The organism is Arcobacter vandammei, assembly GCF_016106035.1.
GTDB classification, from domain to species: Bacteria; Campylobacterota; Campylobacteria; order Campylobacterales; family Arcobacteraceae; genus Aliarcobacter; species Aliarcobacter vandammei.
This window is the reverse complement of record NZ_JADKPZ010000001.1, coordinates 57,672-173,014: the sequence shown is the minus strand read 5'-3', so window position 1 is coordinate 173,014 and position 115,343 is coordinate 57,672. Positions and strand designations below refer to the sequence as shown.

Annotated in this window: 124 protein-coding genes, 1 tRNA gene and 1 riboswitch (1 of these 126 only partly in view); of the genes, 66 read left to right on the top strand and 59 right to left on the bottom strand. The window is 28.0% G+C overall.

Features of this window, described 5'->3' with window-relative positions; translation table 11 throughout:
• From IQC44_RS00950 to typA, 5 genes are all read left to right on the top strand, one after another.
• Positions 1 to 284, top strand: partial view of a TonB-dependent receptor domain-containing protein gene (locus IQC44_RS00950; RefSeq protein WP_198304321.1) — the end only. 1,468 nt of this gene lie to the left of the window's left edge; only the last 284 of its 1,752 coding nucleotides appear in the window; the start codon falls outside the window, past its left edge; its stop codon occupies positions 282 to 284.
• 230 nt (positions 285 to 514) lie between these two features.
• Entirely contained in the window at positions 515 to 895 is a 381-nt protein-coding gene (locus IQC44_RS00945) for a TonB-dependent receptor plug domain-containing protein (protein ID WP_198304320.1), read from the top strand.
• A 2-nt stretch (positions 896 to 897) separates the two neighbouring features.
• Entirely contained in the window at positions 898 to 2,415 is a 1,518-nt protein-coding gene (locus tag IQC44_RS00940) for a TonB-dependent receptor plug domain-containing protein (RefSeq protein ID WP_198304361.1), read from the top strand.
• Positions 2,416 to 2,494: 79 nt separating this feature from the next.
• On the top strand, positions 2,495 to 3,409 hold the full coding sequence (locus tag IQC44_RS00935) for a ChaN family lipoprotein (RefSeq protein ID WP_198304319.1): 915 nt from the start codon (positions 2,495 to 2,497) through the stop codon (positions 3,407 to 3,409).
• A 223-nt stretch (positions 3,410 to 3,632) separates the two neighbouring features.
• Positions 3,633 to 5,447: a translational GTPase TypA gene (gene typA / locus IQC44_RS00930; protein ID WP_198304318.1), complete on the top strand. Its 1,815-nt coding sequence runs from the start codon at positions 3,633 to 3,635 to the stop codon at positions 5,445 to 5,447.
• 219 nt (positions 5,448 to 5,666) lie between these two features.
• On the opposite strand, the gene IQC44_RS11750 is transcribed toward typA, so the two are convergent.
• Positions 5,667 to 6,998 (bottom strand): NFACT RNA binding domain-containing protein, encoded by a 1,332-nt coding sequence (locus tag IQC44_RS11750; protein ID WP_198304314.1) that lies wholly within the window; start codon positions 6,996 to 6,998, stop codon positions 5,667 to 5,669.
• A gap of 88 nt (positions 6,999 to 7,086) precedes the next feature.
• Here IQC44_RS11750 and IQC44_RS00920 point away from each other — a divergent pair, with 88 nt between their 5' ends.
• On the top strand, positions 7,087 to 7,407 hold the full coding sequence (locus tag IQC44_RS00920) for a cytochrome C (RefSeq protein ID WP_198304313.1): 321 nt from the start codon (positions 7,087 to 7,089) through the stop codon (positions 7,405 to 7,407).
• Positions 7,408 to 7,434: 27 nt separating this feature from the next.
• Here IQC44_RS00920 and IQC44_RS00915 read toward each other — a convergent pair whose 3' ends face one another.
• Complete coding sequence (locus IQC44_RS00915; protein ID WP_198304312.1) at positions 7,435 to 7,947, bottom strand: hypothetical protein; 513 nt, start codon at positions 7,945 to 7,947, stop codon at positions 7,435 to 7,437.
• Positions 7,948 to 8,057: 110 nt separating this feature from the next.
• Between IQC44_RS00915 and thrS the strand changes: the two genes are divergently transcribed.
• The 4 genes from thrS (at position 8,058) to rplT (ending at position 11,177) form a co-directional block, all read left to right on the top strand.
• On the top strand, positions 8,058 to 9,866 hold the full coding sequence (thrS, locus tag IQC44_RS00910; protein ID WP_198304311.1) for a threonine--tRNA ligase: 1,809 nt from the start codon (positions 8,058 to 8,060) through the stop codon (positions 9,864 to 9,866).
• 29 nt (positions 9,867 to 9,895) lie between these two features.
• The gene (gene infC, locus IQC44_RS00905; protein WP_198304360.1) at positions 9,896 to 10,390 is read left to right on the top strand and encodes a translation initiation factor IF-3; all 495 of its coding nucleotides are present in this window, start codon (positions 9,896 to 9,898) and stop codon (positions 10,388 to 10,390) included.
• A 136-nt stretch (positions 10,391 to 10,526) separates the two neighbouring features.
• Complete coding sequence (gene rpmI, locus IQC44_RS00900) at positions 10,527 to 10,724, top strand: 50S ribosomal protein L35 (RefSeq protein WP_105916888.1); 198 nt, start codon at positions 10,527 to 10,529, stop codon at positions 10,722 to 10,724.
• 96 nt (positions 10,725 to 10,820) lie between these two features.
• On the top strand, positions 10,821 to 11,177 hold the full coding sequence (rplT, locus tag IQC44_RS00895; protein WP_026804974.1) for a 50S ribosomal protein L20: 357 nt from the start codon (positions 10,821 to 10,823) through the stop codon (positions 11,175 to 11,177).
• 77 nt (positions 11,178 to 11,254) lie between these two features.
• Here rplT and IQC44_RS00890 read toward each other — a convergent pair whose 3' ends face one another.
• From IQC44_RS00890 to glmM, 7 genes are all read right to left on the bottom strand, one after another.
• Complete coding sequence (locus tag IQC44_RS00890) at positions 11,255 to 12,451, bottom strand: rhodanese-like domain-containing protein (RefSeq protein WP_198304310.1); 1,197 nt, start codon at positions 12,449 to 12,451, stop codon at positions 11,255 to 11,257.
• A gap of 1 nt (position 12,452) precedes the next feature.
• Entirely contained in the window at positions 12,453 to 12,671 is a 219-nt protein-coding gene (locus IQC44_RS00885; RefSeq protein WP_198304309.1) for a hypothetical protein, read from the bottom strand.
• Between the two features lie 2 nt (positions 12,672 to 12,673).
• Entirely contained in the window at positions 12,674 to 14,143 is a 1,470-nt protein-coding gene (locus tag IQC44_RS00880) for an FAD-dependent oxidoreductase (RefSeq protein ID WP_198304308.1), read from the bottom strand.
• A 95-nt stretch (positions 14,144 to 14,238) separates the two neighbouring features.
• On the bottom strand, positions 14,239 to 14,820 hold the full coding sequence (mobA, locus tag IQC44_RS00875) for a molybdenum cofactor guanylyltransferase MobA (RefSeq protein ID WP_198304307.1): 582 nt from the start codon (positions 14,818 to 14,820) through the stop codon (positions 14,239 to 14,241).
• Complete coding sequence (locus IQC44_RS00870) at positions 14,820 to 16,100, bottom strand: 3-isopropylmalate dehydratase large subunit (RefSeq protein WP_198304306.1); 1,281 nt, start codon at positions 16,098 to 16,100, stop codon at positions 14,820 to 14,822. Before IQC44_RS00870 ends, mobA begins: the two co-directional genes overlap by 1 nt.
• 57 nt (positions 16,101 to 16,157) lie before the next feature.
• Positions 16,158 to 16,628: a signal peptidase II gene (lspA, locus tag IQC44_RS00865; RefSeq protein WP_198304305.1), complete on the bottom strand. Its 471-nt coding sequence runs from the start codon at positions 16,626 to 16,628 to the stop codon at positions 16,158 to 16,160.
• A 3-nt stretch (positions 16,629 to 16,631) separates the two neighbouring features.
• Positions 16,632 to 17,966 carry a phosphoglucosamine mutase gene (gene glmM, locus IQC44_RS00860; RefSeq protein WP_198304304.1) on the bottom strand — a complete coding sequence of 445 codons (1,335 nt, stop codon included), beginning with the start codon at positions 17,964 to 17,966 and terminating at the stop codon, positions 16,632 to 16,634.
• Between the two features lie 82 nt (positions 17,967 to 18,048).
• On the opposite strand from glmM, the gene rpsT reads away from it, so the two are divergent.
• On the top strand, positions 18,049 to 18,309 hold the full coding sequence (rpsT, locus tag IQC44_RS00855) for a 30S ribosomal protein S20 (protein WP_198304303.1): 261 nt from the start codon (positions 18,049 to 18,051) through the stop codon (positions 18,307 to 18,309).
• A gap of 11 nt (positions 18,310 to 18,320) precedes the next feature.
• A complete protein-coding gene (prfA, locus tag IQC44_RS00850) occupies positions 18,321 to 19,388 on the top strand; it encodes a peptide chain release factor 1 (protein WP_198304302.1) in 1,068 nt (355 codons plus the stop codon).
• A gap of 22 nt (positions 19,389 to 19,410) precedes the next feature.
• On the opposite strand, the gene IQC44_RS00845 is transcribed toward prfA, so the two are convergent.
• From IQC44_RS00845 to IQC44_RS00820, 6 genes are all read right to left on the bottom strand, one after another.
• A complete protein-coding gene (locus IQC44_RS00845) occupies positions 19,411 to 20,421 on the bottom strand; it encodes a glyceraldehyde 3-phosphate dehydrogenase NAD-binding domain-containing protein (protein ID WP_198304301.1) in 1,011 nt (336 codons plus the stop codon).
• 79 nt (positions 20,422 to 20,500) lie between these two features.
• Positions 20,501 to 21,202 carry a pirin family protein gene (locus tag IQC44_RS00840; RefSeq protein WP_198304300.1) on the bottom strand — a complete coding sequence of 234 codons (702 nt, stop codon included), beginning with the start codon at positions 21,200 to 21,202 and terminating at the stop codon, positions 20,501 to 20,503.
• Positions 21,195 to 21,971 (bottom strand): DODA-type extradiol aromatic ring-opening family dioxygenase, encoded by a 777-nt coding sequence (locus IQC44_RS00835; protein WP_198304299.1) that lies wholly within the window; start codon positions 21,969 to 21,971, stop codon positions 21,195 to 21,197. The genes IQC44_RS00840 and IQC44_RS00835 overlap by 8 nt, the downstream gene beginning before the upstream one ends.
• Before the next feature lie 19 nt (positions 21,972 to 21,990).
• A complete protein-coding gene (locus IQC44_RS00830) occupies positions 21,991 to 22,536 on the bottom strand; it encodes a YceI family protein (RefSeq protein ID WP_198304298.1) in 546 nt (181 codons plus the stop codon).
• Positions 22,533 to 22,988, bottom strand: coding sequence for a MarR family winged helix-turn-helix transcriptional regulator (locus IQC44_RS00825; protein ID WP_198304297.1), 456 nt, complete (start codon positions 22,986 to 22,988; stop codon positions 22,533 to 22,535). Before IQC44_RS00825 ends, IQC44_RS00830 begins: the two co-directional genes overlap by 4 nt.
• An 81-nt stretch (positions 22,989 to 23,069) precedes the next feature.
• Positions 23,070 to 23,657: a YceI family protein gene (locus tag IQC44_RS00820; protein ID WP_198304296.1), complete on the bottom strand. Its 588-nt coding sequence runs from the start codon at positions 23,655 to 23,657 to the stop codon at positions 23,070 to 23,072.
• 125 nt (positions 23,658 to 23,782) lie between these two features.
• Between IQC44_RS00820 and IQC44_RS00815 the strand changes: the two genes are divergently transcribed.
• The 6 genes from IQC44_RS00815 (at position 23,783) to IQC44_RS00790 (ending at position 29,254) form a co-directional block, all read left to right on the top strand.
• The gene (locus IQC44_RS00815) at positions 23,783 to 24,889 is read left to right on the top strand and encodes a pyridoxal-phosphate-dependent aminotransferase family protein (RefSeq protein ID WP_198304359.1); all 1,107 of its coding nucleotides are present in this window, start codon (positions 23,783 to 23,785) and stop codon (positions 24,887 to 24,889) included.
• Positions 24,890 to 24,894: 5 nt separating this feature from the next.
• Positions 24,895 to 25,740, top strand: a complete 846-nt coding sequence (locus IQC44_RS00810; protein ID WP_198304295.1) for an ATP phosphoribosyltransferase regulatory subunit — start codon at positions 24,895 to 24,897, stop codon at positions 25,738 to 25,740.
• 3 nt (positions 25,741 to 25,743) lie between these two features.
• Entirely contained in the window at positions 25,744 to 26,994 is a 1,251-nt protein-coding gene (locus IQC44_RS00805) for an adenylosuccinate synthase (protein ID WP_198304294.1), read from the top strand.
• Between the two features lie 2 nt (positions 26,995 to 26,996).
• Positions 26,997 to 27,548, top strand: a complete 552-nt coding sequence (locus IQC44_RS00800) for a DUF507 family protein (protein WP_198304293.1) — start codon at positions 26,997 to 26,999, stop codon at positions 27,546 to 27,548.
• Complete coding sequence (locus tag IQC44_RS00795; RefSeq protein ID WP_198304292.1) at positions 27,548 to 28,642, top strand: carbamoyl phosphate synthase small subunit; 1,095 nt, start codon at positions 27,548 to 27,550, stop codon at positions 28,640 to 28,642. Before IQC44_RS00800 ends, IQC44_RS00795 begins: the two co-directional genes overlap by 1 nt.
• Before the next feature lie 117 nt (positions 28,643 to 28,759).
• Positions 28,760 to 29,254, top strand: coding sequence for a hypothetical protein (locus IQC44_RS00790; RefSeq protein ID WP_198304291.1), 495 nt, complete (start codon positions 28,760 to 28,762; stop codon positions 29,252 to 29,254).
• Positions 29,255 to 29,260: 6 nt separating this feature from the next.
• Here IQC44_RS00790 and IQC44_RS00785 read toward each other — a convergent pair whose 3' ends face one another.
• From IQC44_RS00785 to luxS, 3 genes are read right to left on the bottom strand one after another with little or no spacing between them, the layout of a single operon-like run.
• The gene (locus tag IQC44_RS00785; protein WP_198304290.1) at positions 29,261 to 30,073 is read right to left on the bottom strand and encodes a D-alanyl-D-alanine carboxypeptidase family protein; all 813 of its coding nucleotides are present in this window, start codon (positions 30,071 to 30,073) and stop codon (positions 29,261 to 29,263) included.
• Positions 30,074 to 30,120: 47 nt separating this feature from the next.
• Entirely contained in the window at positions 30,121 to 30,888 is a 768-nt protein-coding gene (locus IQC44_RS00780; RefSeq protein ID WP_198304289.1) for a tRNA (5-methylaminomethyl-2-thiouridine)(34)-methyltransferase MnmD, read from the bottom strand.
• A 3-nt stretch (positions 30,889 to 30,891) separates the two neighbouring features.
• Complete coding sequence (gene luxS, locus IQC44_RS00775) at positions 30,892 to 31,407, bottom strand: S-ribosylhomocysteine lyase (RefSeq protein WP_198304288.1); 516 nt, start codon at positions 31,405 to 31,407, stop codon at positions 30,892 to 30,894.
• A gap of 143 nt (positions 31,408 to 31,550) precedes the next feature.
• On the opposite strand from luxS, the gene IQC44_RS00770 reads away from it, so the two are divergent.
• From IQC44_RS00770 to IQC44_RS00755, 4 genes are read left to right on the top strand one after another with little or no spacing between them, the layout of a single operon-like run.
• Positions 31,551 to 32,666, top strand: coding sequence for an MlaE family ABC transporter permease (locus IQC44_RS00770; RefSeq protein ID WP_198304287.1), 1,116 nt, complete (start codon positions 31,551 to 31,553; stop codon positions 32,664 to 32,666).
• A 1-nt stretch (position 32,667) separates the two neighbouring features.
• Complete coding sequence (locus IQC44_RS00765; protein WP_198304286.1) at positions 32,668 to 33,405, top strand: ABC transporter ATP-binding protein; 738 nt, start codon at positions 32,668 to 32,670, stop codon at positions 33,403 to 33,405.
• Complete coding sequence (locus IQC44_RS00760) at positions 33,405 to 34,319, top strand: MlaD family protein (RefSeq protein WP_198304285.1); 915 nt, start codon at positions 33,405 to 33,407, stop codon at positions 34,317 to 34,319. The genes IQC44_RS00765 and IQC44_RS00760 overlap by 1 nt, the downstream gene beginning before the upstream one ends.
• Positions 34,309 to 34,890, top strand: coding sequence for an ABC-type transport auxiliary lipoprotein family protein (locus IQC44_RS00755; RefSeq protein ID WP_198304284.1), 582 nt, complete (start codon positions 34,309 to 34,311; stop codon positions 34,888 to 34,890). Before IQC44_RS00760 ends, IQC44_RS00755 begins: the two co-directional genes overlap by 11 nt.
• Before the next feature lie 54 nt (positions 34,891 to 34,944).
• Here IQC44_RS00755 and IQC44_RS00750 read toward each other — a convergent pair whose 3' ends face one another.
• The 3 genes from IQC44_RS00750 to IQC44_RS00740 form a co-directional block, all read right to left on the bottom strand.
• Positions 34,945 to 35,979 carry an AbrB family transcriptional regulator gene (locus IQC44_RS00750; protein ID WP_198304283.1) on the bottom strand — a complete coding sequence of 345 codons (1,035 nt, stop codon included), beginning with the start codon at positions 35,977 to 35,979 and terminating at the stop codon, positions 34,945 to 34,947.
• Entirely contained in the window at positions 35,976 to 36,617 is a 642-nt protein-coding gene (locus IQC44_RS00745) for an HAD family hydrolase (protein ID WP_198304358.1), read from the bottom strand. The genes IQC44_RS00750 and IQC44_RS00745 overlap by 4 nt, the downstream gene beginning before the upstream one ends.
• A gap of 178 nt (positions 36,618 to 36,795) precedes the next feature.
• Positions 36,796 to 38,298, bottom strand: a complete 1,503-nt coding sequence (locus IQC44_RS00740) for a peptide-binding protein (protein WP_198304282.1) — start codon at positions 38,296 to 38,298, stop codon at positions 36,796 to 36,798.
• A 72-nt stretch (positions 38,299 to 38,370) separates the two neighbouring features.
• Positions 38,371 to 38,468, top strand: a riboswitch (TPP riboswitch).
• Positions 38,469 to 38,565: 97 nt separating this feature from the next.
• Between IQC44_RS00740 and thiD the strand changes: the two genes are divergently transcribed.
• Together thiD and tenA are read left to right on the top strand one after the other, a co-directional pair.
• Positions 38,566 to 39,372, top strand: a complete 807-nt coding sequence (gene thiD, locus IQC44_RS00735) for a bifunctional hydroxymethylpyrimidine kinase/phosphomethylpyrimidine kinase (protein ID WP_198304281.1) — start codon at positions 38,566 to 38,568, stop codon at positions 39,370 to 39,372.
• A gap of 1 nt (position 39,373) precedes the next feature.
• The gene (gene tenA, locus IQC44_RS00730; RefSeq protein WP_198304280.1) at positions 39,374 to 40,051 is read left to right on the top strand and encodes a thiaminase II; all 678 of its coding nucleotides are present in this window, start codon (positions 39,374 to 39,376) and stop codon (positions 40,049 to 40,051) included.
• Positions 40,052 to 40,084: 33 nt separating this feature from the next.
• Here tenA and IQC44_RS00725 read toward each other — a convergent pair whose 3' ends face one another.
• Genes IQC44_RS00725 through IQC44_RS00705 form a run of 5 tightly spaced genes read right to left on the bottom strand, consistent with a single transcriptional unit; the run spans position 40,085 to position 45,424 of the window.
• Positions 40,085 to 40,561, bottom strand: a complete 477-nt coding sequence (locus tag IQC44_RS00725; RefSeq protein ID WP_198304279.1) for a phosphatidylglycerophosphatase A family protein — start codon at positions 40,559 to 40,561, stop codon at positions 40,085 to 40,087.
• Complete coding sequence (locus IQC44_RS00720; RefSeq protein WP_198304278.1) at positions 40,561 to 41,451, bottom strand: response regulator; 891 nt, start codon at positions 41,449 to 41,451, stop codon at positions 40,561 to 40,563. Before IQC44_RS00720 ends, IQC44_RS00725 begins: the two co-directional genes overlap by 1 nt.
• The gene (locus IQC44_RS00715) at positions 41,448 to 42,572 is read right to left on the bottom strand and encodes a bifunctional 2-C-methyl-D-erythritol 4-phosphate cytidylyltransferase/2-C-methyl-D-erythritol 2,4-cyclodiphosphate synthase (RefSeq protein ID WP_198304277.1); all 1,125 of its coding nucleotides are present in this window, start codon (positions 42,570 to 42,572) and stop codon (positions 41,448 to 41,450) included. Before IQC44_RS00715 ends, IQC44_RS00720 begins: the two co-directional genes overlap by 4 nt.
• A 57-nt stretch (positions 42,573 to 42,629) precedes the next feature.
• On the bottom strand, positions 42,630 to 43,451 hold the full coding sequence (locus IQC44_RS00710; protein WP_198304276.1) for an HDOD domain-containing protein: 822 nt from the start codon (positions 43,449 to 43,451) through the stop codon (positions 42,630 to 42,632).
• 8 nt (positions 43,452 to 43,459) lie between these two features.
• Positions 43,460 to 45,424: a hypothetical protein gene (locus IQC44_RS00705; RefSeq protein WP_198304275.1), complete on the bottom strand. Its 1,965-nt coding sequence runs from the start codon at positions 45,422 to 45,424 to the stop codon at positions 43,460 to 43,462.
• Positions 45,425 to 45,603: 179 nt separating this feature from the next.
• On the opposite strand from IQC44_RS00705, the gene IQC44_RS00700 reads away from it, so the two are divergent.
• A complete protein-coding gene (locus IQC44_RS00700) occupies positions 45,604 to 46,776 on the top strand; it encodes an Mrp/NBP35 family ATP-binding protein (protein ID WP_198304274.1) in 1,173 nt (390 codons plus the stop codon).
• 66 nt (positions 46,777 to 46,842) lie between these two features.
• Here the strand turns inward: IQC44_RS00700 and IQC44_RS00695 are convergent, their stop codons facing one another.
• The 5 genes from IQC44_RS00695 to IQC44_RS00675 form a co-directional block, all read right to left on the bottom strand.
• A complete protein-coding gene (locus IQC44_RS00695; RefSeq protein ID WP_026804899.1) occupies positions 46,843 to 47,100 on the bottom strand; it encodes a hypothetical protein in 258 nt (85 codons plus the stop codon).
• Between the two features lie 89 nt (positions 47,101 to 47,189).
• Positions 47,190 to 47,870: a bifunctional phosphoribosyl-AMP cyclohydrolase/phosphoribosyl-ATP diphosphatase HisIE gene (gene hisIE / locus IQC44_RS00690; RefSeq protein WP_198304273.1), complete on the bottom strand. Its 681-nt coding sequence runs from the start codon at positions 47,868 to 47,870 to the stop codon at positions 47,190 to 47,192.
• A gap of 130 nt (positions 47,871 to 48,000) precedes the next feature.
• Positions 48,001 to 48,195: a hypothetical protein gene (locus IQC44_RS00685; RefSeq protein WP_198304272.1), complete on the bottom strand. Its 195-nt coding sequence runs from the start codon at positions 48,193 to 48,195 to the stop codon at positions 48,001 to 48,003.
• Positions 48,196 to 48,220: 25 nt separating this feature from the next.
• Positions 48,221 to 49,303 carry a prohibitin family protein gene (locus tag IQC44_RS00680; protein ID WP_198304271.1) on the bottom strand — a complete coding sequence of 361 codons (1,083 nt, stop codon included), beginning with the start codon at positions 49,301 to 49,303 and terminating at the stop codon, positions 48,221 to 48,223.
• A 36-nt stretch (positions 49,304 to 49,339) separates the two neighbouring features.
• Complete coding sequence (locus IQC44_RS00675; RefSeq protein WP_198304270.1) at positions 49,340 to 50,260, bottom strand: branched-chain amino acid transaminase; 921 nt, start codon at positions 50,258 to 50,260, stop codon at positions 49,340 to 49,342.
• A 126-nt stretch (positions 50,261 to 50,386) separates the two neighbouring features.
• Between IQC44_RS00675 and IQC44_RS00670 the strand changes: the two genes are divergently transcribed.
• Together IQC44_RS00670 and metH are read left to right on the top strand one after the other, a co-directional pair.
• Positions 50,387 to 50,953: a hypothetical protein gene (locus IQC44_RS00670; RefSeq protein ID WP_198304269.1), complete on the top strand. Its 567-nt coding sequence runs from the start codon at positions 50,387 to 50,389 to the stop codon at positions 50,951 to 50,953.
• Between the two features lie 61 nt (positions 50,954 to 51,014).
• Positions 51,015 to 54,488, top strand: coding sequence for a methionine synthase (metH, locus tag IQC44_RS00665; RefSeq protein WP_198304268.1), 3,474 nt, complete (start codon positions 51,015 to 51,017; stop codon positions 54,486 to 54,488).
• A gap of 34 nt (positions 54,489 to 54,522) precedes the next feature.
• On the opposite strand, the gene IQC44_RS00660 is transcribed toward metH, so the two are convergent.
• From IQC44_RS00660 to purM, 3 genes are all read right to left on the bottom strand, one after another.
• The gene (locus IQC44_RS00660) at positions 54,523 to 54,933 is read right to left on the bottom strand and encodes a DoxX family protein (protein ID WP_198304267.1); all 411 of its coding nucleotides are present in this window, start codon (positions 54,931 to 54,933) and stop codon (positions 54,523 to 54,525) included.
• A gap of 70 nt (positions 54,934 to 55,003) precedes the next feature.
• Positions 55,004 to 57,550, bottom strand: a complete 2,547-nt coding sequence (locus tag IQC44_RS00655; RefSeq protein WP_198304266.1) for an ABC transporter substrate-binding protein — start codon at positions 57,548 to 57,550, stop codon at positions 55,004 to 55,006.
• A gap of 106 nt (positions 57,551 to 57,656) precedes the next feature.
• Positions 57,657 to 58,652 (bottom strand): phosphoribosylformylglycinamidine cyclo-ligase, encoded by a 996-nt coding sequence (gene purM / locus IQC44_RS00650; RefSeq protein WP_198304265.1) that lies wholly within the window; start codon positions 58,650 to 58,652, stop codon positions 57,657 to 57,659.
• 159 nt (positions 58,653 to 58,811) lie between these two features.
• Between purM and coaE the strand changes: the two genes are divergently transcribed.
• The 13 genes from coaE (at position 58,812) to IQC44_RS00585 (ending at position 68,425) form a co-directional block, all read left to right on the top strand.
• Positions 58,812 to 59,402: a dephospho-CoA kinase gene (gene coaE, locus IQC44_RS00645; RefSeq protein WP_198304264.1), complete on the top strand. Its 591-nt coding sequence runs from the start codon at positions 58,812 to 58,814 to the stop codon at positions 59,400 to 59,402.
• Positions 59,403 to 59,432: 30 nt separating this feature from the next.
• A complete protein-coding gene (locus IQC44_RS00640; protein ID WP_198304263.1) occupies positions 59,433 to 60,233 on the top strand; it encodes a glucosaminidase domain-containing protein in 801 nt (266 codons plus the stop codon).
• A gap of 171 nt (positions 60,234 to 60,404) precedes the next feature.
• The gene (gene yedE, locus IQC44_RS00635; protein ID WP_198304262.1) at positions 60,405 to 61,598 is read left to right on the top strand and encodes a selenium metabolism membrane protein YedE/FdhT; all 1,194 of its coding nucleotides are present in this window, start codon (positions 60,405 to 60,407) and stop codon (positions 61,596 to 61,598) included.
• Positions 61,599 to 61,607: 9 nt separating this feature from the next.
• The gene (gene yedF, locus IQC44_RS00630; RefSeq protein WP_198304261.1) at positions 61,608 to 61,859 is read left to right on the top strand and encodes a sulfurtransferase-like selenium metabolism protein YedF; all 252 of its coding nucleotides are present in this window, start codon (positions 61,608 to 61,610) and stop codon (positions 61,857 to 61,859) included.
• Positions 61,860 to 61,912: 53 nt separating this feature from the next.
• Positions 61,913 to 62,329: a peptidoglycan-binding protein LysM gene (lysM, locus tag IQC44_RS00625; RefSeq protein ID WP_198304260.1), complete on the top strand. Its 417-nt coding sequence runs from the start codon at positions 61,913 to 61,915 to the stop codon at positions 62,327 to 62,329.
• A gap of 86 nt (positions 62,330 to 62,415) precedes the next feature.
• Entirely contained in the window at positions 62,416 to 62,664 is a 249-nt protein-coding gene (locus IQC44_RS00620) for a hypothetical protein (protein WP_198304259.1), read from the top strand.
• Positions 62,664 to 62,945 (top strand): type II toxin-antitoxin system RelE/ParE family toxin, encoded by a 282-nt coding sequence (locus IQC44_RS00615; RefSeq protein WP_198304258.1) that lies wholly within the window; start codon positions 62,664 to 62,666, stop codon positions 62,943 to 62,945. The genes IQC44_RS00620 and IQC44_RS00615 overlap by 1 nt, the downstream gene beginning before the upstream one ends.
• A gap of 82 nt (positions 62,946 to 63,027) precedes the next feature.
• Positions 63,028 to 63,849 (top strand): FAD-dependent thymidylate synthase, encoded by an 822-nt coding sequence (locus IQC44_RS00610; RefSeq protein ID WP_198304257.1) that lies wholly within the window; start codon positions 63,028 to 63,030, stop codon positions 63,847 to 63,849.
• On the top strand, positions 63,846 to 64,457 hold the full coding sequence (locus IQC44_RS00605) for a trimeric intracellular cation channel family protein (protein WP_198304256.1): 612 nt from the start codon (positions 63,846 to 63,848) through the stop codon (positions 64,455 to 64,457). The genes IQC44_RS00610 and IQC44_RS00605 overlap by 4 nt, the downstream gene beginning before the upstream one ends.
• Before the next feature lie 6 nt (positions 64,458 to 64,463).
• Positions 64,464 to 65,666, top strand: coding sequence for an MFS transporter (locus tag IQC44_RS00600; RefSeq protein ID WP_198304255.1), 1,203 nt, complete (start codon positions 64,464 to 64,466; stop codon positions 65,664 to 65,666).
• Between the two features lie 43 nt (positions 65,667 to 65,709).
• Positions 65,710 to 66,750, top strand: a complete 1,041-nt coding sequence (locus IQC44_RS00595; protein ID WP_198304254.1) for a hypothetical protein — start codon at positions 65,710 to 65,712, stop codon at positions 66,748 to 66,750.
• Positions 66,751 to 67,896: a hypothetical protein gene (locus tag IQC44_RS00590; RefSeq protein WP_198304253.1), complete on the top strand. Its 1,146-nt coding sequence runs from the start codon at positions 66,751 to 66,753 to the stop codon at positions 67,894 to 67,896.
• Between the two features lie 67 nt (positions 67,897 to 67,963).
• Positions 67,964 to 68,425 carry a hypothetical protein gene (locus tag IQC44_RS00585; protein WP_198304252.1) on the top strand — a complete coding sequence of 154 codons (462 nt, stop codon included), beginning with the start codon at positions 67,964 to 67,966 and terminating at the stop codon, positions 68,423 to 68,425.
• Positions 68,426 to 68,467: 42 nt separating this feature from the next.
• On the opposite strand, the gene IQC44_RS00580 is transcribed toward IQC44_RS00585, so the two are convergent.
• Genes IQC44_RS00580 through IQC44_RS00565 form a run of 4 tightly spaced genes read right to left on the bottom strand, consistent with a single transcriptional unit; the run spans position 68,468 to position 72,624 of the window.
• Entirely contained in the window at positions 68,468 to 69,451 is a 984-nt protein-coding gene (locus tag IQC44_RS00580) for a YhdH/YhfP family quinone oxidoreductase (protein ID WP_198304251.1), read from the bottom strand.
• Positions 69,452 to 69,454: 3 nt separating this feature from the next.
• On the bottom strand, positions 69,455 to 70,354 hold the full coding sequence (locus IQC44_RS00575) for an NAD(P)H-dependent glycerol-3-phosphate dehydrogenase (RefSeq protein WP_198304357.1): 900 nt from the start codon (positions 70,352 to 70,354) through the stop codon (positions 69,455 to 69,457).
• Complete coding sequence (gatB, locus tag IQC44_RS00570) at positions 70,354 to 71,790, bottom strand: Asp-tRNA(Asn)/Glu-tRNA(Gln) amidotransferase subunit GatB (protein WP_198304250.1); 1,437 nt, start codon at positions 71,788 to 71,790, stop codon at positions 70,354 to 70,356. Before gatB ends, IQC44_RS00575 begins: the two co-directional genes overlap by 1 nt.
• Before the next feature lie 12 nt (positions 71,791 to 71,802).
• Positions 71,803 to 72,624: a peptidylprolyl isomerase gene (locus IQC44_RS00565; RefSeq protein ID WP_198304249.1), complete on the bottom strand. Its 822-nt coding sequence runs from the start codon at positions 72,622 to 72,624 to the stop codon at positions 71,803 to 71,805.
• 86 nt (positions 72,625 to 72,710) lie between these two features.
• Here IQC44_RS00565 and IQC44_RS00560 point away from each other — a divergent pair, with 86 nt between their 5' ends.
• From IQC44_RS00560 to IQC44_RS00495, 14 genes are all read left to right on the top strand, one after another.
• Positions 72,711 to 73,379, top strand: a complete 669-nt coding sequence (locus tag IQC44_RS00560; protein ID WP_198304248.1) for a hypothetical protein — start codon at positions 72,711 to 72,713, stop codon at positions 73,377 to 73,379.
• Between the two features lie 212 nt (positions 73,380 to 73,591).
• Complete coding sequence (locus IQC44_RS00555) at positions 73,592 to 74,287, top strand: hypothetical protein (protein ID WP_198304247.1); 696 nt, start codon at positions 73,592 to 73,594, stop codon at positions 74,285 to 74,287.
• Between the two features lie 381 nt (positions 74,288 to 74,668).
• Entirely contained in the window at positions 74,669 to 75,409 is a 741-nt protein-coding gene (locus IQC44_RS00550; RefSeq protein WP_198304246.1) for a hypothetical protein, read from the top strand.
• A gap of 1 nt (position 75,410) precedes the next feature.
• Positions 75,411 to 76,133, top strand: coding sequence for a hypothetical protein (locus IQC44_RS00545; RefSeq protein ID WP_198304245.1), 723 nt, complete (start codon positions 75,411 to 75,413; stop codon positions 76,131 to 76,133).
• Positions 76,130 to 76,915, top strand: a complete 786-nt coding sequence (locus IQC44_RS00540; RefSeq protein ID WP_198304244.1) for a hypothetical protein — start codon at positions 76,130 to 76,132, stop codon at positions 76,913 to 76,915. The genes IQC44_RS00545 and IQC44_RS00540 overlap by 4 nt, the downstream gene beginning before the upstream one ends.
• Positions 76,912 to 80,463, top strand: a complete 3,552-nt coding sequence (locus tag IQC44_RS00535) for a hypothetical protein (RefSeq protein ID WP_198304243.1) — start codon at positions 76,912 to 76,914, stop codon at positions 80,461 to 80,463. Before IQC44_RS00540 ends, IQC44_RS00535 begins: the two co-directional genes overlap by 4 nt.
• 9 nt (positions 80,464 to 80,472) lie before the next feature.
• Positions 80,473 to 82,140 (top strand): hypothetical protein, encoded by a 1,668-nt coding sequence (locus IQC44_RS00530; RefSeq protein WP_198304242.1) that lies wholly within the window; start codon positions 80,473 to 80,475, stop codon positions 82,138 to 82,140.
• 3 nt (positions 82,141 to 82,143) lie between these two features.
• The gene (locus IQC44_RS00525) at positions 82,144 to 83,160 is read left to right on the top strand and encodes a hypothetical protein (RefSeq protein WP_198304241.1); all 1,017 of its coding nucleotides are present in this window, start codon (positions 82,144 to 82,146) and stop codon (positions 83,158 to 83,160) included.
• A gap of 11 nt (positions 83,161 to 83,171) precedes the next feature.
• The gene (locus IQC44_RS11745; RefSeq protein ID WP_198304240.1) at positions 83,172 to 84,869 is read left to right on the top strand and encodes an ATPase, T2SS/T4P/T4SS family; all 1,698 of its coding nucleotides are present in this window, start codon (positions 83,172 to 83,174) and stop codon (positions 84,867 to 84,869) included.
• On the top strand, positions 84,857 to 85,606 hold the full coding sequence (locus tag IQC44_RS00515; RefSeq protein WP_198304239.1) for a hypothetical protein: 750 nt from the start codon (positions 84,857 to 84,859) through the stop codon (positions 85,604 to 85,606). The genes IQC44_RS11745 and IQC44_RS00515 overlap by 13 nt, the downstream gene beginning before the upstream one ends.
• Positions 85,603 to 86,094 (top strand): hypothetical protein, encoded by a 492-nt coding sequence (locus IQC44_RS00510; RefSeq protein WP_198304238.1) that lies wholly within the window; start codon positions 85,603 to 85,605, stop codon positions 86,092 to 86,094. The genes IQC44_RS00515 and IQC44_RS00510 overlap by 4 nt, the downstream gene beginning before the upstream one ends.
• Positions 86,091 to 88,451 (top strand): hypothetical protein, encoded by a 2,361-nt coding sequence (locus IQC44_RS00505; RefSeq protein ID WP_198304237.1) that lies wholly within the window; start codon positions 86,091 to 86,093, stop codon positions 88,449 to 88,451. The genes IQC44_RS00510 and IQC44_RS00505 overlap by 4 nt, the downstream gene beginning before the upstream one ends.
• Before the next feature lie 10 nt (positions 88,452 to 88,461).
• A complete protein-coding gene (locus tag IQC44_RS00500; protein WP_198304236.1) occupies positions 88,462 to 89,538 on the top strand; it encodes an SH3 domain-containing protein in 1,077 nt (358 codons plus the stop codon).
• A gap of 8 nt (positions 89,539 to 89,546) precedes the next feature.
• Positions 89,547 to 90,623: a hypothetical protein gene (locus tag IQC44_RS00495; protein ID WP_198304235.1), complete on the top strand. Its 1,077-nt coding sequence runs from the start codon at positions 89,547 to 89,549 to the stop codon at positions 90,621 to 90,623.
• A 71-nt stretch (positions 90,624 to 90,694) separates the two neighbouring features.
• Here IQC44_RS00495 and rpsI read toward each other — a convergent pair whose 3' ends face one another.
• The 18 genes from rpsI to IQC44_RS00405 all read right to left on the bottom strand — a co-directional run bounded on the left by rpsI (position 90,695) and on the right by IQC44_RS00405 (position 105,108).
• On the bottom strand, positions 90,695 to 91,084 hold the full coding sequence (gene rpsI, locus IQC44_RS00490) for a 30S ribosomal protein S9 (protein WP_198304234.1): 390 nt from the start codon (positions 91,082 to 91,084) through the stop codon (positions 90,695 to 90,697).
• A gap of 5 nt (positions 91,085 to 91,089) precedes the next feature.
• Positions 91,090 to 91,509, bottom strand: a complete 420-nt coding sequence (rplM, locus tag IQC44_RS00485) for a 50S ribosomal protein L13 (protein ID WP_113894793.1) — start codon at positions 91,507 to 91,509, stop codon at positions 91,090 to 91,092.
• Positions 91,510 to 91,584: 75 nt separating this feature from the next.
• Complete coding sequence (locus IQC44_RS00480; RefSeq protein WP_198304233.1) at positions 91,585 to 92,964, bottom strand: HAMP domain-containing sensor histidine kinase; 1,380 nt, start codon at positions 92,962 to 92,964, stop codon at positions 91,585 to 91,587.
• The gene (locus IQC44_RS00475; protein ID WP_198304232.1) at positions 92,958 to 93,632 is read right to left on the bottom strand and encodes a response regulator transcription factor; all 675 of its coding nucleotides are present in this window, start codon (positions 93,630 to 93,632) and stop codon (positions 92,958 to 92,960) included. The genes IQC44_RS00480 and IQC44_RS00475 overlap by 7 nt, the downstream gene beginning before the upstream one ends.
• Positions 93,622 to 94,020, bottom strand: coding sequence for a phosphate-starvation-inducible PsiE family protein (locus IQC44_RS00470; protein ID WP_198304231.1), 399 nt, complete (start codon positions 94,018 to 94,020; stop codon positions 93,622 to 93,624). Before IQC44_RS00470 ends, IQC44_RS00475 begins: the two co-directional genes overlap by 11 nt.
• 25 nt (positions 94,021 to 94,045) lie before the next feature.
• Positions 94,046 to 94,714, bottom strand: a complete 669-nt coding sequence (locus IQC44_RS00465) for a phosphate signaling complex PhoU family protein (RefSeq protein WP_198304230.1) — start codon at positions 94,712 to 94,714, stop codon at positions 94,046 to 94,048.
• Positions 94,714 to 95,484 (bottom strand): phosphate ABC transporter ATP-binding protein PstB, encoded by a 771-nt coding sequence (pstB, locus tag IQC44_RS00460; RefSeq protein WP_198304229.1) that lies wholly within the window; start codon positions 95,482 to 95,484, stop codon positions 94,714 to 94,716. The genes IQC44_RS00465 and pstB overlap by 1 nt, the downstream gene beginning before the upstream one ends.
• A gap of 8 nt (positions 95,485 to 95,492) precedes the next feature.
• Positions 95,493 to 96,680 carry a phosphate ABC transporter permease PstA gene (pstA, locus tag IQC44_RS00455; protein WP_198304228.1) on the bottom strand — a complete coding sequence of 396 codons (1,188 nt, stop codon included), beginning with the start codon at positions 96,678 to 96,680 and terminating at the stop codon, positions 95,493 to 95,495.
• Positions 96,677 to 97,609 (bottom strand): phosphate ABC transporter permease subunit PstC, encoded by a 933-nt coding sequence (gene pstC, locus IQC44_RS00450; RefSeq protein WP_198304227.1) that lies wholly within the window; start codon positions 97,607 to 97,609, stop codon positions 96,677 to 96,679. Before pstC ends, pstA begins: the two co-directional genes overlap by 4 nt.
• 9 nt (positions 97,610 to 97,618) lie before the next feature.
• Positions 97,619 to 98,674, bottom strand: a complete 1,056-nt coding sequence (locus tag IQC44_RS00445) for a substrate-binding domain-containing protein (RefSeq protein WP_198304226.1) — start codon at positions 98,672 to 98,674, stop codon at positions 97,619 to 97,621.
• Positions 98,675 to 98,770: 96 nt separating this feature from the next.
• A complete protein-coding gene (locus IQC44_RS00440; RefSeq protein WP_198304225.1) occupies positions 98,771 to 100,033 on the bottom strand; it encodes a homoserine dehydrogenase in 1,263 nt (420 codons plus the stop codon).
• Positions 100,034 to 100,196: 163 nt separating this feature from the next.
• The gene (locus IQC44_RS00435; protein WP_198304224.1) at positions 100,197 to 101,408 is read right to left on the bottom strand and encodes an LL-diaminopimelate aminotransferase; all 1,212 of its coding nucleotides are present in this window, start codon (positions 101,406 to 101,408) and stop codon (positions 100,197 to 100,199) included.
• Positions 101,409 to 101,413: 5 nt separating this feature from the next.
• Positions 101,414 to 102,214, bottom strand: coding sequence for a hypothetical protein (locus tag IQC44_RS00430; RefSeq protein WP_198304223.1), 801 nt, complete (start codon positions 102,212 to 102,214; stop codon positions 101,414 to 101,416).
• Positions 102,215 to 102,244: 30 nt separating this feature from the next.
• The gene (rlmB, locus tag IQC44_RS00425) at positions 102,245 to 102,934 is read right to left on the bottom strand and encodes a 23S rRNA (guanosine(2251)-2'-O)-methyltransferase RlmB (RefSeq protein WP_198304222.1); all 690 of its coding nucleotides are present in this window, start codon (positions 102,932 to 102,934) and stop codon (positions 102,245 to 102,247) included.
• Positions 102,931 to 103,752 (bottom strand): 16S rRNA (cytidine(1402)-2'-O)-methyltransferase, encoded by an 822-nt coding sequence (gene rsmI / locus IQC44_RS00420; protein WP_198304221.1) that lies wholly within the window; start codon positions 103,750 to 103,752, stop codon positions 102,931 to 102,933. The genes rlmB and rsmI overlap by 4 nt, the downstream gene beginning before the upstream one ends.
• Positions 103,753 to 103,761: 9 nt before the next feature.
• Positions 103,762 to 103,965: a 50S ribosomal protein L31 gene (rpmE, locus tag IQC44_RS00415; RefSeq protein ID WP_198304220.1), complete on the bottom strand. Its 204-nt coding sequence runs from the start codon at positions 103,963 to 103,965 to the stop codon at positions 103,762 to 103,764.
• A gap of 79 nt (positions 103,966 to 104,044) precedes the next feature.
• Positions 104,045 to 104,920 carry a tRNA (adenosine(37)-N6)-dimethylallyltransferase MiaA gene (miaA, locus tag IQC44_RS00410; protein WP_198304219.1) on the bottom strand — a complete coding sequence of 292 codons (876 nt, stop codon included), beginning with the start codon at positions 104,918 to 104,920 and terminating at the stop codon, positions 104,045 to 104,047.
• Positions 104,917 to 105,108: a hypothetical protein gene (locus IQC44_RS00405; RefSeq protein ID WP_198304218.1), complete on the bottom strand. Its 192-nt coding sequence runs from the start codon at positions 105,106 to 105,108 to the stop codon at positions 104,917 to 104,919. Before IQC44_RS00405 ends, miaA begins: the two co-directional genes overlap by 4 nt.
• A 75-nt stretch (positions 105,109 to 105,183) precedes the next feature.
• Between IQC44_RS00405 and mqnP the strand changes: the two genes are divergently transcribed.
• The 3 genes from mqnP to IQC44_RS00390 all read left to right on the top strand — a co-directional run bounded on the left by mqnP (position 105,184) and on the right by IQC44_RS00390 (position 107,630).
• Entirely contained in the window at positions 105,184 to 106,059 is an 876-nt protein-coding gene (mqnP, locus tag IQC44_RS00400) for a menaquinone biosynthesis prenyltransferase MqnP (protein WP_198304217.1), read from the top strand.
• Between the two features lie 44 nt (positions 106,060 to 106,103).
• Positions 106,104 to 106,180, top strand: a tRNA-Arg gene (locus tag IQC44_RS00395).
• Between the two features lie 220 nt (positions 106,181 to 106,400).
• Entirely contained in the window at positions 106,401 to 107,630 is a 1,230-nt protein-coding gene (locus tag IQC44_RS00390) for a tyrosine-type recombinase/integrase (protein WP_198304216.1), read from the top strand.
• A gap of 165 nt (positions 107,631 to 107,795) precedes the next feature.
• Here the strand turns inward: IQC44_RS00390 and IQC44_RS00385 are convergent, their stop codons facing one another.
• The gene (locus IQC44_RS00385; protein ID WP_198304215.1) at positions 107,796 to 108,251 is read right to left on the bottom strand and encodes a type II toxin-antitoxin system prevent-host-death family antitoxin; all 456 of its coding nucleotides are present in this window, start codon (positions 108,249 to 108,251) and stop codon (positions 107,796 to 107,798) included.
• A gap of 134 nt (positions 108,252 to 108,385) precedes the next feature.
• Positions 108,386 to 108,655: a helix-turn-helix domain-containing protein gene (locus tag IQC44_RS00380; protein ID WP_198304214.1), complete on the bottom strand. Its 270-nt coding sequence runs from the start codon at positions 108,653 to 108,655 to the stop codon at positions 108,386 to 108,388.
• 148 nt (positions 108,656 to 108,803) lie between these two features.
• Here IQC44_RS00380 and IQC44_RS00375 point away from each other — a divergent pair, with 148 nt between their 5' ends.
• The 4 genes from IQC44_RS00375 to IQC44_RS00360 all read left to right on the top strand — a co-directional run bounded on the left by IQC44_RS00375 (position 108,804) and on the right by IQC44_RS00360 (position 110,193).
• Positions 108,804 to 109,097, top strand: coding sequence for a hypothetical protein (locus tag IQC44_RS00375; protein ID WP_198304213.1), 294 nt, complete (start codon positions 108,804 to 108,806; stop codon positions 109,095 to 109,097).
• Between the two features lie 23 nt (positions 109,098 to 109,120).
• Complete coding sequence (locus IQC44_RS00370) at positions 109,121 to 109,399, top strand: hypothetical protein (RefSeq protein ID WP_198304212.1); 279 nt, start codon at positions 109,121 to 109,123, stop codon at positions 109,397 to 109,399.
• Complete coding sequence (locus IQC44_RS00365; RefSeq protein WP_198304211.1) at positions 109,392 to 109,679, top strand: hypothetical protein; 288 nt, start codon at positions 109,392 to 109,394, stop codon at positions 109,677 to 109,679. Before IQC44_RS00370 ends, IQC44_RS00365 begins: the two co-directional genes overlap by 8 nt.
• 322 nt (positions 109,680 to 110,001) lie before the next feature.
• Positions 110,002 to 110,193, top strand: a complete 192-nt coding sequence (locus IQC44_RS00360; protein ID WP_198304210.1) for a hypothetical protein — start codon at positions 110,002 to 110,004, stop codon at positions 110,191 to 110,193.
• A gap of 55 nt (positions 110,194 to 110,248) precedes the next feature.
• Here the strand turns inward: IQC44_RS00360 and IQC44_RS00355 are convergent, their stop codons facing one another.
• Complete coding sequence (locus IQC44_RS00355) at positions 110,249 to 110,500, bottom strand: helix-turn-helix transcriptional regulator (RefSeq protein ID WP_198304209.1); 252 nt, start codon at positions 110,498 to 110,500, stop codon at positions 110,249 to 110,251.
• A 100-nt stretch (positions 110,501 to 110,600) separates the two neighbouring features.
• Here IQC44_RS00355 and IQC44_RS00350 point away from each other — a divergent pair, with 100 nt between their 5' ends.
• The 5 genes from IQC44_RS00350 to IQC44_RS00330 all read left to right on the top strand — a co-directional run bounded on the left by IQC44_RS00350 (position 110,601) and on the right by IQC44_RS00330 (position 114,820).
• Positions 110,601 to 110,873, top strand: a complete 273-nt coding sequence (locus IQC44_RS00350; protein WP_198304208.1) for a hypothetical protein — start codon at positions 110,601 to 110,603, stop codon at positions 110,871 to 110,873.
• Positions 110,874 to 110,911: 38 nt separating this feature from the next.
• Positions 110,912 to 111,124, top strand: a complete 213-nt coding sequence (locus IQC44_RS00345) for a PLDc N-terminal domain-containing protein (RefSeq protein WP_198304207.1) — start codon at positions 110,912 to 110,914, stop codon at positions 111,122 to 111,124.
• Between the two features lie 25 nt (positions 111,125 to 111,149).
• Positions 111,150 to 112,277 (top strand): hypothetical protein, encoded by a 1,128-nt coding sequence (locus IQC44_RS00340; RefSeq protein ID WP_198304206.1) that lies wholly within the window; start codon positions 111,150 to 111,152, stop codon positions 112,275 to 112,277.
• Positions 112,274 to 113,002 (top strand): cold-shock protein, encoded by a 729-nt coding sequence (locus IQC44_RS00335; protein WP_198304205.1) that lies wholly within the window; start codon positions 112,274 to 112,276, stop codon positions 113,000 to 113,002. Before IQC44_RS00340 ends, IQC44_RS00335 begins: the two co-directional genes overlap by 4 nt.
• A 900-nt stretch (positions 113,003 to 113,902) precedes the next feature.
• Positions 113,903 to 114,820 (top strand): site-specific integrase, encoded by a 918-nt coding sequence (locus IQC44_RS00330; RefSeq protein WP_198304204.1) that lies wholly within the window; start codon positions 113,903 to 113,905, stop codon positions 114,818 to 114,820.
• The last annotated feature ends 523 nt before the right edge of the window (positions 114,821 to 115,343 follow it).

The following is a 115,343-nucleotide window of genomic DNA, read 5'->3' as shown; positions in this document are numbered from 1 at the left end:
TTAGACCAAAAAATACATTTAATGCAGGTCTTAGCTCAAGATTTGCTTATGATATATCTTCATATTTAAGTGCTAGTTATGTTGGAAAACAATATACAGATACTACTAATGACGAGCAAATAAAAGGATATACACTTGTAAATGCACAAATATCTAAAAAGCTTACAAAAGATTTAACAGCTAGAGTTGGAGTTGATAATATCTTTGATAAAAAACTTGATGATAATGGTGAATTTCATTTAAAAAGAAGATTTGTTTATGCAGGTCTAAACTACAAATTTTAATCGGAACTAAGGCTTTCTCAAAGAGAGTGCAAAAGCACAAGAGCCTTAGCCCGAGGCTATTAGATTAATTATCTCTAAATATAAGAATCTTTATCTACTTTATTTATATTACAAGTTTAAAAAAATAAAAACCCAAATTAAGAAAAATAAATTCCAAACTATATAAAATAACATTGATATTCATTATCATTTCTATTATAATCCCAATAAAATTTTCAAAGGACATTATAATGTATAAACAAAGTTTATTCGCAATATCTGCACTTGCATTAATATCTACAAATGTATTTGCAAATACAGATACAAAAAAACTAGATGAAGTTGTTGTAACAGCAAAATCAGATAAAAAAATAGAAGATTTATCAAGCTCTGTTACAGTAATAACAGCTGAAGATATAGCAAAATTAAATGCTACAAATATAAAAGATATTTTAGTAAAACAAGCTGGAATAATAACATCTGGAGCAACATCAATGACAGGTGGAAGAGAGAGTTTTTCAATAAGAGGATTAGACCATACTTATTCTTTAATTTTAGTAGATGGTAAAAAAATAAATCCAACAGAGGGATATATTGGTCATAGTGATTTCAATACTCTTGGGTTCCTGTGAATATGATTGAAAGAATTGAGATAATAAAAGGTCCAAAAAGTTCAATTTATGGTTCACAGGCTATTGGTGGGGTTATAAATATTATTACTAAAAAATATGCTAAAAAGATTTATGGTGAAATAGATGTTCAAGCTGGTTTTTCATCTGCAGAAAATGGTGGAGATGAACAAAAATATAGTGCAAATATAGGTGGAAATATATCTGATAAATTATATATGTTTTTAGCTGTAAATAAAAATAAAAGAGATGCAACAGGTGGAGATGGCTTTGGATATAATTCATCTTACCAGCAAGTAGCAATAAATGATGCTACATATATTGAGGGTGTTGATTCTACAGATGGGCTTTTAAAACTTAAATATAATTTTGATGATACACAAAGTATTTATGCATCATATTTAAAAGGTAAAGAAGAGAGAAAAGAGTTTGATAAAAGTGTGAGTTATAAGTTAGATAAAGATATTTATAGCTTTGGATACGAAAAAGCTTTTGATAGTGTAGCATTTAGTTTAGACTACTCAAGATCAAAAATAGATTCAAAAGTAGATAGTATGTTTGCAAAATATACTCATGGGCTAACAACAGATAATATAAAAGGAGAAGCGAAAATCTCTGCTTTAAAATATAATTATATTGTCGTAGGAACTGAGACTTTAAAAGATAGATATGAAAGAACTCTTCCTATAGGAACAAACCAGTATGATTTTGATAATCGTGCAAATTCTTACTATATTCAAGATGAGGTAGAACTAGGAGATTTTATTTTATCTTTTGGAGGAAGAATTGATGATAATCAGAAATATGGAAATGATTTCTCACCAAATGCTGGAGTAGTTTATAAAATAGATGAGCAACAAAGATTAAAATTAAACTATGGAGAAGGATTTAAGGCACCACTTTTAACTCAAGGGTCAAGTGGATTTTATTCTACAGGAATTTGGGGAAATGATGATTTAAAAGCTGAAACATCAAAATCTTATGAATTAGCTTATGAATTTTATGGACAAGATACAATATTTAAATCTTCAATATTTAAAACTGATTTGAAAAATATGATTAAATCGGAATCAGGACATGGTAATAATGGAAAACAATCAATGTATGTAAATGTTGATGAAGCTTCAACAAGAGGATTTGAACTGGGAGTTGAACATAATTTAACAGAAGAACATATCTTAAATGCAAACTATACTTATGTGAAAACAGAAGATAAGAAAACAGAAAAAGCTTTGACATATAAGCCAAAAAATACATTTAATATTGGTCTAAGTTCTGAACTTGGATGGGGTATCTCTTCTTACTTAAGTGCAAATTATATTGGGACACAATATACAGATGCTGCAAATAAAACTAAAGCAAAAGGCTACACACTATTTAATGCACAAATTTCTAAAGAAATTACAAAAGATTTAACAGCAAGAATTGGTGTAGATAATATAACTAACGAGAAATTTGATGATAATGAACCATATTATTTAGAACAAAGATTTGCTTATGTAGGACTAAACTATAAATTCTAATCGGAACTGACACTTCAGTGTCAGCCTTAAATTAAAATACAGCAGGGACTGAAGTCCCTGTTTCAAAAAAAGGTAAAAAATGATAAAAAAATCACTAGCTTTAATGGCTACAATATTTTTGTTTAGTGCATGTTCGAGCAAAACTGTTCCACTAACACACAATTTAGAAAATAAAGAGGGAATTTACTCTATAAAACAAGCAAAAAACATAGATATGCAAAAGCTTGTAGATGAAACAGAGCATTATCCAGTTATATTTGTAGGTGACCACCATGATACAGAAAAAACACATAAGTTTTTTGCAGAGTTTATAAATGAATTAGCAAAAAAGGGTTATAACTTAAATTTAGCAAATGAGTGGTTTACACCTTCTCAAGATGAGTTGTTAAAAGAGTACACAGACGGTAAATTTGATACAGCAACTTTTAAAGAAAAAGTTGATTGGGAGAAATTTTCAAAATACAAATGGGAATATGTATCTTCTTTGTATGAAGCTATAAAAAATGCTGGAGGAAGACTTTTTGGTATGAATATATCAAAAGAAGATAGAGCAAAAATCTCTTTAAAAGAGTTTGATAAAATGAGCCAAGAAGAGAAAAACTTTTATAATAATCTTGATTTAAATGTATCAGCTCATCAACAATTAATAGAGCCATTTTTTAAGCATTGTAAAACAATGTCAAAAACAGATGAACCTTGTGAACAAAGAATGTATAGAGTGCAAGTTACTTGGGATACTTATATGGGAGAAAATGTAGCAAAAATTGCGAAAGATGTGATAAAAACTCCAAAAGATAAACTTTTAGTTTTTGCAGGAGCTATGCATATTGAGCAAAATTTGGGAATTCCATTAAGATTTGCAAGATTGAGTAATCTTCCATTCATCTCTATTTCAAATCAAAAAATAGATAAAGAAAAAGATTTAAAAATAGATACAAACAAAGCAGATTTTGTTTATATCTATGAAGCAAAAGAAGAAGAGAAAAAGAAATAAAACTCTTTTCTCTTGTAAATTTATGTATGAGTTCCAAAATATTTGTTAGTTTTTTGCTGAAATTTCGATAATACTTTAGGATACAAATGCCTTTCCCGCTTTTTGTTTTGGAACTCATACTTAAATTTATAAAATAAAATCTATTTAACCATATTTTAAGCTATTATAAGAACTTAAGTTTTTTTTAGATACAATCCGCGAAAATTTTATAAAAAGAAGAATTATGAGAGACATTAGAAATATTGCAGTTATTGCACACGTTGACCATGGAAAAACAACAACAGTTGATGAACTTTTAAAACAAAGTGGTACATTTTCAGCTCACCAAAATGTAGATGAAAGAGTTATGGATAGCAATGCTATTGAAAAAGAGAGAGGAATTACAATTCTTTCTAAAAATACAGCTATTGATTATGAAGGTGTAAGAATTAACATCATCGACACTCCAGGACACGCCGATTTTGGTGGAGAAGTTGAGAGGGTTTTAAAAATGGTTGATAGCGTTTTACTTCTTGTTGATGCACAAGAGGGAGTTATGCCACAAACAAAATTCGTTGTTAAAAAAGCACTATCTTTAGGTCATAGACCAATAGTTGTTGTAAACAAAATTGATAAACCAGCAGCTGAACCTGATAGAGTTGTAGATGAGGTTTTTGACCTTTTTGCACAAATGGATGCAACAGAAGAGCAACTAGATTTTCCAGTTATTTATGCAGCTGCTAGAAGTGGATTTGCAAGATACAATCCAACTGATGATAATATGGATTTCAAACCACTTTATGAAACAATCTTAAAAGAAGTTCCAAAACCAAAAGGGACAGATGAAAATGGGCTTCAACTTCAAGTATTTACTCTTGATTATGATAACTTCATAGGAAAAATCGGAATTGCTAGAATTTTTAATGGAACTATTTCTCAAGGTGAAACAGTACTTTTATGCAAAGCAGATGGAGAAAAAATAAAAGGAAGAGTATCTAAACTTATTGGATTTAAAGGTCTTGATAGAGTTGATATAAAAACAGCAGGAGCTGGAGATATTGTTGCAGTTGCAGGATTTGAAACTATTGATGTTGGAGATAGCTTATGTGATCCAGCAAATCCAATGCCACTTGATCCTATGCATATTGAAGAACCAACACTTAGTGTAACATTCTCTGTAAATGACTCTCCACTAGCAGGAACTGAAGGAAAATATGTAACTTCAAACAAAATTGATGAGAGATTAAAAGCTGAGATGAACACAAATATTGCTATGGGATATGAGCAAATTGGTGAGGGTAAATTTAAAGTAAATGGAAGAGGTGAGCTTCAAATTACTATTTTGGCTGAAAATATGAGAAGAGAAGGTTTTGAGTTTTGTATTGGAAGACCAGAAGTTATTATTAGAGAAGAAAATGGTATTAAAATGGAGCCATTTGAACATCTTGTAATTGATACACCAGATGAGTTTAGTGGAGCAATTATCGAAAAACTTGGTAAGAGAAAAGCTGTTATGACAAATATGATTCCTATGGGAATTGGATTTACAAGACTAGAGTTTGAAATTCCTGCACGAGGACTTATAGGTATTAGAACAGAGTTCTTAACTGAAACTAGAGGAGAGGGTGTTATGAACCACTCATTCTTAGATTTCAGACCTTATTCTGGAACAGTTGAAAGCAGAAAATATGGAGCTTTAGTTTCTATGGAAAATGGAGAAGCTCTTGCATACTCAATCTTTAACTTACAAGATAGAGGGGTTATGTTTGTAAAACCTCAAGATAAAGTATATATTGGAATGGTTGTAGGACAACATGCAAAAGATAATGATTTAGATGTAAATCCTATAAAAGGGAAACAACAATCAAATGTAAGATCAAGTGGAGCTGATGAAGCTATTAGACTTATTCCACCAAAAATTATGTCTTTAGAAAATGCTTTAGAGTGGATAGAAGAAGATGAAGCTGTTGAAGTTACTCCAATTTCAATTAGAATTAGAAAAAGAGAACTTGACCCAACTGTAAGAAAAAGAACAGCAAAAAAAGAAAAGAATGCTTAATTCTTTTATTTTAAGCGAAACTTTTGAGATAGCAAAATGTTGAGAAATAAGGAAAAAAACTCATAAAAAGCTAATCTGTGATAACGAGATTTGGAACTTTAGTTCCAATATCGAGAAAAAGAACAGCGAAAAAAGAGAAAAATGCTTAATTTTTAAGTTTTGTTTTCAAAAGAAAAAAAAAGAGGGGGGGAAGAGGCTTTTGCTTCTTCCATTTTTTAATTACTCAATAGAAACTCTAATAGTATTATATGGATTATAAAGCACATTTGCTCCGTGTTGGATTTTTACATTTCTTCTTTGAGTAAAATCAACCTCAAAAATTCCCTTACTATCCACACTAAACTCTACACAAAGTCTTGCAGCTTTTTCTATAATATTTTGTGCTAACTCTTTTTTGCTATTTTGTACAATCACATGGCAAGATGGTCTATCTTTTAAATGAAACCAAAAATCACTAGCTTTTGAATTTTCAAGCAGATAAATATTTTCTCTTTCATTACTTCCTAGCATTATTTTATAACCTTCAAAAAAGAAGCTTTCATAGTTTTTCTCTTTTTTTGTTTTTGTTTGATTTCTCTCTTTTTTTGGAAGAAAGAATTCACACTCATCTATAGATTTAGCATTTAAAAGATTTACTCTTAATCTTTTTGCGAACTCTAATTTTTCTTTTATATTATCTTCTTCAAGCCCTATATTAGAGGCTTTTTGTTTATATCTTTTTGCTTTTTTGAAAAGCTCATTTGTATAGATTTTTGGATTTTTCATATTTTCTAAATCTATTTTTAGAAGTTCTCCATCAAAATCAAACACCTCTAATGTTTTTTGATATGGTTTTATATTGTGAAGATTTGCTAAAAAAAGATTTGCTTTATTGTAAGTAGTATTTGCTTCAAGCTCTAATTCCTCTTTTTTTGGCAAAGATTTTAGGATATTTTCTAACTTTTTTATATTTGAATCAACACTAGAGATTTTCTGTTTTTTTATAAGCTCCAAGTTTTCTATCTCAATATTTTCATAAACTTTGTATAAATACTCTTCAATATCATCTATATTTTCATCTTTTGGTATAAACTCTTTTTTTGGAATTTCATCAAGTTTAATACCCACCTTTACAACTCTAAAAGATGAAAATTCATCTATATGTCTTAAAGCTTCTAAAATTACTCTATTTTCATCTAAAATTATTATATTTGTATGCTTTCCTGTAAATTCTAGTTGTAAAATTGAAATCTCTTTTTTATATGAAGAGCTAGAGTTTACTCGTATATTTAGAATTTTATCATCATTATATAGTTCAATATTTTCTATTTTTGAATTTGTAAATCTTTTTTGTAAAACTACATCAAAAGGTGCATTAAACTCTTTTTTTGAAGAAATTTGCTCTTTAGATTTAAATATTTTTGCATTTGATTTACTTAAATCAAAATATATGATATTTTTATTATTAAATTCAATTATAATTATATTGTTATCAATTCTTCTTATAAACTTGATATTTTGGGCATTCTCTTGTAGGTATTTGCATATAGCTTTTAATAAAAAATATTTCACAATCTATTCACTTTATTTTATAAATATTCAGAAGATTTTTATATCTTGAAGATATAATTATACCTAAATTAATTTACAGGAGAATTTTATGAAAGTACTTAAAATATTAGCAGCTTCAACTTTAGCTTTAGGTCTAGCTTCTACTTCACTAATGGCAGATGTTACAAAAGGTCAAAAACTTTTTATTAAAATGTTAAAAGAACCTTGCGGAATGGATGGTGCAAAATTTGCATTAAAACATACTCAAGCTGAGTGGAAACAAATTAAAGCAGATGGAAAAGGTGAAGCTGAAATTATGGCAATTTGTCCAAAAGTTCAAGCTGGAGAGTTAAAAGATACTCATATTGAACATATCTTAGATTTTTCTATAGAGTTTGCAAGTGATTCAGGAAATGTTCCTTCTTGCTAAAAATTAAAAGATGAGTTTACTCATCTTTTATAAAACTATTTTTTCATATTTATAAATAACTTTTTCAGCCAATTCAATCATCTTTATATTCATAGTTTTATACTCAATATTTTTTATACCAATAAGTAATTTATCATATACAATCTCATAGGGATATAGTAAAAAAAATATAAACTCTTTTGATTTATTCTCTTTTCCCAACTCTTTAAACCAAAGAGTAAGTAGCGAAAAATAGAGCATAGAGGGATTGAATTCTTCATTTTCTTTAAGGTTTTTTGATAACTCTTTATTTATAAAATCATAGCAATTAAGAATAGCTTTTATTCTAAAGTTTTTACGATTTTTTATATAATAATCTTGTGAAAAAGTTACTTTATTTATCTCTTTTAAAATATCAAGAGAAATATTATTAAATTCAATCAAAATCTCTTTATCTAAACCATAACTATTAGTATCATTGTTATCTTTATATGAAAGAATTAAGTCTCTACAAAACAATAATAAGGCTTCTGTTTTTACTTTTGAAATATTTATAACCATTTCAAATTGTAACTAAATTTTATTAAAATTGATAATATTTTTATTATTTTTAAGTTGTATTGAGGTAGAATAAATGCAATTACATTAAATTTTTAGAAAAAAGGAAATTATTGGAACCTATTGGAGTACTAAAAGATGGTCAAATATACGACCTTCAAACTGCAGAGGCTTTAAATATTAGTGGAGATACAATTAAAGCCGATGATTCAAAAGAATCTTTAGAAATATTAAGACACTCAACAGCTCACCTTATGGCACAAGCTATAAAAGAACTATATCCTGAAGCAAAATTCTTTGTTGGTCCCGTTGTAAATGAGGGATTCTATTATGATTTTAAAATAAACAGCAAATTATCTGATGAAGATTTACCAAAAATTGAAAAAAAGATGAAAGAGTTAGCTGATAGAAAACTAGCTATTACAAGACATGAAACCTCAAGAGATGAGTTTTATGAAGAGTTTAAACACGATGAGTTAAAACAAGCTGTTTTAAAAAACATAAAAGATGAAGTAATCACTGTTTATAAACAAGGTGATTTTAAAGATTTATGTCGTGGTCCTCACCTACCAAATACAAGAATGATAAGAAGTTTTAAACTAACACGTGTTGCAGGAGCTTATCTTGGTGGTGATGAGAAAAATGAGATGATTACAAGAATTTACGGTATCTCATTTTTTGATAAAAAAGCTTTAAATGATTATATAACTATGATTGAAGAAGCTAAAAAACGAGATCATAGAAAACTTGGAACAGAACTTGAACTATTTACTTTCAACGACGATGTAGGAGCAGGGCTTCCTATGTGGCTTCCAAATGGAGCTAGACTTAGAAGTAAATTAGAGCATATTTTATATAAAGCACATAGAATTAGAGGTTATGAGCCAGTAAGAGGTCCAGAGATTTTAAAATCAGAGATGTGGAAAATTTCAGGACACTATGCAAACTATAAAGAGAATATGTATTTTACAACTATTGATGAGCAAGAGTATGGAATTAAGCCTATGAACTGTGTTGGGCATATTCAAATCTTTAAAAACTCTTTAGTTTCATATAAAGAGTTGCCAAAAAAACTTTTTGAATATGGAGTTGTACATAGACACGAAATGAGTGGAGCAATGCACGGATTGTTTAGAGTTCGAGAGTTTACTCAAGATGATTCACATATTTTTTGTACACAAAACCAAATTAAAGAGGTTATCTTTGAAGTTTTAGAGTTTGTTGATAGCTTATTAAAATTATTTGATTTTAAATATGAAATAGAAGTTTCTACAAAACCAGAAAAAGCTATTGGAGATGATACTTTTTGGGAGAAATCAACAAAAGGTATTATGGATGCACTTGATGAGAAAAATATTCAATATGGAATAGATGAAGGTGGTGGAGCTTTCTATGGACCAAAAATTGATATAAAAATTCTTGATGCAATTGGAAGAAAATGGCAATGTGGAACAGTTCAAGTTGATATGAATTTACCTTCAAGATTTAATGTTGAGTTTATAAATGATAAAGGTGAAAAAGAACAACCTGTTATGATTCATAGAGCAATTTTAGGTTCTTTTGAGAGATTTATTGGGATTTTAACAGAGCATTGTGCTGGTGAGTTCCCATTTGCTATTGCTCCAACACAAGTTATTTTTGTACCAATTGCAGATAGTCATATAGCTTATGCAAAAGAGTTACAAAAAGAGTTACTTGAAAATAATATTGACTCTGAAGTATATAGTATGAATGAGAGCCTAAATAAAAGAATTAGAATGGCTGAAAAACAAAGAGTTCCAATGATAGTTGTTCTTGGAGACGAAGAAGTAGCAAATAAAACTATCGCTTTAAGAGATAGAAGAAAAAGAGAGCAATCAAATTTAAGTAAAGATGAGTTTATTGCGAATTTAAAAAATATATTAGAAGGAAGTAAAATTTGAGTAGAGATAACAAAAAATCTGATGTAATAATGAATGATGACATCAAGGCATTAGAGTTAAGATGTACAAGTGATTCTGGAGAAAATTATGGGATTATTTCAACTTCTCAAGCATTAGCTTTAGCTGATGAAGCTGGACTTGATTTAGTTTTAATTGCACCAGATGCAAATCCTCCTGTTGCAAAAATTATGGATTATAGTAAATTTAAATATCAACAAGAGAAAAAGAAAAAAGAAGCAAAGAAAAATCAAAAAGTTATAGTTATAAAAGAGATTAAACTTTCTGTAAAAATTGCTGAAAATGATATAAACTATAAAGTAAAACATGCAATAGAGTTTTTAGAAGATGGAAACCATGTTAAATTTAGAGTATTTCTAAAAGGAAGAGAGATGTCAAATCCTGAAGCTGGTGTTGAAGTTCTAAATAGAGTTTGGAAAATGATAGAAGATATAGCTATTATGGATAAAGAGCCAAAACTTGAAGGAAGATATGTAAATCTTCTAGTTACTCCTAAAAAAGATTAATCTACTCAAATATTCAAAAGAGGAAAGCCTCTTTTGAACTTCAAAAAATAAATTTAAACTTTTATTAATAATTTTTTAAGTATAATCCAAAACTTTTTCACTATGAAAATGCAAATTTATATGAAAGGATTTCTTTATGCCAAAAATGAAAAGCGTTAAAGGTGCTGTTAAAAGATTTAAAGTAAAGAAAAATGGAACTATCAAAAGAGGTTCTGCTTTTAGAAGCCACATTTTAACTAAAAAAACTCAAAAAAGAAAAAGAAACCTAAGAGGACCACAAACTGTACATAGTACAAATGTTTCTGGAATTCTTTCGACTTTATGTTTAGCGTAATTACTAAATTTTAGTAATTTTTGTCCCTCCATTTAAAATGGACAAGTTCAGCAAAGCTGACACCTTATTAAGAATAACGGTAAAGAAAGGAAAAATATGCCAAGAGTAAAAACTGGTGTTGTAAGAAGAAGAAGACACAAAAAAGTATTAAAACTAGCTAGAGGATTCTTTAGTGCTAGAAGAAAACATTTCAGAAAAGCTAAAGAGCAGTTAGAAAGAAGTCTTGTATATGCTTATAGAGATAGAAGACAGAAAAAAAGAGATATTAGAAAACTATGGATTATAAGAATCAATGCAGCTTGTAGATTAAATGATATTAACTACTCAAGATTCATAAATGGTTTAAGATTATCAGGAATTGAACTTGATAGAAAAATCTTAGCAAACCTTGCTATGAATGATTCAGCTGCATTTGCATCTTTAGTAGCATCTGCTAAAGCAGCACTTAAATAATAAATTTGCAAAAACAAAATAAAAAAGGGAAGGTTTTATAACCTTCCCTTTTTTTATGCTTTTAAAAGTAATGAGCCTTAATCTAAAGGCTCATTTACTTCAATTTTACAATCATCTGCTTTACAATTTATATTTGCATCAAAGTAGAAGATTTCACTAATATCTGCTTTATCTTTTTTAAGTTTTGTCCAAGCTTCTAAAGATCTTGAACCAGCAGCACAATGAAAAATAATTGTTTTATCTTTTGGTAATTTTTCTAAAAGTTCTTTAGAATTAAACTTCTCAGCTTCAATATTTATACTACCTTTTATATGCCCTTTTTCAAACTCTTTTGCATTTAAAACATTTACAATTTGAATATATTGTGGAACTTTGTTTTCAATAATAAGTGCTTTTAACCACTCACCATCAATAGTTCCCTCATCACTTCCTAATTTAGCTCCATTTTTACTAAATTCTGGTTTTTTATCTTTTGGTTTATCTTCAGTTTTTTTAGCTCCTGCTGTTGTTGGAAGTCCTGATTTTTTCCATTCAGGTAAACCACCAGCATAAACTGATACATTTTTATAATCTAAATCATATAGTTTTTCTGCAACAATATTTGACTTCTCACAATCAAATCCAGCACAAAATGTAACTATTTTTTCATCTTTATTTATAGGAAATCTTCCTGCATATTTATCAAATTCTGTATCAGGAACACTAATACTTCCTAAAATAGTCTCTTGCATAAATTTTGCATTTGGTCTTGCATCAACAATTAGAGCACTGTTGTTTTCAAGATAAGATTTAATTACAATTGTTCCAACTTCAAGATAAGATTTTTTTGCCCATTCAGGTTCTCCAGCACTATAAACTTTTACATTTTTATGCCCTTTTTCTTTTAAAAGTTCTGCAACTATTGGGCTTTTTTCACATCCAAATCCGCCACAATAAACTATTAGTTCTTTGTTTTTATCTTTTGCTAAGAAATCATATTTAGAATAAAATTCTTCAAAATTTGTATCAGGAATATTTATACTCGAAGGAATTGTTCCTTTTTGATATTTTAACTCAGGTCTTGCATCTATTAATATAGATTCAACAGAACCTCTACTTCCATTACCAATTTGTTTTTTTACATAGTTAAAATCTACTTGTTCCAACTTATATTTTTTAATTAGCTCTAAAACAGCTGGTGTTGGCTCTTTTAAACTAATATTTTCTTGTGCAAGTAGATTTACACTAAATCCTAAAATAGATGCCATAAATAGACTAGAAACAACTTTTTTCATACTATCTCCCTTTTATAAGTTTATATATTAATCTTGGAATTCCAATTATTAAATAAATAATTGCACTAAAAACAACTGGATGAAAAGCTCCAAAGCCATATGCTCCAGAGCTAGTTAATAAAGTGATTTGTTCAATTGGATGAGATAAAAACTCTTTATAGTGCATAAGTATCGTTAAAATAAGCAATATAAAGATAAATATTTTTAACTCTTTTTTCAATTTTATGCTTTACCACTTAACATTCCATACATTGTCATGGGTTTTAATAGATACACTTTTAATAACCACCAAATCCATCTCTCTTGAGTTGGGTCTATTGGAAAAGATGGTGTTGGTTTTCCACTCCAGTCAAACTCAGCTAACATTACAGTTCCAATATCTGTAATTAGTGGACATACTGTATAGCCTTCAAATTTAGCTGTAGGCTCTTTCCCTTCCATTACTGAAATAAGATTATCAACTAATACTTTATATTGTTTTCTTACTGTTCCACCAGTTTTTCCCATAGGAACAGCGGCAATATCTCCTATAGCAAAGATATTTTTATATTTAACATGTTGTAAACTCTCTTTATTTACAGGAATCCAACCTTTAGCAGAACCAATAGGAGATTTTCCTATTTCATCTGGTGCTTTTTGTGGAGGAGTTATATGTAGAAAATCAAAAGGAACTTCAACATTCATATGTTTTTTAATAATATCATGCTCTTTTAAATCTTCGTCATATTCACCTTGCTCTTCCCAGTGTTTATCAAATGTTGCAATTTTATTAGCTATATCAACACCTGTTAAATTATGGCTAAAATTCCATTTCATATCTCTTGCAATAAACTGTTTCTCAATAGCATCTGCATACTCTTTTACACTAAAAAGCTTTCCGCCATCATCATAATAAGTTAATGTTGCATTTGCTCTAGCTTTTGCTTCATTTAGTCTTGAATTTACTAAATACATAACCTTTTTTGGAGCTCCTCCGCATTTTACTGCTGTATTTGGAGCTGTAAAAATTGCATTAACTTTCTCTTTTTTTGCTCTTTCTATAAATTTTTGTGTTTGTTCCCACATATGTGCTGAACTATCAATATTATAAACAGATGTTACTCCACTATCTCCAAAAGCTTTTAATATTTTACTAGCATCTCCTGCACTATAAGCATCTCCAACCTCTTCTAAACCTTTAATAGCACCATAATCAAGAGTAATTCCAGCTGCAACAATTAAATAATCATAATCAATAACTTCTTTATTTGATAAAGTTACTTTATTTGCTTCAGGGTTAAACTCAATAGCTTTTTCTTTAATCCATTTTACACCTTTTGGCATATAATCTTTTGTATCAAATAGTAGTTCATCTTTTGATTTATAAACTCCACTTGCAACAAGAGTAGTTCCTGGTTGATAAGAAACAGATTTAGAATTTGGTTCAATAATAGTAATATCAGCATTTGTTAATGTGTTCATAAGTCTAGCTGCTGTTGAAACTCCAGCTAATCCTCCACCAATTATTACAATTTTACCTTTTGCTTCACTACTTGCTTTTGCAATAGTAGCTGCTTGTGCTTGACTACCACCAGCTAAAAAAGCAGCTCCACCAAGACCTGCCATTTTAAGGGCATCTCTTCTTGAAATACCAGCTTTTTTTATTTCCATATCTACAATTTCAAGAGCTTTTCTTAACTCATTTTTATTCATAGCAATCCCTTTTTTAAAAATACCTTTGATATTAACAAAAAAGTTATAATATATCACTTATTTATATAAGCTTTTATTTTATAAATATCATAATTTCATATTATAATTTTGATTGCTTTTTCATATTCAAGTTGATTATTTATATTTAAAAATTCATCTTCATTTAAAAACTCTAACTCTTTGAAATTTGAGTTCTTTATTAGATAGTTTATTTTATGAATATTATTTTCTATCATCTGTTTAATATTTTCTAAACAAGATTTTTTAAATACCCCACAAAGATTGTGAGTTTTATTAGGAGTTTTTGCTATTGTAATATCATAAGATTTTGAAGAGTTGATTAGTTTTTCAATAGTTTCCAATTTTATAAAAGGAGTATCAACAGTAATTATAAAAACTTCATCGAACTTATCTAAAATAGTTTTTAAAGCTAAAATTGGAGAGTAAATATCTTTGTTTTCATCAAAAATTATCTTTGATTTATCACTTAAAAAAGAGAATTTATCTATTTTACTAGAGATATAAATATCATTAAAATGAGGTTTTAATCTTGTGTATTGAAACTCTATTAAAGAGTTTGAAGAAGAAAATGGAAGAAGAGCTTTATCTTCTCCCATTCTCTGGCTTTTTCCACCACTTAAAATAACACAAGGGATTTTAAATGGTTCAAAACTCATTATAAACTTCTAGGATCTGTAATATATCCACTTATTGCACTAGCAGCTGCAACAGCACTATTTGCTAAATATATTTTAGAACTTCTACTTCCCATTCTTCCAACAAAGTTTCTATTTGTTGTAGAGATACAAACCTCTCCATCTCCTAAAATCCCCATATATCCACCTAAACAGGCTCCACATGTAGGATTTGAAACAACTGCACCAGCATCTACTAAAGTATCAATATATCCTAATTTTGTAGCATCTCTTAGAATTTTTTGAGTTCCAGGAGTAAGAATTAATCTTGTGTGTCTAGCAACTTTTTTACCTTTTAAAATTTCAGCAGCCACTTTAAAGTCACTTAATCTTCCGTTTGTACAGCTTCCAATAAACACTTGATCAACTCTAATATTATCACTTACAGCTTGACTTACACTATGTCCATTTGAAGGTAAATATGGATAAGCAATTACAGGTTCTAGTTTTTCAACATCAATAACTATTTCTTGACAATATGTAGCATCATCATCACTATAATGAATTTTTGGTTCAGCTCTTAATCCACCATTATCTTTAGATACTCTATCTAAAAACTCTTTTGTAGTTTCATCATATGCTACAATTCCATTTTTTGCCCCTGCTTCAATAGCCATATTACATAAAGAGAATCTATCATCCATACTTAAATATTGGATTGTATCTCCTGTGAACTCTAAAGCTTTATATAAAGCTCCATCAACTCCAAGAATTCTAATAATCTCTAGGATTAAATCTTTTCCTGTTACATAAGGAGCTGGTTTTCCTTTAAATACCACTTTTATAGACTCTGGAACTTTAAACCAGTTTCCACCAGTAATCATTCCAAAAGATATATCTGTACTTCCCATTCCTGTACTAAATGCTCCTAAAGCACCGTGTGTACATGTGTGGCTATCTGCACCAATTATTACATCTCCTGGTAATACAAGACCTTTTTCTGGTAAAAGTGCATGTTCAATTCCCATATCTTTTTCATCAAAGAAGTTTTTAAGATCATGTTTTGCTGCAAAATCTCTTGAAATTTTTGCTTGATTTGCACTTGCAATATCTTTTGCTGGAATAAAGTGATCTAAAACTATTGCAAAACCATCTGGATTTGCTAACTCTTTAAATCCACCATCTTCAAAAGCTTTAATAGAAATTGGAGTTGTAATATCATTTCCAATAACCATATCTATTGGACTTCTTACAATCTCTCCTGCAAAAACTTTTTTCCCTACATGTTCACTAAATATTTTTTCTGTAATTGTTTGACCCATATTTTTTCCTAAATTTTTTTATTTTGAAAATTTTGCTTAGATTATATCTAAAACTATTTAAGCTTTTTCTTTTAGCTTTTTTTCTCTTCTACTATCTTGTATTTGCATAATTATGATTATAACAACAGCTAAATCTATCATTACATCTGCAAAATTAAATATTGCAAACTCAAACATATAGTGCCAATAGAAGTAATCAACCACAGCACCATAAGTAAATCTATCTAAAATATTTGATAATCCACCTGCATATAAAAGTGCGATTGGTATATAGTATTTATAAAAAACTTCTTTGTTTTTAAATAGATATATAGTTCCTAAAATCACAATAAAAACTTGAATATATTTTAAGTTTTCAGCCAAAAAAGAGAACATAGAAAAAGCAACACCATAATTATATGCAAGTTTTAGACTCATAATTGAACCATTTGCATCCCATCCCCAAACAGCAAAACCATATTTTACAACTTGGTCAATTATAAAAATTGCAAGAAATATAATTAGTGCTAATTTAATCTCTTTTCTCATATTTTATAGAGCTTTTTTGAAAAATTCAATTAGATTAGCCATTGAATTTTCTACATCTTTCTTATTTTTACCTTCAAGCAGAAGTCTTATTTTATTTTCTGTTCCAGAGTATCTAATTAAATCTCTAATCCCTTTTTCTCTAATTGGTTTTAAAAGCTCTTCTAAGCCTTTAATCTCTTTTAATGGAATTTTCTCATTTACTTTCATATTATGTAAGATTTGAGGATAAAGGCTAAATGGATTTAATACTTCACTAGCTTTTTTCTTAGATTTTATAATTAAAGCTAAAACTTGAAGTGCTGAAGCTAAACCATCTCCAGTTTTTGCAGCATCAGAAAAAATTATATGTCCACTTTGTTCTCCACCAAAATTTAAATCATTCTCTTTCATAACTTCAAGAACATATTTATCTCCAACATTACTTCTTAAAAGTTTTATTTCATGTTTTTCCAAATAGTCTTCTAATGCTTTGTTTGACATAACAGTCGCCACACAAGCATTTCCTTTTAAAAGCTTTTCTTGTTTTAGATATACACTTAAAGCACCAAGAAGTTTATCTCCATCAACAATTTCACCTTTTTCATCTACAACAACTAATCTATCAGCATCGCCATCAAGTGCTAGACCAATATCTGCTCTATATTCCTTTACAAGTTTTGCTACATTTTCAGGATGCATAGCTCCACAATTATCATTTATATTAAAACCGTTTGGTTTATTATTTATTGTAATTACATCAGCACCTAGCTCTTCAAGGATTGTGGGAGCAACTTTGTATGCTGCACCATTTGCACAATCAAGAACAATTCTAAGACCTTTTAGAGTTAAATTTTTCGGAAATGAACTTTTTATAACAACGATATATCTTCCAATAACATCATCTATTCTTTTTGAAGCTCCTATTTCTTTACCTGTTGATTGAGAAGAGATTAAAGATTCGGTATCATTAAATATATTCTCTATAGCTTTTTCATCTTCTACACTTAATTTATTTCCGTGATTATCAAAAAACTTTATTCCATTATCTTCAAATGGATTATGTGAGGCACTAATCATAATTCCAGCATCACATCTCATACTTTCTGTTAAATATGCAATAGCAGGAGTAGGCATAGGTCCAATTTGAATAACATCATAACCAACACTTGTAAGCCCACTAACAAGGGCATTTTCAATCATATAACCACTTCTTCTTGTATCTTTTCCTACAAGAATTTTATTTGTTGTTGAATGCTTTCTAAAGTGTGTTCCTGCAGCTTGTGCAAGTTTTACAACAGTAATTACATCAAGAAATTCACCAGCTTTCCCTCTAACTCCGTCTGTTCCAAATAGTTTCATTAAATCTTCCTAAAATTAAACTCAATTTAAGTTATTTTGGATAGTATTCTATCCTTTAAAAATTTACAAAGAGGTTAAAAAAATGGCAAATCACAAATCTTCTGAGAAGAGAGCTAGACAAACATTAGTTAAAACAATAAGAAATAGATTCTACAAAACAAGAATCAAAAATATCACTAAAGATGTATTAAGTGCAGTTGAAAGTGCTGATAAAACAAAAGCTGTTGAAGCTATGAAAATTGCAAACAAATACTTACACCATTGTGTATCTAAAGGTATTTTAGCAAAAGGTACAGCATCAAGAAAAGTAAGTAGATTACAACTAAAAGTTAATGCTATATAATTAAAGTTTAGATGTTAAAAGATAAACTTCAACCATTCATCGCTAGATCAGAAGAGATTACAAATCTCTTGATGTCTCCTGATATTACTAGTGATATTAAAAGAATGACTACATTGTCAAAAGAGCAATCAAGTATTGAGCCAATAGTTAATAAAGCAAAAGAGTATATAAAAGTTCTTGAAGATATTGAAGAGAATAAACTTATGCTAGATGATGCTGAATTAGGCGATTTAGCAAAAGAAGAGTTAAAAGAACTTGAGAGTAAGAAACCTATCTTAGAAGATGAGATAAAATTTCTTATGATTCCAAAAGACCCAAATGATGATAGAAATATCTATTTGGAATTAAGAGCTGGAACTGGTGGTGATGAAGCTGCACTTTTTGTAGCTGATTTATTCAGAGGTTATCTTAGATATGCTGAGAATAACGACTGGAAAGTTGAAATTATGAGTTCAAGTGATAGCGAAGCAGGTGGTTACAAAGAAATTGTAATACTTGTAAAAGGTGACCATGTTTACTCTAAGCTAAAATTTGAAGGTGGAACACATAGAGTTCAAAGAGTTCCCGCTACTGAATCTCAAGGAAGAGTTCATACTTCTGCTATTACTGTTGCTGTTATGCCTGAAGTTGATGATGTTGAAGTTGAAATAAATGAAAACGATTTGAAAATAGATGTTATGAGAGCTAGTGGGAATGGTGGTCAATCTGTAAATACTACGGATTCTGCTGTAAGAATTACTCATATTCCATCAGGTATAGTGGTTACCAACCAAGACCAAAAATCTCAACATAAAAATAAAGATAGAGCTATGAAAGTTTTAAAAGCTAAACTTTATGAAATTGAGATGGAAAAGAAAATGGAAGCTGAGGGTGCAAACCGAAAAGAGCAGGTTGGAACTGGAGATAGAAGTGGAAGAATTAGAACATATAATTTTCCACAAAATAGAATTAGTGACCACAGAATAAACTTAACTCTATATAGACTTGAGAATATCTTAGAGGATGGCTTGTTTGATGAAGTAATTGATCCTCTTATTGCTGATCATCAATCAAGACTAATCGAAGCAAATGGGCTATAAAAAGCCCTTTTTGTTTTATAAACTATATAAACTTTAAAATCTCTATAACTTTAGAAGCATATCCCCACTCATTATCATACCAAAGAAGCAGTTTTATCATATTTTGTTTTACTTCCAAAAATCTATGATCAATAATTGTTGTAAACTCCTCTTTTTTGAAATCACTTGAAACAAGTGCTTCAAAATTGTTTAAAACTATTGGGAATTTCTGATTTTTCTCAAAATCTAAAAAAAGCTTAGATATCTCATCTTTTGTTGAAATCTCTTTTGTAAAAAGTGTTACATTTATAGCACCAACGGTATCTGTTGGAACTCTAAGTGAGTTTGAAGATATTAACTCTTCACAAAACTTATTATTTACAAAAGAACAAGCTTTTATTGTTGTAGTTCTGCTTGGAATTATATTAAAATTTGAACTTCTTCCAAACTCAAAGTTTAAATCAACATCTCTTGTTGCACTTTGCACGAAGCCTCCATCCAAAACTCTTTGATGATTTAAAAGTGGATGAATAGTTACAATATCGCCACAAATTATCTCTTTTTCATCATCAATTAGCTTTAAAGCTGGAAGAAGTGCTGTTGCATTGCATGAGCTTGTTGAGATGATTTTGTGGTTTTTTAAATCTAATTCTTTTTCATTTACACCTAAAACTAAATTTATATCAGCATTTCTTTCTGGATGAGTTAAAATTATTTTTTCTACATTTAAGTTTTTTAACTCTTTTATATTTGCTTTTTGTCCACTTGAATCTATTAAAATATCAATATTTCTTAAATCTAATTTTTTTAAATCATCAATATGAGTGATTTCTATTTTTGAAGTTTTGTTTTGTAAAAAACTATTTTCAACTACTTCAAATCTATTTTCAAATTTTCCGTAAGTTGTATCGTAGTTTATAGAGTAGGCAATATTTTTTATATATGGATTTATATCATTTATGCAAACTATTTCAAACTCATTTTTGGCTAAAAGCTGTTTTAAAATAGCCTTTCCAATTCGCCCAATTCCATTTATTAAAACTCTTTTTTTCATCTACTCTTTCTTAATATTTTATTTTGAAGAGTAGATTTTATCAGAATTGCTATGAAATACCTGTTAAGTGTTTAAAAAACTACTTTTTCATATCAATAAACAAAAAGTGTGATTTTTCAAGAGCTTCTATTTTTAAAATACTCTCTTTTGTAATCTCACAAGCATCACCAAAATCAAGAATTACACTATTATTTAAAAGTGATTTTCCCTCAATTTGCACAAAATATACTTGTCTATTCTCTTTTATCTCATAGTCAAAAACTTTGCCTTTATTGGCTTCACTTACATATATATCTACATCTTGATATATTTTTATAGCACTTGAGCCATCTTGGCTTGAAACGATATTTAGAAGTTTATTAACTCTTTCTTCTTCTTTATATCTATGTGAAGCATAAAGTCTTGGAAGCCCTTTTTGTGGTGGAAAAACCCAGATTTGAAGAAGTCTTAAATCTACATTGCTATCATTTTTTTCACTATGAAATATACCATCTCCAGCACTAAGATATTGAATTTCTCCTCTTTTTAGAGTTTCGCTATTTCCCATTGAGTCTTTGTGTGTAATCTCTCCATTTACAATATATGAAATAATCTCCATATTTTCATGTGGATGAGTATCAAATCCAGTTTTTGCTTTTATAATATCATCATTTAAAACTCTTAAAACTCCAAAATGCACATTTGCAGGGTTTCTATACTCTGCAAAACTAAAGTGAAATCTACTTTGAAGCCAACCTAAGTTTGATTTTCCCATATTCTCTTTTGAAAGTTTTTTAAGCATCTAAATCTCCTTTATCAAAAATAAAACTCTCCATCGAGATATTTGATAAGAGCATCTCACTATTAAAAGAGACTCCTTTTTTATTTATAGCATTTCCAAATGCAATAAATAGTGGTGCAATATGTTCAATAGTTGGATGATTTTTATAAAAATTCACATCATTTTTTATATCTTTTAATAAATCCTCTTTCCCATTTTCAATAATATCTTTTATCATATCATTGAACTCTTTTGCATAAGGTTTTATATTTCCATAACTCATATCACGAAGATTATGAGTAGCTCCACCACTAAAAATTAAAAGTGCTTCATCTTTAAAAACTTGTAGTTTTTCACCAAGATTTATTAAATCTATAATAGAATAAGAAATAGGAATGCTTAGTTGAATTACAGGAATTTCGAGTTTTTTATACATTAAGGATAAAACAGTCCAAACCCCATGGTCAAAACTATCTCTAGTTTTATCAACACTTATAATTATGCCTTGATTTTGTAGTTTTTCTATTAAGTTATTTGTATATTCCAAACTACTACTTATCTCATATTTAAAATTGTATAAAGCTTCTTCAAAGCCATAAAAATCGTACATCAAACTATTTGTATTTGGATTTATTACTTTTAAATCTCTTGTTACATAGTGTGCTGATACTATAATTATATATTTTGCTTTTTTCAAACCTTTTGCAATATCTATGATGCTTTGTTTTGATTTTAAATCGCTTAAAATCATATTTGGAGCACCATGTGAGATAAATAGTGTTGGGTTCATTTTAGAGTTTAGCTAAAAATTATTTAGCTAAATTTCCTTCAATATCAATTTCAAGTTTTACTTCATCACTAACAGCAACTCCACCAGCTTCTAAAGCTTTGTTCCATGTTACTCCATATTCACTTCTATTGATTTTTCCAGTCATTGCAAATCCAGCTTTTCCAGCAACTGCACCACCATTTTCTAAATCAAGTGCAATATTTTTTGTAACACCTTTGATTGTTAAATCACCATAAACTTTATCGCCTTCAACTTTTGTAGATTTAAATGTGATTGTAGGGAATTTTGCTGCATCCATAATATCATCTTCTCTTAAGTGAGCATCTCTTTTCTCATTTTTTGTATCAATTGATGCAACTTTTAATTCACCTTCAACTTTTACTAAAGCATTTGCTTTTTCATCATACTCAAATGTTCCAGCAATATCATTGATACTTCCTTTTACATTTGTAACCATCATATGTTTTACAGTAAATCCTGCATTTGAGTGTGCTGTATCAATTGTGTAGTTTCCTGCAAATAGTGCACTTGCAACAAATATACTTAATAGTCCTAATTTTTTCATTTTTTTTCCTTTTTGTTTGAATTATAAATTTTATTTAATAAGTTGTATAAAGTATCCAACTCATTTTCATCTAAACTACTCATAAAGTTTTCAAGATTTTTTGCATGAGTAGGAAAAATCCTTTCCATAACTTCACTTCCATTTTGACTTATTGACAAAATAGAGGCTCTATTATCATTTGGATCTTTTTTTGAGGAGATAAATCCATCTCTTAAAAGATTTTTGACAACAACTGTTGTATTACCTGGAGTGCTAGATGTTAATTTGGTAATTGTTCCAATATTTAAATCACCCAAATGGTATAAAACTTCCAATACTTTGAATTGATTAAATGTGAGATTATGTAAGTTTAGATAGTTTTCTGTTAAGCTATTTGCTAAGTGAAAAACTCTATCTATTCTTACAACAGTTTTCATAGATTTATCAGTAATAGTACCATAAGTTTTTTTCATAAAAATCCAATTTTTTTTAAAATAGATGAGTTTTAAAAAAACATCGAAGAATTATAGTACTAATTAGTAGTAATGTCAAGACTATTTTTTATTTTTTTCAATAATCTTTGTAAAGGTTTGGTTTTCTTCTTTGTTTGCCTCGAGGTTTAACTCAAGTTCAATATCGTTATCAAAGGAACTACTTCCTGTATCAAGTAGCTCATCCCAAGTTAAATCGAAATAACTTCTTTTTATTTTTCCGCTTAATTTTAGATAGATTTTTCCAAAAAAATCTCCACTATTTTCTAAATCTAATTCGATATTTTTTGTAACATTATTGATAGTTAAATCACCATAAATTTTATCTTGTTCAATATCTGTTGCAGTAAATTTGATTTTAGGAAATTTTTCTATATTAAATATTTTCTTTTCCACTAAAATATTATATTCATCTTGAGAAGTTGTAAAGTCTTTTAATTCAATATCACTTTTTAACGATTCTAAAGTCAATTTTTTGTCATCAAAATCAAATCCACCTTTAATATTTGTAAATTCAATTCTTAAATCTTGATTTTTTGAAAATTTCATTAAAAAATCAGCATTTGAAGCTGTAGATTCAATTTTATAGTTACTTGCAAATATAAGTGTTGAAAAAGCTATAGTTGAAAAAGATAATTTAAATAAATTCATTTTGTCCCTTTTAGAAATTGTCGCATAATTATAACCAATTAAACATATTTTTAACCATTTAATAATCTTTTTTTGGCTAAAATGTTCTGTTTTACTGAAAATTAAAATTTAATAAGGATATGAATATGTTATTAACTCCAGGCCCAACTCCTGTACCAGAATTTGCAAGAAAAGCTATGAGTGATATTACAATACACCATAGAACAAAAGAGTTTGAATCAATTTTTGAAAAGACTAGAAATTTATTACTTGAGATTTATGATATGAGTGAAGTTTTAATGTTAGCTTCAAGTGGAACAGGAGCTATGGAAGCTTGTGTTACAAACCTTACAAGAAAAAAAGCACTTACAGTTAATTCTGGAAAGTTTGGTGAAAGATTCGGAAAGATTTGTAAAGCTTTCAATATTGAATATACAGAACTTATAAATGAGTGGAATACACCTGTAGCTGTAGAAGATGTTGTAAATGCTATAAAAAATGATAGTAGCATTGATGCAATTTTTATTCAAGTTTGTGAAAGTGCTGGAGGATTAAGACATCCAGTTGAAAAAATAGCAAGTGAAGTTAAAAAAATAAACCCAGATATTATGGTTGTTGCAGATGGAATTACAGCTGTTGGTGTTGAAAAGATTGATACAACAAATATTGATGCACTAATAACTGGAAGTCAAAAAGCATTTATGTTGCCTCCTGGTTTAGCAATGATTGGATTAAGCCAAAAAGCAGTTGCAAAAATTGAAGAAAAACCTGCTGGTTACTACTTTAATCTTGCAAGTGAGATAAAAAATCAAAAGAAAAATACAACAGCTTATACAGCAGCTACAACTTTAATTATTGGTTTAGGTGCAATTTTAGAAAAACTAAAAGAGATAGGTTTTGAAAATGTTTATATACAAACAGCTTTAAGAGCAAAAGCGACACAAGAGGCTTTAAAAGCTATTGGATTTGAGATTTATCCAAAAAATCCTGCAAATGCGATGACAACAGCTTATACAGAGCAATCAAATGAGATTAGAAAAATCTTAAAAAATAAGTATAATGTAGATATAGCTGGTGGTCAAGACCATTTAGCTGGAAAAATCTTCAGAATAAATCATATGGGATTAGTTGAAGATTTTGAAGCTTCTTGGGCTGTTAATGCAATTGAACTTGTAATGGATGAGTTAAAAATTAGAACTTTTGATGGAACTGCAAATAGAGTTTTTGCAGAAACTTTCTATAAAGGGAACTAATAGAAATGATTTTTGAACACGAAATTCCAAAAGGAAGTCGTCTATATTTTGGTAAAACTGCAAAAGCAAAAAGAGTTTTAGAAAATAGTGTTTGCCAAATTTTGGAAGAGAAAGGTTTTGAAGAGATTTTAACACCTAATTTCTCATATTCACAACACCAAGCTATTGAAAATGAAAGAAAACTTATAAAGTTTTCAGATGAATCAAATGAGCAAGTTTCATTAAGAGCTGATTCAACTTTAGATGTTGTAAGAATTATTACAAAAAGATTAGGAAGAACAACAAAGCAAAAAAAATGGTTTTATGTTCAACCTATTTTTTCTTATCCATCTAAGGAAGATTATCAAATAGGTTGTGAGTGGATTGAACATAGTAATATATCTGATATTTTAAACTTAACAGCTGATATATTAAAAGCATTAAAAATAAATCCAATTTTACAAATATCAAATATTAATATTCCAAAACTTGTAAGTAGTGAATTAAATATTAGCCTTGATTTACTAAAAAATGGTGAAATTTCGGAGTTAATTAAATTAAATTGTGATTGGTTAAATAAACTTTTAAGAGTTGGAAATATAGAGAATTTAGAAGAAGTTATAAAAATAGTTCCAAATAGTTTAAAAGATGAGTTAGAAAAACTTCTAAAAAAAGCAAAAGAGGTAAATTATTCAAATATCGTAATAGCACCTTTATATTATGGAAGTTTAAAATACTATAACGATATTTATTATAGAGTAATCAAAGATAATCTAGTGCTTTGTAGAGGTGGAATGTATGAAGCAGATGGTATTAGTTCTTTGGGATTTGCACTATATACAGATAATTTATTAAAAATAACAGAAGGGTAAGAGATGAAAGCAGATGTAATTGTAGGAATTCAATGGGGAGATGAAGGAAAGGGTAAGATAGTTGATATGCTTGCTCAAAAGTATGATATGGTATGTAGAAGCCAAGGTGGACACAATGCTGGGCATACAATTTGGGTTGATGGAGTAAGATATGCATTACAATTAATTCCTTCAGGAATTTTGAATAAGAAAGCTGTAAATATTATTGGAAATGGAGTTGTTGTATCTCCAGAAAATATTATTAAAGAGATGAATCAATTTGATAATCTTGAAGGAAGATTATATATTTCTGATAAAGCTCATTTAAACTTACCATTTCATGCATTAATTGATCAAGCTAAAGAGAGACTAAAAGGTGATCAAGCTATTGGAACAACAGGAAAAGGAATAGGACCAACATATTCTGAGAAAGCAAGTCGTAGTGGATTTAGAGCAGGAGAGTTGTTAAATCCTTCAAAACTTTGTAATGATATTTTAAGCTATTTTGAACAAAATAGAGCAATTTTTGATGTATTAGAGATAAAAACACCAAATAAATCTGAACTTTTAGCAGAACTTGAAGAATACAAAGCAAAATTAGGAAGTTTTATAACTAATACTACAAATATGGTTTGGAAAGCTCTTGAAGATGAAAAAAGAGTTCTTCTTGAAGGTGCTCAAGGAACGCTACTTGATATTGACCACGGAACTTATCCTTATGTTACAAGTTCTAGCACAGTAAGTGGAGGTGCTTGTACAGGACTTGGACTTAATCCAAAAGATATAGGTGAAGTTATAGGAATTGTAAAAGCATATTGTACAAGAGTTGGAAATGGTCCATTTCCAAGTGAAGATTTCACTGATTATGGAAAAACAATGGGTGAAGTTGGAAAAGAGTTTGGAACAGTAACTGGTAGAAAAAGAAGATGCGGTTGGTTTGATGCTGTTGCTGTTAGATATGCAAGTAGATTAAATGGTTGTGATAAATTAGCTTTAATGAAACTCGATGTTTTAGATGGTTTTGATAAGATTAAAGTTTGTGTATCATATATGTACAATGGAGAAAAAATCTCTTATATGCCATCTGATATGACAAATGTAGAAGCAGTTTATGAAGAAATAACTGGTTGGGATAGTGTTGTGGGAGTAAGAAACTACGATGATTTACCAATAAACGCAAAAAAATTTATAGAAAAAATTGAAGAAGTAACAAATGTAAAAGTTGGAATAATTTCAACTTCACCTGAGAGAGATGATACTATTATAAGAGGCTAAGCATGAGATTAAAATTACACCATACACCATATGTTTCAAGAAGAATAACAAGAGATTTAATCTCTTGTGAATTTGTTGAAGTAAGAAAAGATAAGGCTAGTATAGAAGAGCAAGTTGAAAGAATTTTAGATGAAGATATAGAAAAAGAACATTTACTTGATGAGAAAGTTCAAGAGATTTTAGATGCACAAGAAGAAGAGATTGAGTATTTAAATGCTGATAGAAGACAACTTTTTTGGATGACAAAAAAAAGACTTGCAAATGATTTTGGAGTTATCTTAAACAATGAAGATAGATTCTCTGATATTGCTCACAAAATATTAGATTATCTATGGGAGGAGGATTATATACATTTTACTTGTTCAGATAACCAAATAAAGAATGTAATATTTGGTTCTTTGGATGATTTTATTAAAGGGTTTGAAAAAGCAGATAGTGAGGTTTTAGCTAAACTTAGAAACTATAAGAGAAAACTAATTCCAGGAACTGAGGACTATGATTTGGTGTATCATAGACTTTATGAAGAAGAGTTAATAAAAAGAGGATTAATTTAATGCAAAAAGTATATATTTATTTAGAAAATGGGACATTTTTAGAAGGATGCTCTTTTGGTGCAAATAAAACTGCAATAGGAAAATTAGTTTATAACAATGCGACATTCGGTTATCAAGAAGTAATCACAGATCCAAGCAATGCAGGTCTTTTTATAAATTTTATGGCTGTAGAAATTGGAAATAGTGGAACAAATAAAAATGATATGGAGAGTTCAAAAGCATATACCTCTGGTGTAATTGTAAGAAATTATCATGATGCTTATTCAAACTATAGAGCAGAAATGAGTTTAGCAGATTTTTTAAAATCTGAAAATGTAATGGGAATTTGTGATATAGATACAAGATTTTTAACAAAAATAGCTAGAGATGAAGGAAGTATGATGATGATTGCTTCAACAGAAATTTCTAGTAAAGAAGAGTTAGCAAAGCTTTTAAAAGATGCAAAAAAATATGATGAAATTAATTTTATAGAAGATAGTTCTACAAAAGATAGTTATATTCATAAATCTGGTGCTTGGGATATGGATTTAAATGACTTTAGAAAAGCTAGTATGAGCGATAAAAAAGTTGTAGTTTATGATTTTGGAGCTAAAAAATCTTTTTTAAATGAACTTGTTGAATCTGGTCTTGAAGTTGAAGTTATTCCATTTAATACAAAAGCTGAAGATATAATAGAAAAATATAAATCAAATAAAATTGGTGGAGTAGTTTTAAGTAGTGGTGCTGGAAATCCAAATCTTTACAAAAATGAAGTAGAAAATATAAGAAAACTAGTTTCTGCAAATCTTCCAATTCTTGCTGTTGGATTAGGACACTATCTTTTAGCACTTGCTAATGGTGCTAAAATAGAGAAAATAAACTCTATTAAATCAGGAAGTCATCCAATAAAAGGTGAAAAAGCAGTTGAACTTTACTCTTTAAATACACAATATGCTGTAAAAGACTTTGAAAGCTTTGCAAATAGTACTTACACAAATGTATTTACAAATAATACAGTTGCTTTAAAATATAAAAATAACGATATTTTAAGCAGTGAATTTACACCTATTTCAAACTCACCAATCTATAAAGAATTTTCTTCTTTAGTAAAATAGATTATGTAAAATCATCTTTTGATGGTTTTACTACAAAAAATAATCCTATAAAATGACTTTAACAATAATTTTACTAAAGTAAGATAAAATATCTATATAATTTATATTAGGAAAAATATGAGAGAAAAAAGTTTTTTTAACAAAATATTAAACTATGTTTATAATACATCAAAACAACCTATTTTATTAAAAGATATGTTAGTTGCTTCTACACAATTTAGCAATGGAATGGAAGTAGATAGCTCAAGATTAGGATTTAGATTAAGACTAACTAGAGCTTATATTGTATATATCAATTTGGTCTTGGCAATTATTGTTCCTATCTCTTTTTTAACACATAAATCTTTGGCAAATATAGATGCACATATTTCAATAATTGGGGCTATGATAATAACAGCACTAATTTTTATGGGCTTTAATTATTTTATGGCTTTATTAAAATATAGTATGACAAAAATGACTATTAAAAAGGCTTGGAGTTTACATTTCCCATTTTTTTCTTATGAAGAGTACAATTTACAAGTAAATAAATTTTTTCAAAGTGCAATGAGAGAAGAGATTTCTAAAAGAGATTTACAAAAGTATATTTTAGATAGATTAGCCAAATTATAGGCTAAACTATTTTTTATTTAAAACTGTATCCAAAGCTAATTTTGTATTTTCCCATCTATTTTGAGAATTTAACATAACAAGTAAAATATCTTTTTTACCATCTTTTGCTCTTGCAATTAAGCAAGGTCCAGCTTTACTTGTATAACCTGTTTTTACACCTACCATATATTTTTCTTTAGGAAGTAATTTATTACTTGTATGAGCTTTATAAACTCTATTTGTGTTAATAGCTTTAAACGAGTAATTCTCTTTTTTTACAATGTTATTAAAAGTTTTATTTTTTATTGAATATTCTGTAAGTTTTAATAAATCACTAGCCGTACTTTTATGGTTTGGAGCATCAAATCCACAAGGATTTTGGAAATTTGTATTTTTCATACCTAAAAGTTTTGCTTTTTTATTCATCATATTTACAAAAGTTTGTTTGTTTCCATTTCCTAAATATATTGCTATTGCATTTGCAGCATCATTTGCTGATTTTATCATGGCGGCATTTACCAAATCTCTTAGATAAAACTTTTCTCCAACTCTAAAATTTAGAATTGTAGGCTCTACATTTTTCATCTCTTTTGTAATAGTTACAACACTATTCATTTTACCACTTTCAATTGCAATTATTGATGTCATAATTTTTGTAAGACTTGCAGGTCTAACACTCTGATTTGCATCTTTTTGGAAAATCAACTGTTTTTTTGTTAAATCTTTTACGATAATTGAGTCTAAATCTTTTTCAATTTTCTGAAAAATTTGCTTATCTGTATATGAAAATGCGAAAACTGGTAAAATAAGTAAAAATACAAGAGATTTTAATAATTTCATTTAGAGCCTTATTATGATATTTTCTGTAATTATATAATAAAAAGCATTTATTTATCATATAGTGCAATGGCATTTTGGTTTCTTAGTTTCTTTAACTCCATATCAATATATTTTCCAATTATCTCCTGTTTATCTTTAAAAGCTAAAGTTATTTTTCTTTTTGTTGGTCTTGTTTCATAGATAAAAAATCCCGCTTCATACATAGAAAGCCTTATGTTTGTGGATATTGCATAAGTTGTTATAATTGAATCTTTTTTAGAAATATTAAAAATATCACTAAAATACTCTTTTGTCCAAAGTTCAAAATTTACATCACTTGAAAATGCATCTTGATAAACTATATCGAAAAAATTCTCTTGAAAACTTCTAATATACTCTCTTGCATCTCCAACAAAAATCTCTATTTTTATATTTTCATCTTCATATTTTTGATTGTTTGAAATAGCATTTACAATATTTCTAAAGTTTTTTATCTCTTCAAACTCTTTTGGATATCTGAAATCTTTTAAAGATTTAACTAAATCAAAATCAAGTTCAGGTGAAAAAATATTTACTTTTATATCTGAAAAGTTTTTTGAAATATAGTAAAGAGTTGCAAAGGTGTTGTATCCAATCCCAAAACAAATATCCAAAATATTTAACTCTTTTTTGTTGTTTTTAAAAGTAAAAGCAGGAATTATATGTTTATTTAAAGCTTCACTAAGGCTTCCATCTTCTGTGTTGTGAAAGTGTTGATTATATTTTTTTGAGAAAAGTGTGTGGCTACCATCAGCTGTAGTAACCACTTCATCTTTTTCATCTTTTAGAGTTTGCAAAAATTAGTTCCCTAAACTTTTAAGTTTTTCATCACTTAAAAATAGTTTTTCATTTGACATAACACCAATATTTGAGTCTAAAATATCTTGTGCAATTCCTTTTGCTTCATCAAGTGAGTGCATCTCACAAGTTCCACATTGAAAAATATTTAATTCTGGAATATCACTTTGACTTTTTACATCTAACACATCTTGCATAGCTTTTCTCCAAGCAGTTGCAACATCTTCCTCTTTTGGACTACCAATTAAACTCATATAAAACCCAGTTCTACAACCCATTGGAGAAACATCTATAATCTCAACTGTGCTAGAGTTTAAATGGTCTCTAATAAATCCTGCAAAAAGGTGTTCTAAAGTGTGAGTTCCTTTTTCACTCATCATTTTTTCATTTGGTACACAAAATCTTAAATCAAAAACTGTAATAATATCACCTTTTGGAGTTTGCATAGTTTTTGCAACTCTAACTGCTGGTGCTGGCATAATAGTGTGATCTACTCTAAAACTATCTAGTAATGGCATAAAAAATCCTTTAAATAATAAATAATATATGATTATATCCAAAGATATTTTAAAGCATTAGAGTGCAAAATAGGGTAGGAATTTAAATTATTTTTACATTCTTTAGATAAGATAATATATTTAAAATATAAAAAAGAGAGATTATGAAAATAAGCAACTATATTTTAGTTGAAAACCTTGAAGATAGTTACAAAATCAAATTACAAAATATTTGGAATAAGAATACGATTATTTTTATTGAAGATGAGTTTAAAAGATTAGATATTTTAGAATCAAAAAAGCTAATTATAGATTTTCAAAACCTAAAAGAGTGCGATAGTATCGCTATGATTTATCTTATATCAAATATTAAAAAATTTAAAGAAGAAAATATTATTTTTACAAATTTCCAAAAGTATGAGCATCTATATAATTTTTATAAAAAACACTATCAAGATGAGGTTTTAAAAGATAAAAAAAATATAAATCAATTTTTAGAAAATATTGGTAAAAAAACTTATGAGATTTATAAAACAACAAAACTATTTTTAACTTTTATTGGTGAGGTTTTTTACTTTTTTATATATTCACTTTTTAATCCAAAAAAGATTAGATTTCAAGCAACTTTGAAATATATTGAAACTTCAGCTGTAAATGCACTTTTGATTGTAGCAGTTACTGCTTTTTTGGTTGGAGTTGTGATTGCTTATCAAGGAGCTGTTCAGCTTGAGAAGTTTGGAGCAAATATTTTTATAGTTGAGATGATTAGTATTACAATGTTTAGAGAAATTGCTCCACTTGTAACGGCTATTGTAATAGCTGGAAGAAGTGCAAGTTCTTACACAGCTGAAATTGGAGCTATGAAGATAACAGAAGAGGTTGATGCTATGAAAACTATGAGTTTTGAGCCAACACTTTTTTTAACCTTGCCAAGAGTTTTTGCACTAATGTTCTCTTTGCCACTTTTAGTTTTTTTTGCAGATATTATTGGGGTTATGGGTGGAATGCTAATTGCATATACTAGTTTGGATATAACTTTTATTGAGTTTATAAATAGATTGCACAATGAAGTTGCTTTAAAACATTTGCTTTTAGGAGTTTTCAAAGCACTATTTTTTGGGTTTTTTATAGCTCTTATTGGATGTTTTAGAGGTTTTCAAGTACAAAATAACACTACAAGTATTGGAAAATATACAACTATTAGTGTAGTAAATGCTATTTTTGTGGTTATTTTACTTGATGCCATTTTCTCTGTAATTTTTACTCAAATGGGAATATAAGATGGAAATTATAAAAGTATCAAATCTTCATACAGCTTTTGGAGAAAATATAGTTCACAAAGATTTGTCATTTAGTGTAAAAGAGGGTGAAATTTTTGGAGTTTTAGGTGGAAGCGGAAGTGGAAAAAGTGTACTTGTAAAGCAAATAGTAATGCTAAATCAAATCCAAAAAGGAAAAATAGAGATTTTTGGCAAAGATATATCAAATCTTGATATGAAAGAGTTAGAGAAAATAAAACTACAATTTTCATATATGTTTCAGTTTGGGGCTTTGTATTCGTTTTTAAATGTGATTGAAAATATCTCTGTGATGCTAAAAGAGTACACAACTTTGCCAACACACTTGATAGAAAAAATCGCATACACAAATTTGGATATTGTAGGACTTCCAAAACACACTGCAAAACTATATCCTAGTGAACTTAGTGGTGGAATGAAAAAAAGAGTAGCTTTAGCTAGAAGTTTGGCACTTCAACCAAAACTGCTATTTTTAGATGAGCCTACAAGTGGGTTAGATCCAGCAAGTACTCATCAAATAAATGAACTTTTATTGTATTTAAAAAAGAGTTTAAATATAACAACAGTTATAATAACTCACGATTTAGAGACAATAAAAACAGTTTTAGATAGATTTATAATCATAAAAAAAGATAAAATATTTGATGGAAATATAGAAGAAGCGATGGCTTCAAAAGATGAATTTATACAAGATTTTTTAGCACAAAGAAAGGTAAATTGATGGATACAAAAATTAATTTTTTTAAAATAGGGCTGTTTGTTAGCATAATATCTTTTTTGCTTCTGCTTGCAGTGTTTTGGCTTGGAAAATATGGCTTAGAAGATAAAAAATATGATACATATTTCATACATTTTGATGAGTCAATAACAGGTCTTAATATTGGATCATCTATCAAATACAAAGGTTTTGATGTAGGAATTGTAAAAAATATTAAAATAAATCCACAAAATATAGAGCAAATAGAAATAGAGTTACAAATTCAAAAAGGAACTCCAATAAAAGATGATAACTATGGGATTTTAGGAAATCTTGGAATTACGGGGCTTAAATATATTGAGTTAAAAGGTGGAAGTAATGAAGCAAAACTTTTGGAAGAAAATGAGGATGGTTACAAAATAATTAACTCAAAAAAATCAGCTCTTGGTGCTTTGGTTGATTCAACTGAAGATATTACAAAAGAGCTTACTATAATTTTATCTCAAATAAAAAAAGCTTTAAGCGATGAAAATGTAGAAAATTTATCTTCATTTATCTCAAAAAGTAGTAGCACTATGAGCAATATTGAAAAATTTTCACAAAATCTGGCACAAAATGAGAAGAAAATAGATGAATTGTTGTTTAAAATAAAAGATTTTACATCGGTTGGAACATCTTCATTTCTTAGTGTAAAAAGTTCTGCTGATAGTTTCAAGGAATTAACAACAAAAATGAAAGATGATTTTGATAGTGGAAAATTTGATATAAAAGAGCTTACACAAGATAGTTTGGAAAATCTAAATATAGTTTTAAGAAGTTTAGAAGATAATTTAAATCAGTCGCAAGATTTGATAAGAAACCTAAATGAAAGCCCAAGTGATTTGCTATTTAAACAAAAAAATATAAAATATGGACCAGGAGAAGAGAATGATAAATAAGATTTTAGCACAGGTTTTAATTTTTGTTTTTGCCTTTGTATTTGTAGGTTGTAGTTTTAAGCAAGAAACTATTGATATTAACCACTACTCAATAGATTTTAAAACTAAAAGTTTATTAAATAAACCAAAATATAGCTCTATTTTAATTGAAGAAGTAAATATAAACAAAAGCTTCAATCAAACAGCTATTTTTTATAGCCTAAAGCCATATTTGTTTGAAGAGTATGCAAAAAATAGATGGATAAATCTTCCTTCAAATATGATTTATAATCAGCTTTTAGATTCATTTACTTCTAGCAATATTTTTGAAAATGTTATCTCTGTTAAGCAAAAAATAAAAAGTGAATATATCTTAAAAACAGATCTTATAAAACTTTATCAAGTGTTTAAAAATGATAAATCTTATGCAGTTTTAAAACTGAAATTTGATTTAGCAAAAGATGAAAAAATTATAAAGTCTATCAATTTTGATAAAGAGATTATTTGTGATGAAAATTCTGCTTATGGTTTTGTAAAAGCTGTAAATGGTGCTTTTGAAGAGATGATTGGGGATTTATTAAAAAGTTTATAGTTAATCGTTTTTGAATTATTATAATCCAAAAACGAACTTAAATTATTTTAAAAGCTACTTCAGTTTTTTAGCAACAATAGGTGCAATATTCATCACTATAATAAGTCTTACAATATGATGTAAAGTTATATAAGGTAAATTTGAAGCCACTAAAAGAGCGATTAGGTTTATCTCTGTTTGACCGCCTGGGGCAAAACTTAGCATAATATCCAAAGCATTAAAATTCAAACTATAAAAAATAATTGCTAGAAAAACTAAGCAAATAGTAGCCAAAATCACAAAATGCCCCAAAGTAGCAAGTAGTGTTTTATAGATAGTTTTTAAGCCAACACCCCTAAAAGTAAAGCCAATAATTGTTCCAAAAACAACTTGAATAAATTTTAAAAACTCATCAGGAATAGATGTGCTTACAACCCCACTTGCATATAAAATAATACTAATAATTAGTGGACCCATCAAAAATGCAGCTGTAAGTTTGATTTTCTTTGCTAAAAATGCAAAAACTATTCCAAAAATATATAGAAACAAAAACTCTAAAATATTAATATCTTTTAAAGGCATTGTTAAAAGCTGGTTACCACTTATATCTATTTTAAAAATATATTGAATAATAAAAGGCAAAGATACAACCACAAAAAATAGCCTTGAACTTTGCATTAAAGTTATTTTTGCTGTGTTTGCTTTTAACTCATCTCCAATTATTACCATCTCAATCACACCACCTGGCATAGAGCCTAAATAAGAAGTTTTTAAATCATATTTTAAAACTTTATAGTAGTAATATGTGCCAAAAAATATAACCAAAATTGTAAATGGAATAACTAGCAATAAACTTGCTGTGTAGTTTGGAATATGTTTTAAAATCTCTGGAGTAAAGGCACTTCCAATAGCAAGTCCGATTAAAATCCTTGCTGGTGGCGAAAAAACTTTTGGGCTAATTATTGGAAGTTTTTCAAACCTTATAGCCAAAGATGTAGCAAAAATACTTCCTAAAAGCCAAGGAAGTGGAAGGTTTAAAAATATAAAAAGAATTGAGCCACAAAGCCCGACAGTTAGGGCTAGTAGCATTTTAAGTAGATTTAAACTCATAAAGATTTCAGATATTTTACAGCTTCAAGTGAGTTTTCTTTTATAATATTTGTATAAAGTTCTAGTTCCTCTTTTGTAGAGTATCCACATAAAACTCCAATAGAGTTTATATTTGCATTTTGTGCTGAAAGCATATCTAGTTTTGTATCTCCTATCATAAATGCTTTTTGCTTTTTTTCATCATAGTTTAGAGCTTTTAAAGCCTTTAAAATAGGCTCTTCATGTGGTTTTGGATTTTCCACATCTTCTCTTCCAATAATTACTTTAAAATCATCTCCTATACTAAAGTTATCTAAAATAGGAGTTGAGTAAATTCTAGTTTTTGTGGTAACCACTCCTAAAGTTGCAAAACTTGAAGCCATTTTTACAGCTTCAAAAGCATTTTCAAGCAAACTTGTTTGAGCTACTGAAATATCTCTATATCGCATTTTGTAGCTATCTACAAAATCCCAAACTACACTTCTATTTACCCCTAAATTTTCAAACATAATATCAAGTGGATAACCTATTTGTTTTTTAATATCCTCTACACTTCCTTTGAAATCAAAACTATGTTTTGAAAAAGCATGTAAAAAAGTATCTGTAATAGCATCTGTTGAATCTATTAAAGTACCATCCAAATCAAACAGTATAATCATATCTTTTGTCAATTTTTTTCCTTTTTATTAAAACAATTCATTAAAATTTATTTGAAAACTCTCTCAACAAGAGTTTACCACTTTGTGTCCCCAAAATTTAAAAAATTTTGACCCAAAGGGCAAAATTGTTTCTTTCGCATTCAAATAAATTTACTCACCTATAATCAAAAACTATTTACTATTCACTAATAATCCAATCTTTCTGATTGTGCATAATTCCTATAAATGCAGGTTCTACATTTTCTATTTTTTTGTTTATTGCAGTTATTCCATCTGGAATATACAAAAATAAATATGGTAAATCAGTAGCAATTATTTTAAAAATCTCTTTATAAATCACCGCTAATTCATCTTTATTTATAGTTCCGCTTCCCTTTTCAATTAACTCATCAACTCTTTTATTTTTATAATTTACGAGATTAAAGCCACCAAGTTTTGCACTATTGCTATGCCAAAGCGGGTAAGCATCTGGCATCAAAGCCAAAGACCAACCAAGAAGTACAGTTTCAAACTTTCGTGGAGTAACCACCGTATTTAAAAATGCTTGCCACTCCATCACTCTAATTTTCATCTCTACACCAATTTTTGCTAGTTGATACTGCAAAATTTGGGCTGTATTTACTCTTATATCGTTTCCAGTATTTGTTACAAGTTCAAAAACCAAAGGATTTTTCTCATCATAACCTGCCTCTTTTAAAAGCTTTTTGGCTTTTTTCAAATCTTGATTTATAGGTTTTACTTCATCATTATAAGCAAATGAGTTTGGCATAAAAGGACCATTGCAAACCTCTCCATATCCAAAAAATAAAATATCAACCAACTCTTGCCTATTTATTGCCAAAGATAGTGCTTGTCGAACTTTTAGATCTTGAAATTTTGGATTTTCAAGATTAAATCCCAAATATGTAAAACCAAAACTAGCCCTATTAAGAATATCAAAAGAGCTTTTAAAACTATTATCTATTTGTCTTGAAACTTGCATAGGAGTAAGCCCACCAATATCTAGTTTTTTCTGTTTTAAGTACAAAAAAGATGTATTTGGATCAGGCAAAAATTTGTATAAAATCCTATCTATCTTTGGCTTTCCATCAAAAAAATGCTCATTTGCAATTAGTTCAATATCAGCTGCTGTTTTAAACTCTTTTAACCTATATGAACCAGTTCCTATTGGGTTTTTATTAAAAGAGCTTGTCATTAAATCTTTTTCATCTTTTAAAATATGATATGGCAAAAGCCCAACCATCCAAGTCTCTAAAGCTTTGAAATAGGGCTTTTTATAGATTACTTCCACTGTAAAATCATCAAGTGCTTTTACACTTAAGACTTCGCTAAAATTTGATTTTATAGAGTTAAAAACTTTTGGGTCAATAATTTTTTCATAGGTAAAAACCACATCTTTTGAAGTAAGTCTTACTTTATCATGCCATAAAACATCATTTCTTAGATTTATGATTAGTTTTGTAGGTGTTACAAATTTATACGAAGATGCGATTTCAGTTATTACATTTCCATCTTTATCATATTTAAAAAGACCATTAAAAAGCCAATCACTAATCTCGCTACTTGCACTATCATTGGCTAAAATAGGGTTTAATCTAGCAGGACTTGAACTCATACTTAAAGTTAAAGTTGATGAGTAAACATTTAAAACGAAAAATAGGATTAAAGTTAAAATTTTCATGGGCAAATTGTATAGTTTTTTTGCAAAAAGTAGCTTTAACTTGTTTTAAGAGAAGCTTGTGCTAGAATGCCCTTTTTATTGCGGGGGAACACAAAAGTGTTGAGAAGGTAAAACCTGACCCTTTGAACCTGTTGGTTAATACCATAGTAGGAAGCTAATTTTTAAGAATTAAATTTAATTAAAAGGTGCTTTCTTTTGAAAGTGCCTTTTTTTATGCAAAATTTCTAGCAATAAAAAGTTTTTTTGATATTTAAGATTAGGAGATTTATGAAAAAAGTTTTAACAATTGCTGGTTCTGATTGTAGTGGTGGAGCTGGTATTCAAGCAGATTTAAAAACATTTTCTGCTCATGGTACATTTGGAATGAGTGTGGTTACTTCTGTTGTTGCAGAAAATACATTTAGAGTTGCAGATATTCAAGATGTAAGAGTTGATATTATAGAAAAACAGCTTATTTGTATTTTTGAAGATATTGTTCCAGATGCGATAAAAATTGGAATGCTAGGAAGTAAAGAGATTATGCAAACGGTTGCAAAGTTTTTAAAAGAGCATAAAGAAGAAGCAAAAAATATCGTAATTGACCCAGTTATGTATGCAAAAAATGGTTGTGCTTTGATGGATATTGAAAATATAAATACTTTAATTGCCCAAATAATACCACTTGCGGATGTTTTAACTCCAAATATTCCAGAAGCTGAACATATAGCTTCTATGAAAATAGAAAATGAAGAAGATGTAAAAAATGCTTGTATAAAAATCCATAAAATGGGTTGCAAAAGTGTTTTAATCAAAGGTGGACACTCAAACGGCGATGAAGCTTGTGATATTTTATATGACGGAAAAGAGTTTTATAAATACTGCACAAAAAAGATAGATACGAAAAATACTCATGGTACTGGTTGTACATATTCATCAGCAATTGCTGCAAATTTAGCTTTAGGAAAGCCTATTTTTGAAGCTTTGGAAATTTCAAAAGAGTACATAACAAATGCTATCAAATACTCTCTTGAAATTGGGAAAGGACACGGTCCTACAAACCATTTTTATAAATTTTTCAAAAATCAAGGAGAGTAAAATGTCATTTTCAAGAAGTTTAAAAGAAAAATCAATAAAAGTTTGGGAAGATGGATATAATCATCCATTTGTTCAGGAATTAGGAAAAGGTACTTTGCCTAAAGAAAAATTCAAGTTTTATTTACTACAAGATTATTTATATCTTTTAGAGTATGCAAAAGTTTTTGCAATGGCTATGACAAAAGCAGATGATGAAAAAATGCTAAGTAATCTAAGCTCAATTACAAAAGCAACTTTGGTTGATGAGATGAAAGTTCATCATTTATATATGAAAGAGTTTGGAATTAAGGAAGATGAGGTTAAAAGTGTAAAGGCTAGTTTGTTCAACCGAACTTATACAGCAAATATGCTCTCAACTGCACTAAAAGGTGATTTGCTTGATACTTTAATTACTGTTTTTCCTTGTGCTTGGACATATTGCGATTATGCAAAAAGATTAAAAGAGCAGTATAAAGATAGTTTAGAAAATAACTTCTATAAATCTTGGATAGAAACTTATGCTGGATATGATTTTGAAAACTCATTTGAGTGGTTTTATGAGGCAATTGATGAACTAGCAAAAAATAAAACAAAAGAAGAATTACAAAAAGTTGAAGAGATTTTTATTGCAAGTGTTGAGTTTGAATATATGTTTTGGGAAATGGCTTATAATATGCAATTAAGCTATGTAAAAGGTTAAAATTAAAAAAGAAGAGCAGTTTTTAGCTCTTCTTTAAATTATAAATTTCTCAATTAATTGCCAAGATAAAGCTGTACAAATACCAGCAAAAATTCCAGCAATAACATCATCTCCCATTACACCTAAACCACCTTTTACATCTCTATCAATTCTTCCAATAACTGACGGTTTATATATATCAAAAAGTCTGAAAAATATAAAAGCTAAAGGAGCTGTAATAAGTATATTTTCACTATTTATTCCACAAATACTTAAGGCTATCCACATTCCTGCTAGTTCATCTATTACAATTTCACTACTATCGTGGATACCTACTTCATTTTCATAAATATCAATTTGTTTAATTGCTATAACGGTTACTAAAAGAGATAATAAAAATAGAGTTGAAGAGTGAACAAATTCCAATAAAAAAATACCCAATATAAGAGCTACAAAGCTTCCAGCAGTTCCTGGAGCTTTTGGGCTTAGACCACTAAATCCAACTGTTATGAAAAATTTTCTAAAGCTCATTATTTCTTCTTTTCAATTTCAAGTTTTTTTCTCTTTTCCCAAAGAGATTTTCTTGAAATTCCTAATTTTTTTGATAGTTCTGTATCTGGATATTTATTTTGATAAGTGGTTACCATAAGTTTTACATAATCATTTATTGACATAATTTGAGTATTATCTAACATCTTTTTATCATTATTAAAAGTGATTTTTCTATAAGGAAAATCATCTTCAGCTTCAAGAGTTGAGATTACACAGTTTTTATCTGCAATTTGTTTGATTAGTTGGTCTTTTATATTTCTTTTTAAAACATGAAAATCTGTAAGATAGATGATTGTTTTTTCATCTAAAACTGCAAGATTTTTTTGCCAAGAGCTTGAAGATAAAGAGATAAAACTAATTGGTAAATCTAGTTTATTTGATAGCTCAAAAACCAATTTGTCCGAATAACTTTGACAATTTGTCTCTATTAATATAGGAAATGATAAAGGAAGAGTTATTGAACTTGTATCAATATCATTCATTGTAAAATTAAAATATTCTTTTAACACAGCAAGTTCTCTTCTCATACTTCTACAATCTTTATAGTGATAAATTTTTCTCACTAGCTCATCCATTAAAAATGGCTTCATAATATAATCTTTTGCACCAAGTTTAATAGGTTCAGTTACAGTTTCATCTGAGATATAAGATACTAAAAGTAATATAATAGAACTTGAAGCATATTTTTTAATAACAGCTTTGTAAATGGGAGCTGGTAAAGATGTTGATATTAAAACTGTATCATAATCTTTTGTTAAATTATCAATATTTATGCTTTCTACATAATCACAACTATGCCCGTCATCAAGAAGCCTTGATACAATTTTTTGTGCTAAATAAATCTCATTTTCAATAATTAATATATTCATTTTTCCATCCAATTATAATATTTTAAATTTGCGATACTTTGTACTGCAACCCCTTCTGCTCTTCCAATAAATCCTAGTTTTTCAGCTGTTGTTGCTTTTATATTTATAAACTGTTTTGGAAGATTTAATAGTTTTGAGATACTATTTTTTATATCTTGTTTAAAAGGGTTTATTTTTGGTTTTTGAGCAATTATTGTTAAATCAATATTTACTATTTCATAACCAACACTATATGTAAAGTTTACAATATGCTCTAAAAGTATTTTTGAATCTATCCCTTTGAATTTATCATCTGTATCAGGAAAAAACTCTCCAATATCTCCAGCTCCAATAGCTCCTAAAATAGCATCTATTAAAGAGTGAATTAAAACATCTCCATCACTATGAGCTTTAAATCCATAATCATAAGGAAGTTTAATTCCTCCTAGAAACATCTCTTTATTATCTTCAAAAGCATGAATATCAAAACCAGTTCCAACAAAGAAATTTTTTGATGGCTCTTTTAGGCAAGGAATCTGTTTTATATCCTCTACAAAAGTTAATTTTTTGCTAGAAATATCACCATTTATATACTCAATCTTATATCCACTATTTTTTAAAGCACTACTTTCATCTGTAAACTCTATGTCTGTTTTTAAGGAGTTTATTAAATGCTCTGTTAGAGATAATTGAGGTGTTTGAATTAGTTTAACTTCATCTCTATTTATTGTATTTTCTTGAAAAATAACTGTATCACTAACATTTAAAATAGGAACTATACACGATGCTTTTTCTTTGTTTACTAAAAGTTCATTAATAACTCTTTGTGGAATACAAGCTCTTGCTACATCACTTATCATTACATATTTTGTTTGTACAAGTTTGAGAGCATTTTTTATTGATTCTTGTCTGCTTTCTCCACCTTCTACATAGATATAATCATCATTGAAATTTTGCATATAATTTAGTTCATCTTTATGAGAAACAACTATAGTTTGAAAAAAATTTGAAAAGGAGTTTAGCCTAGAAGTAACATTTAACCACAAAGGTTCATCTTCTATTCTTAACCACTGTTTTTTGCAAGATTTATCAAATCTACTTGAATTTCCAGCACATAACACTACTAAAGTAACATCTAGCAATTCTATTCCTTTGGGTAAAAAAGTTACAAATTTTATCTAAATGTTACTTAATAGAACTTAAGAGCCTTGAAATATTGAAGATTTTATAGATTCAATAGCATTTAGGAATTTATCTACATCAAAATTATATAGAACAACTTTATTTAAAGCTTTTTCTATATTTTCATCACTTAATGGGTCTCTAATATCACATAAAATTTTTATAATTTGAAGTATTTGAGCTTTTGTTTTAAATGAAGCAGGACAGTTATTTATATCTGTTGCAAATGCTATAGGAAAAATTATATTATGGCTTAAATCCCATTTTTTAAATATATTAGCAGTTATTCTTGAGCAAGAGTAACCAATAAAATTTTCTTCAGTTGAGGTAATATCTTTTGTCTCTTCAAGTTCTTTTAAAAACTCTTCAGTTTTTTGTGCATCTTGGATTAAAGAAGAAATTACAAATTTACCAACTTCTTGTAAAAATGCAGGGAGTAAAAGTTCATTTTTTAAATTACTATCAATTTTCTCTACCCAAACATTTACAATATTACTAGCTAAAGAGCTAATAAATAAAAAATCATCAATAGTTGCAGCATAAACCAACAAATTGGCTTTTAAGCTGTGAGCAATGCTAGAACCAATAGCAACAGAAACCACAAATTTTGTCCCTAAAAGATTTATTGCTCTACTTAATGTATCTATTTTTGTTCTAAAACCAAACATACTTGAGTTTGCAATTTTTAAAATATTAGCAACAATCAATGGGTCTTTTTGAAGAATTTGTATTAGTTTTTTTGTATCTATACTATCTTCTTTTCTAAATTCGTTCAACTCAATTATATTAGTAGGAAGATCAGGAAGGTTATTAAGTTCTTTTATTAGTTGTAATTTCAAATGTTTCCCTAAAATATTAAATCATCATCGTCTAAATAGTAGTTTGCACTACTTTTTTTTGTTTCAACAAAAAGTTTATCTAACTTATCTTGAATAAAAATCTTTGCAAACTTAAATATTCTATTAAATCTAATTTCATTTAATTTTATAAATAAAAATACAGCACTATTTTTTGAATCTATTTTCAAAATAAAATTCTCTAATTCATATTTATTTGTAAATGGATTTATATCATTTATAAACTCAATATTTACTATATAAAAAAATACTTGTCTATTTATAATATCTTTAATAAAGTTAATATTTTGCTCTTTTGATAAATTTTTTGCAAGAAAATTATCTGTTAAGGTATCGAGTTTTATTAGATGTTTATGAAAAAACTTTTGAATAAACTTGGTTTCTATTTCATCTGGTAGTACATGAAGATATTTTATAATATTTAAATTTTGAGAACAGTAATTTTCTTCTATTAAAGAGTATTTATTTATAAACAAGCAAATTGAATATAACTCTTCAATTTTCTCATCTTTTATATGGTTTTTTGCAAATATTGATGCAATATTTAGATAAATTTTTGTCAAAATAGGGTGAAGATGAAAATCTGCATTATTTTGTATAGAGTAATTTGCTATTTTCTCCAAAAGTATAAAATCATCTTCAGTTAATATATTTTTATCTTTTACTTTTGATATATATAAGTCTAAAATTGCCAATTTAAAAAACTCTTGGTAACCATTTTTTATGCTTAGTGTATCTGTTAGAAATAGAGCTATATGTGAGTAATTGAACTCTTCAATTTCATTTGAAAAATATAAAATTCTATAAATAGTTTCTATATTTCTAATATCAATATTTTTATCATTTAAGATAAAGTCTTCTAAAACATACTTGTAATTTTGTTTTTTATCAAATGGTAAATTTGAGTTATAATTAAATACAAGCGAATTTAATAAATCATTTTTTATTACTTTTATTGATTTTGGAATTAATATATCTTCACTAATAGAGAATCTTTTGTAAAAAATGGAGATAATTTTTCTAAAAAATGGATTATTGATATATAGTATGCTATCTATATTTTCCAACTTTTTTAGCAATTTTAAAATATAAATAGCTGAATAACTTTTGAATAATAGAAATTCAAAGTTTTCATCAAACTCTTTTTCAAAGCCGAAATTATTATTAAATGCTAGTGTAAAACCATCATCTTGTCTATTAAGATAAGATAAAAATTCTATAAAAGTATTATTTAAATCATCTTTATCAATCTCTATTTTTTCTAAGTGGGTAAAGATATATAAATATCTTCCTAAAAGATTATTTATTCTACTTAGTTGAGTATTATTTAATAGAATATTATATTTAATAATATTCACACTTTCTGTTAAAACCTCCATAATATCGTGTATTGATTTATTTCTTAAAATATTAATAGAACTAATAATAGATAATTGGAAAAGAGTTTTTAATAAAATTATATAGGTATCAAAAGTAAGATTAAATAGTTTTTCATTGTTTTTAAACAGATCTTGTAATGTGCTTTCATAAAATCTAAAAAGCCTAGAGATTGCTTCTAAATCGTATTCATAATATGAATTTAAAATATTCTCATTTGAACCAATTGATATTATAAATGTTAGAACATTTATATCTTTCAAGATATAGTTACTATCATCTGTAATTAGATTTGATAATTTTTTCTCAAGATAAAGATTTATATCATATTTTAAAGTAATATTTTTAAGAAATAAATTTTTTAAATCTTCAGGCAACTCTTTTGCCTCTTTTTGTAAATTTAGTGCAAAATTTATTATGGATAGATGATTCTTATCCTTTGGACCAATAAGTTCATTTGAGCCTTCTAAAATACCATATTTCTCAATTAAGCTAGAAATTTCATAAATATGATTTTTCTCTTCAATCTCCTGTTTTGAGAAAAATATAAAATCACTACTTTGGCTATTTGTATCCAAGTTTATTCCTAAATATAAAATATGGCTATTATACCTAAAATATATTATTATAATAAATAACTATATAATAGTTTAACTATTTTTATATTATTATTGAAAAATTAACTATATTTTATTTAAGACAAAAATTATCCTATTTAAAATATAATTTTGAGAAATTAAAAGAAAAAGGAATTTTTATGAACATAGAAGAGATTAAAAAAGCACTCGAAAATGTAAAATATCCTGGTTTTTCAAAGTCAATTATTGATTTTGGATTTGTAAAAGATATTAAACTAGATGGTCTTGCCTGTACCATTGTATTAGATATTACTTCAACAGCAAAAGAGGTTGAAGATGAGTTAAGAAGAGAGATTCCAAAAGTTTTATCAAATTTGAATTTAACTCTACTTTTTAATAAACCAAAAGAGGAAGTTCAAAAAAGTAATAGTGTAAGTGGTCAAAATATTGTTCCACAAATTAAAAAAATTGTAATGGTAAGCTCTGGAAAAGGTGGAGTTGGAAAATCAACTACAACTGTAAATTTAGCAATTGCCGCTGCTATGCAAGGGAAAAGAGTTGGAGTTTTAGATGCAGATATTTATGGTCCAAATATTCCAAGAATGATGGGAGTAAATGGGGCCGAAGTTGAAGTTATTGGAAATAAAGCAAAACCGTTAAATGCTTATGGAGTAGATATTATGTCTATGGGTGTTTTAATGAAAGAGGGTGAAGCTGTTATTTGGAGAGGTGCTATGATTATGAAAGCAATTCAACAACTTCTAAGAGATATTTTATGGGAAGAGTTGGATATTTTATTTATTGATATGCCTCCTGGAACTGGTGATGCTCAATTAACTCTTGCTCAAAGTGTGCCTGTAAGTGCTGGAATAAATGTAACAACTCCACAACATGTTGCACTTGATGATAGTAGAAGAAGCTTAGATATGTTTTCAAAACTTCATATTCCAATAGCTGGAATTGTTGAAAATATGAGTGGATTTATTTGTCCATCTTGTAATGCTGAAAGCGACATTTTTGGAACTGGAACTTGTGATGATTTAGCAAATGAGTACAATACTCAAGTTTTAGCTCACCTTCCAATTGAACCAAATATAAGAAAAGGTGGAGATAGCGGAAAACCAATAGTTTATTTTGAGCCTGAATCAATAACTGCAAAAAGATATATGATGGCTGCTGATAAACTTATTTCTATGTTAGATAGTCAAGATGATGTTTCAAATGCAGATATTCAACCAATTATGCCAGCAGGGGTAAGTGCTTGTTCAACAGAAGGTCAAAAGATAAAAGCAGAACATGAAGCCAAAAAAAATAGTGGTGGATCTTGTGGAAGTGGATGTGGATGTCACTAAAGCAAAAAAGGGAAGAAAAATATTTTTCTTCCCTTTTTTAATATATAAATAGATTTTAAAATCTATTTATCCACACTTGTAATACTCTTGAAATAACTCTTCAATTTTTTCAGTAACAAGTTCTTCATGCCAATTGTGTCTTTTGGCAAATGATTTAATCTCAGTCTCTTTTTGCTCTTCATTACAGAAAAAATATAATTTTTTTACAAAAGGTTTTGGTACAGAGATTGCAATTTTTTGAAAAAAGTTCTCTTTGCATTCTGCTGAACAAAAAACTTTTGAAATAGGAATTTTTTTAGAGCAACATTGACAACTATTTGTCATAATAACTCCTTTAATTGTTTTTTAATGTTGGAATTATAACGAGTAAGTATTAAATGCAACTTAGTTGTATAAGAAAATTTAATGATTTTCTAAATTTTTCGTGAATTTTTCTCTTCAATTCCTGATATACCAAATCTTCTTGCAAGTTCTTGTTTTATTCTATCTGGGTTGATATTTTTACTTGCAAGTGCAACTAAAATATGGTATGTAACATCGGCTGCTTCGTATATTGCTTCATCTTTATTATCATCTTTTATAGCAAAACAGAACTCTCCTGCTTCTTCAACAATTTTCTTAAGCATAGAGTTTTGTTCACCATTTAAAAGTTTTGATGTATAAGATTTACTTGTATCTTCATTTTTTCTCTCAAGAATTGTATGATAAAGAGTATCAATAACTCCATAAGATAAACTAGTATCAATTTTAATATCTTCAACAATTTCATTATTAGACAAATTTGTGAAAAAACAAGTTTTTCTTCCAGTATGACAAGCAACTCCCTCTTGAGTAACTTTCAGTAAAATTGTATCATTATCACAATCAAGTAAAATATCATTTATTTTTTGTGTATGGTTTGAGCTTTCACCTTTTTTCCAAATTCTCTGTTTACTTCTACTAAAATAGTGAACAAATCCTGTTTTAAGAGTCAATTCTAATGCCTCTTTGTTCATATAACCTAGCATTAAAACTTCATTTGTTAAGCTATCTTGAGCAATTGCTGGAATTAAGCCATCTGTTTTTTGCCAATCAATTTTATTTAAATCTTGCATTAATTTATCCCTTTAAATTTTGTCTCTACATCAAATTTTAGTTTTTCAAGTTTTCCAGTCTCTTCATCAATAGCATAATCAACTCCTAATTTATAATCTGATTTAAAGTCATAGTTTTTATCTTTATATTTTATATAGGAGCATATCTACTATTTAAATTGTATTTGTGTTCATTATAATTTAGTTTTATTTCCAAAATATTAATAGTTAAAGGACTATCTTTTTTGATTTTAAAAGCGGTAGATTCTTTTGCTTTACTGTTTTGTTTTATCTCTTTTGCAAAAAAAGGACTTAATAATATAAAAAATATTAAAACTATTTTCATATTAAGTCCTTTTTATTTTAAGATACTATTTTTGGTTAATTACCGTATCTCTATTTTTATCTTTTGTATCAACCCAAATATTTGGAGTTGCACCACCAGGTGTTAGGAAAATTTTTGCATCTTTATTTTCTCTTAGAGCTTCATTGAATTTTCCTTGAACTTCAATTTGTTGCATTTGAAGAAGATGTGGAGTTAAAGATTCTGCAATCTCTTTATTTGCTTTTGCTTGAGCTTGTGCTTCAATTGTAACAGCATCAGCTTTACCTTGAGCTTCTATTCTTTTTGCTTCAGCCTCTCCACTTGCAAGTGCTGCTCTTTTTTCAGCCTCTTGTTTCGCTCTTTGAACTTCGTATCTAACTCTTTCAGCCTCTTGGTTTGCTATTTGAACTTTTTCGATTTGTTCTTTGATTTTTTCAGGAAGAACAATCTCTTTTAACTGAACAGATTCAATAATAACTGCTTGTTTTGATCTTTCAGCTACTTTCTCTTTTATCTGTCTATCAAGACTTTCAGCAACTTCATTTCTTTTCATTGGAAGAACTTCTGCATTGTATCCACCAAGAACACTTCTTGCAACTTCTCCAACAACTTGATTTACAATTTTATCTTCCCAAGATGGTCCCCAAGCTGCGATTGTTTCAGGAACACCATCAGCAATAATATTATATTGAACAGTTAATTCAATAGAAATAGGTAATCCTCTACTATCTAGTACATTTATTGCTGGGTTATTTTTGATACTTTGGTCAAAAGAACCTACACTTTGGCTACTCATATATGTTAAAAGTCTAACTTTTGTATCTACAACTATAACTTTTTGAATAACTGGAATATAAAAATGAAAACCTGGATTTAAAGGCTCTTTGTCATATTTTCCTGTTGTTGCTTTGATACCAACTTGCCCTGATTCAATAATAATAAAAGGCTTAAATAAAAACAGAGCCCCAATTATAATAATCACAACATAAAGCATTCCAGCTTTTTTCCCAAAATTTTTCATAAACTCTGGAGTTTCAAATGGTGGTTGAAAATTTCCACCTCCACCATTTCCACCGTTTGGTTTGTTTCCTTGTTGTCTATTTTTAAAATAGTCATTATCTATAGGCATAGTTCTCCTTAAAATTTTTCTCTATACTAATAAAAATTAGTTAATATATGTTAAATACTTCGTATATTTTGGATTTTTACCACTTACTACATCGAAATATGCAGATTGGATTTTTTCAGTTATTGGTCCTCTTGAACCACAACCAATTACTCTTGCATCAACTTCTCTAATTGGAGTAATTTCAGCAGCAGTTCCTGTAAAAAATGCTTCATCAGCTATATAAACTTCATCTCTTGTAATTCTTCTTCTTTCAACTTCAATTCCTAAATCTTTTGCTAGTTCAATAGCTGTTGCTTGAGTAATTGATTCTAATGAGTTATCATTTGGTGGAGATATTAATTTTCCATCTCTAACTATGAAGAAACAAGCTCCAGATGCTTCTGCGATAAATCCTTGATCATCTCTTAAAAGTGCTTCATCATATCCAGCTTCAACAGCTTCATATTTTGCCATTTGAGAGTTCATATAATTTGCAACAGATTTTGCTTTTCCCATACCTGAAGTATTTGGGCTTCTTGTAAATGAAGATATTTTTACTCTTACACCTTTTTTAAGTCCTTCTTCTCCTAAATAAGCTCCCCATTCCCAAGCAGAAATAGATACTTTTACAGGTGCATCCTTATGGTAAAGTCCCATAACTCCGTATCCTAAATATACTAATGGTCTTATATATGCACCATTTGTTAAATCATTTTTTTGTAACAATTCAACTTGAGCTTTATTTAACTCTTCAAGTGAAAAAGGAACATTCATCAAAGTCATTTTTGATGAGTTTAAAAGTCTTTGAGTGTGTTCATTTAATTTAAAAATTGCACATCTTCCATCAACAGTTTTATACGCTTTTGTCCCCTCAATAGCACCATTTCCATAGTGTAAAGTGTGTGATAATACATGCACTTTTGCTTCATTCCAAGGAGTAAACTCTCCATCCATCCAAATATATTTTGCTTCTGTCATTTTAATTATTTCCTATAATAAATTTTTGCAAATATTCTAGCCAAAAGATAATTAAACTATTGATTGTAATGAGTGAATTTAAGAGAAAAATATGTATTATAAATAATTAAATTTTAGGAAAATAATATGAAAAAGAGTATTTTTATGTTGGTTTTTATTCTACTTTTTTCTGCTTGTGCAAGAAATCAAAGTCCTATAAATAAAGAAGTTGTAAAAGAGATAGAAGTACAAAAAACAGATATTGTAAAAGATGAATTAATCCCTAGTATTAAAGAGATAATTAATTTAATAGCTAGTGGAAACCTTGATATTTTAAATTCAAAATTTGTAAATATTAAATATGGAATTTATGAATTTTATAAAGATGATGAAAATCAAAATATAGTTTCAAAACATATTTTAAAACTTGAAGAATTAGATGATTATGTAGCAAGTTTTGAACCTCTTGAAGAGTCTATATCTTTTAATTGCAATAGCCAAAGCGATAGTGATTATGGTTGGAGTAAAGATGGAGTTTTTTTCAATAAAATTGAAGATACAGTTGTTATTGAAAGTATAAAAAATAATCAAAATCTAAATAGTGACTTATATGAGTTAATAATTACTAATAATATTATCTTTACTTTGGCAAAGATTGAAAATAATTGGTATATTGTTGCAGTAGATAGAGTAAAAACAGATTGTTATAATTGAAATTTAAATATAATAGATACTTATTCAAAAAAGAAGAAATAAATATAAATAAGAAGATAAAATGAAAGAAAAAATTGAAAATTTAATTAAGCAAAAAGTCCTAATAATAGATGGAGCTATGGGAACACAGCTTCAAGAAAGAGATATTGAAAGTAAATTTTGGCAGTATGAAGGCAAAGATTTAGAAGGGTGTAATGAGCTTTTAAATCTTACAGCTCCACATATTTTGGAAGAGATTTATGAAAACTATGCAGCTGCTGGTGCAAACTTTATAAGCACAAACACTTTTGGAAGTATGCCTTGGGTACTTGATGAATACGGTATTGGGCATTTAAGTTATGAGTTATCAAAACTTGCAGCCATTCAAGCAAAAAAATCAATAGAAAAATACCATACAGTTGATGACCCAAAATTTGTTCTAGCATCTGTTGGACCTGGAACAAAGCTTCCATCACTTGGGCATATTACTTATGATGCTATGTATGAGGGATATAAAACAATGGCAAGTGGATTAGCAGATGGTGGAACAGATGTTTTTTTACTTGAAACTTGTCAAGATCCACTTCAAATAAAAGCGACACTTCACGCACTAAATGATGCGGCACCTCAAATTCCAATTATGGTATCTGTTACAATTGAGTTAAATGGAACTATGCTAATAGGAACTGATGCACAAACAATTGCAGCTATTTTAAAACCATTTAATATTTTATCTTTAGGGTTTAACTGTGGAACTGGACCACTTCAAGTAGCAAAACATGTAAAAAGTCTTAGTGAAGTTTCAAGATTTCCAATTTCTGTTCATGCAAATGCGGGGCTTCCACAAAATAGAGGTGGAAAAAGCTTTTATCCAATGGGGCCAGAAGAGTTTACAAAACTTCAAACAGGATTTTTAGAGATTAATGGAGTTGCATTTTTAGGTGGTTGTTGTGGTACAACACCTGAGCATATTAGACAGCTAAAAGAGGGTGTAAAAAATATTGTCCCAAAAGAACCAAATGGATTTTTAAAAGCATCGTTGGCTAGTTTGTTTAATATTGTTCCATTAAAGCAAGAACCTGCACCACTTTTAATAGGGGAGAGAAGTAATGCAACAGGAAGTAAAGCTTTTAGAGAGCTACTTAAGGCAAATGATTATGAAGGAACACTAAGTGTTGGACAACAGCAAGTTAGGGCTGGAGCTCATGTAATTGATGTAAGTGTGGGATTTGCTGGGCGAGATGAAACAGGAGATATGGATAAAGTTGTATCACTTTATTCACAAAAAATATCACTTCCACTAATGCCTGACTCTACTCAAATAAAAGCACTAGAAGCTGCACTAAAACAAATTGGTGGAAGATGTATAATAAACTCTGTAAACCTTGAAGACGGTGAAGAAAAATTTGATGCAGTTTGTAAGTTGGCTAAGAAATTTGGGGCAGCTTTAGTTTGTTTGGTTATTGATGAAGTTGGAATGGCAAAAACTAAAGAGATGAAATTAGAAGTTGCTGAAAGAATTTTTGATTTATGTGTAAATAGACACGGCTTTGATCCTGCTGATTTGGTTTTTGATATGCTTACATTTACTATTGGAAGTGGTGATGATGAGTATAGGAATGCTGGAATTGATACTATGGAAGCTATACGAGAGTTTCAAATAAGACATCCTGAGGCTGGGACTACTTTAGGGTTATCAAATATCTCTTTTGGGCTTGATGCAAATGCTAGAGTTTATCTGAACTCAATCTATCTTGACCACTGTGTACAAGCAGGACTTACAAGTGCAATTGTAAATGTAAAACATATAATTCCACTAAATAAAATAAGCGATGAAGATAGAAAAGTTTGTGATGATCTGATTTTCAATAATCAAGAAGATGGTGACCCACTTTTTAAATTTATTGAGCACTTCTCAAATTTAGAAGATCAAGATGAACAAAGTGATGAAGAGTATGCTAAACTTGAACCAATAGATAAGGTAAAAAAACTTTTACTTGATGGTGATAAAGAGCGAATGCTTCCACTTGTAATGGAGTTAAAAGATACCATTCCACCAGAAACTATTGTAAATGAGTGGCTAATTGATGGGATGAAAGTAATTGGAGAGCTTTTTGGAAGTGGTCAAATGCAACTTCCTTTTGTTCTTCAAAGTGCTGAAACTATGAAAGCAACTGTTGATAGCTTAAACCCATTTTTACCAAAACAAGAAAAATCAAGTGAAACAACAATGGTAATTGGTACAGTAAAAGGCGATGTTCACGATGTTGGTAAAAACTTAGTTGATATTATTTTAAGTAATAATGGATTTAAAATAGTAAATCTTGGAATAAAAGTTGATTTATCACAATTTTTAGAAGCTGCAAAAGAGCATAATGCAGATGCTATTGGAATGAGTGGATTGCTTGTAAAAAGTACAGCTGTTATGAAAGAGAACCTTGAAGAGATGCAAAAACTAGGACTAAAAATCCCTGTGATGCTTGGAGGTGCAGCTTTAACTAAAAACTTTGTTGATGAGTATTGTAGAACAATTTATGACGGACCAATATTTTATTGTAGAGATGCTTTTGATGGTGTAATTGCAATGCAAAGAATAGAAGCAGGAGATAGCTATAACACAAAACTAGCAGCTGATTTAATAGAAAAAATTGAAGTTGCCAAAAAAGAGGATGAGGAAGAGATAATTATTCCTCCTTATGAAGAGATTTCTATGCCAGAACGAGAGTTTATAGTTCCACCATATTGGGATAGAGTTACAAAAACAGGTGAGCAACTTGATAAAGAGCTAATATTTTCTTGGTTAAATCATAGAGTTTTATTTAGACAAAGATGGGGTTATAAAAGAGGAAAACAGACTCCAGAAGCATTTATGAAGTATGAAAAAGAGGTAGTTGAGCCACTTTATTATAGTTTAAAAGATGAATTAATAGATAAAAAAATTCACGATCCAATTGCAATTTATAGCTATTTTCCTTGTATTTCACACGATAATAAACTATATATCTTTGATAAGAAATATGGCTTTAACAATCTTGAAGAGGCAAAACAAGTTCCACCTTTAAGCGAAGCTATAAAAGTGATGGAGTTTCCTAGACAAAGAAGAAAACCTTTTAGATGTATTGCCGATTTTTTTGCTAGTGATAGACTTGATGTTGTTGCATTTACACTTGCAAGTACAGGACATAAAATCACTGATTTTGAAAGAGATTTCTATGATAAAGGCGAGTTTTCAAAATATTATCAAGTTCACGGACTTGGAGTTGAATTAGCTGAAGCATTAGCTGAAGTTTTACACAAACAAATAAGACTTGATTGGAATATTGTTCCAAAAGAGGGACATAAATTAAGTGATGTTCAGATGAAACAGTATGTTGGTTGTAGATACTCTCCTGGATATGCTGCTTGTCCAGAGTTGTCACAAAATAGAGATATTTTTGATTTACTTAATCCTGAAGAGTTTGGAATTGTGCTTAGTGAAACTTTCCAAATGCATCCAGAACAGACAACTTGTGCAATAATTATTCACAACAAAGAAGCAAATTATTATAATGTTTAAAAAAGATGAGGTTTAAAACCCCTTCTTTTTAAATCTATTTTTTTAAGCTATATTTTCCAGAACCAATAAACATAATAGATATTGCACCTAAAAGATAAATTAAAGCTAATTCAATAACAAGACCACCAGTTTTTCCTAAAGCAAAAAGTTCATTGCTATGAGCTAAATATATAGCCCCTATCATAGTAAGAGATACAAATAAAGCAGAAACTCTTGTATAAAGACCTAAAACAATCATAAGAGGAAATAAAACTTCTCCTAAATATACTCCATAAGCTAAAAACTCAGGAAAACCAGCTTTTACAGTTAAAGCTTTTATTCCACCTATGCCATTTACTATTTTTGCCCAACCATGAAATAGCATAAGACCACCAATAGTTAATCTCAAAATTAGTTTTCCAATATCTGCACTTAAATAAGATAATTTATGTTCAATATAGTTCATATTTATTCCTTTAAATATTTTTTTGGATTTTAGCTATTTTTGTGTTAAGTACTAATTAGTAGTAAAATATCTATTTAGTTAGGTTTGAGATTTTTATTTTAAAAGATGCTCCAATATATTTATTGTTGTTATATTCAAACTCTTTATTTGAAACTGAAATTTCACCTTTTAGATGAGTATCTACAAGTAGTTTAGACATATAAAGACCTATTCCAGTACCTTGTGATTTGTGTTTTGTAGTAAAATATGGTTCAAAAATTCTATCAATAATTTTGCTATTAATTCCTAAGGCATTATCATATATCTCAATTAAAATATTGTCTGATTCTTTTTTAATATCAATAAAAATATATCTATTTTCCAGATTTTTATTCTCTTTTAGTGCATCTTTTGCATTTGCAAAAATATTCATTAAAACTTGGATTATCTCATTTTCAAGAGAAGCAAATTCAAAATCCTCTATATTTTGTACAACTTTTATATTATGAGAAATAAAAGATGGATTAAGTATATCTAAAACCCTTTTTACTATATCAATAGAGTGAATATTTGATATAAATTTATTTTGGTCTAAAAAGCTTCTGAAATCTTCTATTGTATTTGTAAGGTAAGAAATAGATGTTTTTATATGATTTATTGAATCATAAAAATCTTTATCTTCAAGAACATTCATAGATTTTTTCAGCTCTATACCAGAAGCACAAACACTTATAGTTGATAGTGGTTGTCGCCATTGATGTGCTATATTCTCAAGCATTTCACCCATTGCTGCCATTTTTGATTGTTGCATTAGAATTTTATTTTTTTCTTCATTTTGCATTATTTCATAAGCAACTCTTTCTTCCAAATTTTTATTTATTTTTTTTAGTAAGATTGTTCTATAAATAATAGCAAAAATTATAAATAAAACTACCAATAAAATAGAAAGTTTCAAAATAAAATCATAATTTATACTATTTTGATAATTTATAGATAGCCATTTATTGAAAAATAGTTGTCTTTGTTGCTCACTTATAGAGTTTAGAGATTTATCTAAAATTGAAGTTAAAATCTGATTGTCAATATTTGTTGCCATATATAATTTTAGTTGTTCATCAATTTTACCAGATACTTTTATCTCTCCTAAAAAATGGTTTTGTATTTCATATCCAATAACTGCAAGAGAATCAATAGCTGCGAAAACTTCATGATTTTTAACAGCTTCTAGTGCATGGTGAAGACTTGGATATTCAATAACAGTCAAATTTTTATATTTTTCCTTTATTATTTTACTTGTTGCAAAATCTTTTACTACAGCAATTTTCTCATTTTTTAGGTTATTTATATTTTCAATAAATGGTTTTGTAATATCTGTTGCAATAACAAAAGGAAAATCTATAAATGGGCTTGTAAAATTTAAAAGTTCTTCTCTATTTTTTTTACTTGCAATTGTTGTTAGAATATCGCACTCTTTATTTATTGTTTTATTTAGGCTTTCATGCCAAGATGATGTTGGAATAAATTTAAAATCAACATTTAGATTTTTTGACATATATTGAATATACTCTTCTAAAACTCCAATATGTTTTCCATCTTTAATAGATTCAAAAGGCATTAAATCATGGTGAGAACAGTATTTAATACTCTCTTTTTGTTTTAAATAGTTTATTTCATCTTTCGATAGATAAATATCAAAATTATCACTATGATTAAAAATAAACTCATTTAAATCTATATCATTCTTTATAAGTCCCATAACTTTATATGTATTAATAATTAAGTTTATCTTCTCTTTTGATAAAGTTCCTATTCTTCCATGTTCATCAAATACCAGTTTTTTCATCTCCATAGCTTCAAAAAGTAGGGCATCTATGCTTTTATTTTGAGAATTATATTTATTGTAAATAATATCTACACTTTCTGGAATATTATCAAATGCCCATTTCCAACCACGAATAGTTGCATTGTAAAAATCCTTTACAAGTTTTGGATCATCTTTTATTAATGAACTATTTGAAAAAATAATCTCTTCATAAAAATCAAATCCATAATCTTTTGGATAAAAAATCTTACTTTCATAACCTTTTTCTTTAAGAATAAAAGGTTCATTTGTAGTATAAGATAGCATTAAATCTGTATTTTTATTTATTAAATCATCTACATTAAAAGAGTGAGGAATTATTTTTATAGAGTTTATATTTACATTTTGGCTTACAAGCATTGCTTTAAAAGTTGCAAATTCTAGCTGTTCACCTGTAATCATAAGTTTTCTATCTTTAAAATCTTGAATTGAGTTTATATTTGAATCTTTTAGTGCAAGAAGCATTAAAGGAGAAGTTTGGAAAACTGCACCTAAAATTGAAATATCTTTATTATTTGATTTATCAATTATCAAAGAGCTAGAGCTTATACCAAAATCTGCTCTTCCTTCAATAACTTCATTTAATACATTTGTTTTATCTGAAAATTTTTTTAATTCAACATCAAGTCCAAGTTCTTCATAAAAACCTTTCTCTTTTGCTATATAAAATCCAGCAAATTGGAATTGGTCAAGCCACATAAGTTGAATAGAAGTTTTTTTTAGTTCTTTTGAAAATAGAGAAGAGATAAATAGTAGTATTAAAAATAATTTTTTCATTTCCCTTTCTCATATATTTAGATATTTTAAATAATTATATCAAAGGAAGATAAAAATATTATAATAATTTAATTCTTTTTTTAAAATTTAGAGAGTCTTGTAGAGTTTATATAAACTCTACTTCTTTTTTACCCTCTTTTAATTCACCAATTACATAACCATCAGTGTTTGCTAAAATATCATCTACATTTGCAGGATTTACTACTAAAATCATTCCTACTCCCATATTAAATGTTCTATACATCTCTTCAAGTTCTACATGTTTACTCATAAATTCAAATATTGGAAGAACTTTTATTTTACTTCTATTTACAACTGCTGTTAAATTTTCTGGTAGTACTCTAGGAAGATTTTCAGTAATTCCACCTCCAGTAATATGTGCTAGAGCATTGATTTTATCTTTGTTTGCTTTGAACTCTTTTACATAAATTCTTGTAGGTTCAAGCAAAACATCTTTTAATTTTTTTCCTTGGAAATCATCCTCTAAACTCATTCCTAATTTTTCTAAAAGCAGTTTTCGCACCAAACTAAATCCATTTGAGTGAACTCCTGAACTAGGAAGTGCTATTAAAACATCTCCAGAGCTTACTTTTGAAACACGATCAAGTTCATCTTTTTCAGCAATTCCTACACAAAAACCAGCTAAATCAAAATCTCCCTCTTTATACATTCCTGGCATTTCAGCTGTTTCACCACCAATTAATGCACACTCACTTCTAATACAACCCTCAGCTATTCCTTTAACCACTTGTGTAGCTTCATCAACTTCTAGTTTTGCTGTTGCATAATAATCTAGGAAAAATAGTGGCTCTCCAAAGTTACAAAGTAAATCATTTGTACACATAGCAACTAAGTCAATTCCAACTGTATCAAACTTTTTTGCATCAATTGCTAGTTTTAATTTTGTTCCAACACCATCTGTTCCTGCTAAAATAACTGGTTTTTTATATCCAGCTGGAAGTTCAAAAGCACCTGCAAAAGATCCAATTCCACCTAAAACACCTGGAATAACTGTAGATTTTACATAAGGTTTGATATTTTCAACAAATTGATTTCCTGCATCTATATCAACTCCTGCATCTTTGTAACTAACTGTTGCCATTTTTTACCTTTAAATATTTTATTTTAATAATTTTTATACATTATAGCAAATCATTTATAAATATTTTAATAGCTTTTTAAAAGCCCTACAAATCGTATATTTAGGATAAATTTTATCCACTTTAATTTTAATTTGCTATTTTTATGCTACAATAATTCGATGAATAACAATTTATTTAAAAATGCAATCGTACTAACTGGTGGAATTTCTACTGGAAAAAGTACTGTTTGTAATCTACTAAAACTACATGGTTTTCTTATAATAGATGCCGATAATATTGCACATAAGTTGCTAGATGAAAATGCTTTAGAAATAGAGCGGTTGTTTGGTAAGCAATATGTGGAAAATGGCAAGGTTTTAAGAAAAGAGTTGGGAAAAATAATTTTTTCCAATGAAGATAATAAGCTTAAATTAGAAGCTCTACTTCATCCACTTATAAAAGAGGAAATTATTAAAGAGGCACAAATTTGCGAAGAGCAAAATAAACCTTATTTCATAGATATTCCACTATTTTTTGAAAAAATGCACTATCCAATTGATAAATCTATTGTTGTATATACACCAAAAGATTTGCAATTACAAAGGTTACAAAAAAGAGATAATATAAGTGAAGAAGAAGCACTTTTAAAAATAAGCAATCAAATGGACATAGAGAAGAAAAAAGAGTTATCAACATATATAATAGATAATTCGTATGATTTAAAACACCTCCAAAATGAGGTAGAAATGATAATAAAAGGAATAGTATGAAATCACAAAAAGAGACCACAAAAGGCTAATATGCAGTTTTTAACAATTTTATTAAAAAATTCAAAAAAACTTCTTCTTAGTCTATTTATATCAGGAGGTATGCACTTTGCCTGTGCAAAAGGTTTACCAGCAGAGTTTTACTCAATAAAAGATAATGATTTAGCAAAATCTTACTTTTTAGAGCATTTATATGAACTTATCGAACAAGAAAATATAGCTATATTAAAAGAGAGAGAGTTCGTAATAGATGTTTTAAATAATAGATTTTTAGAACTTCAAAAAGATAGCCAACTTTTAGAACGATTAGTAGAAATTAAACAAAAATATCAAATAAATAATATTTATTCACTTGAAGAGTATTTAAAGAAAATAGATGTTATTCCGCCATCATTGGCTCTTGCTCAAGCTGCTGTTGAGAGTGCTTGGGGAAAAAGTAGATTTATAAAAGAGGCAAATAATATTTTTGGTCACTGGACTTATGAAAAAGAGATAGGAATAGTTCCAAAAAAAAGAGCATTAGGTGCTTCACATTTTATTAGAATTTTTGACTCTTTGGAAGCTTCAATCAAAGCTTACATGCTAAATCTAAATAGGAATGTGGCTTATAAATCTTTCCAAGAGCAAAGATATATAAAAAAAGAGGAAAATATGCAAATTTCTGGTTTGGATTTATCTAAAACTATGATAAATTATTCTGGAATTGCAAATAAATATCTTGATATTTTAAAAAGTGTTATATTAGGAAATAATCTTCAAGAGTTTGACTATAGATATTTTAGCAGAAATGAAGAGCTAAATAAAACGAGTTTAGTTCTAACTGCTGCTTTATAAAACTACAATTTTATATAAAATAGTAAAATTTTCTTTACTATTTTATATTTTCTTAATCTTAATTTGTTAATATTTCCGCTTCTTAATTAGGTTTACGGTGTAAACAGACAATTGAACTACAATTACTATTCAAAAGTCAAATCAACTATTTTTATTTTTCAAAGGTTATTTATGGAGTTTTTAGCAAACTTTAAAAAAACTCTTTCAAGATTTTGGTCACCAATTCCAGCTGTTATTGCTTTGGGAATTTTAAGTGCCTACTATTTTGGAATTACGGGAACATATTGGGCAGTTACAGGTGAATTTACAAGATGGGGTGGACATTTTTTACAACTTTTTGGAGTTGATGTATCATCTTGGGGATATTACAAACTTATGAAGATAGATGGAAATCTCTTTACTAGAATTGATGGTGTTATGATTATTGGTATGTTTGCAGGGGCAATTGCTGCTGCTTTTTGGGGAAATAATGTAAAGTTTAGACTTCCAGTAAACAAAACTAGAGTTTATCAAGCACTTATTGGTGGAATTATTGCTGGATTTGGGGCAAGACTTGGAATGGGTTGTAATCTAGCAAGTTTCTTTACAGGTATTCCACAGTTTTCTTTTCATGCTTGGGTATTTACAGCATTTATGATGGTTGGAGTATATTTTGGAGTAAAAGTTGCTATGAGTCCATTTTTCCAGTCAAAAATAAAAATGCAAAAAGTATCTTGTGCAAAACCTTTAGAGCATAGCGAAAAAAAAGTTAAAAATCTTTTCACATTTGGAACAGTAATTGCACTTTTTATTATCGTTTATGCACTATATTTAATCTTTGTTGCAAATAGTCCAAAACTAGGAATGGCAGTATTCTTTGGAGCTGCTTTTGGATTAATTATTGCAAAAGCACAAGTTTGTTTTACATCTGCATTTAGAGATATTTTTACAACTGGAAGAAGTGAGTTAGCAATTGCAATTATTATTGGTATGGCTGTTGCAACTTTAGGTGTATTTACATATTTGGGCATGGGAGCAACTCCTAAGATATTCTGGACTGGACCAAATGTTGTTATTGGTGGAATTTTATTTGGTTTTGGAATAGTTCTTGCTGGTGGTTGTGAGTGTGGTTGGATGTATAGAGCTGTTGAAGGACAGGTGCATTTTTGGATAGTTGGAGTTGGAAATATTATTGGAGCTACACTTTTAGCTGTTGTTTGGGATGATATAGCAGAGCCACTTGCAACATCTTGGCCAAAAATAAATCTACTTGAGAGCTTTGGATCTTATGGTGGATTGGTTGTAAATTATGGACTATTACTAGCATTTTTTATACTAATTTTAGTTTTAGAGAAAAAATATTTAAGAAAATCAAGAAATAGATAAGGAAAAAATATGGCAAATTTTGAAGAGAACAAAAATATAGTTCCAGATTATAGAATAGATATGCAAGGAGAACCTTGTCCATATCCTGCAATAAATACTCTTGAAGCTATGAAAGAGCTAAAAGATGGTGAGATACTTGAAGTTATTAGCGATTGTCCACAAAGTATAAATAATATTCCAGTAGATGCAAAAAATCATGGATATAAACTACTTTTAGTAGATAGTGATGGACCAACTATTAGATATATAATTCAAAAGTAGTTTTATTTATATGCATTTTGCTATAATTTACTAAATTATTTTAAGGAGAAGATATGGGTTTACTATCATTTGCAATTGATGCAGGAAAAAAACTTTTAGGTTTAGGAAATGATGAGCAAAATGTAAAAAATGAGATTTTGGAGAGCAGTTCTACTATGCCAATTGAAAATCTTGAGGTAAAAGTTGAAGGTGATAAAATTATTTTAAGTGGTGATGCAAGTCCTGAAGATAAAGCAAAAGCTGCTTTAATTGCTGGAAATATCAAAGGTGTTAAAGAGGTTGTTTTTGAAGGAACACAAGAAGATGACCAATATTATGAGATTAAAGCTGGAGATAATCTATCTAAAATTTCAAAAGAGTTTTATGGAAATCCAAATCACTACACAAAAATCTTTGAAGCAAACAAAGAAGTTATCAAAGATATGAATTTAATCTACCCTGGTCAAAAAATCAGAATTCCAAAATTATAATAAAAAGCAAGATTTACTCTTGTTTTTATTTTGGTTGCATTTAATAAATAAACTATATAATATTAAAAAATATTTAGGAGTTAATTTTGCATTCAATTAAATTAAACATTCCTGACAATTTATATCCAAAATTGATAAATAGTAAAATCGATATTCAACTACAATTTGAAGAGTTTTTAAATGATTTATTAGATGATGGTTATCCTTCAATATCTACAAATGAAGCAAAACAAAGAGTTTCAGAAGCTGTAAAAAAATATAAAAGTGGTAAATTAGAAACTATTCCTTATGAAGAAGGAATGGACAAAATTGATAATTGGCTTAAAACAATTTAATGTTTAATATAGAAAAAAATATTACATTTAATGATAATCTTTTTTCAATTATTAAATATATAGCAAAGAATTCTCCAGAAAATGCAAAAAACTTTAAAAATAAATTGGATAAAAGAATAAGAAATATTCCAAATATGCCTTTTAAAGCAAGAAAATCTTTCTATTTTGAAGATGAAAATGTGAGGGATTTAATTTTTAAAGGTTACACAATTCCATATTATATAGATATAAATAAAAATCTTATAATTTTAATAGATATTTTTAAATGGCAAAATAGATAGTTTTTAAACTTATTTTTGCTTTAACTATAAATTCTGTATAATCACGACTATTTAACAAAATTTTTTCATAAAAGGTATATAAATGATAGAACTAATAAATGCAAAACAAAATATTTTTGGAGATAATATAGCTTTTGTGGAGAATTGGGATTTTTCTCGTGCAAATTTAAATGAAGAGAATAGAATAAGAGCTATTACTCAAGTAGCATCAATTTGCTACCAAAATCCAAAAGCACTTGGAAGTGAAAGTTTATACAACCGTTTAATGGCTGAAAGTATGGGACTTCCTAGTTCATCTTTTGAGTTTGTTCCTGTAATTCTAGATTATGAAAACCCAAAACATCAAGAGATTTTAAAGCTAGAGTATTCAAACTCTAAAAAGTTTGGAGAGCAAATTGATGATAGATATTTGCTTACAAATTATAGAGCTTTGGTTTATGATTATGAAAACTTAAAAGATGAGTTTAGTTTTGATATACGAACAATTTTTAATAGTGAAAATGAGTGCAAGATAATAAAAGATTATTTCAAAGTATTTTTATTTAAAGTTGATTTTCCAACAAGAAGCCAAATGGTGCGACATAGAGTAAGTTGGCAAGAGTTAAGTAGAAGATATGTAAGTGCAAAAAGAGTTCCTTTTGAGTTTTATGTAAGCGAAAAATTACAAGAAAATGAAAAAGTACAAGAGCTTATAAAACAGAGTGAAGATTTATATTTTGAACTTCTTGAAGCTGGTGTTAAACCACAAGAAGCAAGAAGAGTAATCCCACAAATGGGATATACACAAATTTGGGCAGCATTTATGCCAAAACAACTTGATAATTATTTTAAATTAAGGCTTGATACTCATGCCCAATGGGAGATAAGACAAACTGCACTTGCTATGCAAGAGCTTCTTAGATGAGTGCATTTGAGATTGCCGATATTATAGGGATTATTTCCTTTGCCTTAAGTGGATTTCTAATAGGAGTTCACTGTAAGTTGGATATTTTAGGAGTTTTTATCTCTGCTTTTTTAACTGCTTTTGGCGGTGGAATGATAAGAGATGTTTTAGCAGATAGAACTCCATATGTTTTTACTTCAAATCTTCCATTAAGTCTTGTAATTGCTACAGTTTTAATAGCAATATTATTTAAACTTCATAAAATCACAAATCTTGAAGGAAAATGGACTTTTATAGTTTCAGATGCTATTGGATTATCATCTTTTGCAATAACTGGTTCAATAATTGCAATAGAGAGTGGTTTAAACTTTTTAAGTGTGATAATGTTGGCATTTATAACAGCTGTTGGTGGTGGAACTATAAGAGATGTACTTATAAATCGTATGCCATTTATTCTAGTTTCAGAGTTTTATGCAACTGTTGCTTTAATAATTGGCTCTCTTGTCTATCTATTAGAGATGTTTGAACTTAGAAATCTGTTTTCACTTATAATTGTCTTTATTTTTGGAGTACTTTTAAGAGTTTTTGCCTACTATAAAAAATGGAATTTACCAACTTTATCTAAATAGTTTAAAATGACAAAAGAACAAAACAGAACTATTTGGGTTTTAATCCTAACTTCATCACTTATTTTAGCAATAACGATGGGTGTGCGGCAATCTTTGGGGCTTTTTGTTCACCCAATACACCACGATACTGCTCTTGATATAGTATCTATCTCTTTAGCTTTGGCTATAGGGCAACTTGTTTGGGGAGTAGTTCAGCCATTTTTTGGAGCAGTTGCAGATAAAAAAGGCTCTTTTGGAGTTTTAGTTTTTGGTGCATTGCTTATGTTTTTTGGTTTGATTTTAACTCCTTTTATTAGTTCAGAATTTGCACTTATTCTTACTTTTGGAATTTTAATCTCAGCTGGTTCTGGAGCTGGTAGTTTTTCTATTCTAATAGGTGCAACAGCAAAAAATCTTCCAAGTAGTAAACGCTCTTTTGCAGGTGGTTTTATAAATGCTGGTGGTTCTTTTGGGCAGTTTATTTTTGCACCTTTAGCACAAGCAGTTATAAATGGTTTTGGTTGGATTTACTCTATGTTTGTTCTTGCTTTTTCTACCTTGCTTACTATTCCTTTGGCAAAAATTTTAACAAATCAAGAGAAAAAAGAAAAAATACAAACACAAGAAGAAGATGAGGTAAAATTAAAAGAGCAGTTAACTATCTCTATGAAAGACAAAAGCTATATTTATTTGCATTTAGGATTTTTCACTTGTGGTTTTCATGTCGCTTTTTTGGTAACTCATTTACCTTATGAAATTGCTCTTTGTGGACATAGTGCAAATGTTTCAGCATACTCTTTATCTTTAATTGGGCTTTTTAATATCTTTGGAAGTTTGTATGCAGGATATTTAGGCACAAAATATCGTATGAAATATATTTTGGCATTTATCTATTTTTCAAGAGCTTTGATGATTATTGCTTATTTACTTGCACCTAAAACTGAATTAACTTTTTATATTTTCTCTATTGCTATTGGTTTTACTTGGTTGGCAACTGTTCCACCAACAGCTGGAATTGTAGGAAAACTTTTTGGTACAAAATATCTAGCAACTTTATTTGGGCTTACTTTATTGTCTCACCAAATTGGTGGTTTTTTTGGGGCATATTTGGGTGGATTATTTATAAATTCTTATGGAAATTTTGCTTTTATGTGGTATTTGGATATTGCTTTAGCTTTGTTTGCAGGTCTTATAAATCTTCCAATAAAAGAAGAAAAAATAAGAAATTAAAATATTTTCAAATATAATTAATAAATTTTTAAAAGGAACAATAATGCAAAATAGTTTAACAGTTGTAGAAAAAGAGTTAGTTGAAAAATCTTTTCAAGAAGTTAAAGATTTTAGAGAATTAGGTGAGAAAATTACTGCTCCAATTGATTCAATAGTTGATGAAACAGCAAAAATTATTGAAAATGACCCAATTATGGATGTTTCAAAAACATTAGAATCTATGAATAAAGAGATGAGCTTGGTTTATTCAGAGATTATAGACAATGATAGTGGAGTTATGAAGTTTTTTAAATCTCTTCCTGTTGTTGGAAATGTTGCAAAATATCTTGATGCGAAATGGGATGAACAAAGTTTTAATGTACAAACAATAAATGGAAAAATCACAACTATTTTTAGTGGATTTGACCAAGCTTATACATCTTTAAATACTTCAATAGATATGCAAGATAATTTTTTAGAAGGAATTGAGCAAAATTTAGGAAAAGTTATAGATTATAAAGAGTATTTAGATGTAAAACTTGTAGAGTTTAAACAAAATTTACAAGAAAATAAAGATGATGATAAAACTCAACTTTTTGTAAAAAGTATAGAGTTCTTTCAAACAAATTTAGTAGTTTTAATTGGAAATCTTGAAATGGCAAAAAAAAGACTTCTTGTAAGATTGGATTCTGCTAGAAAATTATCTTTATCTATGAATGCTTCAAAACCAATATTTAAAACACTTCTTTCAACTGCAATTATTGAAATTTCAGGACAAAAAGCAATAGATGCTTCAATGGCTACAATAGAAGCTATGAGTAAAACAATAGATAAAATGTCTTCAACTTTAACAGATGAAGCAATAAAAAGCAATAAAAAAGCAGAAGAACTGACTTCTAAACCTGTATTGTCTTTGAATACTTTTATAGAAAATGTTAGTAAATTAAAAAATCACTTTGAAGAGATTGAAGATTATAGAGCTCAAGTTGCTATTGAAGCTAAAAAACAACAAGAAGATTTTGATAATGCTAGAAAAAGTTTATCAAGTATCAAGCTTTTAAATAAGCAACAAAGTGCTGAATTAGAACAAATTTTGAATAAATAGATGAATACAAAAGATTATTTAAATTATGAAATAAGAGAAGAGATAGAAAAAAAGGGATTTAGTATTTATAACTATATCTCTTTAAAAGAGCTTCTTCTTGCAGTAAATAAGGATTATTTATCAGCTATTACAGCTTTAAATATTCCTTTTATGATTCTTTTTGTAGCCGTTGGATTTATCTCTTATGTATCAGAGAATTATGAATATTTTATCTATATGTTTAGCTCTATTTATAGCTTGATTTTTATATATTTAATATTTAAATTATCATATAGAACTTATAAATTTTCACAAATTACAAATATTCTTTATACAAAAAAAGGTTTGATAATAGGAGAAAAACTTTTCCACTATGAAAAAGATGAAAAGTTAAAAGTATTATTAAGTGATTATGAAAAATTATTTGATGAATATCTTTCAAAACCATCAAAATTATCAAAAAATATAACTCTTCTGAGAGCTAGATTAACAAAGAAATTAGCAGAAAATTACTCAACTTTATCAAAATCTAATGATGCAGATGGAAGAGTAGTTTTAGCTCTTTTTGCACTATTAACTATATATAGTATCTCTATTTTTATATTTTATTATTTGGGAATTGTTTTTGGTTTTGTACTATTTTTTATCTTCTCTTTTTTTATAAATTTATACTTTAAAATCAACAAATCAATAGAATTAAAAATAAAAGATGAAATGACAATGGTTGATGAGAAATTAAAAAAATTAGATGAAATATATATTTTATTAAATAAAGAGATAAACACTTTTCAAGATGGAGAAATCTCAAATTTATCAAATAAAATAGATAAAAATATGAATAATTTCTATGAAAATATCAATGTTATTTTATCTCATAAAGATGTTTTAAGAGAGATTATAAAAAACTCTATATACAAAGATTTTATAGATTTTGAGTATTTGGCTTTTTATATTAAAACACAGTTTAATAAGCCTTTAAGTGATGTTATAAAGCTTATGAGTGATTATAAATCAAAAGTTGATAATCAAATAGCTGAAATAGAAAATTATCTAAAAAATAGTAGTGAAAAAGAAAATTATCAAGTTAAACAAAAGTTAGTAAATCTTCAAACTATTCAAAAAAATATCTATGTGTATTTGGATAAATTAAATAATAGTTTGCAATAAATAATATTTTTTTACTTTTTGTTTACTTTTTAAAGATACAATCCACAAAAAATTTAAGGAAAAAAATATGATGAAAAAATTACTTTTAGCTACTTTTTTAGCTTTAGGATTAAATGCAGCTCCATTGGCTCTTGATAGTGTTGTTGAGAATATCAAAATCAAAGACCAAAATGAAGTTGAAAAAACAATAGATGCAAATGTAAAAACTATACTTTTTGCAAGTGATAAAAAAACAAGTGATTTATTAAGAGATTATCTTTTACCATTAAGTGAAAAAGAGAATGTTTTAGAGAAAAATTCTGCTGTTTATGTTGCAGATATTTCTGGAATGCCAAGTTTAATCTCTAAATTTATAGCACTTCCTAAAATGAAAAAATACCCTTTTTCAGTTCTACTTTTAGATGATACAAATAAAGATAACTTCACAAAAGAAGATGGAAAAATTATTGTTTATTCTTTAGAAGGTGGGAAAGTTTCTAAAATAGAGAAAATCTCTACAACTGAAGAGTTAGCAAATATTATCAAATAATATAAACTAGAAAACAAGGATTTTTAATCCTTGCTTCTAAAACTAAGAGATTTTAACTACATATCTTCCGCTAGATTCCCCATTTAAGAGTTTTGAATATATATCTTTTACTTCATCTAAACTTATCTCATTTACTATATCGTTAAGACAATTTATTTTCATAGAACCAGCTAGTTTATACCAAGCCTCTTGTTTTTTCTCCAATTTACACTCAACACTATCAATTCCAATAAGTCTAACACCTCTTAAGATAAAAGGATAAACATTTGTATTTAAAAGATAAGAAGATGTTAAACCACAACAAGTAGCAACTCCGTCATATTTTAACTGCTTTAAAGCTTGAGCCAAAACATCACCACCAACACTATCTATAACGGCATCATAATTTGTGCTTAAAAGAGGTTTTTGCGAATCTTTCATAAATTCATCAAGTAAGATAACTTCACTTGCTCCAATAGATTTTAAATACTCTTCTTTATTGCTTTTTGTTGTAATTGCTACTACATTAAAACCTAGTTTATTTAAAATCGCAATAGAAATAGAACCAACTCCACCACTAGAACCACTTACTAAAACAGAGCTATCTTCAGGATTTAATCCATTATTTAAAAGTTCTTGAACACTTAAAGCGGCTGTTAAGCCAGCTGTTCCATAGCTCATTATCTCTTTATCACTAATTGATTGTGGAGTAGAGATAATCCAAGAAGCAGGAACTTTTACAAATTCACAATGTCCCCCATTTGTATTCATTCCTAAATCATAACCAGTTACCACAACTCTTTGACCAATTTTAAATATTGGTGATTTTGATTCAGCTACAACTCCTGCAACATCAACACCAGTAATATGTGGAAAAACTCTTGTAACTCCACTATGACCAATAGAGCTTAGAGCATCTTTATAGTTTAGACTTGAATATGTAACTTTGATTAAAACTTCATTTTCTTTGCAAATAGGTTTAGGAAACTCTTTTACACTTGAGCTTATTTCACCATTTTCATTTTTTTCTACGACAAAAGCTCTCATTTTTTATCCTTTGCTTAGTAAATCTTTTAAACTATCTTTTGGATTTTTACCATTTAGTATTAAATTTACCTCTTTTGCAATAGGAGTATAAATCTCATATTTTTTTGATAATTTATCTATTGCATCTGCTGTTTTTACACCCTCAGCTACTTCTCCTAAGAGTTCTAAAATCTCTTCAAGGCTCTTATTTTCTGCAAGACCTAAACCAACTCTAAAATTTCTACTCATTGTTGAATTTGCAGTTAAAAAAAGATCTCCAGCACCGCTGAGTCCCAAAAATGTAGATTTTTTTGCTCCAAAATGTTTTCCAAATCTTTGCATCTCTACTAAACCTCTTGAAATCAAAGATGCTTGTGCATTTTTACCAAGTTTTAGCCCCTCACAAATTCCACTAGCTATTGCTAAAACATTTTTATAAGCACCTGCTATTTCAGCTCCAATAACATCTGAACTATAATAAGTTTTTATAAAATTTGGGAAAAAAGAGCTAAACTCTTCATAAATCTCTTTTGAGTGAGAGTTTATAACCAAAGCACAAGGAAGTGCTTGTATTACTTCAGCTGCAAATGAAGGACCAGAGATAAAACCAATATTTTCATTTGGTACAAAAGAGCTATAAATATCATTTAAAAATGCACCGCTAGAAGCTTCTATACCTTTAGAAGCAACTAAGATTTTTTGACCTTGAAAAACAAAATTTTTCTCTAACCAAGCTCTTATTTCTTGAGCGGGAATTGCAATTACCAAATATTCGCAATCAAGAGCAAAATCTAAATCAACAAAGTTCTTTATATTCTTTTTTGTTCTTGAAGAAATATAGCAATCTTGTTTAAAACTTAGTGCAAAATGGAGAGCTTGTCCCCATTTCCCTGCACCAATAACTGCAATTGCACCTTTTTTTATCAAGCTAATCTCTCTTTTATAAGTTCTCCAACTTTTTGAGGATTTGCACTTCCTTTAGATGCTTTCATAGTTTGTCCTACAAAAAAGGCAAACATTTTCTCTTTACCAGCTTTATATTCTGCTACTTTATCAGCATTTGCAGCTAAAATTTCATCAATAATAGCTAATAGTGCCCCATCATCACTTACTTGTTTAAGCCCTAGTTTTTCGATTGTTGCATCTACATCACTACAGTTATTTGCTATTAAATCATCTAAAACTTCTTTTGCAGCTTTTCCTGAAATTGTGCTATCTTCTATTCTTTTTACTAAAGTCGCCAAAGTCTTTGCACAAATTGGAGATTGTTCGATTGTAACACCCTCTTTTAATCTTCCTTGTAGCTCAACACTTAGCCAAGTTGTAGCATTTTTTGCACTTATTCCTTCACTCATCATCTCATCAAAATAGTTTGCCATTTCTAAAGATGAAGTAATAACAGAAGCATCATACTCTTTTAAACCATACTCTTTTACAAATCTAGCTTTTTTTTCATCTGGAAGTTCTGGAATTTTTGAGTATTCTTCTAGCATTTCATCACTTATGATTAAAGGAAGTAAATCAGGATCTGGAAAATATCTATAATCAGCGGCATCTTCCTTTCCTCTCATCGATCTTGTTTCTCCAGTACTTGTATCAAAAAGTCTTGTTTCTTGAACAATAGTCTCTTCATAAACTCCATCTTCCCAAGCTTCTATTTGTCTATTTACTTCATAAGCTATTGCTTTTTCGATAAATCTAAAAGAGTTCATATTTTTAATTTCACATCTTGTGTAAAATTTTGTATCACCTTTTGGTCTAATAGAAACATTCACATCACATCTAAAGCTTCCCTCTTGCATATTTGCGTCAGAAATACCAATATATCTTACAATTGAGTGAAGTTTTTTTAGATATAAAATAGCCTCTTCAGCACTTCTCATATCAGGTTCACTTACAATTTCTAAAAGTGGAGTTCCTGCTCTATTTAAATCAACTTGTGAGTGGTTACCACTATGGATATTTTTTCCTGCATCATTTTCTAAGTGGGCTCTTGTAACACCGATTTTTTTGCTCTCTCCATTTGGAAAATCAATAATTAACTCTCCAAGTCCTACAACAGGAGTGCTTAATTGCGATATTTGGTAACCAGTTGGTAAATCTGGATAGAAGTAATTCTTTCTATCAAAAACTGATACTTTATTTATCTTTGATTTTAGAGCAGTTCCTAGCATTATTGCTTTATGAACAGCCTCTTTATTTAAAACTGGAAGCCCACCTGGAAGTGCCAAACAAGTTGGACAAGTATTGCTATTTGCCTCTTCTCCAAAACTTGTTGCACAAGAGCAAAATAGTTTACTTTTTGTATTTAATTGTGCATGAACTTCTAACCCTATAACCGTTTCAAACATACTTGACATCTTTTTTATTCCTTATCTTAATACTTTTATATCTGCTGTTAATTTTTGTTTCTCAAAATGCTCTTTTAAGAAATCTTGCTCTCTCTTCATCATAATATCATTGAATATTTTTGCTTTTGCAGCTTCGAAAGATTGAGTTGTTGTTCCACTTCTTTTTACTACAAACATAGTTACAAAATTTTTATCTGCTGTAAAAATTGGAGTAAATGCTCCATCTTTTGTATTATTCAAAATATATTGAAATTGTGCAGGAAGATTTGAAGTATCCAAATTTAAAGAAGTTTTTGTAACTTCACTAGGATTTAACATAGGATTTTGAAGAACTTGATTTAAACTTGCTTTATTTTTTGAAATATATTGAATTACTTCAAAGTTTTTTGCACTTGTATATTTATTTTTATTTTTCTCATAATAAAGTTCCATATCTTCATCTGTTGCAACTGTTAATTGACCTTTTACAATTTGCTGAATTAATTTTTGTCTAGTTACAGCATTTTTTGCTTCATTTTCAAAAACTTCATAGTTTGGATACTCTTGTTTTACAATAGATTTAAATGTATAAATATCCATTCCATTTGCATTTGCCAGTTTTTCAATATGGTCATTTATTTCAAAAATATCTGCTGTTATATTGTTTTTTTCAACTTGTTGGTCATATAGAGCTTTGTCTATTAGGTAACTAACAGCTTCATTTTTTGAGATTTTATTTACACTCATTGTCTTTTCAATATCGTAAATCGTAATTGGCTCATCATTTACAAGAATTGCAATACCATTTGGAGCAGCACAAAGTAGGCTAGAACCAAGGAAAAGTGATAGTAAAAGTTTATTCATAGTAGTCCTTTCTTTACATAAAGATAATATTTTATCAAAAATAATATAAACTTAAGTATAATAAAAAAAATAAATAAAGGAAAAAAATGCCATATTTAGTTTCTTCTATAATAGCTCTTGTTGCTGCTATGATTGTTTTGATGACAAGATATGAAGCTGATGATAGTCAAATAACAGCTGAAATTGAAAGAGCAAAATCGCAATTTTTAGCTGTTGATAGTTTTGTAAATACTTATATTCAAAGTGGTGGGGATATGGGTATTGGAACGACTGGTGAAGCACATGAAAAGTTAAATTTTGCAACTCTTTACAAAAGTGGTATATTATTAGGAAATATAACTAAAACTGATATTTTAGAAGTAGCTTTAGATGATGTTAAATCAGCTGAAGATGAAACGGATAAAGCCAAGTTTTTTCAATCACAATTAAAATTCCCACAAAGTAATATTATTTGGCAGATAGTTCCAATTGTTGATTATAAAATTAATGATTATAAGGGAAAAGAGATAGATTTAGGTAAAAGTGTAGGAAGTGGTTATCAACTTTTTGTTGATTTTAATGGAAATTCATCTTTAAAAAGTAAAAATGCTTTTAGTGAAAACTTTTTTGGAAAAGAGATTTGTGAAAAGACTCTTTTTGGAAGTTTTATAAATAATGCAACAGCTATATCAATTACAGCAGCAACTTTAAATCAAATAAGCACAACAAGTGGAACAAATAAAGATGGAAAATTTGCTTGTGTAGTTTTTAAATAAAATTGGAAACTGGGATTTATTAAAATTGTTTGGAAACTGGACTTCAGTCCAGTCTAAGACCAGCAGGGACTAAAAGTCCTTCTGTTCCGAAAATAAAATAATTATTTAAGTAAGAAATAAGAAAAAATTCTTTTATTTTATGGTAATATAACGGCATAGTAGTCTAAAAATAATGTTTGGGCTATAAATTCAAATTAAAAAAGGGGTAAGAAATGCCACAGTTGATTGCGATGATTATCATTGTTGTTGGAGCTATGATTTATATGTTCCAAACATTTGGAGGAACTGGAGATAAAATCGAAGGTATTGCACAAAAAACGAGTGTTATTACAGAGATTAATAATATAAAAACAGGATTGCAGTTTGCATCAAGAGATGGAAAAATTGCGGATAAATATGATACTGCAACTACACCACAGTATTTTAATACTTTAATTGGTTTAGCAAGAGATGGTTATTTTGCAGAAGCAATAAATGGTCAAATTAAAAATGATGATACTGGTGCTGCAAGAACTGTAAATACATTTAATCAATATTCAGCTATTTCTTTTGGAGGTAATGCAACAAATTCAGCAGATGGTAAAGGAAGTATGCTAATATCTTTAATATCAAATCAAGCAGGTGCAATTCCTGGAATTTTTGTTGATTTAAGTCGAGGTTCATTAGCTGATAATAAAGATTTTTTAGAAGCTCAAATTGCAAAAGATTTTGAAGCTATAGCACATGTTGATAGATTGGCTAGCGTTGCTACTGCTGGGGCTACTTTCTCTTCTGGGGCTTTAAGAACAACTGGTACAGAGGCAATGAAAAGAGTACCTGTTGCTGCAACAGGAGGTAAGGAAGATGATGGTATGTTTGCTATTTATTTTTATGATTTTGGGACATCTCAGCTTGTTCAAGATAAATAATTCTTATAGTTTTAAATACTTAGGCAAAATGCCTAAGTGTTTTTTTATTCTTTAAATTTAAAATAAAAATTAAGTTCTAAATTTTAGAATTTAGTTTTTGTTTTGTGGGCTTTAAGGTTTACTTACAAATTGTATTTTCGGAACTGAGACTTTAGTCTCAGCCTAATTAAAGATAGTTTTTTAAAGGTTCTTTTAGCTGAGGTTCTTATGGCTTTGCCATTCTCTTTGAGAAAACCTCAGTTCCGAAGAAGTTATTTTTGAATGTCTTAGGTTATTGTGGCTCTGCCACTCTCTTTGAGAAAAACTAAGTTCTATTTATAGGATTTAGTTTTTGTTTTCTATATTTGGTACTTTTAGGAGTTGTGAAAGAAAGGAGTTTTTGTGATAGGTAAAATATTTATATCATCTGCTTTACTAATCTCTTTTATGTTTCTAGCTTCTAGTATTTCAAACTCAAAATCAAATATCAAAGAAGCAAAAGAGATACAAGAGCAGTATGAAATAATCAAAGATATAAAAACTCTAATAGCAAAACAGTACAATATAAGCCCAGAAAATATCACAAAAAATGATATTATTGCTCATCTGCCAAAAGGTGAAAATTGGGAAAAAATCTTACTTCTTGACAGACAAGATACAAATAAAAAGCTTGTAGATGATAATGCAAATATTGTAATAAGTGAAGATGAAAAGATAAAACTTTTGGCTTTGAAAGCTAAGTTAAGAGATAATTTCTCAAGCTTTGAAACTAAAAATAATACTTTGAATATAGATGTAGCATCTACGCTGAAAAATAGTATAGATTATGAGAAGACTGTTGATAAAAGTGTTGAAAATGCTGTTTCTTATTTATATTCTCAAATTTTAGCAACAATAAACGACGAATCAAAAAATGATTCAACTGTTGAAATAGCTGTAAATACTTTTTTGACAAATTTTAAAACTGCTTTAGAAGAAAAAGATAAGACAAAAAATATTTATATTCCATTTGATGATATAAAACTTGACTTAACTGATACAGAAAAAATTGAGTATTTTAAAGAGAAGATAAGAGAGAGAGTTGAGAAAAATAGTGTTGGATATGAGCAAAGAGCAGTTAAGTTTTTGAAAGGAAATTTATAATATGAAAAAAATTGTTTTAATACTTTTATCTTTAAATATTTTTTTATTTTCAGAAACATTTTCTGAAAAACAGACTATTTTAAATGAAATTCAAGAACAAATAGCTTATGAAGAGAGTGTCGCAAATGCTTATGAAGAGTATATTTTAATATTTTACAAAATCCCAACTTTAGTTGATACAAACTTTTCAAAATTAATTCAAACAAAAAATGCAAGTTCTAGTGTAGCAGTAGCAAATCAAGGATTAAATACAAATTTGAATTTAGATTATGGAATAAAATCTACTACAACAGATGAGTATAAAAAAATATATGAAAGTAATATGTATAGAGATAGAACTTTTGTAGTGCAAGGTAAAGTCCATTTTACTTTGGAAAGTGCTTTTGCTAAACATATTGTAAGTTTATTAGGATTAAAAAACTTAAATTCTATTCAAGAGTGTCCAAGCATTATTAATTCAGCTACTACTTGTCGTGAGAATAACACAATTTATATAGATGTAAAAGAGAGAAAACTTGATACTTTTACAAATGAACAAAGACCAAATAATTTTACCGTAGCTTATACTATTGAAAATTTTGAAAATGGTCCTTATATAGTATCTACTACAACAAATATTGCTGATGAGAAAGTGTTTTCTATAATTAAAAATGGTGTATTAATCTATGATAAAGAGGGAGATAAATTTGTAAAAACCACTGAAGGTGTAAAGGCATTACAATGATGAAAAAGGTTTTTATTTTACTCATATTTTTTATCTCTTCTTTTGCAAATGAAAGTTTAATTTTACAAAAACAGAATGTTTTAAATATTCAAAATATTATAGAAATAGAAGAGGCAATAGCGAGAAATTATGAAAAATATCTTTTAAATGAGTTTAAAATCCCAACTCTTGCTAATTTAAAAACAAAAAACTATTTAGGAGAGAGTTTTCTTCATAAAAATAGTTTTGGAGATGAGATCGATTTTTTTACTACAAATGAACTAAAACTAAAATTTGCTATAAAAAAAGCACAATATATAGCAAAAGACAAAGCAACTGGCGAAGATAACTACATAGTACAGTTATATAAAAGAGATTTATATAGAGATTTTACAACAATTTATATAGATGATAACGATAGAAAAAATTCAACATTTACAAACTCATATGTTGAATTTAGATTAAAATCAAAAGAAGCACAAAATATTTATAATATCTTAAAAAGTGGTGCAACAATAATCAAAAAATCAATAAATCAAACTTGTGGAAATAGTGAAAATGGTAAATATTGTGTTGAACCAAAAAACCTAAATGTTATAAAATATATGATAGGTAGTGATTTTATAGCTTATAATTTAAGAGATTTCGAGCAAGGTGATGTAACTGTTAGTAATGTAGAGAGTACATTTTTAGATATTTCTAAAGCAAATAATAAATTAAAAAATCTAAGAGTTGGAGCATATATTTTTGGAAAAGAGAAAAGACATATTAGACTTAATAATGAGATAAAGGAAGTAAAATGAGAATAGTTCTAGCTTTTATTTTATGCTTTAATTTTGCTTTTTCTTCAAACTTACCAAAAGAACATATTTTAAATAATATAAAATCTTTGATACAAAAAGAGGAATTTTTATCTCTTGCGATTAATAGATATATTGTGGAAAATGGTAAATTACCAAAAAAGGATGGAGTTCTTGACTGGAAAATACTAGAAGATGGAAAATACTTAGTAAATTTTGATAAAAAATCTCCTTTTCTAAATAAAGATTTGATTGTAAGTTTTGATGCAAATAACAATATCTTTATACAAGGAATAGTTTTAGTTGATGCAGATTTTAATTCTGATTTAAAATATGCTTACAATATCTATACAGATTCTATTTTTAGAGTAAATACTGTTGCTCCTTCAAACAACAGTAATACAAATACACTAAAAGCAAATCTTACAAAAGGGACTCAAGTAGCTTATTCAAATATCCAGAAAAATATAGTTGAAAAATTAAATAATGGTGATTTAATTCTTCTTTCAAATAAAAAATGTACAGATACAAATAAATATTTTTATGAGTTAAAAGGAAAAGATTTAGTTTATAAATATTGCAAAGCAAATGTAAATACAGGAATACCAACACATATAGATGTTTACCAAAAAGCTCCTTTGTATTTGGAAGATGCTAGTGATTTAAGAATTATTAGAGGTAATATTGGGGATAGAGCTTATGTAAAACTAGATAATGGCTCTTGGGAAGAGTACTATTTTGATAGTGAAACAGAGTCTGGTTGGGTTAGTATTTTTACAGGAAAAGCAGCAGGTGGGAATAGTAATAGTGATCAAGATTTATCAGAGCAAATGATAAACTATATTCCACAAGGAAAAGATTTGATTATTAGAACTTTTGGTGGATGTTACTTGGCTTATGGAGATGTTTTTTGTTGGGGAGATAATAAATATAAAAAAGCAGGAATAGAGAGCTATGGGCAACTTGATACAAGTTTGAAACCAGATTTTATAAACACTCCTGTTATGCTAAAAGTTGCATTGGAAAATCCTGTTTCTAGTAGCGGAGATAGTTTAGATATTATAAGTAAATCTTGGTATAACTCAATATATAGAGTAAAATTTGAGAAAATTGGAATGAATAGTAAAAATGTTTGTGGAGTTTCTCCTATTTTTACTGAAGAAAAATTAGGAAAAACTACAAAGATTGGTGGAGATTTATATTGTAATGGACTTTTGGATTGGAACTATTTTGAAAAACCATATAGTTCAAAACCAAATAGTGAAACTACAACTTCAATTTTAAGTAAGCATAAGTTTTTTGCACAAGATAAAGGTGAAGTAGCTAGTAATAAAAACCCAATATTTTTAACAGATATTGCAATGCTTGAAGATACTACTTTGGTTCTTGGACATAAGAGTGATGTAGGGAGAAAAGATTTATATGTGTTTGGTAAAAATACAAAAGGTGCTTTGGGAATAAACTCTAATGACGAAAATATAACAGAAACTACACCTGTACAGATAAATATAGCAAGTAATGGATTGCAAGATATAAATTTTAAGCAAATAGTAGCCACAAGAGATGCAAAAATGTTTGGGGCTTTGGATAATGACAACTATTTTTATATTTGGGGAGAGACACCAAAAGGTACTTTATATAAACCAACACAAATAAGTAGTACTAAATATCAAGAAGATATACAAGTACAAAGTAGAACTTTTGTGCTAAAAGAAGCAAATGTAAATGGTAAGTTTGTATATATAAATAGTAATAATGGTTTGAGTGATTTTACAAAAAATTCAGAAGATGAAATTGAAGTTATTGTATATTATGATAATAAAACACCATATATAAACCAAAAGAGTGAGTTAAAAGAACTTAGTAGTCAAAATAACTTTTTAAAATGTAAAACAATGAGTGGTGGTAATTGTGGTAGTGATGAAAATAAGCTTTTTACAGACTCTTTAGCTTATTTAAATAGATTAGAAACTGGTCAAAATAGTGATGGAGAAGATATAACTAGTGCTAGTTTTACTAATATTGGGGTGTTTAAATCACATTTAGATAATCAAATAGATTATGGGGTTGATAGTTTTGAGGACTTTGAAAGTTCAGAAAATGGTTGGAAATATTTAGATAAAAGTGGTAGTACGCAAACTGCAATAACACAAAACAAAGTAGATAATTCATATGTACTAGGATTATTTGGTAAAAATAATACAGATACTGTTACATGGAATCCTCCTAAACAAAGCCTCTTTAAAGAGTATAGTTTAGGCAGTTCTTTTGCAAACCAAAATGTAAAAATCTCTTTTGATATGTTTGCAATAGGAAGCTGGGATGCAGATAATCCTAGTTATACAGGTATAGATAGCTTTTTTATATTTATAAATGATAATTTAGTAAGAAGTGATATGTTTGGAGATTATCAGGTAAATGGAACTTGGGTTACAAAAGATACCCATCAAGGAACATCAATAACAGTTGATGTAAATTCAAATTATAATTATGGTAAAAAACATTATTATGAACTTACAACCAAAGCCGATAACAATGGAAAGATTAAGTTAGGTTTTGGAGCTATGTTTAATGATGATGTTAATGATGAATTTTATGCTATAGATAATGTAAGAATAAGTAAGAAAATAGATAATACACTATTTATAAATGGTGAATATATAGAAGATTTTGAAAATAATAAATATGATTCTTGGATTATTCCTAGAGGACCTATTCAAAGTGATAGTAGTTATAAAGATATATATAAGACATATCCAATATTTGATGGTGGAATTAATAGTAAATTTTTAGGTAGATTTGGAAGAGTCCAAGGTCAATACACATATTTTGGTGGAAATGAGGGAAATGAGCAAGTATATAAAGTGTTTAGCTTTGGAAGTAATTATGCTGGTAAAAAAGTAAAATTAACTTTTGATGCATACATAATTGATAACTGGAAGTTTAATTCTTATCAATACTCTGATGACAACGATGCTCTATACTTATTTATTAATGAGATTAAAGAGACAATTTATGATGCAAGAAATCATGCAAGTTATAATAATAAAACAGAAATTACAATTCCAAATACAGCTTCAAAAAAAGATTTAAAAGTAAAAGTTGAAAGAGAAGTTATACTTGATGAATACGGAAATGTAAAAATAGGATTTGGAGCATTTAATAGATATAATGATAGGCATGTTGAGTCAAGTACTTCTAACAATATGATGTCTTGGGGAATAGATAATATAAAATTTGAATACACTACAAATTCTAGTGGTGGTTCTGGAGGTTCATCATCTTCAGAACAACCTTTCATCTGTGCAAAAACAGGTATTGGAGTAAAATCCCAACTATATTGTTGGGGAAATGTAGGAAGAAGTTTACCAATACTAAATACAGGTTTATATGATATAAGTAAAATACCAAGTGTGAATAAACTGTTTATAACACAAGAGAGTGAAAATATGAACCAAATGGCTTATGATAATTATAACAATGCTGGTAATTTATTTTTAAAATACCCAACATATATAAGTGGATTTGATTATGATTTTAAGTTTAAATAAGGAAGAGATTTGAGAGAGTTTAAGAGTTTAATTACAATATCTACAGCTATATTACTATTTTCTGGTTGTAGCCCAAAAAGTTTTCATGAAGATATGATAGAGAATACAAAAAAATCTTTGGATAAAAAAGATTATTCAGGAATACAAAAATCATATTCCAATAGCTTAGTAGATGAGGTAGATATACAAAAATCTTATATTTCTGTAATAGATGATAAATCTTTAGGTGATATTTTAAAAGAGCTTGAAATGATAGATGGAAATATATATTTTCTAAAAAGTAGTGATATTTTAGTTCCAAAAAGTAGAATAAAACTCTCTAGCTTTGAGGACTTAAATAACTATTTAAATGCTGTTTTAGATAAATCTCTTACGGTTGAACAAAATGGACAGATGTATTTAGTAAAAATATTAAATTCAAGTGAAAGAAAAAAAAGATCAATAAAATCAATTCCATTTAATCTTGACGGGCAAATTAGTGTTGAAGAGTTAATAAGGCTTATAACTGTTGAGAGTGGTTATGAGGTAAATATTGGAAGTTTTATTGAAAATAGAGATGATTTCCAAAATAGTATAGTTCAAATTAGCTCAAGAGATTTACAAGATGCTTTAAACTCACTAGCTCAATCAAAAGATGTTTATGTAGATATTGATTATGATAAAGAGGCTATAAATATAAGCAGGTATAAAGATGTGGTTATTGAGCTTAATATCCCACTACTTGATATGAGTTCATCTAGCCAAACTTCAAATCAAGAGACAAGTGGAGGAGAGAGTAAAATAGAGAATAAATCTTCTATTGTTTTATACGAAGAGCTTGATAAAATGCTAAAAAATATAATCTCAACAGATAAAATTTCATCTTATCATATAGATAAAGCAAGTGGGCTTATATTTCTAAAATCTACAAAAAGTATAGAAAATGCAGTAAGAACTTTAGCAAAAGCATATGAAGCTAGTTTTGCGAAAGAGGCTATTATTGAGTTTGAGAGAATTGAAGTATTATTAAATAAAAGCAGAAGTTTTGGTATTTTAGGAGCTGATTTTGCTAGAACAGGAGATGGAACTTCTTGGAATGTTGGACCTCTTGCAGTTGAAGATACTGGAGCTTTAGGCTTTGAAACTGTAAATGCTGCTAGAACTTTAAGAATGCTTGCTGATTCAAAAAATGAAATAGGAAAAATGCTAAATTATAGTAAAAATATGATAGTTTTGAAGAATAATATTCCTACAGTTCAAGCAATTACAGATAATACTGATTATGTTGAAAAGATAGAGACAACAAGAGATGCAGATACAAAAGAGAGAACTTCTGATGTTACAGTTAATACTTTAAAAGAGGGAACTTCTATTACAGCTATGGCAAAAATATCAAGAGATAAAATATTTTTAAATATAGCACCAACAATTAAAAAATTAATCTCATTTAAAGAGGTAAGTGTAGATGGAACAACAATTCAACTTCCACAATACAATGACCAAAGTTATAATGTATCAAAAGAGGTTAAATTAGGTGAAACTTCTATTGTAGGTTCTATAATAGTGCATGATGATGCAAAACTTTATAATGGAATAGTTCCAATAGAGAGTTTTGCTATTGGTGGAACAGATTCCAAATCGTATGTTAGAAGAGAAATTGTTTATGTGATTACTCTAAAAGAGATAAAAGGTTTCTAAAATATGCAACTATTTGCCGACCCGTATGAGCAGTTTTTACTAGATTATCTTGTTACAAAACTTGAAAATGGTTCAAATACTAGAAGAGCTTTATTGCTTTATAGTGAACAAATAAGTAAAGAGACAAAATTTAAAAAAAGACTTCTTGCTGCAATTAAAGATATGGAAATTGGGAAACAAAATCTTGAGGGAATTTTATTTAAACATAAGTTTTTAAATAGCTTTCAGTTTTCATTGGTTGTAAATAGTACAAGTACACTTGATGGTTTAAAATTGGTTTTATCTTTTAAAAAAGCGAATTCAAATTTAATAGCAAAAATGATAAATCCTATTTTTGTCCCTTTGATTATTATTATAGGAACATTTTTTGGGCTTATAAAATATCTCGATATTTTACAATTAGATTTAATACTTTTAAGAAAATTAAATCCAGATGTTGAGCAGTTTTTAGGAATACCTGGTTATTTTACTTATGATGTTGCTTATATTGGTTTAGCTATATCTATTTTTGTTACAGCTTTTATCTTTTTTGGATATTTATATACTGAAAAATATAAGCCAGGGTGGTTGTATAAAGTTTTTAAAACTCAAGCATATTCAGATGGAAGATTTTTATTTAGAATTTTAAATGGAATGCTTAGTGCTGGTATTTCATTTCATAAAACCTCTTTGATTTTATCTAAAGATTATTTCAAAGAGGGTTTAAGACCATTTTTTAGAGATTTAGCGGTGATGATAAATAAAAATAAAAAACTTTATGTGATGTTTGAAGAGTACAATTTCCCACCACTTATAACAGCTGATATAAAACTATCAGAACTTAGTAAAACAAGTTTTTCTGAAGTTACAAAAGCGCTATATCAAACTTGTGATACTATGTATGAAAAGCAGATAGATTATATGGTTTTACAGTGGAAGTTTCTGTTTTGGATGATAGCTATGCTAGTTACCGTTGTTGTTGGTTCTGATATTATTAACCTTGTTATTAGTACCTTTACATTTAAAACTTTATATCAATAGGAGGCTTAATAGTGTTTAATAAATTTTCAATGCAACTAAAAAAGCCAGAATTTAAATTTCTAAAAAATAGCAAAAAGTTTGAGTTTAATAAAGAATCTTTTGAGAAGTTATTTAAAGAGTTTGATTATAAAGTTTATTTAGAAAAATATAAGGGTAAATTTAAACATCTTATAGGTGCTGATCAAGATAATACAAATCATTTAGCAGAAATGATTGAAACTATGATACAGAACAAATATAATTTAAAAGGTGGTTTTTCTGATTTAATAGCAAATGAAGCTAAATATGAAAGTTTTGTAAGAAGTTTAGGTTATGACTATTTTGATAGTTATAGTGAACTTCTTAAATATTATAAAGATACTTCAAGCTTTTTGGACGATAAGAAACAAGAACTTTGTGCAAATATGTATATTATCACACTTGAAGATATAAAAAATAAAAATAAAGTTCTAGGAATTAGAGATGTTGTAAACTTAGATTTTGAGGTATTAAGTAAGTTCTATTTTACAAAAATAGTTGTTCTAGGAGAGGGTGTTTTATCTTCAGTATTTGGAGAAGATAGAGAAATTATTTTTAACTCAACTGCTGATGTTGAAAATGATGAAGAGATAAATAAATATTTTGATAAGTTAATGGGACAAGCTATTCTTTTAGGAGCTTCTGATATACATATTCAAAAAACTAGCCGTTATGCTTCATTGTGGTTTAGAATAGATGGTATAAAAGTAGATATGGGAACTATGCCAATAGCTATTGCAAAAACAATCAAAAGAAGACTTGTAACAATGGCTGACCAAGAAGATAGTGATTATGAGTCGATAAATGGGGTTATTAACTACGATTATGCTAAGAAAAATATCAAATTTAGGATTGGATTAATAAATTCAAAACTAAACTTCTCTTTGGTTATGAGGATGATTGGTGGAAAAGGTGTAGTTTCTCATAATCTTTCAGGTCTTAACTACCCTGAAGAGACTGTAAGAATATTAAATAACCTTTCAAAATATGCAAATGGAATGATTCTTATCACAGGACAAGTTGGAAGTGGTAAAACTCACTTAATGTATGCCTTACTTCAACAACTTGCAAAACAACAACAGTATGTTATTACTATTGAAGACCCTGTTGAGTATGTTGATGAGAGTTTCTTCCAAATTGATTTATCTGAGTTTGCAAGTGCTAGTGAAGAGTTTAAATATGGTTATCCTGAAGCAGTTGTTGATATTTTAAGACAAGATTCAAATATTATTCTAATTGGAGAGACAAGAGAGCCTCAAACAGCAGCTCAACTTGTAAATGCTTCTAACTTAGGACAGCTTGTATTTTCAACAATGCATACCAACTCAGCACCTGCAACGGTTTCTAGGATGACAAGCTCATTAGGAATTAATGAAGGGGATATTGTAGATAACTTAAGAGGAATTGTTTCTCAAAGATTAGTTAGAAAACTTTGTAAGTTTTGTAGTGTTCCTGATGATAAGGGTGGATATAAAAAAGTTGGTTGTGATGAGTGTGGACATACAGGATTTAAAGGAAGAGTTCCAATAGCAGAAGTTGTAAGATTTAAACTAGGGCATGGTGGAGATTTTGAAAATCCTGCTGAGTATATGACTGTTGAAAAAGCCGCAATGGCTCAATATCATGCTGGGTTTATAACTCATGAAGATGCAACAGCAATTATTAGAGGGGAAGAAGTATGGTACGACTAGCAATTACTGATTTTGCCACAAAAGAAGAGAGTGATTATTTCTATGTAAATGAGGAGTATGAAACTTCTCAAAATATGTTTACATATAGTGCTTTTAAGAAATATAGTGCATATTTACCAAAAGAGGATACTAGTAAGTTTTACTCTTTAAACTTATTGTCAAAAAAATATTTGGATAGAAATCAGTTTTTAATTCATATAGCAGATGAAGAGTTTGTAATTTTGTTTAACCATAAAACAATTTATAGTGCAAAGATAAATCCAAATTTTATAACTGATGATATGATAAAATCTATACTTATCTCAAAACATATAACAATGCTTAGTAGTGGAGGGGAGTTAGATAAATTTTATTATGTGATTAACTCAAAATTTAGAGCAGCTCTTGAAGTAATTTTAAAACAAAATATAAAAAATGAGAAAAGGGAGATAATAGCTCAATCTTTAGGAGATATTGAAGAGTTAGTTTTACCTTTAAAAGATTTAGATACCCAACAATCTCATATTACAAAATTGTCAATATTGGCTGTTCTTCTTGGAGGTAGTTTTTGGCTTAGCTTTTTTGGGCTTGATATGATAAAAGATAAGTATTTACAAATAGAACCTTTAGAGCCTTTAAAACAAGAGCTTACTTTTGAGGATAGCTTTAAAGCAAGACAAGAGAGAAGTTTAAATGAGGTGCAGATGGAGTACAATAAACTTACCGATTGTATCACTTATAAAGAGGATTTAAAATGATAAGTATAAGCAATAACTCTTTAAAAAAAATAGCTAAATATGTAGTTGTAGCTATTGTTGCTTACTCTGTTTATTTTATGGCTTCAACAGTTGCTGAATATTACCAAGCTTACAAAGATAAAGAGAAACTAACAAATGAGTTGCAAATAAAAAGAGATGAAACAACAGCTATAAAACAAAAAATAAACTCTTTAAAAGATAAGATAAAAGTAGTTCAAGAGTCTTATATAAAAGAGGATGAATTAAGAACCAGAGTTAGTGAGATTTTTGATAGAGTATCTTTGATTGATTATCAACTTAAACTTTTAGATGTAAAAAATGAGTGCATAGATAGACATATTCTTGTAGCAAAACTTTATGCAAAGAGTGAAAATGGTTATAAAGCAGGAGAGGGAATTTTTAACTATTTAGGTGAAACTATAAGAAGTGAACAAGATGAAAACCTGTATTTTATAAACTACATATCAAGACCAAGGGAGATTAAATGAGAAATTTTTTAAAATTTTTTGTTGTTTTAGCTTTTGTAAACTTTGTGTTTGCTGCTCCTATTGTAGATGAACTTACACTTTTAAAAATAAAAAAACTTGTACAAAAAGAGGAAGATATAGCAAAAGCCTATAAAGAGTATCTTTTGAAGAATGGAAAAGTTCCTACAAAAGATAATAAACTTTCTATACAAGTTTTAATTGATGATGGTTTTTTACCAAAAGGTTTTGATACTATAAATCCTTTTGGTAAAGAAATTATTCTTGAAAGTAATAATTTTATTAAAAAATTTGATACAAATGATACAAATTTAAAAATGGCTCTAAAAGAGTATTATCTTAAATCAAAAAATAGAGAGTTTACAAATCCTTTAAAAGATAATATTGAGATAAAACTAAATAACAAAGAGAGCTTTATATTTAAAAATCAAGCTTTAATAACAAAAACAAAAGCTAATGGAAAGTTTCTTTTAGATGATAAAGGAGTTTTAAATTACTATAAAACAGATGGAAATCTGGGATACTCTTTTGATAAAGAGATAGTTTTATCAAAAGATGTACATATTTATGATAAAACTACAAATAAATATAATGAGACTTGGGCAGATGGATTAAGCTTAACAAGTGAAATTTTAAGATTAGGAACATCTATTTTTGATAGTAATAGAGATAATAACTCAAAAGAGTATATAGTAGTAGGTCCTGGAAAAATTGCTGAAATAAATAAAGATGAAAAAGAGTATGGAAAAACTATTATTCAGTTTAATAGAAGAGCTGGTGGAATGATTGTAAATGGAGATATTTATACTTGGGGAAATAATGGAAATGCAATTGCTGGGATTGATGCAAAAAAAACATTGAGTGGCTCTTCTGATAAAAGCTATCAACTTTTTACTTCTATTGTTCCTTTTAGGGCAAAAATATATGATACAAAAACTTATGAAGCAGTAACAAATAATAATGTAAATAAGGAAAAGTGTCTAACTCCAATAGGTTCAGGTTCTATTCCTTGCAGATATACAAATACAAATTGTAGTAATCCAACAGGAAGTGGAAGTATTCTTTGTATGGATACATTAGCTGGTCAATATTATTCAGAGAATTATTTTTCATCATCTAAAAGACCAAAGTTTATTGATTTCTTTTCATCTGTATATGTAGGGACTTGTACAGTTAGTATTGAAGGAGCTTTATATTGTAGTGGAGCAACTGCAAATGATGCAAGTGCTTTTAAAATGTATAATGATATTAGTAAAGATAGTGAAGAGATACTTTATATGAGTAAAAAATTTGATGGAAATACATTTAAAGCTAAGAAAATATTTGCAAACAACTCTATTTGGCATATTTTAGGACAAGATGGTTTAATCTATGTTTGGGGAACAGATGGCTCTGGATTTGGTGGGCAAGGTAAAAACTTAATTGGCAAACCAACAACAGGTACTTTGACTTATTCTACGGTTAAAAATACTACAAATATTATAGATATTACATATATTACATATATTGGAAAGAGAAGATTAGGAGCTTTAGATAATAAAGGAAATATTTTTATATGGGGTACAGAAGGGCTTGATAGTTGTAATATAAAATGGAAAGACAGTTCTAATAATGATGTAACATATGATTTATGTTCTCCTATAAAAATAACACTTGATAGTGCCACAATAGCACATTTTGGAGATAATAAAGGCTTACCAAATTTTGTATCTTTAAAAGGTGGAATAGATGGCTTTATTGCAAAAGATATAAATAATAATTTTTATAGAGTAAGACAAGAAGACTCTAATAAAATAAAAGTTGAAGATGTGAGAACTTTGATAAAAAACTGGAAACACAATGATAACTGGAAATATATTGAAGATGATGATAAAAATATAATATCTGCTGATTTAGCAAGGACTATTACTGATTCCACTTATTATGGAAATGGTATAGTTTGGGTAAATGGTAAAAATGAGTTAAAAGGTGATATATTTATAGATAATACACAAAAGAGTGATGCTTTATTTGTTGATTCTATTAAAAAAATAAAATGGAAACAAATAAAAGTTATAGATGAGAATAATGGTATGTGTGGAATAGATACAAATAATCAGATGTATTGTTGGGGAGAACAAGCTTATTATAGGCCAGATTCTTCAGGTTCAACAAAACAACTTGGAACTACATATATGATACCTATTTTTAATACAAATTTATATGCCTTAGATAAAGATTTTATGGTAGGAGAGGTAAGCTCTAGTTATGAACTTACAAAAATTGGATATACAAATTGGCAACCAACTAGTGGAAAAAGTTTTAATATGAAATACCCAACATATATAGGTGGATTTAATTATGAGTTTGAATTTAAATAAGAGAGAGAAAATGAGAAAAATAACTATATTAATATCAACAATTTGTTTATGTAGCACACTTTTTGCACAAAATGGTCAAACGGCACAAACAACAGAAACAATAACAAATGTAGATAAACTAGATGCTTTGGATAGACAATCTAAAGAGTTTTTCAAATCAATTACAGGTTTGGAAAAAAGCTATCTTGAAGACCAAATGCAAGAGATAAAGAACAAAAAAGATGAAGCTGAACAAAAAGGTGTAAGAAGCCAAAATACACCTCAAGCAACACAAAATGAAGTTATAATGACAGAAGAAGAGTATGAGAAAAATGTCTTCAATCATCAAAATGAGATAGCAAGAATTACAACAGATTTTACAAGAACAAGAAAAATAAAAGATTTAAAAATCAAAAGTATGTACACTTTTAATGGTAAAGATTATGCTGTTTTACTTTTAGATGATAGTGAATCATCTTCAAGAAATAAAACAAGTACAGAACTAAGCGGAAATATTGAAGGAAGATATGTAGAAGGTGATAATATTTTAGGTCTTAAAATAATAGATATAAATACTAGAACAAAAAGTATAGAGCTATATAAAAAATTAGATGAAGATACTGGTTATACTATATATTTAAGTAACCATGGAATAAATGTAAGTAATTTAGAAAAAAGAGATAAAAACGACCCAAGATATACTAAAACTGTTCCAAAAGAGCTTCCTAAAAAGGTAGAACATTATGTTGAACCAGCACCAGTTTATGCTCCAGTAAAAAGTGTAGAAAGAGTTGAGGTAAAAAAAGAACAGCCAAGTGTAAAGAAAGCTTTTGAAGATGTAAAAGATACTCCTAAATCGAGTTCAAATAAGCCTTGTTATATTGTAAATAAGAAAAATTTAAATGTAAGAGACAAAGCAGATGAAAGTGCAAGAATTTTAAGAGTTTTAAAGATAGATGATAAATTTATAATCCAACAAACAAATGGTGAGTGGCTAAATATAGATACTATTTATAAAAAAGTTTCTGGAGATGTGATGGATGTAAGTACTCAAAATAACTGGGTTCAAAATACAGACGGCTCTTTGAGTGAAGCAAACTGTAACTAGGAAAAATTTTGGAAACTACAAATAACTATAAAGAGCAAGTTTTTTCTAACATTTCAAAATTAGAAAATGAAGTTCTAATTTTAAAACAAAAGTATGAGAAATTTTTTAGTATTAGTAATATTTTTTCAAATGAAAATGGTGGGAAAACAAGACTTAATAGACAGCTTTATAACGAAAACCATGAAGATATTCAAATTTCAATTATGGAAATAAACTATATTTTAGATGAGAATTTAGGTTTTTTAAAAGATGAACTAAGAATACTTCTTGCAAAATATAATCAACTTGAAAAACTTGAATTAAATGAGTTTTTAATTGATGATAAAAACTTTTTTGAACTCTTAAATATATCATTACAAAATCAATCAATGAGTTTAGATTTAAAAAATAGATATTTAAATGACTTAAAAACAATAGTTGATTTAAAAAATAAGATACAAAATCTAAAATATTTTATTACAGTTTTTGACACTACAATTTTTGATAAACATATAAATAAATTGGGTATTGAAGAGCTAATAAACAGCTCTTTGATTTTTGAAATTATAGACTCTTATGCACTTCAATATGAAGAGCTTAAAAAGTTTGAACATGAAGTTATAAATTTTAAAAGACCTAAAGAAAAAGTAAATTCTTTAAAATCAATCGAGTACCTTTTGGAACTATATAAAAGAAAAGTAGATGGCTATTTCTATGCTGATACAAGATATAAAATCCTTTTGGAGTGGGATGTTAATCTGGATATTAAAAAGCCTATAAATTTAAATTTATCCTATGTAGAAAATATTATCTCTTATTTAATAGAACAATCATCTATGGATATTATAAAAAAAGAGTTAAAAAAAGGAAAAGTTCAGAAATTTATCTCTGTTTTAATGAATATAAATAAAGGAAAATTAGAAATTCTTGTGAAAAACAATGGTTTTGAAGTTGGGGATATATATAGCCTATTTATGCTAAATAGTGAGAATAAAAATATTATAGAGATAAAAAATCTTGTAAATCTTTTAAATGGTGAATTTAGTATAGAAGCTAAAGAGAATGAGGGAATGCAATATAGTGTTAGTATTGATATAAAACACTAAACTTTGAAGATAGATAAAAAAAAGGAGCGATGAAAAATCGCTCCTTTGGGGAAAATAAAGAAAAGTACCAATTATCTTTTTGAGAATTGAGAAGATTTTCTTGCTTTTTTCTTTCCGTATTTTTTTCTTTCAACAGATCTTGCATCTCTTGTTAATAAACCATGAGGTTTTAAGATAGTTCTAAATTGCTCATCATAAGCTACTAAAGCTCTTGAAATACCATGTCTAGCAGCATCTGCTTGAGCAGAATATCCACCACCTAAAGTTTTAACAACAACATTTACAGATGTTTCTTGTTTTGCTACATTTAATGGTTGCATAACTCTTTTTTTGATTGACTCATGTCCACCAAGCCATTGGTCTAAAGTTTGTCCGTTTACAGTTAATTGTCCGTTTCCGTTTTCTAACCAAACTTTAGCGATTGCTGTTTTTCTTCTTCCAGTTGCATATACTTTTGCCATTACTATTATCCTTTAATTTGAGCCGTATGAGGATGTTCACTTCCTGCATATACTTTTAATTTTTTTAACATAGCTTTACCAAGAGTAGTTTTTGGAAGCATACCTCTAGTAGCTAATTTATACAGTTTTTCAGGGTTTTTTTCAATCATATCTGACATTTTGTGAGTTTTTGTACTTCCAAAATAACCTGAGTGTGTATAATAATTTTTTTCTTCTAATTTAGCACCAGTAAATTTAGCTTTACTTGCATTGATTATAACTACATAATCTCCACAATCAACATTTGGTGTAAAACAAGGTTTATTTTTACCTCTTAAAATTGTAGCAACTTCAGTAATAATTCTTCCGAATACTTTACCTTCTGCATCTACTACAACCCAAGATCTTTCGATTTCGTTGGCTTTTGCCATTTGAGTAAATTTCATTTATTAACTCCCTTTCTTTAATGAGTTGGAATAATAGTTAAGTTATCCTTTTATTTTGCTTAAATTAAGTATAAATTAATAATGAATTTTGAAAGTTGAGCCAATATTTTCTTTTGAGCTTATCTCCAACTTAAAATTATGTAGTTTTAAAATAGATTGCACAATAAAAAGCCCTAATCCCAATGAGTTGTTCCACTCATTACTTGAAGCTCTATAAAATTTTTTATCAATCTTTTCTATATCATTTTGGCTTATTCCTATTCCAAAATCTACAATACTTAAACAATCTTTTTCAATTTTAATCTCTATATCTTTACTAGAGTATTTTAAAGCATTCTCAATAATATTTGATATAGCAATAGAGATTAGAGTCTCATCAGCATCTATAAAAACCTCATTTCTTTCAATATTTATCTCTCTATTTTTATATTTTATTTTTAAATCACTAACACAAGTTTCTACCAAAGTATGGAGATTTATTTTTGTTTTTAATAGCTCCTGCTGTTTTTCCTGAAGTCTTAAGCTAAGTCTTAATTTATCAATTATTTGTGCTAGTTTTATTGAATTTGAATAAATTTTAGTTAAAAATTTAATTTGCAACTCTTTTTTTATATTTTCATCTTCTAGTAAAGTTTGGCTATAACCTGAAATTATTGCTATTGGATTTTTAAATTCATGAGAAAGGCTTGAAATAAGTTCATCTTTTTGTCTATTTGCTAATTTTAATTTTGCTGTATGTTTGGCTTTTATCTCATCTTGTTTTGCAAGTTTTTTTGCAACTTTGTTTAGAAGTTTTGCGATTTTATAAAATTCAAAGGTAAAATTTGATTTTAGAGTTAGTTTATCTCTATTTTTTGTTAGATTTACTAAAAAATTTAAGATTAAATCCATCTCTTTTTTAATTTTTAGGCTTAAAAGGTAGCTTATAAAAAATGAGAGAAATAGAAAAGCCAAAATATAAACAATAATTTCAATAAGTAATTTTTGGAAATTATCAAAAATCTTATCAGTAAAATCTGACATTCTTAAATAGTAAATTTTTCCATTTAGTTCAAACCTCTTTGCAAGATACAAAAGCTCTTTTTGTAAAGAGTTAGAAAATCTAAGGGAGTAAGAAAAAGAGTTCTTATTTGCATTTATAATCTCTTCTCTATTTAGATGATTTTCAATTAGTTCTAAATCTTCACTATCAGCTAAAACATAACCATTTTCATCTATTAAAGATACTCTTAAATTTAGTTTTTTCCCTAAATCTTTTACAATATTTTGGCTATTTCCTAAATCTTCTTTTGAAAAAACAGTTAAAAATGTATCAATATTTTGGCTTAAATTTGTTTTTATTTCGTCAATATATAGTTTCTTTGCCCAAAAATAGACAAGTAAAGTTATAGTAAAAACAGTTATTAAAAATATGAGTAGAAAACTTCTAAAAAATAGTTTATGAATTTTTAACAAAAAATATATCCCTCTCCGCGAATGGCTTTTATATAGTTTTTTTCACCTTTTAAATCTATCTTATCTTTTAATCTTTTTATAGCTACATTTACAGTTTTTTCCTGTTTATCTAGTGAGTCTTTCCAAATATTTTCTAGTAAATACTCTCTACTTAAAAGTATATTTTGATTTTTTATAAACTCTAAAAGAAGATTTGTTTCAAGTTGAGTTAGTTCTAAAGTTTTGTCATCGATAGAGAAACTTTTATTTGAGAAATTGTATAAAATATCTCTTACTTTGAGTGTTTCACACTCTTTATTTGACCTTTTTATAACAGCTTTTACTCTAGCAATAAGTTCGTTTATATTAAATGGTTTTGTAATATAATCATCTGCATATGCTTCAAAACCATCTAAAATATCGCTTTGTTTATCTTTTGCAGTAAGGTAAATAACAGGATTTTGGTAACCACTATTTCTTAACTCTTTTATATAAGTAGTTCCCTCTATATTTGGAAGGTTTCTATCCATTAAAATTAAATCTATTTTCTCTTCATCCAAGATTTTTTTTATATTTTCATTTATAGATAAAAAACCAATGGTTTCAAAATCCTCTTTTTGTAAAGTGAACTCTAAAAGTTCCAATAAATCCTCTTCATCTTCAATGATTAAAATAGTTTTATTTTTCATTTTCTTGTGTTTGTTCTATCTCTTTTTTCCCCTCATTTGGAGAGAATTTAATAGCTAATATTCTAAAAATAAAGAATACAAATATTACAAATAGTAAAAATATAATATCAAAATAATCTCTATTTTTATTAGCTGATAAAATGATAACTTCCCTAATCAAAAAGATGATAAAAATATCAAGAACATATCTAAGTCTTAATGTCTCTTTTTTGATAAAATCAGAAATCATCTTAACAACTTCCATAATAACAACAAATTCTAGCATTAGAATAATTGCTTTATAAAAGTCATTTCCTGCAATAACTACAGTTAAAAAAATAACTGTAGCAACCAAAACTTCAAAGTTTGAACTAAAGTAGTTCGAGATTTTATTTATAGCTTTTTTCATAACAAAAATTATATCATAAAGGATTTTATGATTGAACCATATCACCGCCAAGTTTTGCAAACTGCAATAAACTTGCTATTGAAACTGATCTATCTGCTATTTTTTCTAATCTTCTCAAAGAGCTTAAAATATCAAAATACTCTTTTGATAAATCTAGTTTTTTTGTGATTAGTTTTAAGATATTTTTTTCTATCATCAAATACAAATCATCTGTTTTACTCTCTTCAACTACAACTCTTTTATATTTCTCTTCAATTTGCTTCTCATCGTGTTCGTCCAATATTGATATTGCTGTTTTTGTAGAGAGCAAAGCCGATTTTAAAAGTGGTATTGTATATTCTAAAATCATTGCTGTATCTAAATCTTCAGAGTAAGACTTTCTAAACATCTTTGAAAAATCTTTAGTATTTGCAGCTGTTCGTACTATCTCATTTGTGATTTTTAAATATACTACCAATCTTCTTAAATCTCTAGCTTCTGGTGAATATAAAGCCATCGTTGTAACAATCATATTATCTATCTCATTTGATTTTGCAAGAAATTTTTTCTCACTAATTTCTACATTGCTTAAAGCCTCAATTTTTCTATCATTTAAAGCTTTTAAACAAAGTTCCAAAGCTTCAACAACATCACTTCCTATTTTATAAACTTCACTTTTTATAAGTTGAAGTTTCTCTTCATAAGGTTTTAACATTATCCAAATCTCCCTGTAATATAATCTTCTGTTTTTTTATTGCTAGGATTTATAAAAATAGTTTGTGTTTCATCATACTCTATTAATTTTCCTAAGTGAAAAAAAGCTGTATAATCAGCCACTCTTGCTGCTTGTTGCATATTGTGAGTTACTGTTACAATTGTGTAATCTTTTTTTAGTTCTAGCATTAGTGCCTCTATTTTTTCTGTACTTATTGGATCTAAGGCACTTGTTGGCTCATCCATTAAAATAATCTCTGGTTTTATGGCAATAGTTCGTGCAATACAAAGCCTTTGCTGTTGCCCGCCACTAAGAGAAGTTCCAGGATTTTGGAGTTTATCTTTTACTTCATTCCAAAGCCCAGATTTTATTAGTGAGTTTTCAACCAACATATCACACTCTTTTCCTTTTTTTACAAGTCCATGTTTTAAAGGTGCGTAAGCAACATTATCATAAATAGATTTTGCAAAAGGGTTTGGTTGTTGAAAAACCATTCCAACTCTTTTTCGCACACTTACTTCATCTACATCTTTATCGTAGATATTTTTTCTATCAATTACTATTTTTCCATCTATTTTTACACTATTTATTAAATCATTCATTCTATTTATACATCTTAAAAATGTAGATTTTCCACAACCAGATGGTCCAATAAGTGCTGTAATTTTATTTTGATATAGATTTAAATCTATATCAAAAAGTGCTTGATTTGAACCATAAAATAGATTTAGTTTTTTTACATCTATTTTTGATTTGTTATTTGTATTCATCTCTATCCTTACCATTTTACTTCAAATTTTTTTCGCAAATAAATTGCAACTGCATTTAGTGAAATCAATATTGATAAAAGCACCAAAATTCCAGCTGCTGTTTTTTCTATATACATACCCTCAGGCATACCAGCCCATGTAAAGATTTGTGCTGGCATAACTGTTGCTGCACTTGTAATCATATTTGGAGCATCTGGAATAAAGGCTATCATTCCAATAATGATTAGTGGTGCAGTTTCTCCCATAGCTTGTGCTAAACCTATAATTGAACCTGTCATAATTCCAGGAAATGCAAGTGGAAGCACATGGTCTTTTGTTACTTGAATTTTATTTAATCCCAATCCATACCCAGCTTGTCTAATACTATCTGGAACTGCTCTTAAAGCAGCTCTTGAACTTACAATTATTATTGGCAAAGTCATAAGTGCAAGAGTTAATCCCCCAACCAAAGGTGAACTTCTAGGAAGCCCAAATAAATTTATAAAAATTGCAAGTCCTAAAAGCCCAAAAAGTATTGAAGGAATTGCGGCAAGATTATTTATATTTATCTCTATAAATCTTGTAAATTTATTATCACTTGCAAACTCTTCAAGATAAATTGCTGTCATAACTCCTATTGGAAATGCTACAGCCATCGTTATAATCAAAGTTAAAATAGAACCAATAATACTTGAGAAAAAACCAGCATTTTCAGGTATTTTTGAATCTCCATTTATAAAAAATAGAGTATTAAATCTATTTTCAATTAAATTATTATTTTTTAACTCTTCAACAAGTGCTATCTCTTTATCTTTTAAAGTGTTGTTATGATTTTTCAGATATTGATCTACTTGAGAATTTGCAAGTAACCACAAACTTTGAGTGCTGTTCAAATACTCTGGATTCTCTTTTAAAATATTTGGAATATCTCTTAAAGCTACTCTTGAAACCAAAGCTCTATACTCTTTTGAAACTGCAAATCTTGTATCTTCTAAAGATTTTTCATTGAAACTTACATCAACTTTTATATATGCTATATTAAAAGCTGGAATAGCTTTTGTAGTCATATCAAATAGAAAAAATGCCAAAAAAGCCACTGAAAATATCAAAGAAGTAAGAGTAAATCTCTTAAATCTTTTTGCACTTTTATGCCTTTTTTTAAGACTTGCATCATAAAAAGGGTTTCTTTTTTTTCGTCTTCTTTTAATTTTTATCATAATGTATTCACTTTATATTTCTCTTTGAATTTTCTAATAAGTTTTAGTGAAACCATATTTAAAATCAAAGTTACAATAAATAGCATAAGCCCCAATGCAAATGCACTTAAAGTCTCAGGAGAGTTAAACTCAAAATCTCCAACCAAAGAGTTTACAATGGTTACTGTAACTGTTGTCATATCTTCAAGTGGATTTATAGATAAATTTGGTCGCAATCCAGCTGCCATAACTACAATCATAGTTTCACCCAAAGTTCTTGAAAGTGCTAACAAACAAGCTGAAATAATTCCAGGTAAGGCACTAGGAAGTACAATGTTTTTTATAGTTTCTGCTTGTGTTAAACCTAAACCAAAAGCCGCTTTTCTTTGAGAGTCTGGAACAGCACATATTACATCATCACTTAAAGATGAAACCAAAGGAATAATCATAATTCCCATAACAACTCCAGATGCTAAAGCACTATTAAAAGTGGCTTCAAGTCCAAAAAAGTTTGCTACTTTTACAACAAATGGTGCAACTGTAATAGCTGCAAAAAATCCATAAACAACAGTTGGAATACCAGCAAGAATTTCCAAAATAGGTTTTAGATAATCTCTTGTATTTTTACTTGCATATTCACTTAAATATATAGCACTTCCAAGTCCAATAGGAATGGCTACAAGAAGTGCAATAATAGTTATTACAAATGTTCCAGCAAATATTGGCAATGCACCAAACTGGCTATTTGTAGTCCCTGGACTCCAAGTTGTACCTGTAAGAAAGTACCAAAAACTTCTTAGCTTGAAAAACTCTATCGCTTCAAATAAAATTGAGAATAAAATCCCAAAAGTTGTCAAAATAGATATAGCTGCAGCTAAAATCAAAGTAGCTTTTATAAGCTTTTCATTTAGCTCTCTTCTATATTTTGCTTTATTAAAACTATTTGTCAAAATCTATCCTTAGTGGTTTAAACTTTCAAGTTTTAGTTTTTGACTATTTTTTACTATATCTTGTGCATTTTTTCTATCTTTTTCATTTAGAGGAATTAATCCAATTTCAGTTAAGATCCCATCATCTGCAATCATCTTTTCACTCATAAAAAGATTTGCAAACTCTTGTAGTGCAGGGTTTGTTTTATTGTGTTCATTTTTTATATAAAAATACATAGATCTTGCAACTGGATATTTAGAGCTAGAGATATTTTCAACTGTTGGTAAGATATTATCAATACTAAGTGCTACCATTTTATCTTGATTTTCAGTTAAAAATGAGTATCCAAATATCCCAATAGCTGCTTCATTTTTTGTAAGTCTTTGTACTATTAAGTTGTCATTTTCACCACTTTCTACATAAACTCCATCTGTTCTTATCTCACTATATGATTTATATTTTTTATTTGCTTTTTCATCTTTTTTGTATAAATCTGTAAAAAGTGGCATTTTTGAAAAAACAGCTTGTAAAATCATCTCTTCAAATGAGTCTCTTGTACCTGAAGATTTTGGAGGACCATAAACTATAATCTCTCTATTTGGTAAAGATGAGCTAATATCTGACCATTTTTTATATGGATTTGCTACTAAAAATTTTCCATCAGCTGATGGAACTTCTTTTGCAAGAGCAAGAGCAAGTTGCTCTTTTGTTATATTAAATGATTTTATTTTAGAACTTTGTGCAATAGCAATTCCATCAAAACCAATCAAAGCTTCAGTAATATCTGTAACACCATTTTCTTTACAAGCTTCAAACTCGCTTTTTTTCATCTGCCTTGAAGCATTTGCAATACTTGGTGTATTTATATCAACTCCAGCACAAAATAGCTTCATTCCACCACCTGTTCCTGTTGATTCTACTACTGGAGTTGGATATTTTGTAGTTGCTCCAAACTCTTCAGCTACACTTGATGAGAAAGGATAAACTGTTGATGAACCAACAATTTTAATCTGCTCTCTTGCACTTAAACTTGTTGCTAAAACGGCACTTGCCATTAAAACGATAGATGATTTCTTGAAATTCATTTTTCTTCCTAAAATTTTATTTATGGAAGTTTAGAAAGTTTTGGTTACAAAATGGTTACTTTAATTTATTTTTATAGTAGATAAATAGAAGATTTTTTAATCTTCTATTCTTATCATCGCAGGTTTTTTAAGAACAACACCAGAGTTTTCAAGTTCATTTATTGCTTTTAAAATAGATTTTTCAACACAAGTGTGAGTTGTAAGAAGCAAGTTTGCTTTTTGTTCTTTTTTTGATTTTTGCATCATATTTTCAATTGAGATTTCATTATCTCCAAAAACTTTTGCAACTTTTGCCAAAGTTCCACTTTTATCTGCAACTTCAAGTCTTAAATAATATTTTGTTTTTATCTCATCTTTTGGCATTAAAGTTGGTTTTGCTCCTACTTGTTTTTCAAAACCTAGCATTGGTGAGCCTTTTCCTTTTCGTGCAATATCAATTATATTTGCAATAACAGCACTAGCTGTTGCATCTCCACCAGCACCTGCTCCATAAAACATAGTTTCTCCAACTTTATCACCAATAACTGAAACTCCGTTCATAACTCCATCAACTTTTGCTATCATTTTATCTTGAGGAATTAAAACAGGATGAACTCTAAGTTCTATTTGATTATCAACTTTTTTTGCAATTCCAAGAAGTTTTATATTGTACTCAAACTCTTTTGCAAACTCTATATCTGTCTGCTTAATATTTTGAATACCTTCAATTAAAATATCTTCAGGTTTTACATCTATTCCATAAGCAATAGAGCCAAGAATAAGAAGTTTATGAGCTGTATCAAAACCACCAACATCAAAAGTAGGATCAGCTTCAGCATAACCTAAATCTTGTGCTTCTTTTAAAATTGCATCGTAACTTGCACCCTCATTTATCATTTTTGTAAGCATATAGTTACAAGTTCCGTTCATAATTCCTTGAATACTTTGAATATGATTTGCACTTAATCCATCTCTTAGAGCATTTATTATTGGAATTCCACCAGCAACTGAAGCTTCAAACTCAAATGGTGTATCACCTGCTAGTTCTTGAAGTTCATATCTATGATATGCCAAAAGTGCTTTGTTTGCAGTAACCACTGCTTTTCCTTTTTCCAAAGCTTTTTTTACAATTTCATAAGGTTTTTCAACTCCACCCATAAGCTCAACAACAATATCAATACTATCATCTTCTAAAACTCTATTAATATCAGTTGTAAGCTCAATTTCAACATCTCTTTTTTTGTCTAAATTTGAAACTACTCCAAGAGTTGGAACAATCTCAATTCCAGCTCGTGCTGTGATAATATTTTTGTTGTCTTTTAAAATATTTGCAACACTTGTTCCAACTGTTCCAACTCCTATAATTCCAACTTTTAGCATCTTTATTTATCCTTTTAAATAGTTCCTATTTAAAAGGAACCGTTTTCATATCTTTCTACTTTTTTAGCGAAGATATAAAATCTTCTAAAAAGTAGCAAAAATCATGCAACGAAGTGAAATTTCGCCTCGTGCGAACAAAAGGGCTTTGAGAACAAAGCCTTGCCTATTCTAATGTTTTTAAATATCTTTTTATATTTTTTGCAGCTTGTCTAATTCTTTTTTCATTTTCGATTAGAGCAATTCTTACATATTTATCACCATAATGTCCAAATCCAATTCCAGGACTAACAGCTACTTGAGCTTCTCTTAAAAGTTGTTTAGAAAACTCTAAACTTCCTAAATGCTGAGCCTTTTCTGGAATTTTTGCCCAAATAAACATAGAAGCATTTGGTTTATCCATTTTCCAACCAGCCTCTTCAAAAGCTTGAAGCATAACATTTCTTCTTTTTTCATATTTAGAAACTATCTCATCAACACAATCTTGAGGACCATCAAGAGCAACAGTTGCTGCTATTTGAATTGGAGCAAACATCCCATAATCTAGCCATGATTTAATTCTTTTTAAAGCACCTACAAGTTTTTCATTTCCAACAACAAAACCAACTCTCCATCCAGCCATATTGTATGATTTACTAAGAGTAAAGCACTCAACAGCAACATCTAAAGCACCTTCAGCTTGAAAAATTGAAGGAGTTTTATATCCATCAAAAGTAATATCAGCATAAGCAATATCAGAAATTATATAAAATCTCTCTTTTTTTGCCATTGCTACAAGTTTGTCATAAAACTCTGGTGTAACAGTAGCACAAGATGGATTATGTGGGAAGTTTACAACTACATATTTTACTTTTGGAATTGACTCATCTATTGTTTTTTGTAAGCTTTTGAAAAATAGCTCTTCATCCACTTTAAATTCATTATCAAATACTAACTCAAACTTATGAATAGCTGCACCATTTAGCATAAATGCATAAGAGTGAATTGGATATGTTGGGTCTGGAACAACAGCAACATCTCCAACATTTACAATAGCTTGAACCAAATGTACATAACCCTCTTTAGAACCCATTGTTGCACAAGCGTGTTTATCTGGATCTAAAAAATCAACATTATATTTTCTTTTATACCAGTTACAAATTGCAAGTCTTAATTTGTATATTCCAATACTTGCACTATATCCATAGTTTTTTGGTTTAGTTGAAGCTTCTCTTAATTTCTCAACAATATGTTTTGGTGTTTCTCCATCAGGGTTTCCCATAGAAAAATCTATAACATCAATACCATTTCTTCTAGCTTCCATTTTTATAGCATTTACTTCTGCAAATACATAGTTTGGAAGTCTTTTCATTCGTTCAAATTCAATTTCTGGAAACATTTTTATCACTCCTTAGTAATAGTAAGCCCATTTTTAATATTTGTTAGGGCATATAAATCATCAATTTTCATAAACTTTGCACCATTTGGTACTACAAGTTTTAAACTTTTTTCTAAATTCTCTTTTTCAACTACTTCAATTGCATTAAAACCACTGTCATAAAAGGTAACCAGTGGATACCAATTATTACCTGCATTAGAGTTTATATTTACTCTATAAACATTTCCCAACTCTACATAATATGGTCTTGAAGCTCTTTTTAAAGTTAGCTCTTTTTGAGTAACTAAATTTTCAGCCTTATAGATTGAAGCCTTACTTGAGTCAATATAATAACTCAGCTTATTTCCCTCTTTTTTTATATCAATAACTCTGCAATTTGCACTTTTAAGTTCATTTGATATTTTAAGAGGGTTAATGGCGGCTGCGGTTTGTACTTTTATACTCCATTGTAGTTGGTTATCAATTGTTGTTTGACTTTTTGTTGTATAGTTTGAAATCCCAACAGCTCTTAAAATATCATTCATATTTTTAAATGAAATTTTAGGATTTGTATTGAAATTAAAAGTTATCTCATTTGCACTTGTGTTTTGAGTAGCTTTTAAAAGATTATTTTTATCAAGTTCAGCAGTTATTTTTGAATAATCTAATTTACCATTTGTATAAAAATCTTTCTCATTTTTAAAGATATGATTTATTAAATTTTTGTGAGTGTTATAATCACTACTCCCTAAAATTCCTAAAACTGCTTGATTTATATCTGCATTTAGACTTGCACATAAAATAGCACTTAATAGTAATTTTTTCATCATATCCTCTTTTTATTTTAGTTATATATTTTATCTTTTTAAATTATAAATCAAAATAGCAGCAGCGGCAGATACATTTAGAGAATCAAACTCTTTTTCCATTTTAATTGATACTTTTAAATCTAATTTTTTTGCAACTTTTGGGCTAATTCCTTCGCCCTCATTTCCTAAAAATAGAGCAACTTTATCCGTTTTTTCTATTTTCCCATATTTTTTCAGATCAATTCCATCCATTGTTGCACCAATTAATGCAAAACCTGCATCTTTTAACTCACTTGCTAAATCAATACTTCTTGGATGAATCCCAAAAGGTAAATCAAGTAAAGCTCCAGCACTAGTTCGTATAGTTCCAGAGTTATTTACAGTTTTTACATCAGCTGCTATCATCCCATCTATTCCTAAAGAGTAGCAAGTTCTTGCAATTGCACCAATATTTCCAACATCTGTAAGACCATCTAAAACTACAATGAAATTCATATTTTTTAAATCTTTTAAAGAAGTGTAATTATAATCACTAAGTTTTAAAATTAGTCCTTGGTGGTTACCACCTTTTGCTAAAGCTTGTGCTTTTTGGTTATCAACTTTATGAATTTTTTTATTTAATTTTGCAAATCTTGAGAAAAGTTTGCTATCAATATCTTTTGATAAAAAAATCTCTTCTACTAAATTTGGGTGTTTGTCAAGTACATAAAGTACTATTTGTTTTCCATATACTATCATTTTGCGATTTTATCCAATAATTTTTGATAAACATCTTTTATATTTTCACCACTAAGTTTTGCAATTAGTTTTGCTTTTATTTTAGGTGCAATATCTAAAGGAAGAATATCTTCTAATTCAAGATTAAAGCCAAATTTTTCTTTTGCTTCAATCACCACTACCCATTCGCCTTTTATTTCACAGCTTTTTAACTCTTCATATAAGTTTTTGGCACTATTTTTATATGTTGTTTGATACTTTTTACTTATCTCTTTTGCTAAAAATATTGTTCTATTTGGCTCTTTTTTATTTAATTCTTCAAGAAGTTTTATAAGTCTATGTGGAGATTCATATAAAATAGAGGCTCTGCTACTATTTAAAACTTCATCTAGCTTTGAAGCCCTAGAAACTCCTTTATGGTCTAAAAAACCAAAAAAAGTAAACTCTGTACTTGTAAATCCACTCATAGCAAAAGCTGTAACTACTGCATTTGCTCCAGGAATTACATCATAAGCTACATCATTTTTTATGCACCACTCTACTAAAGAAGCACCAGGATCACTAATACAAGGCATTCCTGCATCACTACAATAAACAACATTTTTAGAAAAAGTATCTTTTGATAAGCTATTTATTATCTCTTTTTCATTATGAGAATGAAAAGATTTGAACTCTTTATTAGAAAAATCTAAACTGTATTTTTCACTTAAAAGATTTAGAAGTTTTTTTGTTACTCTTGTATCTTCACAAAAAATTAGTTCCGCTTCCAATAGGGCTGTTAAAGCCCTTTGGGACATATCCTCAAGGTTTCCTATTGGTGTTGGAACTAGGCACAACATAGTGTTGTATTATTTAGCCATACTATATTTAGCTTTGAATTTCTCAACTCTTCCAGCAGCATCAACAAGTTTTTGCTCTCCTGTGAAGAATGGGTGACAAGATGAACAAATATCAACTCTTAAAGTTTCAGTATTTGATTTTGTCTCGAAGCTATTTCCGCATGCACAAGAAACTTGACATACTTTGTAATCTGGATGAATATCTTTTTTCATTCCATTTTCCTTAATTTTTAATTCTTGTCTAAAAAAAGAGCAGGTCTTTGCTGTCCTTTGATAAACTTTTGAGTTGCGATTATATCGAAAAATACTTAATAATCTCTGAATTTAAGCTAGAAATTATATTAGAACTTCTATTTTCAAATTGACCTTTATTAAAAGTGTTTTGTCTTTTTGCTAATTTACTTGTATTTAAGATGATTTTCTCTTCTAGCTCTTGTTTAGAAAGTTTTCCATCTAAATAATCCAAAGTTTCAACTACTCCAATACTTGCCATACAATTTGGGCTTCTTGTATATTTTTTCTCTAAATAGATAATTTCATCTATAAGTCCAGCTTTTATCATCTGTTTAGTTCTTAGAGATATTCTTTTTACTAACTCATCTTTTTCCCATAATATCTCAAATATTTTTAGATTTGGAGCTAGGGCTATTTTTGGATTCTTTTTAAAAAATTCTGTTGGAGTTAATCCACTCTCTTTATATATAGAGTAAGCTTTTTCTACTCTATATCTATCATTTGCCTCAATTTTTTGCATATAATCTTTATCTAAATTATAAAGTAAATGGTAAGCTTCATCTAAAGGAATATCTAGTTTGCTTTTGCTTTCTAAACCTTCGCTAATTCCATCAATTAGAGCTTTTAGATAAAAACCAGTTCCACCTACAATTATTAAATTCTTATTGTTTGCTAAAGCAAAATCTTTTGCTTTTTTATACAAAGATAAAAATGAAACTACATCAAAATTTTCATTTGGGAAAACTTCATCTATGCCAAAATGAGTTATGTCGCCTATCTCATCTTTTGTAGGTTTTGCACTTACAATATCTATCTCTTTGTAAACACAAAGTGAATCTAAAGATAAAATTATAGAGTTTGTTTTTGATGCTAATTCAAGAGATAATGCTGTTTTTCCAGATGCTGTTGTACCTATAATTGCTATTTCTTTCATTTACTATTTTTCTCTTTACAGTCTTGTAACTCTAGTTTAAGGCTATTTATCTCTTTCTCTTTTTTAATTAGAGTTTTTAATAGTTCTGTAACATCATTTGCATTTGATTTATCCACATTTTCCTCAACTTTTGTACTACATCCTAAAAAAATAAGCATAAAAACTGGTAAAAATAGGTATTTTTTCATAAATCTCTCTTTTGTTTTTTGATTGATTATAGCCAAAAAGCATTAATTTACTCATTATTTGATAAAATCCGTGCCATGGAAAAATTAATAAAAAAAATAAAAGATTTTAGTGAATTAGTTGTATTTTCTCACTCTGTTTTTGCACTACCATTTATTTTTATAGCGATGCTTGTATCATCTGTTGAAGTAAATGGTTCTGCTTGGTTTGGATTTAAGCTACTTATTTTGGGAGTTTTAGCAGCTGTAACAGCACGAAATTTTGCTATGGGGTTTAACCGATTTATGGATAGAGACATAGATGGGCTAAATCCTAGAACAAAAAATAGACCAAATGTAGATGGAAGAATTAGCCCAAAAGCTATGTTTATTTTTTGCTTAGTAAATGCTATTGGATTTATAGTTGTTGCTTATTTTGTAAATGACTTAGCTTTTAAATTAGCAATTCCTATTTTAATAATAATTGGTTCTTACTCATATTTTAAAAGATTTTCATATTTAGCACATATAATTTTGGGAATTTCCTTAGCTCTTGCTCCAATTGCTGGAGTTGTAGCTGTTAGCCAAACTATTCCACTTTGGGTTTTAATGCTAAGTGTTGGAGTTATGTTTTGGGTTGCTGGATTTGATTTACTCTACTCTTTACAAGATATTGATGTAGATAAAAAACTAGGACTTCACTCAATTCCATCTATTTTCGGGGCAGAAAAAACTATGCTTTTTTCAAAGGTTTTTCACTTCTTCACAGTTTTATTTTGGTTATTTTTTGTAATCTTAGCGCAGAGAAGCTATTTTGCATATACGGCTATTGTAATATCAGCAATAATGCTTAGCTATGAACACTATTTAGTAAATAAAGATTTTAGAAAAATAGATAGGGCATTTTTTACTGTAAATGGATATTTAGGAATTCTGTTTTTTGTTTTAATTCTTTTAGATTGTGCAATTTTCTAAAATTTAAGTAAAAAATAGCTACAATCCAATTCTAATTTTTAGGTGCGTCCATAGTTCAACTGGATAGAATGCTCGGTTTCGACCCGAGAGGTTGTGGGTTCGACTCCTACTGGGCGTACCACTTAATCATTTAACTCACTCTAATATAATCTAACAAAGCCTTTTAGAATGGTACTTTTGCTTAATTAATCCTCTATAGCGATTTAATATAATATAATACTATCTAATAATTTTTGGGTGTTTATTTGGGTGGTTTTTGTTTTTTCTAAAAAAAATTAAAAAATTACCACCCAATTTCTTTATAAAACTCCTATAATATAAGACTTTCACAAGGTTAAAAAATGGCATTAAATATTTTAAAAGACAAAACAGTAAAAGAGGCAAAACCTCAAGAAAAGGTATATTTCTTAAATGATGGTGGTGGTTTAAGACTAGCTGTAAAACCTAATGGTACAAAAACTTGGGAATTTAGATTTACAATAAATGGTAAAAGAAAAGAGACAACTTTTAAAACATATCCTATTATGGAATTAAGAGAAGCTAGAATTAAAAGAAAAGAGTACCAAGAACTTATAAATACTGGTGTTAATCCTATTGAATACTTTAAAAATTTAAAAAATGAAAATGTTTTAGAAGAGGAAGGTATGTTTTTAAATGTAGCAAAAGAATGGTTAAATAAAGAAGAACAAAAAACAGCTCCAACTACACATATAAACAAAGTTAGAACATTTGAAAATGATATTTATCCATTTTTAAAGAATAAGCATATTAAAGAGATTTCTATCAAAGATGTTGTTGGAATACTTGAAGTAAAACTTTTGCAAAGTTATGATGTTAGCTCAAAAATATTTGCTTATTTAGATAGTCTTTTTAGATATGCAGTTTTAAAAGGTTTTTGTGAAAGAAACATATTAAATGATATAAAAAAAGGAGATATTATCCCATCTAGGAAAACTAGACATTTTCCAAAAATTACTGATATTGGCAAATTTAAAGAGTTAGTAAATGCTATTTATTTATACAATGGCTCTCATTCAGTCAGAGGAGCTTTAAAATTAGTACTTCATCTCCCTTATAGAGCTGAAAATATTTGTGGTATGAAATGGAAATATATAGATTTCGATAAAGAGATTATAACTATTCCAAGAAGTGAAATGAAAGTAAAAGATATAAATCTTGAAGATTTTAGATTACCTATGAGCAAAGAAGTAATAAATATTTTAAAAGAGCAAGAACATTTTACAGGCTATCAAGAATGGGTGTTCTTAGGAACTAATAACAGAAGTCCAATAAATAGTGAAAGCCCAAATAAAGCACTAAAAATAATGGGCTTTAATGATATAGAAAATGGTAAAAAAATTACAATGCATGGTTTTAGAGGAACTTGTAGAAGTTTATTAGATACTCTTGACACTGAAAACAAATTTTCTTTTGAAGCTAAAGAAAAACTTCTTGACCACCACGATAATTCAAAAGTTGTTAGGGCTTATACAAATAAAAGTAACTATTTGGAACATCTTAAACCAATAGTTTACTTTTGGAGTGATTTTATAGTAAGTTTAAAAAATTAGAGATTTTTTCCTATAATTGGTAGTTTGGCAAGATTTTCCAGTTTGGAAGCTTTTTACATAGATTAGGTTTTAATTCTTCATTTTCAGAATCTTATCTTTAAAAAACAAACAAGTTGCTATTTTAAACTAAAAATACGAGAAGAAGATAAGGTTATACTTAGTTTTTCAAATATCCTTTTGATGTACACTATCAATATTTTTATTAGATTCTTCCAATTTTTTAGATTTTAGAATTTTAATAAATTCATCCATATCTTCTTTGTTCAACATTTTAACAGGCTCTTTTTTATCAAGAACTCTCTCTTTTATAATTTTAGCAATAGCTATATCATCTATAAAATCTTCAAGTTTTTGTAATTTCCCATACTCTTCACAGCTTATAATAACAGCTTTATCTTTGTTGCATTCTGTAATTAATACTCTTTGAAGCTCTTTTGATGATACTTTTGAAATATATTTTTTTAAATCATTTGAAAGTTCATTAATATCTATAGCCTCTCCTTCTAATTGATAAATTATGGTATCTTTTCTTTTTTTAGCTGAAAATATAGCAATTCCTATCAATGCTAAAAGCATTGGGAGAAATAGTATTATTCCACTTACAATTTCTACTGTTGTCATCTATTTATCTCTATTGTCTTTTTCATAATAGTATTTTCCTATTAACAATAATATTCCAATTAGCAATATAATCGTCATTATGATTGAACCTGGGTTAATTGGGTTTTCCATTAATTACTCCTGTATTTGATTTTTTAATCCTTATTTTGATCTTTGCCTTGTTTTCGTTCTTTCATCTCATCCATTAAAAAATTAAAGACTTGTTTTTTCACTTTATCATACTTTATAGATTGATGATAATGCTTTAAAAATGGATCTACCCAAGATGGAACTTGTATTACCTTTCCATTTGCCATACAACCCCAATTATTTAGTGTTGAATATGGTATATGTGCAATCTTGGCAAAATCTTTTTGTGTAAGATTTAATTTCTTTAATCTTGAAAGAAACTCTTCTTTTGTCATTTTATTATTCTCTTTATCTTCTAATTTGGCAAATATTATAGCATATTAGTACCTATTATAGAAGATAGCTATTGATTTTATAACTAAATTAGTTTATAATTGCTTAAATAATATCTATTTTAGATAAATAATCAACAAGGAGCAATATATGGATAATCAAAAAGTTTTATCAGATGAATGTAATAAAGATAAAGAACTATTTAATTCTAATATTAAAGTTTTAGTTATTTTTGTTAGTTTTATTCTGTTTTTAATAGCAGTTCTTTATTCTGATGAAAAGAAGAAAAAAGAGCTTTATAGTGCTTTTGAAAAAGGAGATGAAATTATTTGTAATAATTTTATAGTTTCTAAAAGTTTAGGATTTAAACTTGATAAAAAAAGTAAAGATAGAGTTAGTGACGGTAAAAATACATTTATTATATATAACTGTATGGTTAAATAGAGTAAAAAATAAAAGGAAGTGCTATGTGTAATTTTTATAAAAATATGAATCACTTTTTTGGAAGTTTAGGTGTTACTTTAGTAGTTGTATCTATATTAGTTCTAATAGGCTCTTTTATACTTAGCTTATTTTATGCTATGTTTTTTGCTCCTGATGATTTGTATGTAAATATTAATATGGTTCTATTATATATTGTATTTTGGGGTGTATTACTTGTAACTGGTCAAAAATTGGCATCTAAAGCTCCTAATAGTGTATTTAGATTTAAAGATAATAAAAGTACAAGTAGTACAGATGAATGAAAATAGATTAGAACAATATGAAAATACAAATGGAAAGATTATTGCTTGGACACTATTTATTTTATTCTTAATTTCATTTCCAATATTAGCAGTCCTTTGGCTTGAACATATTAGAAATGATCTTATAAATGATTTCAATAGTAATAAAACTATAGTTTGTAATGTAAGTAACATAAAAATAGAAGTCTCAAAGTCTGATAATTGGTCTATTGATGATAGCTATAACTTTGTTAAAGGTCCAACAGAACTAATAATCTCAAGATGTGAAACTAAGGAGTAAAAATATGATACCAAGAGGATTCTTCTATAAAAATATGTTTTTATTTCTAATATACTTTTTACATGGCAAATTAATGTTATGGATATTTATATTTTATATAACAACTGCAATTTATTTCAAAGTTAATGATGGAACATTTTTAATGAATTTTATAATTATATTTCTACTTTTAGTAGCTATTCAGATTTTTATGAAAGATAATTTAAACAAAGAACTATATAGATATAAAAAATATTTAGTACTAAAAAGAAAAAGAGTCAATAGGAGTAAAAATGAAAAAAACTAAAATACTAATCTCAAAATTTGATAATAAGGATAAAATTTGAAAAACTATTTAATAATTGTATTCTTTACAATATTTCCAGCAATAATACTATTTTTTAGTAATAGTAATATAAAAGATGTAAGAGAAGCTGCAATATTTTTATTTATTGCTGGAGTAGGGTTAATATTTTTATTTTATAGAAAAGATAAAGATGAAAGAGTGATGAAGTTTATAAATGATTTTTTTTAATGGTAAATATAAAATACTTTTATAAAATATTTAACGAGCCAAAATTAATAAGAATTTATTCAAATAAAACTTCAATATTTATACTTAATGATTTGGATATTTTATATAAATGCTCTAAATTAAAATGTTTATCATATTTATTGTTTTCACAGTTTGAATAAAAGGCAATTGATTTAATACCTATATCAAGAGCAAGTTTTTCTTGTGATAAGCCTTTTTCTAATCTATGCTTTTTAACATTGTTAGATATTTTTTTATAAAAAAGTTCAATCTCTTCTTTTGAACTGTTGCTAAAGTCTATATACATTTATATTTATCCTATAGGTTAAAATTAATATAAACTTTAATGAGATATAATCCTTTAGTCTTTATTCTATAGGATAAAAATAAAATACAAAAGGGAGAAAATGAGAAAAATATTATTATTAAGTTCAAGTTTTGGATTGGCAACATTATTTTTTACAGGTTGCTCTTCTGAGCCAGATGAAAAAACTGTAAAAGCTATTGCAGCTAAATATAATGTTAAATCAGCACAAGAATCTGATATAAAAATAGTAAAATCTTTTGAAAAAGATGGAAAAATAGTATATATCCTACAAATCAAAGGAATGATTTGTGAAATGCCTATGATTGAAATAGATAAACAATGGAATGCTACTGGCATAAAATGTGGTGGCTAATCAAGTCTTAACTAAAAAATATTAAATAAGGAGAAAATATGGGAATGCCTTCTGGAATTGATTTGTTGATTATGGTGATTTTTATGATTATGCCAATAGTTATGTTAATTAATGTAATTGCTAGTGAATTTAAAGATAGTACAAATAAACTTATTTGGATAATAGTAATTTTGATTTTGTATCCAATAGGATGGATTTTATATTTGATTTTTGGAAGAAAACATAAAATTAAAAAAGGTGAACTTAAATAATTTAAGTTCAATAAGGAAAGATATAATGCAGAAATTCAGGATTTTAATACTTTTTGCTGTAACACTTTTATTTACAGCTTGCTCTCAAAAACTAAAAGATGGAATTCTTAAAGTAGATAAAGAGTATAAACAGAATAATAGTAAAACAAAAGTCTTTTATGTTGATAATAACTATTCAAAGACTAGAGAACAACTTAATAAATTAGTTGAAGATTTAAACAATAATAAAATTGTACCACCTGTATTAACTTCTAATGTAAATCTAAATAATAGAGATGTTTATTATGAACCAACATTTATAAATATATTTGCTTCAGGAAGAGATGAACAAAAAAATACTAATAATCTTGCCTTAGATTTTCAATTTAAATTAGATGAAAATAGTAATTATATTGTTGTAACAAATAAAAAATACTCATCAAATGTAGAAGCTTATATCGACTATGAAAATATAATGCGAGGAATTTGGAGTAAATGGCTTTGGAACTCTTATGATAAAAGAGATGAGTTTGGTGTAAAAGGTACATTTGGCTCTTACTCTATAAATGAACTTGATTTAAAAAATAGTGGAATAATCAAATTTACTACACAAAAAGAGAGAGTTAGAAACTATTATGCCCCACTTATTAAAAAACAAATTTTTGATGGTGGATATGAGTTTGTTGATAAAATAGAAGATGCAGATAAAATTGTAGAGATTGAATTTGGAAGAGATTATAATAACTCAGAAATAAGAGATCTTAAAAAATTAGGAAGACCATTAGATGTTAAATTTAGTACATCTAAAATAGACTTTAATATCGAACAAAGTGCAATGAGTGTTGCAGGAAATTTATCTAATTCTAGCTCTCTTGGTGCTGGTGTTGGACTTGGAGTTCTTTTAATTGGAGCATTGCTTCCAAATGATAGTTTGTTTGTTCCTATATTTGTAAAAGTTATTGATAAAAAAGAGAATAAAGAGTTTTTAATTGATAATTTAGTTGCAACAGATCCATTAACTTATGATAAAAGATTTATGAGTGATGAAATTTATGAAAGAGTTTTTAACTCAGATATTGCAACTCAACAACTAAGAAAAATTCAATCTAATATTTATGCTGGACTTATTAGAAATCTTAAACACTATCAAAAAAATTTAGATGATAAAAAATGATAGGTACAGTAACATCTTATTTGTCTGAAAAAAACTATGGCTTTATTAAAGGTGAAGATAGAAAAGATTATTTTTTTCATGATTCATCTTTAAAAGATAAAAAAGATATTGATAAATTGTGTGAAGATTTAATTTTAAAATTTGAACAAAAAGCTACTCCCAAAGGTTATAGTGCAGTAAATATAAGATTACTGGATAATAATACAACTTTGAAATACAATGTTCCAGATACAGTTTATATTAGTAAAAAAGATGAAATTAAAGGTTGGGAAGTTATTGAAGAATCAGATTGGATAATAACAGGAACTTCAAGAGAATCTCCAGATAGTGCAAAAGAAGATTTAATAAATAAAGCAAACTTAATAGGTGCAAATGCAGTTTTTTATGTAAATTATTATAAAACAACTGGTTCTGAAGCAGGGACTGGAAGAGGTATTCACCATTATACAATTCATAACTATGTAGGAAGAGCTATGAATATTGGTAAGAAAAATCCTAATGGAAAATATTCTATCCAAGATTTAACTTTTATAAATAAACATGCTTCTGAATTAAAAGATTATTATAAAAATAGAAATAAAAAAAGTATAATGTATAGAATGATATTTTGGTTAATTATAGTAATAGTATTTATAAAATTTCTCATATTTGTAATACCTATAATAATATTAATAGAAGTATTTCTTCCAATCAATAAAGAAGGTTTATGGTTAGAAGAGAAATAAAATATTTTTAGCTTTAAAACATAAATTTAAAGGATAATTAAATATTATCAAAAGTAAAATAGTATATTCAAAATAATAAATAAAGAAAATTTATAAATAAAAAGGTAGCAGTAATGGAAATACCAATTAACCCTGGATCAATTACAATGATGATAATTTTAGCCTTTGGAATATTTCTAGCTTATGGGAAATACTCTTATGAAAAAGATTTAAAGAATAAGAAAAAATAGTTTGATAATTTATAGAAGAAACACTCTAAATAAAATTTAATTTTCAAAAATCATCTCTTAAAATAATTCAAGTTATAACTACATATCTTTTCAAAATAAATCTCTTAGCAAATAAAAAATTTAGAAAAATAAATTTAAAAATCTTAAAATTACTGTTTTATTTGCTGTTTACTAAATGTTTTTTTTACTGTTTTTTTGTAAAAAATAAACACTTTAATAAAGCCTTATTCTAGGCTTCTTTTTTCAAACTTAGCAAAAAAAAGGAAACCGAAGTAAAAATTTAAACTATCAAAAGAATTTACCTGAAAATAATAAACAAAAATTTGTGTTACAATTTTATAACTTTAACTTTTTAAACAATTGGTTTACAAAATTTTGTAAGCTAGATTTAAAATATATTTTTTTATAAATATATTAACCAATAGATGTTTTATCTATTAAAAAATATCTATTACTACTAATCTTTTCTAATTTATAAAAGCACAATTACTTTTAATAAACTAAAAAGATAAATTCAAAAAAATAATCCTGAACTCTACGGAGATCCTTTAAAACATTACACAAAAAATTCAGATGCAAGAATTTAAATAAATGCAGATTGACTTAACTATATAAATTGCTTAAGATAGGAGCTTAATCTATCACTAAAAAAATTAAATTAAGGATTATAATGAGAGGAAGTGTTTACTATCAAAGTTCGCAATTAACTAAACAAATATTTCAAGATGGTGCAAAAAAATCTGAAAAAACAGATCCAAACCATGAACACTTTCAAAAGGTTTCTAGCTATAAAACTATGGAGAGTTATAGAAGTATTTGGAATAACTTTTTTAACTATCTGTTGGAACATTGGAACATAAAAGATTTTGAGAAAATTGAATCTCATCATATTCAAGCTTATATGGATTATAAAATTGAATACTATCCTTCAAAACAGTATCTTGAAAAAATATCAGCAGCTCTTGGTAAACTAGAAACTGCATTAAAACTCTTTTCTAAAAATATTTACAAAGTAGAAAAAGATTATGACTTTTCAATTCGACAAACTATTTTAAATGAAGCTAGAGATTTAAAATTTGTAGCAAATAATTATCACAACAGAGCATATAATAATCCAAAACTTTTAATCTTTAATTTAAAAAATCCTATTCATAAACTTGCCGCAAATATTCAACTTGAAGGTGGAGCTAGAATTGAAGGTGTTGCACTTATAAAACCTGAACAGCTTTTAGGAACTAAAATAGATTTAATCACAAATACACAAAAAGGAATTATTTTTACAAAAGAAAAAGGTGGGAAGCAGGGTGAAGTTTTAGTATCACTTGAAACTTATAATGCATTAGAAAATTATATATCTATAAATTCTAAATTTAAAATCAATAGGCAAGATTATTATAATGATATAAAACAATCAGCACTTATTTCAAAAGAAATTTCTGAAGGCTCACATGGTCTTAGATGGAATTTTGCAAAAAGAAGAATGTTTGAATATGGGAAGGCTTCTTACTCTTACTCTGAATCGTTACAACAAGTAAGCTATGAGATGAAACATAATAGAGCTAGTATCACTGAGCACTATTTGGGTTAGATTTTTTAGCTATAATTATAAATAAAATTAGAGTTTTGGATAAATTATTATGACTAATAATGAAATAGCTGTTGGTATTATGATGGTAGTTGCTATTATAGCAGCAGTAATATTCGTTAGAGATATTCGTTAATAGAAATAGAATAATGTAATTTGTATATTTGTAAATATTTAAAGAAGGGATAGAAAATGGTTACTATGTTTGTAGTTTATGGGACAATTACTCTTATTGGAATCTTATATACAATAGGACATAATGAGTATCTAAAGGATAAAGATGCTTGAATTATTTCAGTCATTAACTTTGATTGTTGTTGGATCTTTTGTGTGGTATTTAGGTAAAGGATTGGATAGTAAAAAAAGAAGAAAAAATGAGCAACAACACTAGGATTGACGATGCTAGTTACTTTGGCATTAATAGTTAATTTGATACTATAAAAATAGTAGCAAAAAAAAGAAATTATCAAATACATCTATCCTTCCAATACATAATATTGACTTTTTTTTAAATTTTGTTAAAATT

Excerpts from the sequence above, each read along its gene's own strand:
- IQC44_RS00945 (WP_198304320.1), top strand. The coding sequence starts at position 515 with ATGTATAAACAAAGTTTATTCGCAATATCTGCACTTGCATTAATATCT.
- IQC44_RS00940 (WP_198304361.1), top strand. The coding sequence starts at position 898 with ATGATTGAAAGAATTGAGATAATAAAAGGTCCAAAAAGTTCAATTTAT.
- IQC44_RS00935 (WP_198304319.1), top strand. The coding sequence starts at position 2,495 with ATGATAAAAAAATCACTAGCTTTAATGGCTACAATATTTTTGTTTAGT.
- typA (WP_198304318.1), top strand. The coding sequence starts at position 3,633 with ATGAGAGACATTAGAAATATTGCAGTTATTGCACACGTTGACCATGGA.
- IQC44_RS00920 (WP_198304313.1), top strand. The coding sequence starts at position 7,087 with ATGAAAGTACTTAAAATATTAGCAGCTTCAACTTTAGCTTTAGGTCTA.
- IQC44_RS00915 (WP_198304312.1), bottom strand. The coding sequence starts at position 7,947 with ATGGTTATAAATATTTCAAAAGTAAAAACAGAAGCCTTATTATTGTTT.
- infC (WP_198304360.1), top strand. The coding sequence starts at position 9,896 with ATGAATGATGACATCAAGGCATTAGAGTTAAGATGTACAAGTGATTCT.
- rpmI (WP_105916888.1), top strand. The coding sequence starts at position 10,527 with ATGCCAAAAATGAAAAGCGTTAAAGGTGCTGTTAAAAGATTTAAAGTA.
- rplT (WP_026804974.1), top strand. The coding sequence starts at position 10,821 with ATGCCAAGAGTAAAAACTGGTGTTGTAAGAAGAAGAAGACACAAAAAA.
- IQC44_RS00890 (WP_198304310.1), bottom strand. The coding sequence starts at position 12,451 with ATGAAAAAAGTTGTTTCTAGTCTATTTATGGCATCTATTTTAGGATTT.
- IQC44_RS00880 (WP_198304308.1), bottom strand. The coding sequence starts at position 14,143 with ATGAATAAAAATGAGTTAAGAAAAGCTCTTGAAATTGTAGATATGGAA.
- mobA (WP_198304307.1), bottom strand. The coding sequence starts at position 14,820 with ATGAGTTTTGAACCATTTAAAATCCCTTGTGTTATTTTAAGTGGTGGA.
- IQC44_RS00870 (WP_198304306.1), bottom strand. The coding sequence starts at position 16,100 with ATGGGTCAAACAATTACAGAAAAAATATTTAGTGAACATGTAGGGAAA.
- lspA (WP_198304305.1), bottom strand. The coding sequence starts at position 16,628 with ATGAGAAAAGAGATTAAATTAGCACTAATTATATTTCTTGCAATTTTT.
- glmM (WP_198304304.1), bottom strand. The coding sequence starts at position 17,966 with ATGAAACTATTTGGAACAGACGGAGTTAGAGGGAAAGCTGGTGAATTT.
- rpsT (WP_198304303.1), top strand. The coding sequence starts at position 18,049 with ATGGCAAATCACAAATCTTCTGAGAAGAGAGCTAGACAAACATTAGTT.
- prfA (WP_198304302.1), top strand. The coding sequence starts at position 18,321 with ATGTTAAAAGATAAACTTCAACCATTCATCGCTAGATCAGAAGAGATT.
- IQC44_RS00845 (WP_198304301.1), bottom strand. The coding sequence starts at position 20,421 with ATGAAAAAAAGAGTTTTAATAAATGGAATTGGGCGAATTGGAAAGGCT.
- IQC44_RS00840 (WP_198304300.1), bottom strand. The coding sequence starts at position 21,202 with ATGCTTAAAAAACTTTCAAAAGAGAATATGGGAAAATCAAACTTAGGT.
- IQC44_RS00835 (WP_198304299.1), bottom strand. The coding sequence starts at position 21,971 with ATGAACCCAACACTATTTATCTCACATGGTGCTCCAAATATGATTTTA.
- IQC44_RS00830 (WP_198304298.1), bottom strand. The coding sequence starts at position 22,536 with ATGAAAAAATTAGGACTATTAAGTATATTTGTTGCAAGTGCACTATTT.
- IQC44_RS00825 (WP_198304297.1), bottom strand. The coding sequence starts at position 22,988 with ATGAAAAAAACTTATGGTACTATTACTGATAAATCTATGAAAACTGTT.
- IQC44_RS00820 (WP_198304296.1), bottom strand. The coding sequence starts at position 23,657 with ATGAATTTATTTAAATTATCTTTTTCAACTATAGCTTTTTCAACACTT.
- IQC44_RS00815 (WP_198304359.1), top strand. The coding sequence starts at position 23,783 with ATGTTATTAACTCCAGGCCCAACTCCTGTACCAGAATTTGCAAGAAAA.
- IQC44_RS00810 (WP_198304295.1), top strand. The coding sequence starts at position 24,895 with ATGATTTTTGAACACGAAATTCCAAAAGGAAGTCGTCTATATTTTGGT.
- IQC44_RS00805 (WP_198304294.1), top strand. The coding sequence starts at position 25,744 with ATGAAAGCAGATGTAATTGTAGGAATTCAATGGGGAGATGAAGGAAAG.
- IQC44_RS00800 (WP_198304293.1), top strand. The coding sequence starts at position 26,997 with ATGAGATTAAAATTACACCATACACCATATGTTTCAAGAAGAATAACA.
- IQC44_RS00795 (WP_198304292.1), top strand. The coding sequence starts at position 27,548 with ATGCAAAAAGTATATATTTATTTAGAAAATGGGACATTTTTAGAAGGA.
- IQC44_RS00790 (WP_198304291.1), top strand. The coding sequence starts at position 28,760 with ATGAGAGAAAAAAGTTTTTTTAACAAAATATTAAACTATGTTTATAAT.
- IQC44_RS00785 (WP_198304290.1), bottom strand. The coding sequence starts at position 30,073 with ATGAAATTATTAAAATCTCTTGTATTTTTACTTATTTTACCAGTTTTC.
- luxS (WP_198304288.1), bottom strand. The coding sequence starts at position 31,407 with ATGCCATTACTAGATAGTTTTAGAGTAGATCACACTATTATGCCAGCA.
- IQC44_RS00770 (WP_198304287.1), top strand. The coding sequence starts at position 31,551 with ATGAAAATAAGCAACTATATTTTAGTTGAAAACCTTGAAGATAGTTAC.
- IQC44_RS00765 (WP_198304286.1), top strand. The coding sequence starts at position 32,668 with ATGGAAATTATAAAAGTATCAAATCTTCATACAGCTTTTGGAGAAAAT.
- IQC44_RS00760 (WP_198304285.1), top strand. The coding sequence starts at position 33,405 with ATGGATACAAAAATTAATTTTTTTAAAATAGGGCTGTTTGTTAGCATA.
- IQC44_RS00755 (WP_198304284.1), top strand. The coding sequence starts at position 34,309 with ATGATAAATAAGATTTTAGCACAGGTTTTAATTTTTGTTTTTGCCTTT.
- IQC44_RS00750 (WP_198304283.1), bottom strand. The coding sequence starts at position 35,979 with ATGAGTTTAAATCTACTTAAAATGCTACTAGCCCTAACTGTCGGGCTT.
- IQC44_RS00745 (WP_198304358.1), bottom strand. The coding sequence starts at position 36,617 with ATGATTATACTGTTTGATTTGGATGGTACTTTAATAGATTCAACAGAT.
- IQC44_RS00740 (WP_198304282.1), bottom strand. The coding sequence starts at position 38,298 with ATGAAAATTTTAACTTTAATCCTATTTTTCGTTTTAAATGTTTACTCA.
- thiD (WP_198304281.1), top strand. The coding sequence starts at position 38,566 with ATGAAAAAAGTTTTAACAATTGCTGGTTCTGATTGTAGTGGTGGAGCT.
- tenA (WP_198304280.1), top strand. The coding sequence starts at position 39,374 with ATGTCATTTTCAAGAAGTTTAAAAGAAAAATCAATAAAAGTTTGGGAA.
- IQC44_RS00725 (WP_198304279.1), bottom strand. The coding sequence starts at position 40,561 with ATGAGCTTTAGAAAATTTTTCATAACAGTTGGATTTAGTGGTCTAAGC.
- IQC44_RS00720 (WP_198304278.1), bottom strand. The coding sequence starts at position 41,451 with ATGAATATATTAATTATTGAAAATGAGATTTATTTAGCACAAAAAATT.
- IQC44_RS00700 (WP_198304274.1), top strand. The coding sequence starts at position 45,604 with ATGAACATAGAAGAGATTAAAAAAGCACTCGAAAATGTAAAATATCCT.
- IQC44_RS00695 (WP_026804899.1), bottom strand. The coding sequence starts at position 47,100 with ATGACAAATAGTTGTCAATGTTGCTCTAAAAAAATTCCTATTTCAAAA.
- hisIE (WP_198304273.1), bottom strand. The coding sequence starts at position 47,870 with ATGCAAGATTTAAATAAAATTGATTGGCAAAAAACAGATGGCTTAATT.
- IQC44_RS00685 (WP_198304272.1), bottom strand. The coding sequence starts at position 48,195 with ATGAAAATAGTTTTAATATTTTTTATATTATTAAGTCCTTTTTTTGCA.
- IQC44_RS00680 (WP_198304271.1), bottom strand. The coding sequence starts at position 49,303 with ATGCCTATAGATAATGACTATTTTAAAAATAGACAACAAGGAAACAAA.
- IQC44_RS00675 (WP_198304270.1), bottom strand. The coding sequence starts at position 50,260 with ATGACAGAAGCAAAATATATTTGGATGGATGGAGAGTTTACTCCTTGG.
- IQC44_RS00670 (WP_198304269.1), top strand. The coding sequence starts at position 50,387 with ATGAAAAAGAGTATTTTTATGTTGGTTTTTATTCTACTTTTTTCTGCT.
- metH (WP_198304268.1), top strand. The coding sequence starts at position 51,015 with ATGAAAGAAAAAATTGAAAATTTAATTAAGCAAAAAGTCCTAATAATA.
- IQC44_RS00660 (WP_198304267.1), bottom strand. The coding sequence starts at position 54,933 with ATGAACTATATTGAACATAAATTATCTTATTTAAGTGCAGATATTGGA.
- IQC44_RS00655 (WP_198304266.1), bottom strand. The coding sequence starts at position 57,550 with ATGAAAAAATTATTTTTAATACTACTATTTATCTCTTCTCTATTTTCA.
- purM (WP_198304265.1), bottom strand. The coding sequence starts at position 58,652 with ATGGCAACAGTTAGTTACAAAGATGCAGGAGTTGATATAGATGCAGGA.
- coaE (WP_198304264.1), top strand. The coding sequence starts at position 58,812 with ATGAATAACAATTTATTTAAAAATGCAATCGTACTAACTGGTGGAATT.
- IQC44_RS00640 (WP_198304263.1), top strand. The coding sequence starts at position 59,433 with ATGCAGTTTTTAACAATTTTATTAAAAAATTCAAAAAAACTTCTTCTT.
- yedE (WP_198304262.1), top strand. The coding sequence starts at position 60,405 with ATGGAGTTTTTAGCAAACTTTAAAAAAACTCTTTCAAGATTTTGGTCA.
- yedF (WP_198304261.1), top strand. The coding sequence starts at position 61,608 with ATGGCAAATTTTGAAGAGAACAAAAATATAGTTCCAGATTATAGAATA.
- lysM (WP_198304260.1), top strand. The coding sequence starts at position 61,913 with ATGGGTTTACTATCATTTGCAATTGATGCAGGAAAAAAACTTTTAGGT.
- IQC44_RS00615 (WP_198304258.1), top strand. The coding sequence starts at position 62,664 with ATGTTTAATATAGAAAAAAATATTACATTTAATGATAATCTTTTTTCA.
- IQC44_RS00610 (WP_198304257.1), top strand. The coding sequence starts at position 63,028 with ATGATAGAACTAATAAATGCAAAACAAAATATTTTTGGAGATAATATA.
- IQC44_RS00605 (WP_198304256.1), top strand. The coding sequence starts at position 63,846 with ATGAGTGCATTTGAGATTGCCGATATTATAGGGATTATTTCCTTTGCC.
- IQC44_RS00600 (WP_198304255.1), top strand. The coding sequence starts at position 64,464 with ATGACAAAAGAACAAAACAGAACTATTTGGGTTTTAATCCTAACTTCA.
- IQC44_RS00595 (WP_198304254.1), top strand. The coding sequence starts at position 65,710 with ATGCAAAATAGTTTAACAGTTGTAGAAAAAGAGTTAGTTGAAAAATCT.
- IQC44_RS00590 (WP_198304253.1), top strand. The coding sequence starts at position 66,751 with ATGAATACAAAAGATTATTTAAATTATGAAATAAGAGAAGAGATAGAA.
- IQC44_RS00585 (WP_198304252.1), top strand. The coding sequence starts at position 67,964 with ATGATGAAAAAATTACTTTTAGCTACTTTTTTAGCTTTAGGATTAAAT.
- IQC44_RS00580 (WP_198304251.1), bottom strand. The coding sequence starts at position 69,451 with ATGAGAGCTTTTGTCGTAGAAAAAAATGAAAATGGTGAAATAAGCTCA.
- gatB (WP_198304250.1), bottom strand. The coding sequence starts at position 71,790 with ATGTCAAGTATGTTTGAAACGGTTATAGGGTTAGAAGTTCATGCACAA.
- IQC44_RS00565 (WP_198304249.1), bottom strand. The coding sequence starts at position 72,624 with ATGAATAAACTTTTACTATCACTTTTCCTTGGTTCTAGCCTACTTTGT.
- IQC44_RS00560 (WP_198304248.1), top strand. The coding sequence starts at position 72,711 with ATGCCATATTTAGTTTCTTCTATAATAGCTCTTGTTGCTGCTATGATT.
- IQC44_RS00555 (WP_198304247.1), top strand. The coding sequence starts at position 73,592 with ATGCCACAGTTGATTGCGATGATTATCATTGTTGTTGGAGCTATGATT.
- IQC44_RS00545 (WP_198304245.1), top strand. The coding sequence starts at position 75,411 with ATGAAAAAAATTGTTTTAATACTTTTATCTTTAAATATTTTTTTATTT.
- IQC44_RS00540 (WP_198304244.1), top strand. The coding sequence starts at position 76,130 with ATGATGAAAAAGGTTTTTATTTTACTCATATTTTTTATCTCTTCTTTT.
- IQC44_RS00535 (WP_198304243.1), top strand. The coding sequence starts at position 76,912 with ATGAGAATAGTTCTAGCTTTTATTTTATGCTTTAATTTTGCTTTTTCT.
- IQC44_RS00525 (WP_198304241.1), top strand. The coding sequence starts at position 82,144 with ATGCAACTATTTGCCGACCCGTATGAGCAGTTTTTACTAGATTATCTT.
- IQC44_RS00515 (WP_198304239.1), top strand. The coding sequence starts at position 84,857 with ATGGTACGACTAGCAATTACTGATTTTGCCACAAAAGAAGAGAGTGAT.
- IQC44_RS00510 (WP_198304238.1), top strand. The coding sequence starts at position 85,603 with ATGATAAGTATAAGCAATAACTCTTTAAAAAAAATAGCTAAATATGTA.
- IQC44_RS00505 (WP_198304237.1), top strand. The coding sequence starts at position 86,091 with ATGAGAAATTTTTTAAAATTTTTTGTTGTTTTAGCTTTTGTAAACTTT.
- IQC44_RS00500 (WP_198304236.1), top strand. The coding sequence starts at position 88,462 with ATGAGAAAAATAACTATATTAATATCAACAATTTGTTTATGTAGCACA.
- rpsI (WP_198304234.1), bottom strand. The coding sequence starts at position 91,084 with ATGGCAAAAGTATATGCAACTGGAAGAAGAAAAACAGCAATCGCTAAA.
- rplM (WP_113894793.1), bottom strand. The coding sequence starts at position 91,509 with ATGAAATTTACTCAAATGGCAAAAGCCAACGAAATCGAAAGATCTTGG.
- IQC44_RS00475 (WP_198304232.1), bottom strand. The coding sequence starts at position 93,632 with ATGAAAAATAAAACTATTTTAATCATTGAAGATGAAGAGGATTTATTG.
- IQC44_RS00470 (WP_198304231.1), bottom strand. The coding sequence starts at position 94,020 with ATGAAAAAAGCTATAAATAAAATCTCGAACTACTTTAGTTCAAACTTT.
- IQC44_RS00465 (WP_198304230.1), bottom strand. The coding sequence starts at position 94,714 with ATGTTAAAACCTTATGAAGAGAAACTTCAACTTATAAAAAGTGAAGTT.
- pstB (WP_198304229.1), bottom strand. The coding sequence starts at position 95,484 with ATGAATACAAATAACAAATCAAAAATAGATGTAAAAAAACTAAATCTA.
- pstA (WP_198304228.1), bottom strand. The coding sequence starts at position 96,680 with ATGATAAAAATTAAAAGAAGACGAAAAAAAAGAAACCCTTTTTATGAT.
- IQC44_RS00445 (WP_198304226.1), bottom strand. The coding sequence starts at position 98,674 with ATGAATTTCAAGAAATCATCTATCGTTTTAATGGCAAGTGCCGTTTTA.
- IQC44_RS00440 (WP_198304225.1), bottom strand. The coding sequence starts at position 100,033 with ATGCTAAAAGTTGGAATTATAGGAGTTGGAACAGTTGGAACAAGTGTT.
- IQC44_RS00435 (WP_198304224.1), bottom strand. The coding sequence starts at position 101,408 with ATGTTTCCAGAAATTGAATTTGAACGAATGAAAAGACTTCCAAACTAT.
- IQC44_RS00430 (WP_198304223.1), bottom strand. The coding sequence starts at position 102,214 with ATGAAAAAATTACTATTAAGTGCTATTTTATGTGCAAGTCTAAATGCA.
- rlmB (WP_198304222.1), bottom strand. The coding sequence starts at position 102,934 with ATGATAGTATATGGAAAACAAATAGTACTTTATGTACTTGACAAACAC.
- rsmI (WP_198304221.1), bottom strand. The coding sequence starts at position 103,752 with ATGTTGTGCCTAGTTCCAACACCAATAGGAAACCTTGAGGATATGTCC.
- rpmE (WP_198304220.1), bottom strand. The coding sequence starts at position 103,965 with ATGAAAAAAGATATTCATCCAGATTACAAAGTATGTCAAGTTTCTTGT.
- miaA (WP_198304219.1), bottom strand. The coding sequence starts at position 104,920 with ATGAAAGAAATAGCAATTATAGGTACAACAGCATCTGGAAAAACAGCA.
- IQC44_RS00405 (WP_198304218.1), bottom strand. The coding sequence starts at position 105,108 with ATGAAAAAATACCTATTTTTACCAGTTTTTATGCTTATTTTTTTAGGA.
- mqnP (WP_198304217.1), top strand. The coding sequence starts at position 105,184 with ATGGAAAAATTAATAAAAAAAATAAAAGATTTTAGTGAATTAGTTGTA.
- IQC44_RS00390 (WP_198304216.1), top strand. The coding sequence starts at position 106,401 with ATGGCATTAAATATTTTAAAAGACAAAACAGTAAAAGAGGCAAAACCT.
- IQC44_RS00385 (WP_198304215.1), bottom strand. The coding sequence starts at position 108,251 with ATGACAACAGTAGAAATTGTAAGTGGAATAATACTATTTCTCCCAATG.
- IQC44_RS00380 (WP_198304214.1), bottom strand. The coding sequence starts at position 108,655 with ATGACAAAAGAAGAGTTTCTTTCAAGATTAAAGAAATTAAATCTTACA.
- IQC44_RS00375 (WP_198304213.1), top strand. The coding sequence starts at position 108,804 with ATGGATAATCAAAAAGTTTTATCAGATGAATGTAATAAAGATAAAGAA.
- IQC44_RS00370 (WP_198304212.1), top strand. The coding sequence starts at position 109,121 with ATGTGTAATTTTTATAAAAATATGAATCACTTTTTTGGAAGTTTAGGT.
- IQC44_RS00365 (WP_198304211.1), top strand. The coding sequence starts at position 109,392 with ATGAATGAAAATAGATTAGAACAATATGAAAATACAAATGGAAAGATT.
- IQC44_RS00355 (WP_198304209.1), bottom strand. The coding sequence starts at position 110,500 with ATGTATATAGACTTTAGCAACAGTTCAAAAGAAGAGATTGAACTTTTT.
- IQC44_RS00350 (WP_198304208.1), top strand. The coding sequence starts at position 110,601 with ATGAGAAAAATATTATTATTAAGTTCAAGTTTTGGATTGGCAACATTA.
- IQC44_RS00345 (WP_198304207.1), top strand. The coding sequence starts at position 110,912 with ATGGGAATGCCTTCTGGAATTGATTTGTTGATTATGGTGATTTTTATG.
- IQC44_RS00340 (WP_198304206.1), top strand. The coding sequence starts at position 111,150 with ATGCAGAAATTCAGGATTTTAATACTTTTTGCTGTAACACTTTTATTT.
- IQC44_RS00335 (WP_198304205.1), top strand. The coding sequence starts at position 112,274 with ATGATAGGTACAGTAACATCTTATTTGTCTGAAAAAAACTATGGCTTT.
- IQC44_RS00330 (WP_198304204.1), top strand. The coding sequence starts at position 113,903 with ATGAGAGGAAGTGTTTACTATCAAAGTTCGCAATTAACTAAACAAATA.